General features: G+C 37.7%; 115 protein-coding genes (2 of these 115 cut by a window edge). 60 read left to right on the top strand and 55 right to left on the bottom strand.

Going from position 1 to position 114,469, the window contains the following annotated elements; genetic code table 11:
- Window positions 1-50 carry the 3' end of a hypothetical protein gene (locus tag ABMA79_RS06495; RefSeq protein WP_392858522.1) on the top strand. It extends 610 nt beyond the left edge of the window, so only the last 50 of its 660 coding nucleotides appear in the window; its start codon lies beyond the left edge, outside the window; it ends in the stop codon at window positions 48-50.
- On the top strand, window positions 10-966 hold the full coding sequence (locus ABMA79_RS06500; protein WP_393091145.1) for a hypothetical protein: 957 nt from the start codon (window positions 10-12) through the stop codon (window positions 964-966). Before ABMA79_RS06495 ends, ABMA79_RS06500 begins: the two co-directional genes overlap by 41 nt.
- A 97-nt stretch (window positions 967-1,063) precedes the next feature.
- Here the strand turns inward: ABMA79_RS06500 and rpsT are convergent, their stop codons facing one another.
- Complete coding sequence (gene rpsT, locus ABMA79_RS06505; protein WP_021268462.1) at window positions 1,064-1,324, bottom strand: 30S ribosomal protein S20; 261 nt, start codon at window positions 1,322-1,324, stop codon at window positions 1,064-1,066.
- Window positions 1,325-1,551: 227 nt separating this feature from the next.
- Between rpsT and ABMA79_RS06510 the strand changes: the two genes are divergently transcribed.
- The 4 genes from ABMA79_RS06510 to ABMA79_RS06525 all read left to right on the top strand — a co-directional run bounded on the left by ABMA79_RS06510 (window position 1,552) and on the right by ABMA79_RS06525 (window position 5,430).
- A complete protein-coding gene (locus tag ABMA79_RS06510; protein ID WP_393091148.1) occupies window positions 1,552-2,397 on the top strand; it encodes a 3-hydroxybutyryl-CoA dehydrogenase in 846 nt (281 codons plus the stop codon).
- On the top strand, window positions 2,387-3,178 hold the full coding sequence (locus tag ABMA79_RS06515; RefSeq protein WP_393091151.1) for an enoyl-CoA hydratase-related protein: 792 nt from the start codon (window positions 2,387-2,389) through the stop codon (window positions 3,176-3,178). Before ABMA79_RS06510 ends, ABMA79_RS06515 begins: the two co-directional genes overlap by 11 nt.
- 3 nt (window positions 3,179-3,181) lie before the next feature.
- A complete protein-coding gene (locus ABMA79_RS06520) occupies window positions 3,182-4,321 on the top strand; it encodes an acyl-CoA dehydrogenase (RefSeq protein ID WP_392858529.1) in 1,140 nt (379 codons plus the stop codon).
- 74 nt (window positions 4,322-4,395) lie between these two features.
- Window positions 4,396-5,430 carry a hypothetical protein gene (locus ABMA79_RS06525; RefSeq protein WP_393091154.1) on the top strand — a complete coding sequence of 345 codons (1,035 nt, stop codon included), beginning with the start codon at window positions 4,396-4,398 and terminating at the stop codon, window positions 5,428-5,430.
- 401 nt (window positions 5,431-5,831) lie between these two features.
- Here the strand turns inward: ABMA79_RS06525 and ABMA79_RS06530 are convergent, their stop codons facing one another.
- From ABMA79_RS06530 to ABMA79_RS06540, 3 genes are all read right to left on the bottom strand, one after another.
- Window positions 5,832-7,664, bottom strand: coding sequence for a hypothetical protein (locus ABMA79_RS06530; protein ID WP_393091157.1), 1,833 nt, complete (start codon window positions 7,662-7,664; stop codon window positions 5,832-5,834).
- A 122-nt stretch (window positions 7,665-7,786) separates the two neighbouring features.
- Entirely contained in the window at window positions 7,787-8,017 is a 231-nt protein-coding gene (locus ABMA79_RS06535; protein ID WP_021268351.1) for a ferredoxin, read from the bottom strand.
- A 24-nt stretch (window positions 8,018-8,041) separates the two neighbouring features.
- Window positions 8,042-9,505: a SurA N-terminal domain-containing protein gene (locus ABMA79_RS06540; protein WP_393057256.1), complete on the bottom strand. Its 1,464-nt coding sequence runs from the start codon at window positions 9,503-9,505 to the stop codon at window positions 8,042-8,044.
- Window positions 9,506-9,634: 129 nt separating this feature from the next.
- Here ABMA79_RS06540 and mreC point away from each other — a divergent pair, with 129 nt between their 5' ends.
- The 6 genes from mreC to ABMA79_RS06570 all read left to right on the top strand — a co-directional run bounded on the left by mreC (window position 9,635) and on the right by ABMA79_RS06570 (window position 15,093).
- Window positions 9,635-10,525, top strand: coding sequence for a rod shape-determining protein MreC (gene mreC, locus ABMA79_RS06545; RefSeq protein WP_392858539.1), 891 nt, complete (start codon window positions 9,635-9,637; stop codon window positions 10,523-10,525).
- Window positions 10,522-11,052, top strand: coding sequence for a hypothetical protein (locus tag ABMA79_RS06550; protein WP_021268664.1), 531 nt, complete (start codon window positions 10,522-10,524; stop codon window positions 11,050-11,052). Before mreC ends, ABMA79_RS06550 begins: the two co-directional genes overlap by 4 nt.
- Entirely contained in the window at window positions 11,052-13,067 is a 2,016-nt protein-coding gene (gene mrdA / locus ABMA79_RS06555) for a penicillin-binding protein 2 (RefSeq protein WP_392858541.1), read from the top strand. The genes ABMA79_RS06550 and mrdA overlap by 1 nt, the downstream gene beginning before the upstream one ends.
- 14 nt (window positions 13,068-13,081) lie before the next feature.
- Window positions 13,082-14,194 (top strand): rod shape-determining protein RodA, encoded by a 1,113-nt coding sequence (gene rodA / locus ABMA79_RS06560; protein WP_392858542.1) that lies wholly within the window; start codon window positions 13,082-13,084, stop codon window positions 14,192-14,194.
- Window positions 14,195-14,257: 63 nt separating this feature from the next.
- Window positions 14,258-14,530: a hypothetical protein gene (locus ABMA79_RS06565; protein ID WP_392858544.1), complete on the top strand. Its 273-nt coding sequence runs from the start codon at window positions 14,258-14,260 to the stop codon at window positions 14,528-14,530.
- Window positions 14,531-14,607: 77 nt separating this feature from the next.
- Window positions 14,608-15,093 carry a MarR family winged helix-turn-helix transcriptional regulator gene (locus tag ABMA79_RS06570; RefSeq protein ID WP_392858546.1) on the top strand — a complete coding sequence of 162 codons (486 nt, stop codon included), beginning with the start codon at window positions 14,608-14,610 and terminating at the stop codon, window positions 15,091-15,093.
- Window positions 15,094-15,101: 8 nt separating this feature from the next.
- On the opposite strand, the gene ABMA79_RS06575 is transcribed toward ABMA79_RS06570, so the two are convergent.
- From ABMA79_RS06575 to ABMA79_RS06605, 7 genes are all read right to left on the bottom strand, one after another.
- Window positions 15,102-15,608 carry a rhodanese-like domain-containing protein gene (locus tag ABMA79_RS06575; RefSeq protein WP_392858547.1) on the bottom strand — a complete coding sequence of 169 codons (507 nt, stop codon included), beginning with the start codon at window positions 15,606-15,608 and terminating at the stop codon, window positions 15,102-15,104.
- A gap of 67 nt (window positions 15,609-15,675) precedes the next feature.
- Entirely contained in the window at window positions 15,676-16,581 is a 906-nt protein-coding gene (locus tag ABMA79_RS06580) for a hypothetical protein (RefSeq protein WP_392858549.1), read from the bottom strand.
- Window positions 16,574-17,248, bottom strand: a complete 675-nt coding sequence (locus ABMA79_RS06585) for a hypothetical protein (protein ID WP_392858550.1) — start codon at window positions 17,246-17,248, stop codon at window positions 16,574-16,576. The genes ABMA79_RS06580 and ABMA79_RS06585 overlap by 8 nt, the downstream gene beginning before the upstream one ends.
- A 50-nt stretch (window positions 17,249-17,298) precedes the next feature.
- Window positions 17,299-18,612 (bottom strand): HD domain-containing protein, encoded by a 1,314-nt coding sequence (locus ABMA79_RS06590; RefSeq protein ID WP_392858553.1) that lies wholly within the window; start codon window positions 18,610-18,612, stop codon window positions 17,299-17,301.
- 20 nt (window positions 18,613-18,632) lie between these two features.
- Window positions 18,633-18,875: a glutaredoxin family protein gene (locus ABMA79_RS06595; protein WP_392858554.1), complete on the bottom strand. Its 243-nt coding sequence runs from the start codon at window positions 18,873-18,875 to the stop codon at window positions 18,633-18,635.
- 69 nt (window positions 18,876-18,944) lie between these two features.
- Window positions 18,945-19,946: a histone protein gene (locus tag ABMA79_RS06600; RefSeq protein WP_393091159.1), complete on the bottom strand. Its 1,002-nt coding sequence runs from the start codon at window positions 19,944-19,946 to the stop codon at window positions 18,945-18,947.
- Between the two features lie 134 nt (window positions 19,947-20,080).
- Window positions 20,081-22,831, bottom strand: coding sequence for a Tad domain-containing protein (locus tag ABMA79_RS06605; RefSeq protein WP_393091162.1), 2,751 nt, complete (start codon window positions 22,829-22,831; stop codon window positions 20,081-20,083).
- A gap of 391 nt (window positions 22,832-23,222) precedes the next feature.
- Here ABMA79_RS06605 and ABMA79_RS06610 point away from each other — a divergent pair, with 391 nt between their 5' ends.
- From ABMA79_RS06610 to ABMA79_RS06620, 3 genes are all read left to right on the top strand, one after another.
- Window positions 23,223-23,645 (top strand): hypothetical protein, encoded by a 423-nt coding sequence (locus tag ABMA79_RS06610; protein WP_392858560.1) that lies wholly within the window; start codon window positions 23,223-23,225, stop codon window positions 23,643-23,645.
- 209 nt (window positions 23,646-23,854) lie between these two features.
- Window positions 23,855-24,325 (top strand): single-stranded DNA-binding protein, encoded by a 471-nt coding sequence (locus ABMA79_RS06615; protein ID WP_021268448.1) that lies wholly within the window; start codon window positions 23,855-23,857, stop codon window positions 24,323-24,325.
- A 130-nt stretch (window positions 24,326-24,455) separates the two neighbouring features.
- Window positions 24,456-25,157 (top strand): ankyrin repeat domain-containing protein, encoded by a 702-nt coding sequence (locus ABMA79_RS06620; RefSeq protein WP_392858563.1) that lies wholly within the window; start codon window positions 24,456-24,458, stop codon window positions 25,155-25,157.
- 47 nt (window positions 25,158-25,204) lie between these two features.
- Here the strand turns inward: ABMA79_RS06620 and secG are convergent, their stop codons facing one another.
- The gene (gene secG, locus ABMA79_RS06625; protein ID WP_393091165.1) at window positions 25,205-25,552 is read right to left on the bottom strand and encodes a preprotein translocase subunit SecG; all 348 of its coding nucleotides are present in this window, start codon (window positions 25,550-25,552) and stop codon (window positions 25,205-25,207) included.
- Between the two features lie 119 nt (window positions 25,553-25,671).
- Complete coding sequence (locus tag ABMA79_RS06630; RefSeq protein WP_392858568.1) at window positions 25,672-27,108, bottom strand: phosphatidylserine/phosphatidylglycerophosphate/cardiolipin synthase family protein; 1,437 nt, start codon at window positions 27,106-27,108, stop codon at window positions 25,672-25,674.
- Window positions 27,109-27,268: 160 nt separating this feature from the next.
- Between ABMA79_RS06630 and ABMA79_RS06635 the strand changes: the two genes are divergently transcribed.
- Both ABMA79_RS06635 and ABMA79_RS06640 read left to right on the top strand, forming a co-directional pair.
- Window positions 27,269-28,168: an endonuclease/exonuclease/phosphatase family protein gene (locus ABMA79_RS06635; protein ID WP_392858569.1), complete on the top strand. Its 900-nt coding sequence runs from the start codon at window positions 27,269-27,271 to the stop codon at window positions 28,166-28,168.
- Between the two features lie 86 nt (window positions 28,169-28,254).
- Window positions 28,255-29,340: a hypothetical protein gene (locus ABMA79_RS06640; RefSeq protein WP_392858570.1), complete on the top strand. Its 1,086-nt coding sequence runs from the start codon at window positions 28,255-28,257 to the stop codon at window positions 29,338-29,340.
- On the opposite strand, the gene tpiA is transcribed toward ABMA79_RS06640, so the two are convergent.
- From tpiA to gap, 3 genes are read right to left on the bottom strand one after another with little or no spacing between them, the layout of a single operon-like run.
- Complete coding sequence (gene tpiA / locus ABMA79_RS06645) at window positions 29,341-30,066, bottom strand: triose-phosphate isomerase (protein ID WP_393091168.1); 726 nt, start codon at window positions 30,064-30,066, stop codon at window positions 29,341-29,343.
- 28 nt (window positions 30,067-30,094) lie between these two features.
- Window positions 30,095-31,291, bottom strand: a complete 1,197-nt coding sequence (locus tag ABMA79_RS06650) for a phosphoglycerate kinase (RefSeq protein ID WP_393091171.1) — start codon at window positions 31,289-31,291, stop codon at window positions 30,095-30,097.
- Between the two features lie 27 nt (window positions 31,292-31,318).
- Window positions 31,319-32,338 carry a type I glyceraldehyde-3-phosphate dehydrogenase gene (gap, locus tag ABMA79_RS06655; protein ID WP_393091173.1) on the bottom strand — a complete coding sequence of 340 codons (1,020 nt, stop codon included), beginning with the start codon at window positions 32,336-32,338 and terminating at the stop codon, window positions 31,319-31,321.
- A 151-nt stretch (window positions 32,339-32,489) separates the two neighbouring features.
- Here gap and ABMA79_RS06660 point away from each other — a divergent pair, with 151 nt between their 5' ends.
- From ABMA79_RS06660 to cysK, 4 genes are all read left to right on the top strand, one after another.
- Complete coding sequence (locus ABMA79_RS06660) at window positions 32,490-33,383, top strand: hypothetical protein (RefSeq protein ID WP_393091175.1); 894 nt, start codon at window positions 32,490-32,492, stop codon at window positions 33,381-33,383.
- A 41-nt stretch (window positions 33,384-33,424) separates the two neighbouring features.
- The gene (locus ABMA79_RS06665) at window positions 33,425-34,348 is read left to right on the top strand and encodes a S1 family peptidase (protein ID WP_393091177.1); all 924 of its coding nucleotides are present in this window, start codon (window positions 33,425-33,427) and stop codon (window positions 34,346-34,348) included.
- 99 nt (window positions 34,349-34,447) lie between these two features.
- The gene (gene epsC, locus ABMA79_RS06670) at window positions 34,448-35,284 is read left to right on the top strand and encodes a serine O-acetyltransferase EpsC (protein WP_393091180.1); all 837 of its coding nucleotides are present in this window, start codon (window positions 34,448-34,450) and stop codon (window positions 35,282-35,284) included.
- Complete coding sequence (gene cysK, locus ABMA79_RS06675; RefSeq protein WP_392858580.1) at window positions 35,274-36,197, top strand: cysteine synthase A; 924 nt, start codon at window positions 35,274-35,276, stop codon at window positions 36,195-36,197. The genes epsC and cysK overlap by 11 nt, the downstream gene beginning before the upstream one ends.
- Here the strand turns inward: cysK and ABMA79_RS06680 are convergent.
- From ABMA79_RS06680 to ABMA79_RS06705, 6 genes are read right to left on the bottom strand one after another with little or no spacing between them, the layout of a single operon-like run.
- Window positions 36,189-36,998, bottom strand: coding sequence for a TatD family hydrolase (locus ABMA79_RS06680; protein WP_393091183.1), 810 nt, complete (start codon window positions 36,996-36,998; stop codon window positions 36,189-36,191). The two genes, cysK and ABMA79_RS06680, sit on opposite strands and share 9 nt — an antisense overlap.
- Window positions 36,998-38,149, bottom strand: coding sequence for a thioredoxin domain-containing protein (locus tag ABMA79_RS06685; protein WP_393091186.1), 1,152 nt, complete (start codon window positions 38,147-38,149; stop codon window positions 36,998-37,000). The genes ABMA79_RS06680 and ABMA79_RS06685 overlap by 1 nt, the downstream gene beginning before the upstream one ends.
- Window positions 38,150-38,152: 3 nt before the next feature.
- Entirely contained in the window at window positions 38,153-38,737 is a 585-nt protein-coding gene (locus tag ABMA79_RS06690) for a polyphenol oxidase family protein (RefSeq protein ID WP_393091189.1), read from the bottom strand.
- A 2-nt stretch (window positions 38,738-38,739) separates the two neighbouring features.
- Window positions 38,740-39,711 carry an RluA family pseudouridine synthase gene (locus ABMA79_RS06695; protein WP_392858587.1) on the bottom strand — a complete coding sequence of 324 codons (972 nt, stop codon included), beginning with the start codon at window positions 39,709-39,711 and terminating at the stop codon, window positions 38,740-38,742.
- A 6-nt stretch (window positions 39,712-39,717) separates the two neighbouring features.
- Entirely contained in the window at window positions 39,718-40,359 is a 642-nt protein-coding gene (locus ABMA79_RS06700) for a helix-turn-helix domain-containing protein (protein ID WP_393091190.1), read from the bottom strand.
- A gap of 19 nt (window positions 40,360-40,378) precedes the next feature.
- The gene (locus ABMA79_RS06705) at window positions 40,379-41,344 is read right to left on the bottom strand and encodes a P-loop NTPase (RefSeq protein ID WP_021268144.1); all 966 of its coding nucleotides are present in this window, start codon (window positions 41,342-41,344) and stop codon (window positions 40,379-40,381) included.
- Between the two features lie 104 nt (window positions 41,345-41,448).
- On the opposite strand from ABMA79_RS06705, the gene ABMA79_RS06710 reads away from it, so the two are divergent.
- Complete coding sequence (locus tag ABMA79_RS06710) at window positions 41,449-42,090, top strand: diacylglycerol/polyprenol kinase family protein (RefSeq protein WP_393091193.1); 642 nt, start codon at window positions 41,449-41,451, stop codon at window positions 42,088-42,090.
- Here ABMA79_RS06710 and ABMA79_RS06715 read toward each other — a convergent pair.
- Window positions 42,087-42,773 carry an LON peptidase substrate-binding domain-containing protein gene (locus ABMA79_RS06715; protein ID WP_393091196.1) on the bottom strand — a complete coding sequence of 229 codons (687 nt, stop codon included), beginning with the start codon at window positions 42,771-42,773 and terminating at the stop codon, window positions 42,087-42,089. The two genes, ABMA79_RS06710 and ABMA79_RS06715, sit on opposite strands and share 4 nt — an antisense overlap.
- Window positions 42,774-42,872: 99 nt before the next feature.
- Between ABMA79_RS06715 and ABMA79_RS06720 the strand changes: the two genes are divergently transcribed.
- Entirely contained in the window at window positions 42,873-43,772 is a 900-nt protein-coding gene (locus ABMA79_RS06720) for a class I mannose-6-phosphate isomerase (protein ID WP_393091198.1), read from the top strand.
- Here ABMA79_RS06720 and ABMA79_RS06725 read toward each other — a convergent pair.
- Together ABMA79_RS06725 and ABMA79_RS06730 are read right to left on the bottom strand one after the other, a co-directional pair.
- On the bottom strand, window positions 43,769-44,101 hold the full coding sequence (locus ABMA79_RS06725) for a hypothetical protein (protein ID WP_392858596.1): 333 nt from the start codon (window positions 44,099-44,101) through the stop codon (window positions 43,769-43,771). The two genes, ABMA79_RS06720 and ABMA79_RS06725, sit on opposite strands and share 4 nt — an antisense overlap.
- Before the next feature lie 117 nt (window positions 44,102-44,218).
- Window positions 44,219-44,470 carry a DUF5522 domain-containing protein gene (locus tag ABMA79_RS06730; RefSeq protein ID WP_392858597.1) on the bottom strand — a complete coding sequence of 84 codons (252 nt, stop codon included), beginning with the start codon at window positions 44,468-44,470 and terminating at the stop codon, window positions 44,219-44,221.
- Window positions 44,471-44,696: 226 nt separating this feature from the next.
- Between ABMA79_RS06730 and ABMA79_RS06735 the strand changes: the two genes are divergently transcribed.
- Complete coding sequence (locus ABMA79_RS06735; RefSeq protein WP_393091201.1) at window positions 44,697-46,358, top strand: long-chain-fatty-acid--CoA ligase; 1,662 nt, start codon at window positions 44,697-44,699, stop codon at window positions 46,356-46,358.
- Between the two features lie 45 nt (window positions 46,359-46,403).
- Here the strand turns inward: ABMA79_RS06735 and ABMA79_RS06740 are convergent, their stop codons facing one another.
- Entirely contained in the window at window positions 46,404-46,949 is a 546-nt protein-coding gene (locus ABMA79_RS06740) for a hypothetical protein (protein ID WP_393091204.1), read from the bottom strand.
- A gap of 11 nt (window positions 46,950-46,960) precedes the next feature.
- Between ABMA79_RS06740 and ABMA79_RS06745 the strand changes: the two genes are divergently transcribed.
- Both ABMA79_RS06745 and ABMA79_RS06750 read left to right on the top strand, forming a co-directional pair.
- Window positions 46,961-48,067, top strand: coding sequence for a BamA/TamA family outer membrane protein (locus tag ABMA79_RS06745; protein ID WP_393091207.1), 1,107 nt, complete (start codon window positions 46,961-46,963; stop codon window positions 48,065-48,067).
- Between the two features lie 119 nt (window positions 48,068-48,186).
- Window positions 48,187-52,794, top strand: a complete 4,608-nt coding sequence (locus ABMA79_RS06750; RefSeq protein WP_393091209.1) for a hypothetical protein — start codon at window positions 48,187-48,189, stop codon at window positions 52,792-52,794.
- Window position 52,795: 1 nt separating this feature from the next.
- Here ABMA79_RS06750 and ABMA79_RS06755 read toward each other — a convergent pair whose 3' ends face one another.
- Window positions 52,796-53,743: a hypothetical protein gene (locus ABMA79_RS06755; protein ID WP_392858608.1), complete on the bottom strand. Its 948-nt coding sequence runs from the start codon at window positions 53,741-53,743 to the stop codon at window positions 52,796-52,798.
- Window positions 53,744-53,932: 189 nt separating this feature from the next.
- Here ABMA79_RS06755 and ABMA79_RS06760 point away from each other — a divergent pair, with 189 nt between their 5' ends.
- The 3 genes from ABMA79_RS06760 to ABMA79_RS06770 all read left to right on the top strand — a co-directional run bounded on the left by ABMA79_RS06760 (window position 53,933) and on the right by ABMA79_RS06770 (window position 57,585).
- Window positions 53,933-55,507, top strand: a complete 1,575-nt coding sequence (locus ABMA79_RS06760; protein WP_392858610.1) for a hypothetical protein — start codon at window positions 53,933-53,935, stop codon at window positions 55,505-55,507.
- Between the two features lie 194 nt (window positions 55,508-55,701).
- Window positions 55,702-56,895 (top strand): trypsin-like serine peptidase, encoded by a 1,194-nt coding sequence (locus tag ABMA79_RS06765; RefSeq protein WP_393091212.1) that lies wholly within the window; start codon window positions 55,702-55,704, stop codon window positions 56,893-56,895.
- A 165-nt stretch (window positions 56,896-57,060) separates the two neighbouring features.
- Window positions 57,061-57,585, top strand: a complete 525-nt coding sequence (locus tag ABMA79_RS06770) for a hypothetical protein (protein WP_393091215.1) — start codon at window positions 57,061-57,063, stop codon at window positions 57,583-57,585.
- A 226-nt stretch (window positions 57,586-57,811) separates the two neighbouring features.
- Here ABMA79_RS06770 and metG read toward each other — a convergent pair whose 3' ends face one another.
- Together metG and leuS are read right to left on the bottom strand one after the other, a co-directional pair.
- The gene (metG, locus tag ABMA79_RS06775) at window positions 57,812-59,296 is read right to left on the bottom strand and encodes a methionine--tRNA ligase (RefSeq protein ID WP_393091218.1); all 1,485 of its coding nucleotides are present in this window, start codon (window positions 59,294-59,296) and stop codon (window positions 57,812-57,814) included.
- Window positions 59,297-59,298: 2 nt separating this feature from the next.
- On the bottom strand, window positions 59,299-61,707 hold the full coding sequence (leuS, locus tag ABMA79_RS06780; protein WP_393091221.1) for a leucine--tRNA ligase: 2,409 nt from the start codon (window positions 61,705-61,707) through the stop codon (window positions 59,299-59,301).
- A 179-nt stretch (window positions 61,708-61,886) separates the two neighbouring features.
- On the opposite strand from leuS, the gene ABMA79_RS06785 reads away from it, so the two are divergent.
- From ABMA79_RS06785 to ABMA79_RS06795, 3 genes are read left to right on the top strand one after another with little or no spacing between them, the layout of a single operon-like run.
- On the top strand, window positions 61,887-62,387 hold the full coding sequence (locus tag ABMA79_RS06785; protein WP_392858624.1) for a c-type cytochrome: 501 nt from the start codon (window positions 61,887-61,889) through the stop codon (window positions 62,385-62,387).
- A 55-nt stretch (window positions 62,388-62,442) separates the two neighbouring features.
- Window positions 62,443-62,835 carry a cell envelope biogenesis protein OmpA gene (locus tag ABMA79_RS06790; protein WP_392858625.1) on the top strand — a complete coding sequence of 131 codons (393 nt, stop codon included), beginning with the start codon at window positions 62,443-62,445 and terminating at the stop codon, window positions 62,833-62,835.
- The gene (locus ABMA79_RS06795; RefSeq protein ID WP_392858627.1) at window positions 62,836-63,360 is read left to right on the top strand and encodes a gamma carbonic anhydrase family protein; all 525 of its coding nucleotides are present in this window, start codon (window positions 62,836-62,838) and stop codon (window positions 63,358-63,360) included.
- Here ABMA79_RS06795 and ABMA79_RS06800 read toward each other — a convergent pair.
- The 5 genes from ABMA79_RS06800 to ABMA79_RS06820 are packed head-to-tail and all read right to left on the bottom strand — an operon-like array spanning window position 63,350 to window position 68,209.
- On the bottom strand, window positions 63,350-63,766 hold the full coding sequence (locus tag ABMA79_RS06800; RefSeq protein WP_392858630.1) for a response regulator: 417 nt from the start codon (window positions 63,764-63,766) through the stop codon (window positions 63,350-63,352). The two genes, ABMA79_RS06795 and ABMA79_RS06800, sit on opposite strands and share 11 nt — an antisense overlap.
- Window positions 63,766-65,241 (bottom strand): ATP-binding protein, encoded by a 1,476-nt coding sequence (locus ABMA79_RS06805; protein WP_393091223.1) that lies wholly within the window; start codon window positions 65,239-65,241, stop codon window positions 63,766-63,768. The genes ABMA79_RS06800 and ABMA79_RS06805 overlap by 1 nt, the downstream gene beginning before the upstream one ends.
- A gap of 15 nt (window positions 65,242-65,256) precedes the next feature.
- Window positions 65,257-65,718, bottom strand: coding sequence for a hypothetical protein (locus tag ABMA79_RS06810; protein WP_393091226.1), 462 nt, complete (start codon window positions 65,716-65,718; stop codon window positions 65,257-65,259).
- Between the two features lie 3 nt (window positions 65,719-65,721).
- Entirely contained in the window at window positions 65,722-66,477 is a 756-nt protein-coding gene (locus ABMA79_RS06815; protein ID WP_392858635.1) for a hypothetical protein, read from the bottom strand.
- Window positions 66,478-66,484: 7 nt separating this feature from the next.
- Window positions 66,485-68,209 carry a SpoIIE family protein phosphatase gene (locus tag ABMA79_RS06820; RefSeq protein WP_393091228.1) on the bottom strand — a complete coding sequence of 575 codons (1,725 nt, stop codon included), beginning with the start codon at window positions 68,207-68,209 and terminating at the stop codon, window positions 66,485-66,487.
- 39 nt (window positions 68,210-68,248) lie between these two features.
- Here ABMA79_RS06820 and ABMA79_RS06825 point away from each other — a divergent pair, with 39 nt between their 5' ends.
- Together ABMA79_RS06825 and ABMA79_RS06830 are read left to right on the top strand one after the other, a co-directional pair.
- On the top strand, window positions 68,249-71,164 hold the full coding sequence (locus ABMA79_RS06825) for a FecR domain-containing protein (RefSeq protein ID WP_393091231.1): 2,916 nt from the start codon (window positions 68,249-68,251) through the stop codon (window positions 71,162-71,164).
- Between the two features lie 168 nt (window positions 71,165-71,332).
- Window positions 71,333-73,651: an RCC1 domain-containing protein gene (locus ABMA79_RS06830; RefSeq protein ID WP_393091234.1), complete on the top strand. Its 2,319-nt coding sequence runs from the start codon at window positions 71,333-71,335 to the stop codon at window positions 73,649-73,651.
- Here ABMA79_RS06830 and ABMA79_RS06835 read toward each other — a convergent pair.
- The 4 genes from ABMA79_RS06835 to ABMA79_RS06850 are packed head-to-tail and all read right to left on the bottom strand — an operon-like array spanning window position 73,619 to window position 75,788.
- Window positions 73,619-74,704 (bottom strand): hypothetical protein, encoded by a 1,086-nt coding sequence (locus tag ABMA79_RS06835; protein WP_393091237.1) that lies wholly within the window; start codon window positions 74,702-74,704, stop codon window positions 73,619-73,621. The genes ABMA79_RS06830 and ABMA79_RS06835 overlap by 33 nt on opposite strands.
- A 50-nt stretch (window positions 74,705-74,754) precedes the next feature.
- A complete protein-coding gene (locus ABMA79_RS06840; protein WP_393091240.1) occupies window positions 74,755-75,192 on the bottom strand; it encodes a DUF1499 domain-containing protein in 438 nt (145 codons plus the stop codon).
- The gene (locus ABMA79_RS06845) at window positions 75,192-75,509 is read right to left on the bottom strand and encodes a DUF2288 family protein (RefSeq protein WP_393057290.1); all 318 of its coding nucleotides are present in this window, start codon (window positions 75,507-75,509) and stop codon (window positions 75,192-75,194) included. Before ABMA79_RS06845 ends, ABMA79_RS06840 begins: the two co-directional genes overlap by 1 nt.
- Before the next feature lie 12 nt (window positions 75,510-75,521).
- Complete coding sequence (locus ABMA79_RS06850; protein ID WP_392858651.1) at window positions 75,522-75,788, bottom strand: hypothetical protein; 267 nt, start codon at window positions 75,786-75,788, stop codon at window positions 75,522-75,524.
- Window positions 75,789-75,842: 54 nt separating this feature from the next.
- On the opposite strand from ABMA79_RS06850, the gene ABMA79_RS06855 reads away from it, so the two are divergent.
- From ABMA79_RS06855 to ABMA79_RS06875, 5 genes are all read left to right on the top strand, one after another.
- Complete coding sequence (locus ABMA79_RS06855; RefSeq protein WP_392912351.1) at window positions 75,843-76,391, top strand: RNA polymerase sigma factor; 549 nt, start codon at window positions 75,843-75,845, stop codon at window positions 76,389-76,391.
- On the top strand, window positions 76,381-77,004 hold the full coding sequence (locus ABMA79_RS06860; RefSeq protein WP_393091243.1) for a hypothetical protein: 624 nt from the start codon (window positions 76,381-76,383) through the stop codon (window positions 77,002-77,004). The genes ABMA79_RS06855 and ABMA79_RS06860 overlap by 11 nt, the downstream gene beginning before the upstream one ends.
- 83 nt (window positions 77,005-77,087) lie before the next feature.
- Window positions 77,088-77,381: a hypothetical protein gene (locus ABMA79_RS06865; protein ID WP_392858657.1), complete on the top strand. Its 294-nt coding sequence runs from the start codon at window positions 77,088-77,090 to the stop codon at window positions 77,379-77,381.
- Between the two features lie 3 nt (window positions 77,382-77,384).
- Window positions 77,385-78,203: a DUF692 domain-containing protein gene (locus ABMA79_RS06870; RefSeq protein ID WP_393091246.1), complete on the top strand. Its 819-nt coding sequence runs from the start codon at window positions 77,385-77,387 to the stop codon at window positions 78,201-78,203.
- Complete coding sequence (locus ABMA79_RS06875) at window positions 78,200-78,952, top strand: DNA-binding domain-containing protein (RefSeq protein WP_393091249.1); 753 nt, start codon at window positions 78,200-78,202, stop codon at window positions 78,950-78,952. Before ABMA79_RS06870 ends, ABMA79_RS06875 begins: the two co-directional genes overlap by 4 nt.
- Here ABMA79_RS06875 and ABMA79_RS06880 read toward each other — a convergent pair.
- A complete protein-coding gene (locus ABMA79_RS06880) occupies window positions 78,902-79,591 on the bottom strand; it encodes an RluA family pseudouridine synthase (protein WP_392858664.1) in 690 nt (229 codons plus the stop codon). The genes ABMA79_RS06875 and ABMA79_RS06880 overlap by 51 nt on opposite strands.
- A gap of 100 nt (window positions 79,592-79,691) precedes the next feature.
- Between ABMA79_RS06880 and ABMA79_RS06885 the strand changes: the two genes are divergently transcribed.
- On the top strand, window positions 79,692-81,098 hold the full coding sequence (locus ABMA79_RS06885) for a hypothetical protein (protein WP_393091252.1): 1,407 nt from the start codon (window positions 79,692-79,694) through the stop codon (window positions 81,096-81,098).
- Between the two features lie 39 nt (window positions 81,099-81,137).
- On the opposite strand, the gene ABMA79_RS06890 is transcribed toward ABMA79_RS06885, so the two are convergent.
- A complete protein-coding gene (locus ABMA79_RS06890; RefSeq protein WP_392858667.1) occupies window positions 81,138-81,962 on the bottom strand; it encodes a mechanosensitive ion channel family protein in 825 nt (274 codons plus the stop codon).
- Window positions 81,963-81,970: 8 nt separating this feature from the next.
- On the bottom strand, window positions 81,971-82,669 hold the full coding sequence (locus ABMA79_RS06895) for a YdiY family protein (protein ID WP_392858669.1): 699 nt from the start codon (window positions 82,667-82,669) through the stop codon (window positions 81,971-81,973).
- Window positions 82,670-82,979: 310 nt separating this feature from the next.
- Here ABMA79_RS06895 and ABMA79_RS06900 point away from each other — a divergent pair, with 310 nt between their 5' ends.
- Entirely contained in the window at window positions 82,980-83,453 is a 474-nt protein-coding gene (locus ABMA79_RS06900) for a chemotaxis protein CheX (protein ID WP_393091255.1), read from the top strand.
- Between the two features lie 3 nt (window positions 83,454-83,456).
- Window positions 83,457-84,458: an HAD family hydrolase gene (locus ABMA79_RS06905; RefSeq protein WP_393091258.1), complete on the top strand. Its 1,002-nt coding sequence runs from the start codon at window positions 83,457-83,459 to the stop codon at window positions 84,456-84,458.
- On the opposite strand, the gene ABMA79_RS06910 is transcribed toward ABMA79_RS06905, so the two are convergent.
- Window positions 84,412-85,065, bottom strand: a complete 654-nt coding sequence (locus ABMA79_RS06910) for an O-methyltransferase (protein WP_392858673.1) — start codon at window positions 85,063-85,065, stop codon at window positions 84,412-84,414. The genes ABMA79_RS06905 and ABMA79_RS06910 overlap by 47 nt on opposite strands.
- Window positions 85,053-85,538 (bottom strand): hypothetical protein, encoded by a 486-nt coding sequence (locus ABMA79_RS06915; RefSeq protein WP_392858676.1) that lies wholly within the window; start codon window positions 85,536-85,538, stop codon window positions 85,053-85,055. Before ABMA79_RS06915 ends, ABMA79_RS06910 begins: the two co-directional genes overlap by 13 nt.
- Before the next feature lie 176 nt (window positions 85,539-85,714).
- On the opposite strand from ABMA79_RS06915, the gene ABMA79_RS06920 reads away from it, so the two are divergent.
- The 3 genes from ABMA79_RS06920 (at window position 85,715) to ABMA79_RS06930 (ending at window position 89,798) form a co-directional block, all read left to right on the top strand.
- On the top strand, window positions 85,715-87,229 hold the full coding sequence (locus ABMA79_RS06920; RefSeq protein ID WP_393091261.1) for a potassium/proton antiporter: 1,515 nt from the start codon (window positions 85,715-85,717) through the stop codon (window positions 87,227-87,229).
- A gap of 31 nt (window positions 87,230-87,260) precedes the next feature.
- A complete protein-coding gene (locus ABMA79_RS06925) occupies window positions 87,261-88,676 on the top strand; it encodes an MATE family efflux transporter (protein ID WP_392858678.1) in 1,416 nt (471 codons plus the stop codon).
- Window positions 88,677-88,763: 87 nt separating this feature from the next.
- Window positions 88,764-89,798, top strand: coding sequence for a murein L,D-transpeptidase catalytic domain-containing protein (locus ABMA79_RS06930; RefSeq protein WP_392858680.1), 1,035 nt, complete (start codon window positions 88,764-88,766; stop codon window positions 89,796-89,798).
- Here the strand turns inward: ABMA79_RS06930 and ABMA79_RS06935 are convergent.
- The 3 genes from ABMA79_RS06935 to ABMA79_RS06945 all read right to left on the bottom strand — a co-directional run bounded on the left by ABMA79_RS06935 (window position 89,795) and on the right by ABMA79_RS06945 (window position 92,328).
- Window positions 89,795-90,664: a mechanosensitive ion channel family protein gene (locus tag ABMA79_RS06935; protein ID WP_393091264.1), complete on the bottom strand. Its 870-nt coding sequence runs from the start codon at window positions 90,662-90,664 to the stop codon at window positions 89,795-89,797. The genes ABMA79_RS06930 and ABMA79_RS06935 overlap by 4 nt on opposite strands.
- A gap of 64 nt (window positions 90,665-90,728) precedes the next feature.
- On the bottom strand, window positions 90,729-91,622 hold the full coding sequence (locus ABMA79_RS06940) for a patatin-like phospholipase family protein (RefSeq protein ID WP_393091266.1): 894 nt from the start codon (window positions 91,620-91,622) through the stop codon (window positions 90,729-90,731).
- A complete protein-coding gene (locus tag ABMA79_RS06945) occupies window positions 91,597-92,328 on the bottom strand; it encodes a hypothetical protein (RefSeq protein WP_393091269.1) in 732 nt (243 codons plus the stop codon). Before ABMA79_RS06945 ends, ABMA79_RS06940 begins: the two co-directional genes overlap by 26 nt.
- A gap of 122 nt (window positions 92,329-92,450) precedes the next feature.
- On the opposite strand from ABMA79_RS06945, the gene ABMA79_RS06950 reads away from it, so the two are divergent.
- Together ABMA79_RS06950 and ABMA79_RS06955 are read left to right on the top strand one after the other, a co-directional pair.
- Entirely contained in the window at window positions 92,451-92,903 is a 453-nt protein-coding gene (locus ABMA79_RS06950) for a PPC domain-containing DNA-binding protein (protein WP_393091272.1), read from the top strand.
- Between the two features lie 3 nt (window positions 92,904-92,906).
- On the top strand, window positions 92,907-93,431 hold the full coding sequence (locus ABMA79_RS06955) for a PepSY domain-containing protein (protein ID WP_393091274.1): 525 nt from the start codon (window positions 92,907-92,909) through the stop codon (window positions 93,429-93,431).
- Window positions 93,432-93,434: 3 nt separating this feature from the next.
- Here the strand turns inward: ABMA79_RS06955 and ABMA79_RS06960 are convergent, their stop codons facing one another.
- The 3 genes from ABMA79_RS06960 to ABMA79_RS06970 form a co-directional block, all read right to left on the bottom strand.
- Window positions 93,435-94,001, bottom strand: coding sequence for a hypothetical protein (locus ABMA79_RS06960; protein WP_393091275.1), 567 nt, complete (start codon window positions 93,999-94,001; stop codon window positions 93,435-93,437).
- Window positions 94,002-94,044: 43 nt separating this feature from the next.
- Complete coding sequence (locus ABMA79_RS06965; protein ID WP_392858693.1) at window positions 94,045-94,242, bottom strand: DUF2892 domain-containing protein; 198 nt, start codon at window positions 94,240-94,242, stop codon at window positions 94,045-94,047.
- A gap of 81 nt (window positions 94,243-94,323) precedes the next feature.
- Window positions 94,324-94,926 carry a 2OG-Fe(II) oxygenase gene (locus ABMA79_RS06970; RefSeq protein ID WP_393091278.1) on the bottom strand — a complete coding sequence of 201 codons (603 nt, stop codon included), beginning with the start codon at window positions 94,924-94,926 and terminating at the stop codon, window positions 94,324-94,326.
- 139 nt (window positions 94,927-95,065) lie between these two features.
- On the opposite strand from ABMA79_RS06970, the gene ABMA79_RS06975 reads away from it, so the two are divergent.
- Window positions 95,066-95,479 carry a VOC family protein gene (locus tag ABMA79_RS06975; RefSeq protein WP_393091281.1) on the top strand — a complete coding sequence of 138 codons (414 nt, stop codon included), beginning with the start codon at window positions 95,066-95,068 and terminating at the stop codon, window positions 95,477-95,479.
- A gap of 83 nt (window positions 95,480-95,562) precedes the next feature.
- Complete coding sequence (locus ABMA79_RS06980; RefSeq protein WP_393091284.1) at window positions 95,563-95,934, top strand: hypothetical protein; 372 nt, start codon at window positions 95,563-95,565, stop codon at window positions 95,932-95,934.
- Window positions 95,935-95,946: 12 nt separating this feature from the next.
- Here the strand turns inward: ABMA79_RS06980 and ABMA79_RS06985 are convergent, their stop codons facing one another.
- Window positions 95,947-97,257 (bottom strand): sensor histidine kinase, encoded by a 1,311-nt coding sequence (locus ABMA79_RS06985; protein ID WP_393091287.1) that lies wholly within the window; start codon window positions 97,255-97,257, stop codon window positions 95,947-95,949.
- A 183-nt stretch (window positions 97,258-97,440) separates the two neighbouring features.
- On the opposite strand from ABMA79_RS06985, the gene ABMA79_RS06990 reads away from it, so the two are divergent.
- The 7 genes from ABMA79_RS06990 to ABMA79_RS07020 all read left to right on the top strand — a co-directional run bounded on the left by ABMA79_RS06990 (window position 97,441) and on the right by ABMA79_RS07020 (window position 102,837).
- The gene (locus ABMA79_RS06990) at window positions 97,441-98,046 is read left to right on the top strand and encodes a phospholipid scramblase-related protein (RefSeq protein ID WP_393057319.1); all 606 of its coding nucleotides are present in this window, start codon (window positions 97,441-97,443) and stop codon (window positions 98,044-98,046) included.
- 187 nt (window positions 98,047-98,233) lie between these two features.
- Window positions 98,234-98,608: a hypothetical protein gene (locus ABMA79_RS06995; RefSeq protein WP_393091290.1), complete on the top strand. Its 375-nt coding sequence runs from the start codon at window positions 98,234-98,236 to the stop codon at window positions 98,606-98,608.
- Entirely contained in the window at window positions 98,601-99,374 is a 774-nt protein-coding gene (locus ABMA79_RS07000; RefSeq protein ID WP_393091293.1) for a nitroreductase family protein, read from the top strand. The genes ABMA79_RS06995 and ABMA79_RS07000 overlap by 8 nt, the downstream gene beginning before the upstream one ends.
- Window positions 99,375-99,431: 57 nt before the next feature.
- Window positions 99,432-100,199 carry an efflux RND transporter periplasmic adaptor subunit gene (locus ABMA79_RS07005; protein WP_393091296.1) on the top strand — a complete coding sequence of 256 codons (768 nt, stop codon included), beginning with the start codon at window positions 99,432-99,434 and terminating at the stop codon, window positions 100,197-100,199.
- Window positions 100,200-100,216: 17 nt separating this feature from the next.
- Window positions 100,217-101,443, top strand: a complete 1,227-nt coding sequence (locus ABMA79_RS07010) for an ABC transporter permease (protein ID WP_393091299.1) — start codon at window positions 100,217-100,219, stop codon at window positions 101,441-101,443.
- Window positions 101,443-102,114 carry an ABC transporter ATP-binding protein gene (locus ABMA79_RS07015; protein ID WP_393091301.1) on the top strand — a complete coding sequence of 224 codons (672 nt, stop codon included), beginning with the start codon at window positions 101,443-101,445 and terminating at the stop codon, window positions 102,112-102,114. Before ABMA79_RS07010 ends, ABMA79_RS07015 begins: the two co-directional genes overlap by 1 nt.
- 69 nt (window positions 102,115-102,183) lie before the next feature.
- Window positions 102,184-102,837, top strand: coding sequence for a hypothetical protein (locus ABMA79_RS07020; RefSeq protein ID WP_393091304.1), 654 nt, complete (start codon window positions 102,184-102,186; stop codon window positions 102,835-102,837).
- 37 nt (window positions 102,838-102,874) lie between these two features.
- Here the strand turns inward: ABMA79_RS07020 and ABMA79_RS07025 are convergent, their stop codons facing one another.
- Window positions 102,875-104,815 (bottom strand): methionine--tRNA ligase, encoded by a 1,941-nt coding sequence (locus ABMA79_RS07025; RefSeq protein ID WP_393057327.1) that lies wholly within the window; start codon window positions 104,813-104,815, stop codon window positions 102,875-102,877.
- Between the two features lie 162 nt (window positions 104,816-104,977).
- Window positions 104,978-105,484 carry a methylated-DNA--[protein]-cysteine S-methyltransferase gene (locus ABMA79_RS07030; RefSeq protein WP_393091306.1) on the bottom strand — a complete coding sequence of 169 codons (507 nt, stop codon included), beginning with the start codon at window positions 105,482-105,484 and terminating at the stop codon, window positions 104,978-104,980.
- A gap of 124 nt (window positions 105,485-105,608) precedes the next feature.
- Between ABMA79_RS07030 and ABMA79_RS07035 the strand changes: the two genes are divergently transcribed.
- The 3 genes from ABMA79_RS07035 to ABMA79_RS07045 all read left to right on the top strand — a co-directional run bounded on the left by ABMA79_RS07035 (window position 105,609) and on the right by ABMA79_RS07045 (window position 108,992).
- On the top strand, window positions 105,609-106,130 hold the full coding sequence (locus ABMA79_RS07035; protein ID WP_393091309.1) for a peroxiredoxin: 522 nt from the start codon (window positions 105,609-105,611) through the stop codon (window positions 106,128-106,130).
- Window positions 106,131-106,400: 270 nt separating this feature from the next.
- Entirely contained in the window at window positions 106,401-108,599 is a 2,199-nt protein-coding gene (gene katG, locus ABMA79_RS07040; RefSeq protein WP_393091312.1) for a catalase/peroxidase HPI, read from the top strand.
- A 123-nt stretch (window positions 108,600-108,722) separates the two neighbouring features.
- A complete protein-coding gene (locus ABMA79_RS07045) occupies window positions 108,723-108,992 on the top strand; it encodes a cupin domain-containing protein (protein WP_393057329.1) in 270 nt (89 codons plus the stop codon).
- Window positions 108,993-108,995: 3 nt separating this feature from the next.
- Here the strand turns inward: ABMA79_RS07045 and ABMA79_RS07050 are convergent, their stop codons facing one another.
- The 3 genes from ABMA79_RS07050 to ABMA79_RS07060 form a co-directional block, all read right to left on the bottom strand.
- Window positions 108,996-110,939: a hypothetical protein gene (locus ABMA79_RS07050; protein WP_393091315.1), complete on the bottom strand. Its 1,944-nt coding sequence runs from the start codon at window positions 110,937-110,939 to the stop codon at window positions 108,996-108,998.
- Window positions 110,940-111,123: 184 nt separating this feature from the next.
- Entirely contained in the window at window positions 111,124-111,495 is a 372-nt protein-coding gene (locus tag ABMA79_RS07055) for a hypothetical protein (RefSeq protein ID WP_393091318.1), read from the bottom strand.
- A gap of 16 nt (window positions 111,496-111,511) precedes the next feature.
- On the bottom strand, window positions 111,512-111,715 hold the full coding sequence (locus ABMA79_RS07060) for a hypothetical protein (protein ID WP_392858733.1): 204 nt from the start codon (window positions 111,713-111,715) through the stop codon (window positions 111,512-111,514).
- 145 nt (window positions 111,716-111,860) lie between these two features.
- On the opposite strand from ABMA79_RS07060, the gene acnA reads away from it, so the two are divergent.
- A protein-coding gene (gene acnA / locus ABMA79_RS07065; protein ID WP_393091320.1) for an aconitate hydratase AcnA crosses the window boundary here: on the top strand, window positions 111,861-114,469 show its 5' portion. 19 nt of this gene lie beyond the right edge of the window; 2,609 of the gene's 2,628 nt are visible here — the first part of the coding sequence; its start codon is at window positions 111,861-111,863; its stop codon lies beyond the right edge, outside the window.

A 114,469-nucleotide genomic window follows, 5' to 3' on the forward strand; every position in this document is an offset into this window, starting at 1 on the left:
CGAAGGACTTTGGAGAAGATTTTAGAGAGGTACTTCTTTATGCCTTCTAAAAAGCAGAGCTTTGAACTTAGCGGAATTGATAAGATTGTTTCTATTTTGGAAGCTTTTGAAGGTGTCTACCACTTAAGTGTCCCAGATGAATTTACCTCAAAAATTATTTGTGACAGTTTGGCCAAGAAAGCAAAAAAACTTTGGCCGCATGAGTTTAGTCTCGACTTTATTGAGCAAGAGCTTTTAGCTGGAGGTGGTTTATTTGGCCCTTCTGGCCCATTCATCATTATTGATGCTCAAGATATTAAGGCAAATGCATTCGAAACTTTTAATAATAATCGCCATTTAATTAATGAGTCGATTATTTTTATAACGAAGGGAAGGCTTCCAAAAGGTTTTCCAAAAGATGACTTAACTGCACTTTCTTTAAGTGCTCCAAAGCCGTGGCACTTTGGCCAATACCTCGATGTATTCGCAAAGTACTTTGGTTTCCAAATCTCTGCGCAAATTAAAAACTTTATCGAGAAGTCGGTTCCAGATAATGCCAGTGACTATTTCAATTGTTGTCATATTCTTTCTCACCATGTTGATGAAAGGGGAGCAATCTCTCTTGAAAAGGCGAAGTCATTAATTAAGGTTAAGAAGTTAGACTTCTTTGATCAGGCCGATTTATTCAATCAATCAAATCTTAAAAGGTTTTATTTAAACCTACTTCTAATTGAAGATGATTTTGGACTCTACCTCGATTTCTTCCGTTCTTTTCAGGGACACGTGAATAAAGTTATTGATCCTTCGTATTTGGCAGCTAAGAAGTCGCCGAGCAAGTACGATAGAGGAATTCAACTTGCTGCTCGCAAGTGGGACTTTAACGAATTGATCGATTTTCAGCAAAAGATGATTAACTTTGAGATTATGGCCAAGTCTAAGGACTTTTGGCTAAGAGACTGTCTAAGAAGAGAATACTTAGGTCTTTAGAAATATAAGAATTTATTAAGAATATTGAAAAATGAGCACAAACACAAAAAGCGGAGAAGTCTCTCCGCTTTTTATATATTCAAACTTTCGTAAAAGATTAAAGTTTGTTGATTTGGCTAGCTAGTCTAGACGTTTTTCTACCAGCAGCGTTACCTTTGATAACACCGTGCTTAGAAAGACGAGAAAGAAGCTTTTGTGCAGTTACTAGAAGAGATGATGCTTCTTCTTTTTTACCTGCTTCAATAGCGTTTCTTACGTTCTTAACAGCTGATTTAACAGCAGTTTTTCTTGCAGTATTTCTTTCGTTTCTAACAATTGATTGTCTAGATCTTTTCTTTGCAGATTTGTGGTTTGCCACAATCGACTCCTACGTTTAACTTGTTCAACATCTAATTAATAAGCCCCTTTTTATAATCTGCCAAGGGCCCTTTTGCAAGGGAAAAGTTAAATTTACACGATAAGTCACTATAATTTATTGTATGCACTGGGTGGTCCATAGGACCAAATAAGGCCCTATTTACCAGTAATTTAATGGACGATCCCTTATAAATTAGGTACTTTCAATGCCAATACAAAGGAGACACAATGATTAAACAAATTGCCGTTATTGGAGCAGGGCAAATGGGGCGTGGGATTGCTCAAGTTGCCGCCATGAATGACTATAAAGTTTTTATGTATGATATCTCGGCCGAGGGCCTTGAGTTCGGTTACAACTTTATCAAAAAGCAATTAGACAAAGGTGTTACTAAAGGAAAGTGGGAGCAGTCATATGTTGAGACAACTCTTGCAAACCTTACAGCAACTTCGGATATGGCCGATCTTAAAGATTGCGACCTATTCATCGAAGCTGCAACTGAAAACAAAGAAATTAAATTCAAAATCTTTAAGCAATTAGATGAGATTGCAAAACCAGAAGCAATTCTTGCTTCAAACACTTCTTCAATTTCTATTACAGAGATTGCAGCTGCGACTTCTCGTCCTGCAAAAGTTGCTGGAATGCACTTTATGAATCCAGTTCCTGTAATGAAGCTTGTTGAAACAATCACAGGACTTGAGACAAGTGCTGAAACAATCAATGCAGTAGAAGAAGCTGCAACTAAAATGGGAAAAACTGTTGTACGTGCAGACGATGTAGCAGGATTTGCTGTTAATAGAATTCTTATGCCAATGATTAACGAAGCATTCTACACACTTTATGAAGGTGTTGCGCAAGCGAAGGGAATCGATGATGCCATGAAACTTGGTTGTAATCAGCCAATGGGGCCACTTGAGCTTGCAGACTTTATCGGTCTTGATACTTGTCTTGCAATCATGGAAGTTCTTCATGATGGACTAGGTGATACTAAGTACCGTCCATGTCCACTTCTTAAGAAATACGTAACTGCTGGTCGCTTCGGTCGTAAGGTAGGAAAGGGTGTATATGAGTACTAATTTCGAAACAATCGCATTTGAAAAAATGGGTGACTTTGGTGTTTTAAAAGTTAACCGTGAAAAGAAATATAATGCTCTTAATTCTCAAGTTCTTCACGAGCTAAAGGATTTCCTATCTTCACTAAGTGAAGGTCATGACCTTAAGGGGATGATTTTTACAGGTGCAGGTGAGAAGGCATTTATTGCTGGTGCAGATATTGCAGAAATGAGTGATATGAGTGTTGATGAAGGACATGACTTCTCAACTCTTGGTCAAGATGTAACGCTTCTATTTGAAGGTTTAAATATTCCAGTGATCGCTTGTGTAAATGGTTTTGCACTTGGTGGTGGTTGCGAGATGGCCATGGCATGTGACTTTATCTATGCAACAAATACTGCAGTATTTGGTCAGCCTGAAGTAAAGTTAGGTCTTGTTCCTGGTTTTGGTGGAACACAAAGACTTGCTAAGCTTATTGGTCGCAATCGTGCTAAAGAAATTATCTACACTGGACGTAATGTAGATATTAATGAAGCAAAAGAAATTGGTCTTGTTGTTCGCTCTTTTGAAACACAACAAGAAATGCTTGATGAGGCAATGAAAACTTTAGAAAGCATTGCTAAGAATTCACCAAATGCTATCGCAATTTCTAAACAAATTATGAATGAAGGTAATGACCTTACTATTGAACAAGGTCTAGATATTGAAGCTCGCCACTTTGGTGATATTTTCTCTTCTTACGATATGAAAGAAGGGAGTGCGGCTTTTGTTGAAAAAAGAAAACCTGTATTTAAAGGGGAATAATAAATGATGTTAAGTGACTACCAAGAACTTAGAGACCTCGTTTCTAAATTTGCAGACAGTGAAGTTGCACCACTTGCTGCTTCTATTGATAAGAATGAAAAGATTCCAACTGAGCTTGTTGGTAAGCTTGGTGAAAATGGTTTCCTAGGTTCATATGTTCCAGAAGAGTATGGTGGAGCAGGTATGGACTACGTTTCATATTCAATTATCGTTGAAGAGATCTCTCGCGCCTGTGCTTCAACTGGTGTTTTAATTTCAGCTCACACATCTCTTTGTGTTTACCCGATTTTAAACTTTGGTAATGAAGAGCAAAAGAAAAAATATCTTCCAAAACTTGCTTCAGGTGAGCATATTGGTTGTTTCTGTCTATCTGAACCAAACGCTGGGACAGATGCAGGTTCATTAACAACTTATGCAGAAGATAAAGGTGATTACTATGAAATCACTGGAACTAAGAACTTTATTACAAATGGTAAAGAAGCAAATATTGCAGTTGTTTTTGCAAAAACTTCAAAGACAGATAACTACAAAGGAATCTCTGCATTCATCGTTGAGTGTGACTCGGAAGGTTTCGAAGTTATGAAATGTGAAGAAAAGCTTGGGATCAAAGGGTCTTCTACAGCTCAAATTGCATTCGACAAAGTAAGAGTTCCAAAAGAGAATTTACTTGGTGAATATGAAAAAGGTTTCAAAATTGCCATGAATACTCTTGATGGTGGACGTATTGGTATTGCTGCTCAAGCCCTAGGTATTGGTGAAGCTGCTTTCCGTTATGCTAAGCACTACTCAAATGAAAGAGTTCAGTTTGGAAAGCCTCTACATGCTCTTCAAGCAATTCAGTTTAAACTTGCTGATATGAGTACAAAGCTTGCTGCATCTCGTCTTCTGATTTGGGAAGCATCTCGCAGAAAAGATAATGGTGAAGAATACTCACTACAATCAGCTCAAGCTAAGCTTTTTGCTGCTGAATCTGCAATGTGGATTACAACTCAAGCAATTCAAGTTTGTGGTGGTAATGGTTATACAAAAGAGTATCCGGTTGAGAGATTCTTCCGTGATGCTAAAATTACAGAAATTTATGAAGGGACTTCAGAGATTCAAAGAGTGGTTATCGCTGCTAATGAGCTTAAGAGCTTAAAGTAGATAGTTGTTCAATTGAAAGAGAAGTGATACGGTTTTAACTTGTTATGTTAAAGAAAATCTTGGAGAAAGTAGGCATGGCCAAAAAAACTACTAAGAAGAAAACAGCTAAAAAAGCTGCGAAGAAAGTTGCAAAAAAGACAACTAAGAAAACTACTAAAAAAGCAGCTCCAAAAACAGCTAAAAAGACTGCAAAAAAAGTAGCTAAGAAAGCAGCAAAGAAAGTTACGAAAAAGACAGCTAAAAAAGCTGCAAAGAAAGTAACTAAGAAAGCGGCCAAAAAAGTAGCCAAAAAAACAACTAAGAAAGCTGCCCCAAAAACAGCAAAGAAAGTAGCTAAGAAAGTTACAAAAAAGGCAGCTAAGAAAGTGACTAAGAAAGTAGCCAAGAAAACAACAAAAGCTGCAGCAAAGAAAGTAGCAAAGAAAGCGACTAAAGCACCTGCTAAGAAAGTTGCAAAGAAAACAACTAAAAAAGCTGCTGCAAAAACAACTGCTAAGAAAGCAACGACGAAACCAACTAAAGCAAAAGCTAAGAAGGAAGAGATTGTTGAAGAAGTAGTTGAAGTAGAAGAAGTTGTTGAGCTTCAGCCTGAACTTTTTGAAGAAGAAGTTGAAGAAGTCGAAGAGGTTGAGGAAAAAGTTGTTCCTGAAGAAGAGGAAGAAGAAGTTGTTATTAAAAAGACTCCACTTCCATCGACAGAAGAAGAGAAGGTAGAAGAAGTATTTAGACTTGCTGAAACTTTAGACTACTTCCTTGGTGATACAGACGAGTGTTTAGCAAAGGGATGTGATAACCCTGCAACAACAGCTGGTTTCTGTCGTCTTCACTATATTGGGTATTGGAAAGAGATCAAAAACAAAATCTCAATTCTTGAAGAGGGAATGCTTCAGAAATACGTAAAAGAGATTATTGGTAAATATCCTGTAAAAGTAATCGATGAGGTCTTAAAAGATCTTAGTGATGATAAGTCATTCGTTGATGTTCTTCGTGAGATGGATATCGAAGCGGATGAAAGCTTTGACGAAGTTGATGATATTGATGCAGAAGACGATCAAGATATCGCTTTCGAAACTAAGTCATCTGTTAAAGCTATTATGGATGAGGAGTAGCGTCATTGTTTGCCCACAGGCAAACTATTGGACGCTACGCCAGCTCCCCAATCTTTAGCTAAAAAAATATTTCAACAAGCCGGGTTCAAGCCCGGCTTTGTTGTCTCAGGAGAAATGGGAAAGATGTCGCAAAAAAAGCGACACTTTCACGAAGTGAAAGTTAGCATACAATCTTTCTTACATGACCGAAACACGCGAGCTACGCTCTTTGTTTCTTAGGTCACATTCATCTCTGCTTCAAAACTGCCCTTTGGGGCACTTTTGCCGCAGGATGTGTCTCAGGAGAAAAAAAACTTTGCACTTAGCGACACTTTTACGAAGTGAAAGTTAGCAACAATCCCCATTTAAATTGGAAGTAGGGTACAGCGCAGTGCTTACGTAAAAGTCTGCTGGAACCTAAACTACTCACCCTTAAATAAACTTAAAAGATAAGTGTTAATGTCACCAACATCAAGTGTGGCATCATCATTTGAAGATTCAGAATAATCCATACCAGTTGATGCAAACTTTTCATTAAGCTCATCAGCAGAGTAGCCAATTGAGCCTAGGTCAACTCCCATCTCTTGATACTTTTCACGATTTTCTTCTGACAGAATTGAGTTCTTCATTTCCATGGCAAGTGCACGAGTGTTTCGTTGAGTGTCTTCGTTCTCATCACCACTTCGAATTTCAAGGTATGAAGAAACAATATTATTGAAGTGAACGAGCTTTGAGAAATTCTCCGCTCTCTTTTGCGTTTTTTCAGCAAGTGCTGCTATTGTCTCAAGGTCTTCGATTTCGCTAAATTCATCACCCTTTGTTGTATGCTTCTTTATTTCATCACTTAGTGACTGAAGGATAGCATCTTTCTTCGCTTCGTAGCGCTTGGCGATTTGATCCTTTACACCTTGTACTGTAGCAAGATTCTTTGCTTCATCTTCAGTGTAACCTTCTTCAATTAATAGCTTTGCAACTTCTTCTGGATTATCTTCGATATCCTTAAGTTTTTGTAGTGTGACTTCTTCTTGAACCTTAAGCTCTCCAAGTAAGGAGTATTGTTCTTCTCTATTTGACGAAAGGAATTTCTGACAAGCTTCGCCGTCAACAATTTGGCCGTCTTTGTAGCATTCTTCCATTGCTGCGATTTCTTCTTTTTGACCTTTGGCCATTGCTTCCATCGCATCCCCTGAAGAAATTGTTGTGAGAGCATCAATACTCTCGTCAGAGTTCTCTCTTGAGTCGTACATTTTTACGTTTGATAAACTGTCTGCGCCTTGCAGTTTTTCAAACTTCTTTGCGATTCCATCAGTTGTCGTAATACTCTGTCTTGCTAACTCAATATATTGAATAACATTACACGCTCTAGGGTATGAGTAGCGAACGAGGGAATCACACTTATCAACTTTTTCATCACTATCATTACCTGGAACATGTCTAGCACATTCATTGACGATATCTGCACGAACGACCTTGCGCCCACCTTGAGCGTTACTTGGGTCGGGGCTGAAGACTTTGAATTCACCTCCGGCCGCACCTGCGTAGCAGACAGCATTAATATTTCCAATACAAGCTTCCCAATTACTGGCCGATTTAAGAACTTGTTTTTGCTCACCTGTGTTTGGGTCTGTTTTAACAACTGTTTGATTAAGGCCTGCAAGATTTTCATTTTTGATTCTTTCTCTTTCTGCTTCATCTTCAGAGATAAGAGGGTAGCCATAGTTCTTTGATTCGATACAGTAGCTTGTGGCCGCTGAGATAATATTCTTACCTAATTGTGTTTTGTATAATTCAAAGAAAGTTTTTTGGCTGGCAATTTTATCAAACTTACCTTTTGTACTATCAAATTCCCCGTAGAGTGCCTTTTCTAGTTTTTCGATAAGAAATTGTTTTAAGGTTTCAAGTCCCTTAGATGTTCCTTTCGTTGTATCCATCGTTGTGCGGTAACGGCCAGATCCTTTCTTACCACTTTGCTTTTCAACTAATTTGTTGATTTGTTTAAGGGTTCCCTCATCGGCCTGAATTCTTCCCCAAAGACAATTACCAAGATCAACTCCACTGAAGGTGTTCTTTTCAGATTCCAATCGATAGCATTCAGAGTACATATCTTGAACACCTGGTACACTCATGGCACTTTCAAACATTGGGTTTTGACTTGTTAGAACTTGAAGGTAGCGTGCCTCCGCATTATCGTTGCTATTTTTGGCAACGGCACTAAGGCTTAAGCTAGTAAGAATAAATAGGGTTTTTAACCTCATAACCATATTATACTACTCGGTTATTTAGGCAGATAACTTTAATTCAATTTGATTTAATTTAATGTGATTTTAGTGGTTTAGGAGGAGGTGAGAGGAGAGGTTGTTGCAAAGAAATTGAGGACTTAACCGTCCTCACCAATTGCTTCAACTGGGCATGCCTCAAGAGCTGACATACATTCTTCAAGTTCTGCATCGTTTGAAGGTTGAAGTTTTACGAAGGCGTGTCCTTCATCGTCATTCATTTCAAAGAAGCGAGGGGCCTCCATAACGCAAGCATCACAGGCGATGCATTGGTCATCAACATAGAATTTTCCATCTACATTTTGATCAAATTTTGCGCTTTTGTCGGCCATCTCACTTCTCCAAATTATTTAAAATTACTGTGGTAATTGTGCGTATTTATTTTGCTTGAAAGTATATTCTTTACCTAACTTATCTAGCAGAGTTTTTAGAGTTTGTTGAGCACTAATATTAGTAAGTGAATTTACATCATAACCCTTTGAATCTGTTGACTTAGCAGGTGTCGTTGCAACAATTGTTGTTTGTGTTGCATCTTCAAAAGTAAATAGACCTGAGTCTTTTGTGAAAACTTCAGCAACTTGTTTTTCATCAAGTTCACCTGTTGGCCCAGCACCTTCAAGTTTATTGATATTGATTTCTTTAATACCAAGTCCGTACTTCTTTTCAAGTGCACTTAGTGCTTTTGAGTTTGAAGCAGCTTTTTGTACTTCTGTGATTGCTTTCTTCATTAGAGGAGCAACATCTTTTTCTTTTTGAAGAATTTCTTTTGCAATATCTTTTTGGTGATCCGCTAGTTTTGCTGTAACAGCTTCTTTGCGATCTTCAGCGTAGATAATGTGGTAACCATAAGAAGTTTTAACTGGCTGAGAGATTTCACCTTTCTTAAGTGTGAAAGTTGCTTTTTCAAACTCTGGAACCATTTGACCACGCTTAACCCAATTAAGGTCTCCACCGTTGGCCTTACCTTGTGGTTCTTGCGTGTACTTCTTTGCAAGTGCTACGAAGTTCTTCTTATTAACTTCTTTTCTAATTTTATTTGCTTCTTTTAGTGCATCTGCTTCATTACCATTTTCAAAAGTAATTAAGATATGTCTTGTTTTTACTTCTTCTTGTTGGCTTAGTAGTGGAAGTTTGTCTTTAAATAGAGACTCAACTTTTGCCTTGTTAGCTTCTTCCTTTAAGAACTCAGTGATATCTGAAGAAGAGATTGTTACAAGCTTTCTAACGTTTGCATTTTTGATTGTGATAATCTTTGCATTTCTCTTTTCATTATATAATTTGTTCAGTTCTTCAGTAAGTGCCTTTGAAACAGGTACATGTTGAACAATATTTTGAAGTTTTCTTTGTGCAATTCTTTCTTTTGTTTCTTCTTCATAATTTTCTGGAGTGAATTTATTGTATGAAAGAAGAGTCTTGTACTTATTGATGTCGAATTGCTTATTAGTTTGAAAGTATGAAGTATTTTTAATGTCGTTAATTACTTCATCTTTTGAAACAAGAACACCAAGGTCTTCAGCAAGAACAACTCTTAGTTTTTGGAATACTAAATTTCTGATCGCGTTGTCGTAAACTTTGTACTGGCTCATTTGTTGAGAAGTAAGAGGTTGTCCTCCACCAATAAACTTAGAGTAAAAATCTGATTGTCTTTGAACTTCCATATTGAAGTCACGTACTTTGATATCATGACCGGCAACACTACCAATTGAGTCTGGTGTACCTGTGTTGAAGAAAGGGCCTGAAACCATGAATGAAATAACGATAATTCCGATGAAAAGAGTCAGGAATATCTGCGATGATTTTTTCTGAAAATTAGATGACATTTTACCACTCCATGTAATTTTAATTTTCGTTATTATCACTTAAATATGCTACTCCGTAAAGAATATTGGCAGTTTAAATAATCCTGTGTACTCTTTTAATATAAAAAAAAATAGCAACTTAGGATTAGAATGAAGCTAATTGCATCGGAAGGATCTCGAACCAAATTAATCATTAACCTAGTTGTCCTATCACTTGCATTTTACGGCGTGTCAAAGCGTAAGGCCCCTTATAAAGAAGCCTCTATTTTTGAAAATGTTATGATGGACACCTTGGCCCCTCTTCAAAGAGGTATTTCAAATGCATACAAGAATGTTGCATCATTCTTTGAAGACTATATGCTCAATGTTAATGCGTCGAAAGAAAATGTCTCTCTTAAAGAACAAATTGGTTCTCTTAAGCAAGAGGTCTTTGCGTTAAAGCAATTAGAGCAAGAAAATCAACGTCTGCGTCAAATCTTAAATTTTGGTAAAAAAATCAAACACGAGATGATTTCTGCCCAAGTCGTTGCATGGGATTCATCAAGTGACTTCAGAGTTATTCGTATCGATAAAGGTTTTAAAGATGGGATCAAGTTGCAATCAACAGTTGTCACTTCTGATGGGATTGTTGGTTACGTTTATCGTCTCACAGATCACTTTGCAGATATTTTAACAATTCTTGATCCAAGTAACCGCGTTGATGTCATTGTAAATCGCACTCGCTCATACGGTATCTTAGAAGGGTATTCTGGTTGGCGAACTGTGATGAAATATGTGGTTCGTACAGACCCTGTTCGTCTAAATGATTTAGTTATTACTTCCGGTCTTGGAAATATTTATCCGCGCGGAATTCCGGTAGGGATTATCACAAAGATTGAAAGAGAGAGTTATGGGATTACTCAACACCTTGAGGTAACTCCTACTGTCGACTTTTCAAAACTAGAAGAAGTTGCTGTTCTTGTTCCTTCTGAGGATCAAGATAAGAAGCGAGTGGAGTGGGAAGCTCTAGAGAATAATGCCCAACAAGGAGATGGGAGATGATTAAGTCTTCAGATATCCCAATTCGATTACTGATTACTGTATTAATCCTTATTGTATTAGAAGTTCTGGCCAGTGCGTTCTTACCGCTATTTGGCCTTAACAAATATATGATTCCATTTAATGTACTTCTTGTTCTGTATATTGGTTTTAAATTAGAGACTCCATACCTTGCAATTATCATTTTAATTCTTCAGTTAACGCACTCTCTATTCTCTATTGAAGGATGGGAGTATGGAACGATTTCAGGAATTCTGATTTGTATTGTTATTGGTTACTTAAGAGACCTTCTACATTTTACAAGTAGCTTTATTACAATGCTTACAGTTTTTCTCTTCCAAGTACTTTGGTTTTTAATTAGTTCATCATTACTTTACTTAAAGTTTGATAGCTTCGATTATATTGTACAGAAATTTTGGCGCTTTATTCCTGAGAGTATTATCTTATCTTTATTAGCTCCAATTTTCTTCTCACTACTTGATAAGGTATGGAGAACGAAGAGTGAAGGCCTCATGGGGAATAATGTCTAATGTTTGCTGAAGAAGAAGTAGTTCGGTCCCATAAGACTAGGGCCGACATTCTATTTACATTAATCACACTTGCATTCGCGGTTATTTTAATACGTTTATGGTACTTACAGATTTACCAAGGTGATCTTCTGTATCAATACTCAATTCAAAACCGACTAAGAAAAGAAACGGTTAAGGCCCCTAGGGGAATGATTTTTTCTCGTAATAATCAACTACTAGTTGATAACGTTCCTCGCTTCGACTTAGTTATCATTCCTCAATATCTTGATAATAGAAAAGAGACGATTAAAAAGCTTTCTAAGATTCTTGATATGAGTGAGAAAGAAATTCATTCGACTTTAAAAAAGTATCGTGGACAAGCACGCTATCGTCCTGTTCGTATTAAGAAGAATATCTCTAATAAAGAAGTTGCAATTATTGAGACTGAGAACGAAAAGCTTCCAGGTGTTCAGGTTGAAACATTTATTTCACGTGAATATCGAGACAAGGAAGTAGGCTCTCACTTATTAGGGTATATTGGTGAGATTTCTCAAAACCAGCTTCCACGCTATCGCAAAAGAGATAATATCGACTATAAGCTTGGAGATTTTATCGGACAAGCTGGTGTCGAGGAAAGATTTGATCGCGATCTACGTGGAGAAGATGGTTATCAAATTATGGAAGTTGATGCCAGAGGACGTATGCGTCGTTCAATTGGTACAAGTAATATTCTTGCCGGAATTGAAAATAAAAAGGCGACGCCTGGAAATAACTTAAGGCTGACTATTGATCGTGATATGCAGAAGACGGCCTATAAGTCTCTCGAGGGTAAAGTTGGTGGTGTTGTTGCCGTGGACGTTAGAAATGGTGAAGTTCTTACGATGGTTTCACGTCCTTCTTTCGATCCAGGACAATTCTCAAAAGGTCTAACTTCAGAGTATTGGAACTCTCTCATTAATAATCCTGATCGTCCTCTTCGAGATCGTACGATTCAAGATCACTATGCACCAGGTTCAACATTTAAAGTCTTTACAGCAATTGCTGCTTTAGAAGAAGGCATTATTAAGGCCAAAGATGAAGTTATGTGTGGCCCTCGCTTTCGCCTAGGCCGTCGTACATATAATGACTGGAAAAGATCAGGTCACGGAATTACTGACTTATATAAATCTTTAAGAAGATCTGTAGACGTTTATTACTACAAGATTGCGGTTGAGCTTGATATTGATATTCTTGCAAAATACTCGAGAATGTTTGGCCTTGGTGAAAAAACTGGAATTGCTCTCCCTCGTGAAACAACGGGATTAATTCCAACTCGTGAGTGGAAAGAAAAACGCTTCGGTGAGAAGTGGCAAGACGGTGAAACTGTAAGTTGTGTAATCGGTCAGTCTTATATGTTAACGACACCTCTTCAGTTAGCTGTTTCATATGCGGCCATTGCTAATGGTGGGAAAGTCTATAAACCACAAATCGTTAGAGAAGTTTTTAATAATAAAGGTGATATTATTAAAAGCTTTAAAGAAGATCTTGTTCAAACGGCCAAAGTTAGTGAACAAACTCTAATTGATGTAAGGCAAGGACTTTATGAAGTTGCTAACCATCCAAGAGGTACCGGTTGGTGGGTAAGAGGTACTGGTGTTAAGATGGCCGGTAAGTCTGGAACGTCACAAGTTATTTCAATGAGTACAACTGAGCTTTTCTCTCGTTGTGCTGATAAGCCATATAATCAAAGACACCACGGTTTATTTGTTGCCTTTGCTCCTTATGAGAATCCACGTGTTGCAGTTGCGGCCGTTGTTGAACACGGTTGTTCAGGTTCAGGTGCTGCAGGGCCTATTGTTCGTAATGTCCTGACAACATATATGAAAAAGTATATGCCTGATCTTCATAAGATTTACGCTAAGGAAGATCGTAAGATTATGTCTGATTTCTTTGCTGATAGAAGAAAGAAGAGACAAGAAGCTGAAAGGCTAAAAGCTGAAAAAGAAAAAAAGAATGAAGAGTCTGACGGTGATGATGAAGGTCAAACGGAAGATTAAAAAGTGAGAGCTTAATGGATTTATCTAATATTAAAGAATTTTTTAAAAGGTATGATTTTTCGTTCTTTCTTTTAAGTACGGTTATCTTTTTCTTTGGAATTCTAAATCTCTATTCGGCAACTCACGCATCTGCTTCGACTGCGCATGCTAATTTATTTAAGGTGCAGATCGGTTGGTATGCTCTTTCAATTGTAATTGCTTTTGTTATTAGCTTTATTAACCCTCAAAACCTCTATCGCTTTGCTTGGCCTATCTACCTATTCAATATCGTTTTACTCATCTTAGTAATTGTTCTTGGTCATAAAGGGATGGGGGCAAGACGTTGGCTAATGATTGGGCCTATTAGGTTTCAGCCCTCAGAGTTAATGAAGATCTCAGTGATCTTCGTCTTAGCAAGATACTTTAGAAATTATGCTCCAGATAATGAATTAGGACTAAAAGACTTAATTAAGCCTGCCATCCTAGCTTTTATCCCAACGATTTTGATTATCGTTCAACCAGACTTAGGAACAGGGCTTCTAATCCTTCTGATCTTCTTTACAATGGTATTTTTCAGAAAACTAAAGTGGAAGACTCTTCTTATTCTCGCTCTTGTGGGCCTTGTGAGTGGGGGAGTGATGTATCAGTTTGGTCTAAAAGAATATCAACGAAATCGTATTAGAACATTCATCAATCCGACAGCTGATGCAAAGGGAACTGGATACAATGCCATTCAATCAAAAATTGCAATCGGTTCGGGAAAGATTTTTGGTAAGGGATTAAGAAAGTCATCTCAGGCTTCTCTTAACTATCTTCCAGAAAATCACACTGACTTTGTTTTCTCAATTTATAACGAAGAACATGGCTTCTTTGGGGCCATCCTTCTCATCGGACTCTATCTCTTTTTATTCTTCCGATTTGTCTGGCTTTCCGTTAACGTCAGCCGAATATTTGAGTCCGTCACAATTATTGGAGTTATGAGTATTTTCTTCTGGCACACCTTTATCAATATGGGGATGGTAATGGGACTACTTCCTGTTGTAGGGCTGCCTCTACCTCTAATGTCCTATGGGGGTTCATCTCTTTTAACCTTTGGGGTTTGTATAGGGGTCGCGACTTCAATTTCGAACACGAGGCGCTTCTTTTAAAAAGGGGAGTTTTGGCATCGATAATGCATCAATATAGGTAATACACCTTAATATGGAGCAAATATGCCAAAAAAGATGATCAAACTTTTAACACTTGTCTTATTACTATCCGCACCACAGGCTTTTGGGGCCGGCTTTGGTAGTGAATTCGAGTTATTCGATCGTCTAAAGGAAGATATGTGGAATCTAGGGTTAGATTTTGAATATGTGCATACTGCTGATCTTAAATTACCAAATACTGACGCCATTCACGAAGGTGGAGAGATGGAGCAGGGACAGTTACTTGTGAAATCAGTGCCTTATGAACTGATTCATCGTTTTGAGCGCTCATTTTAAGATTTGATTAAAATAGTACTAATATTTGACTATGTCTTTTTACTCTCGCTACAATAATCGTGTTAGTGAGGTATGCAATGAAGAACGTATCTGCAATTGGAAGTTTACTGAAGAAGATCTATCGTATCTACAGTAATCACATTCTTAGTTATCTACAAGAGAAAGGCTTTACAGACTTAAGGCCGAGCTTTCTTGAAATTCTTATTTATATTTGTGAAAACGAAGGCCCAACAATCAAAGAGATTGGTTCTGCTTGCGGCCTAAAGAAGCAAACAATGACGAGCCACTTAAATGAGTTACAAAAACGTGGCTATATCATTCGTAAATCTTCTGAAGTTGATAAGCGTGAACAACGCGTTTATTTAACTGAGTACGGTGAGAAGTTTAAGTTCTCTCTCTTTGATGTTCTTGAGTTAATTGAAGGAAATTATTCGAGAAGAATTGGAGAGGTTGAGCTTGAAAGAATTCAATCAACTCTAGAGAATATGCACAACAAATTAAATAATGTTGAAAGGCATACATTAGAGTCGAGGATTCAACTCAACCTATCACTCGATTTTTAATAAATAGTTTAAGCTACTTTTACAACAACAGAACCTTGTGTTGCTGGCCAAAACTTGTAGCCACCTGAAACGTTATTCACGTTAAAGAAGCCTTTCTTTACCAGCTTTTCACACGCTTGAATTGACTTAAGTCCATCTTCGCTAATAACTAAGATTGGCGTTGTCTTATTTGTGATCTCAACATAGCGATGATCGAGATCTTCATAAGGAATATGAATTGCACCCTCAAGCTTAACAGGCTTTTCATAATCCTTTGGAGTGATATCTAAAATAATATAATCCATGTCCTTATCTTCATAGACATCAAATGCCTTACGAGGAGATAGGTCATTATATGGGAGCCCCATTAAAATCATATTATCATCAATGAATTCACCGTTCTTTACGCGAATTAAATGATTTCTTTGAAGTGAAACAGAGAAGTCGACTTTTTCGTCAATCTTTGCAAGGTTGCGCTCAATATTAGTTAGTCTAGTATTGATAAAATCAAGCATTTGAAAATATTTTAAATCCACGAAATTCCTCCTCGTTCAAATTCCATATCGGCTAAACAAGAGGAGCAATGAGAAAACGGGTCTCTAATTAGAAGAGCGGGTAAAAATTTCCGTAATAAATATTCCCAGTGATAACCGTTGTTAAGAAGCATGAAGTGAAAAGAATAGCACCTTCATAAATTCCATAACCGAGTTCTACACTTAGGTTTGCATCGTCAGTATCGTCTTTCTTAATTTGTAGATCGTCTTGAATTGAGAAGACCAAAATAAGACCCTTTCTAATAATAGGGATGATGATAATTGAAAGTAGGATCTTTAGAATCACTTGAATTGTATACCACTTAATATCTTGAAGAGAGTGATCAAGAGAAGAAGAGATAATCGTACAAAGTCCTAAGATGAATCCCATGTATGAAATTGCAACAGCTAGGCTTTTTTGAACAAGAAGCCTGTTAAAAGAGAGTTTTGAAATAATTTGAAAAGTCTTAGAGCAGAATCCTATGAGAACAACGGCAAAAAGCCATAGGAATAGCGTCATAATCAGAGAGCTATTTGATACCTTAATAACTGTTTTTAAGATATAGGCCAACGAGATTGAGTGAGAAAAACATATAATAGCGTAGGCGTAATTTTTTCGACGTAAGATTTCATCAGCATATTCAAAATTGTAGAGAACAATACTTTCTAAGATATAGAGTGAAGCGAGGTAGAGAGCGATAACCATTATCGACTCTAAGAAAAGTTGACCTAGTGCAAAGTACATCCCATCAGAAACATTGATGACAATATTTGAATAGATAATTCCAATACCAATAATTCGTCCAAAGAGGTGGATCGTGTCAGTTGAGTTTTTCGATGGAGAGAATTTTTTTAAAATTTGGTGCTTGATTGATGGAAAGAGAATTAAATGAGCTTGCTTATATATATAAATAATAAAGCAAATAATTAGTGCAAAAATAATTCGAATAATTAATTTATCGTATAACTCATTCATTCTTTTGTTCCCACTTAGGTAAACTCGTATATTTCTTCAATATGTCTTTTAGTGTTGTTTTGTTTTCGCTCTTCTTCTTAAATGCGTAGTGTGCTGTCGTTACAGAACCTTTTGTTCCGAACTCATTATTTAGGCCATAGAATGGAGAGTTTGCCTTTTCAAGAACAATCATTCTACGATAGAAGTCATAAGTTGGGGTGAAGTCTCCCCAGTGGAAAAGCTGAGGAAAATTCTTGTATGTTCGGTGAAAACGCCAAACCTTCTGTCCTGAATCCGAAGTTCTCCAAGTTCCATAAGCAGGTGAGCCAATATAAATTGAGCCAGGAGGCATAGGAACTGTTGAGCTTACATCATTTTCATATCTTCTAAATAGAGACATTCCAATATTTGCTTGGTTCTCAAGAAAGAACTCTCGAGAAATTCTTACATTAATTCTTTGTGGTGCCTTAAAGGCATGAATGATTTGATAGCGGTGATGGTAAGTTTTAATGAGGGCACCTGTTGAAAACTCTCTTTCAAGAATAACTGAAATAGGTGAGCCCTTAAAAATATTTGCGTATGCATTTGCATTTGGAACAAAGATTGTTCTCTTCTCAGATGGAGAAAAACTCTTCGATATACCGAGGTAAAGCAAAATTAATAGCACATAAAGTGAAAACTTATTCATATCTATTTATTATAGACGACCTTGACGAGCCTAGTCCAAAGAATCAAAGATTAATTTGAAGAAATAATTTTATTAATTTCTGCTAAATTCTCTTTGCTTAGTTTTTCCATATCACAATGAAGTCTATTAATAGCATGGGACTTCGAAAATTTGTGGAATAGGTCAGTTGCTTCGTTAATATCGAAGTACTCTGTTTTACCACCCATTTTTGAATTCCTTACAACTTTCATCGTGTATTGCCCCTTGTTCTTTGGCCTATCTGCTGCGTAGTACTTAGATAGACGTCCAGTTGAAGAAGAGCGAATCACTTCCATATTGATAGACTCTAAGTAGGCTTGAACCTTCTCAAGAGTTGCCAATTGTGAAGAGTTGAAAGATTCAAAAATCTTTTCTGGCGTTTGATTATTAACAATCGCCTTTGCATATGGATTATTTGAGTGTCTTAAGATCTTCATAAGATGATAATCATCGTGCTCAATATATTTTTCAATATCGGCCGGGATTAAGTACTCATATGGAGATGTTTTAAAATAACGTTGTAAAAGTTTTTCAAGGCAAACTGCACGATAGTGGAAGTAAACCATGATGAACATGTGGTAGCGACTTAGCAGGAAATCATCGAAAGTGATGACAGCTCTCTCAGAGATTCCTAATGTAGCTTTTCCGTCAATAATTGCAGCTTCAAGATTATCAAGTAGCCAATCAAGATCGTAAGAACCGTAGCTCACCCCGCAGAAGTAGCTATCTCTTAGAAGGTAGTCCATGCGGTCACAGTCAAGTTCACTTGAAACAAGTTGATGAAGAAGAGGGAAGTAGCTAATACCATCAATCTTAAAATAGTCATGATCGTTAGTTTCACCACGAATAAGATCCGCGATATACTTTCTTTCAACACCAAAAGTTTTTTCAACTTCTTTTAAACTGTGTGCAAGAGAGCTATCTGCAATGGCCTTGATCGTGTAGTCTTCATGAGTTGCTTGGCGATCACTTGTTAGGTCACGACCTAGAAGATATTCTTGAGGAATTTTTAGATCCTTAAGCTTTGGCATCACTACTTCAGTTGAGTGACTTAGTGGAGCGTGCCCAATATCGTGTAAAAGACAAGCTAGCTTAAAAGTTTCTTTAATTCTTAAGTGCTCTTTTGTGATGATTTGATTTTTAAAAAGACGATCAAATGCCATCTCTCCAACTTTCATCACACCAATAGAGTGAATGAGACGAGTATGAGTCGCACCAGGAAAAATATATTCAGAGAAACCTAGTTGTTTAATATTGCGAAGACGTTGAAAAAAGTCTGCACGAATAATTGGTTCTTCTTCTTTTAAGATGTGAATTGATCCGTGGACCGGGTCTCTTACTTCCATTGAATAACTTCCTCAAAAAATTATTTAAGCTTATCCTTATTTTGAACTAACCAGTTGATGATATCTTGTGATTCAAACATTGGCTTATCGTCAATATAGAGACAAGGAACTGTACGTCTTCCTGTAGTATTAATATGCCTTTCTAGGGCCGATGTGTCATTCATTATATCGCAATAAGTTAAATTAATCCCTAGCTGTTCAATAACGTCCATAACTCGATGGCAAAATGGGCAACCTGTATAGTAAAAAAATTCTAATTTCATAATATCGTTCCAAATAGAAAAAGCGGCAAAAGCCGCTTTTTCGTTATTTATATTTTATCTCAATAGATTTTAGTAAAAATCATCCTCATCTTCATTTTCATCAGACTTATCAAGACCAAGTGCATATCTTTCGTCTTCATCAAGATCATCTGTTGATACTTCTTCTTCTGGAGAATCAAATGCATCATTGTATCCCCATCCAAAGCTCATATCATCTTTTTCATCTTGTTCATCGTCAGGGTTATATTCTTCTTGAAGATTTGGTCCTGGCTCACTGTAGTTTTCTGCAGCTTCTAGTCCAACGCTATCTTCGCTTTCTTCAATTGTTTCAAGCTTAGTTTCTTCGGCCACTGCAAGCTTGTCTTCAAGCTCATATTCTTTTAGTGAGTCAGCTAGTTGAGAATCAAGAGCGTCCTTGTGTTTCTCTTTATACATTGCAATTGCTTCTTCACGAGAAAGACCTGATGTTGAGTCTTTTTTACTTGTAGCTTTCTTTGCTGCTTTTGGAGCTGCTTTTTTTGCTACTTTCTTTGTCGTTTTTTTAGCTACTTTCTTTGCTGCTTTCTTTGTGGCTTTTTTGGCCACTTTCTTTGCAGTTTTCTTTGTCGCTTTTTTAGCTACTTTCTTTGCAGTTTTCTTTGCTACTTTTTTAGTCGCTTTCTTTGCTGTTTTCTTTGCCACTTTTTTAGCTACTTTCTTTGCAGTTTTCTTTGCCGCTTTTTTAGCTACTTTCTTAGTCGCTTTCTTTGCTGCTTTTTTAGCAACTTTCTTAGTCGCTTTCTTTGCTGCTTTTTTAGCAACTTTCTTAGTCGCTTTCTTTGCCGCTTTTTTAGCTACTTTCTTAGTCGCTTTCTTTGCTGCTTTTTTTGCAACTTTCTTAGTCGCTTTCTTTGCTGCTTTTTTTGCAACTTTCTTTGTTGCTTTCTTTGCAGTTTTCTTTGCCACTTTTTTAGCTACTTTCTTTGCAGTTTTTTTCTTTGTTACTTTCTTTGCCGCTTTCTTAGCAACTTTCTTAGTTGCTTTCTTTGCAGTTTTTTTGGCAGTCTTCTTGGCTACTTTTTTCTTTGCCATATATACCTCGCGAAAAAGTTATAAATACGTCCCTAGTATATAAAAGATCGTTAAAATTTCGCAAGCTCTTTTTTGTTTATAATGGCCCATTACAGGCCATTCTAAAGGGGAATCGGTAAATTTAGGTAAATTGATTAGAAGTATAAATCAGGGCCAAATTCAGACAGCTCTGTTTTTGGAAGAGGGTTTGAAATAACGTCTCCTGTGGCCTTAACATCTTCTGGGCTTCGTGGGGTTTCACCCTCAGGTGAAAAACCTGCCTGAAACTCCATGTAATTTGATTCATTCTTTGCATAACCAGATGCAGTATCTGTTATTGAGACAAGGCTAATAAGCTTTGTTGAATAGGCATTTCGACGATGGTTCTTACCCTTGTTTGTAAATGGGTTCACCGAACGGCCATTATTTTCACCACCATAATCCTTACCTGGAGCATATGCTGTCCTAAGTGAGTTATTATTTAGAGAAGGCGAAGGTGGGTTGGCCTCATTATTTTGACGATACGTCGTAATATAGTAGAGGTTAGATTGAGTTTGCTGAGCCTTGTTATTAATAAACGTCTTTACGGCCCCTAGAAGTGGGATTGTTTCACAGTTGTCTGGTTTTGCTTCCTCATCTTTTCCTAGAATGAAGTATGTAAAGCGAGAAGCGATACTTTGCTTTTGGCACTGCGGAATTGGTAGAGCAACTGTTGTTGTGGTTGGATCTCCGTCAACATCCGGATCAAAAATGGCCTTTGATGCGTCAATATACGCCGTTGGATCCTGTGCACTAGTATTTCTTACCTTTGTTGCATAAAAGCTAAGGGCCTTGCGAAAGACAATAACAGCGTCACTTAAAGTATCGATATAGTCAGTTAGAACTCCAGTTAGTGCTTCACGGTCTTTGTAAAGTAGGGTTCCGTGAAAGAGTGGAGCAAAATAACCAATTGTTTTGGCCGATGGATCAATATAGCGAACAGAAGGAAAGTGATCAGATGTTGTATCTGTCTCTAAACTATCAACTGTAGGAACCATATAGTTAAGGGCATCGTAATTGGTTGGAGCACGAACATTTTGAAACGATTCCAGGAGATTTTGGGCCGTTACACCGGCTTGATTAACTGTATAGTTTGGAATATTGGCCCTCAGGTCAACAAATTGCTTCGTTGTAAATAATCCGGCATTTTCACCTGTGATATTACTTGGGTTTGGGTTGTAAGCAAGCGTTGGGAGATCTGATTCAGAAGTCGTTTGCGAGTTTAAATTGTAGATCATATTCGGAATTGTAAACTTAACATCAACGTTTGAAGGAATTCCACCAATTGCTGCTGTCGTATCTGTTGCATCAAGGAAGAAATCTGACGTTGCTGGAAGAGGAAGTCCTTGAACCTTTACACCATCAGTAGGGTCATTTGTTGTTCTCGGATCACCAGTTGTCGTAAATCCCATAATAAAGTTCGCACTTCTTGAACCAGAAGCATTAGCGATTCGAGCAGAGTTTGAGCTTGATTCAGCGTAATCTTTTCCTACTGTTGGAGAAACAATAGCAGGTCCAATACGCCCTCCAAATGGCTTTGCCGCTGCGTATGCGGCCATATCAATAACTTGTCCAAATGGATTTAAAAGTCCTGTGTATTTAACTTTTGCTTTTACTGCATAGTAAGTCACAACTTTTGGGTTCTTATAGAAACCTAGAATATAACCAGGTACTGGAAGGGCCGTTTTTGTCGAGGCACATGAGGCTTCAGCAGCTGTTCCACTTGAGTCCGGAACGGCAATTGTTGAAATACCTTCAGTCGTTGGTGCAAAAGTTGTAAAGAACGTCGTGAAGTTCATGATCATTGGTACAAGATCAAGGTAGCGCTTTGAAGAAGCAACAAGCTCTCCACCGTTATAACTGGCATCCTGTGGGATAAGAAAGCTTGAAAGAGACTGTGGAGAAGGTGTAAAAGTTTTTGGTGCTAGCTCATAAAGAACTAATGAGTTCTGTAGTGAAGAACCAAAGCTTTCATTAAAAATTCCACCACCAACAGACTTAGATGCTGCGAAATAGGCTTTAAGTGGTCGGTCGTTAATTGGAATACCTGTCGACTGGTTTTCCATACTTAGTTGTTGTGGATTAATACAACCTGAAGCCGCGCCACCACCACAGATACCTTGAGTAACAGGTGGGCGATTAACAATCATCTCAAGATTTCTAATTCGAAGAGCAAGCTCCATCGATTCAATCCAAGCACCAGTGCGGTCTGCAGCTGCAATTGGTACATCGTTTTGTGAAACACCTGCTGCAAAGGCGTAGTTCTTTGCGGCAGAGAAGTTGTAAGTCGAACGAACCATACAGTTCTTGGCCTTCAAGTTAACAAAGGCATCCATTGTTCTTTCAAACTCTTCACTTACATCTGGAATACCCGCAACGTGAAAACGTGGAAGACCAGGGATTTGATAGATTGTACAAAGGTTTTCATTATTACCTGTACCAAAGTGCAGGCATACAGAAGGAACGTTATAATGGTCGCCTTTAACACCACTACTAAAGTCAGATCCTGTTTCATCAAATCTCTTTAAGGCGAAATTCATTGTATCAGTTGTGTTAGCGTGAGTGTTCTCATTAGCAAGTTGACCAAGAACGTAGTACTTAAACATCCACTCTTTATATGTATTTCGCATTTCCCAATTTAGGTGAGCAATATTTGTTAACTGTCTGGCCTGAGAAGCCGCTCCTGACCAAGCGGCCGAATCAACTGCATTCTGCAAATTAATCTTGGCCTTTACAAAGAGTCCTACATTCACCACAAATGCGATAAATGAGAAGATGGCCACAAGTGTAACTCCAAAGAAGATACTGATTTGGCCTTTTTTATTTTTAACTAGTTCTTTTGAATGTGAATGATGTGCTTGTGTCATAATGCCTTATTTTTCCGGTAACTTAATGCTACCGAAAGTGGCATTTATGCGTCAATTCATATGAACACTTTCTATTTCCAGTTAGTTGCACTGAGTTATTTTTGGCATTGAACTTGTAATAGTAATGGGTACCAAGGATATGGTGCCTGATCCCTGGAGTAGAACGTTTGTGCAGGCAAGGCTAACCACCTTAACCATGGCCGCATCGGTCATCCTTAAGTACTTGTTTTTACGAGTGCTTATCTCTACCAGGCTTATGGTCTTGTTCGACTCAAGGATGAATAAGAACAGGGCCTGGTACCTTTTTTACCTGCTTAATTCCCATGGCCTAAATTGGTAAAATTAAGGAGTCGAAGTTTGTTAACTTTGTCGATGCTTAGGAGGGCGATAATTGAAGACATTGAATTCATTTAATCCATTAGAGACGCGTACTTACAAATTTAAGAAAGCGCATATTGAATTCTTCTGTCCTCTTTGTCGCACTCAAAGGGCAGTTATCACAAACCCTCATATGAATGCTAAGAACTACCTTCAAGTGTTTATGCTAACTGTTGCCACAACGGGTATGCTTTATCCATTTGTGAGCTTTGCAGGAATCTTCTCATTCTTCCTATACTGGGCCGGTTTTGAAGCAGCACTAAGACTGAATTTTAAAAAAGAAATTCCATGTCCTCATTGTGGCTTTGATGCAGCTTGGTATAAAAAAGATGTTCGTATCGCTAAGTCGAAAGTAAAAGAGTTTTGGCAGACCAGAGGTGGCCATGCTCAAATTGCTCCAGAGAATGTTGAGCAAGCTTTTGCAGACATGAATTAAAAAATTTAGAATCCCATTTTTCTTACGTTTATCATTTCAAGCTCTTGACGCAGCTTGCTCTTTTTTTTGTATTTGCAAGGCTATTTATGACTTCTCGATGAGGGAAAGTCGTATTATTGTAGTAAGGTATTAAGGTAATACACAACCTTGCGGTTATAGCTGAATTCTTAAGTTTTGTTTCAGTTATACGCGAAGAAATGGAGGAACAAATGAGTGTAAACAAGGTTATTTTAGTAGGACGTTTAGGACAAGATCCAGAACTTAAGTACACACCATCTGGGATGGCAGTATGTAACTTCTCACTTGCAACAGGTGAGTCTTGGACAGATAAAAACGGACAAAAACAAGAAAGAACTGAATGGCACAGAGTTGTTGTTTGGGGAAAACTTGCTGAATTATGTGGTCAATACCTAGCAAAAGGTCGTCAAGCTTACTTAGAAGGTCAACTTCAAACAAGATCTTGGGAAGACAAAGATGGTAACAAGAGATACACAACAGAAATCAATGCAAGAACTGTACAATTCCTAGGTGGAGCAGCTCCATCTGCAGGTCAAGGTGCTTCAATGGGTCAGTCAAATAACAACTCATTCAACCAAGAGCCACCTCAGCAAGATGATATGAACCAAGGTTACGATATTTCATCAAACGCTTCATTCACAGCTGATGATATCCCATTCTAGAGATTAATTTAAATTTCTATATATGATTAGGGCCTGCTTCTGCAGGCCTTATTTATTTCTAAATACCTGAATTTTAAAGTAAACATAGAATGACTAAAGAAATCTTAACTTCTTGGCGATAAGTGAGTTGATGAGTCAGTTAAGATTTTTAACATTTTTAGTTGTTCTAGCTTCATGTGGTTCTTTTGAAAAACATGGGGGACTTCTTCCTTTAAATAAAGTTGAAAGTAATGAAATGCTTTTAACTGAAAGTGAAGAAGCAGAGTATCGTTACCTTGCAGACCTTTATGGGATCTCGGAAGAGAAGCTCGATCTTAAAGGTGATGCTCCAAAGAGAGTTGTTCAAACTGAAAAGGATTGGCAACTTGAGGATGTAAACCTCAATGAAATTGAAAATAGCTCATTTGTCATTAGTGATTATGAAGTAAGCTTTGTTGAAGATAAGTTTAAAAATGAAGCTCAACTAGTTGCAGAGGCCAAGGCCGCTGAAGCTGCTAAAAAGAGAAAGTCTCGTGGAATTGCTTCTGTTCCAGAGGTAAGCCTCGTTCACAAGAAGAGAAGACCTGCTTCACTCTTTGCTATGGCAAAGAAATCAACACCAGAATCAATTCGTTACTATATTGCCAAAAAAGGCGCTGACGTAAATGAGAAGAATAAGAGAGGGGATACACCTCTTCATATTGCGATCAAGAATAAGCGTTTTGATAATGTTCGAGCTTTATTAGGAATGAAAGCCGATCCAAATATCCCAGACGCTAGTGGCAAGAGCGTTGCTCAGTACGCACAAGAAATGGGGATACAATCAATTATAAAATTAATGAAGAAGAAATAAAAAAAGCTCCCGACGGGAGCTTTTTTATTATGTAATTTTGTGTTTGATTACTTTGCTGCTGGAGCTGCTTCTGATTTTGTTTCTTCAGCTGGAGCTTGTGCTGGAGCTGTTGTATCAGAGTTAAGTGGAGCTGCAATTGGTGCTGCACTATCAAGAAGAGACCTAGACTCTTTACCTGTTTGAATCTTCGCTAGAAGAATACAGTTACCTAGGAAAAGAACTGTAAGGACTACAGTGATTTTACTTAGGATATTACCTTGTTGGCTACCTGTGAATACGGCTTCTGAAGCACCACCTAGAAGACCTGCTTCTGCACCTTTACCAAATTGTAGAAGAACTACGATGATTAGAAGTACTGAAACAACACCGTGAAAAATCATTAAACCAGTAACCATAATTTATTTCCTTTCAATATAAATAGATAAATTAACAACAATTTATATCAACACATCGAGGCCATGACAAGTACTGTCTATGACCTGATGAGTTATATATATTGAAATTGATCGTTTATTTAGTTTGGACAACCTGTGAAGATCTGCTTTTCAAGATTGAAAAGGTAACAGTCGCGCTTCTTGTAAGCATTTCTAAAGAATTGAGGCGCAGCTTTTGCGACGGCCTTTCTTACTTTGTAGATTTCTGGCCAAGTAAGAGAAACAGGCATCTTTGTGTGAAGATAGATATTTCCATTATAAGGTTTCGCAACACGATCCCAAGCTTCCTGAGTTGGCCTATCATCTTCGTCTCTATTTAAGAACCAAAGGTTATCAAATTCACCTTTAAAGTCTTTAAAGAGTTGAGCGAAAGTTTCACCTTTGTAAGTGAACATATTATCAAATTGAGTCAGCTCTGCTGTTTCTGAAATATTATATGAACCACTCATTAATTTCGTCTTTGAGAAGTCATTCTCATCATAATCAAAGATCATGTACTTGTGGTGATTCAAGGCCCAGTGGCGTGGAGATGGTGCGTGAGAATAGTACTTAATTCTTACTGGTGCGACCTTGTTTTTATTTCCAGGAAGCTTCTTCCAATTATAAACAAAGTAAGGAGTCATCTCTTTTGATTTTGTACTAGTTTTATACTCTTGATTATCAGCTACAATCTTAACATCGACACCTCTTTTAACTGCATCTAAAAGTGCATCAGCAACTTCTTTGATAACAAGGTGATTAACATTAACGAGAATGTTCTTTTGCGATTCATTGATAAGCTTAATCATGGCATCACGAACGAGCCATGTCTTTTGTCCGCTTACTTTACGAGCAGTCATTTTAATATAACGTCCCGATAGGTAGCTCTTAGATGATGGTTTTAGGTTTGTGTATTTAAAGTTCATTGAACTTGAAACAAAGGAAGGATTTTCTTCTTCGTTTGGATCATTCTTTAAACTTTCAAGATCAAGAGATGCTAGGTTTTCTTCTTGAACTTCTGAAGTGTAGATATCTTTCCCCGAGTTCCATAGAAACTTGAACTCACGGTTGAGGGTATTAATTGTTAGGCGACCTTCTTGTGAAGAGTCATTATTGAAAATAAAGTTCTCAGAGTAGCGAGACTTTGCACCACCTGAGAGGTTAGCACTTGAATTGAATGCCCACTTATCATCGACAATAGAAAACTTCTCATGCATTTTTTTATAAGCAAACTTTACACCACAACCAGCATCTTCAATTGCTGTTGCGTAATCATTAACTCGAGAATTATTTCTTAGGTTAGGGTGGAGGACAACTTTTACGTCAACTCCTGATAGACATGCGACTTCTAGACTTTTTGCAACTTTTGAATCCGACCAGCTGTAAACAGTTAGCCAAACTTTTTCTTTTGAACCATCGATTGCAGAGTATATCTGATTAAATGCTTCCTCGCCTTGGTGAGGTGAGAAGAGCGCCCAAAAGCTTGCTCCAGCGAAGATATTACTTGCAATTAGTGTCGTAAATAGCAGTTTTTTCATTCAGTCTCCCTTCAGATTTGAGCATTGTGTATCCCACGCAATGCAAAATGAGAAGGTTGTAAGAAATTATTTCAATAAAAAAAGTGGTCAGAAAGTGATATCAGCAACTTAAATGGATTATTCTTTTGACCTTCGGCAATCGCTTCTTTACCATTTTCATATGGGAAGACTTAAGAGACTTTGGCCATGGCTGGCCTGTGCTGCAACGGTATTTTCGATTTCTGGAAATAGCTTTGCGAGTAGTTTAAAAATTACAACATTTAACTTACGTTGGTATGGACTGGGAGGAGAAATCTCGGGACAAAGAACTGACGAGTATCGTGATCCTTTTATTACAGAGTTTCTAAGTACGAAGTATATCAATACTGATATTTTTCTCTTCCAAGAAGTTATCGACACGGATCGATTGGGGCAACTAATGGACGGCCTTGGTCATCATTGTGTTTCCTACCGTCATGAGCAATTCAATCACCAACACCTAATGATATGTTTAAAGAAGTCTCTTGAAATCGTTCCTGAAAAAGGTGATGACGACTATGCTTATCCACTTATGGAAAACCGTCCTTACTTAAGGCCGGCCCTTTATGGACAAGTCATTGATCGTTATTCAAAGAAGCCATTAATTCACTTAGTAGGCCTTCACCTTAAGGCTGGACCTAGCTCTATTGATGCGCGACTTGAGCAGGTTAATAATTTAAATAAAAGAGTTCTCGAGTATCGCCAAAGTAATCTTCCTGTCGTTATTGCTGGGGATTTAAATACTTATCGAAATTCTCGTTATGAAGACAAAGAGTCAGACCTAGTTGTTCTAGGTGATGCCTTTAAATCGATTGAAGTGACAAGAAGAACTAGTGACTACGATTATACTTATCGTAATGGTGGCTCTGGAAATGTTTTTGACCACTTCTACGTCTCTGATAATACTGAAACGAAGTATGTTGAAATTTGGCGTGCTTGTAGTGGAAGTAGCCGTAATACAAAGAGATTGGAAAACCTCTCTTGGTATCAACGCTTTATTTCTGACCACTGTCCAGTTTCATTAAGAGTTGATATCAAATAGTAAGCTTAATTGTTGGTAAATTTTAACATTTGAATTTAACTTTAATTAGGCCTTAGTGTTCATTTTTTTATGCTAATTTCTCAGGCATGAAAGCTTTAATTATTTTGTCACTCTCAGTCCTGACGTTTGTTTCTGCGCATTTTACTTATGCACAAGATGTAAAACCAAATGTCGTATTACTAACATCTCTTGAAACACCACGTATCTGGTACAAGCCTAAGGGCTGGAAGATTGATCCAAAACTTGAAAAAATCTTCAAGAAGCACTTTGATAAGTCTGGATACAATATTGTTGTAAAACATAGTGTGGACTTTCATGAGCTACGTCGCCAGCTTCACAACCCAAATAATATTGCTGTGTTCTGGGCATCCCATGCGGCCGGAACAAGTCAGAATACAACTGGCTCAAATAATATGGGTGCAGTTCTAAGTATTAACGGAAAGGATGTTAAGGATCTTTTTAAGTCTGTGCATCCAAATATTCGCTACCTTGGGCTTGTTGGATGTGATGCTGAAGGAATCCTTAATGAGATTTCACGCGAAGGACACTATCGTTATAATCCAAACTTAATAACTCATTCATTCACAAAGAAAATTGATGCACGTAAAGGACTTAAGAAATCTCTGAAAGCATCAGTTGGACAACTTGGTTATACAAAGAAGAGATTATTCTTCTTGAAGAAAAAATCACTTATCTTCCGTCATGATTTTTATGGAAGAGAAGATCTTTTAAAAGTTAATAACTACTTTCATTGCGCAAAAGAAAATGGCTACCTTGTAAAAGGTGTACGTACTCTTACTCAGGACTCAATGGAAGTTGCAATTACTAACTCACAAGGAATTCTGAAGATTCTTCCAGCTGCTAAAGCAGGGGATCGCCAAGAGTTTCAATTCTACTTACCATATCATCCGGAGTTTGCTCGTCGTGATATGAAGATCAATGTTGATAGTCTTATTTATTTTGGTGAAGAAAGAAAATATTTAGGTGAGTTTGATTTTGAAACAGATTGGGGAACAGACTGGCGTGTCTTTGCTAAGCCCGACGGAACGGTCTTAGGAGTTACTAAGAATCTATACTTACCAAGGGGAAGTTTGCCATCAATTGATGATGTTCAGACTTACAAGGAATTAAGTTGTAACGATACTGAAGAAATGAAAGTTCACGTTTATTAATTAAGCGTGAAGACCCATGTAGCTGTCCGCTTGTAGGGCAGCACCACCAACAAGGCCTCCGTCAATGTCTTGGCATGATAGGAGGTCTTCTACATTTGAAGGCTTAACAGATCCACCATAGAGAATCGAAGTTTTCTCGCCATCGATTTCTAAGCTTTCATTGATGAATTTTCTAATGAAAGCATGAGTTTCTTGCGCTTGCTCAGGAGTTGCTGTCACACCAGTTCCAATGGCCCATACTGGCTCATAGGCAATGATGACTTTATCACTGTTAATACCAGCAAGACCAAGACGAAGTTGCTCTGAAAGAACTTCTTCGACCTTTCCAGCTTCTCTTTGTTCAAGAGTTTCACCGATGCAGAAGATAACTGTTAGATCATTTGAAAGGGCAATTTTTGTTTTTGTATTTAGAGTTGCATCGTCTTCATTGTAGATTGAACGACGCTCAGAGTGACCGATGATTACGAAGTGGGCACCGATGTCTTTTAGTGAAGCAGGAGAGATTTCTCCAGTAAAGGCTCCGCTATTTTCAGTTGCACAGTTTTGGGCACCGATTTTAAAGTCGTCAGTATTTTGAAGACAAATAGGGATGTGGATCGCTTGTGGAGCAATCCATGCTTCGTGACGAAGTTTAGAGCTGTCGATAGCATCAAAGAAGGCGATAACGTCTTCTGTGTTCTGATTCATCTTCCAGTTTCCTACGATATACTTCGTTCTCTCAGTCATATTTACATCCCTTTTAATTATTTAAGTTTTATTCAACACCAAATTTTAGAGCACTAATTCCTGGAAGACTACCTTTCTCGATAAACTCAAGAGAAGCACCACCACCAGTTGAAACGTGACTCATCTTGTTTGCAAGTCCTGATTTGTTTACAGCACTTACTGAGTCTCCGCCACCAACAAGAGTGTAGGCATCTGACTCACTTAAAGCTTCAGCGATTGCAAAAGTACCTTTGGCATAATCTTCATTTTCAAAGATTCCCATTGGCCCATTCCAAAGAATTGTCTTTGCTTCACGAAGAAGAGAGCTGTACTTTGCAATTGTTTGTTCACCAATATCTAGTCCCATTTTTCCATCTGGGATACCTACTTTATCAACTGCTTCTGGCTTACCACCAAACTCACTTGAAACGATGTGGTCAATTGGAAGAACAATTTTATGTGCAGTACTTTGAGAGAAAATTTTCTTTGCTAGACTTACGTCTTCATCAGAGCAAAGAGAAGTTCCAACTTCATTTCCTTTTGCTTTTAGGAAAGGGTAGGCCATAGCACCACCGATTAAAAGACTTGATACACTTGAAAGTAATCTTTCAATGATCTTGATCTTGTCACTTACTTTTGCACCACCAACTACTGCAACAAATGGAGTCTCTGGTCTTTCTGTAATTTTTGAAAGGGCCGCAATCTCTTTTTTCATAAGAAGGCCAGCATAAGCATGGTTCTTAAAGAATGCATTGATTTCATAAGTTGAAGCGTGTTTTCTGTGAGCAGCACCGAATGCATCGTTTACATAGATATCTGCATATTCAGAAAGTTTACGAGCAAACTCGCGATCATTTTCTGTTTCTTCTTTGTGAAAACGAAGGTTTTCAAGAAGGATGATCTTATTTGAGTTAAGTGTAAGTAGAGTTTTAATACCACGATCAAGACATGATTCAGTTAGCGTAACTTCTTCTCCTAGCTTGTCTGCAAGGTAAGTTGCAACCGGCTCAAGTGAGAAGTCTGGATTAACTTGTCCCTTTGGGCGACCAAGGTGAGACATCATAATTAGCTTAGATGCGCCTTTGTCTAGGATTAGCTTGATCGTTTCAAGAGCATTATCAATTCTTGTTGTATCAGTAATCTCTTTAGTTTCTTTATCTAGAGGTACATTGAAGTCAAAACGAACAAGAACTTTCTTGTCTTTGATTTGTGATTCATCAATGCTGTCAATAAATTGTAATGCCATAGTTTTTCCTAATTTACTTTTTAAGTATTAAAGTTGGCTACCGATGAAGCCTGCAAGATCAATTACTCTATTAGAGAAACCTGCTTCGTTATCATACCAAGTAACAACTTTTACACTCTTCTTATCAATTACTTTTGTCAGTGGAGCGTCTACACATGAAGACTCTCTCATACCCATGTAATCAACAGAAACTAGTGGCTCATCTTCAAAGCCAAGAATACCTTTCATTGAAGTTTCACTTGCTTCTTTAAGAGCTGCATTTACTTCTTCTTCTGTTACTTCTGTTTCTAGGTTAACAGTAAGGTCAACTAGTGAAACGTTTGGTGTAGGAACGCGAATTGCGAAACCATCAAGCTTTCCTTTTAGTTCAGGAATAACTAGACCAACAGCTTTTGCTGCACCTGTTGTTGTTGGGATCATTGAAACAGCTGCTGCACGAGCACGACGAAGGTCAGAGTGTGAAGCATCTAGGATATTTTGATCACCTGTATAAGAGTGAACAGTTGTCATGTGACCATTTGTAATTCCAAACTTATCGTGAAGAACTTTAGCAACTGGTGAAAGACAGTTTGTTGTACAAGATGCATTTGAAACAACTGTGTGTTTTTCAGCATCGTAAGTATTCTCATTGATCCCCATAACGATTGTGTTATCAACGTCTTTACCTGGGCAACAAAGGATAACTTTTTTAACTGTTCCAGTTACGTGCTTCATTAGAGATTTTTGATCTTTAAAAACACCTGTTGCATCAATTACGATATCAACTTTATCTTGTGTCCAAGGAATTTCACTTGGGTCTCTATACTTGTGAAAAGAAATTTCTTTTCCGTTAACATGCATTTTGTGTGATTCATCTACACTTACGTCACCGTTGAAACGACCAAATACTGAATCGTACTTGATTAGGTGAACGTAGTCATTGATATCTCCTGGTGAGTTAACAGCAACAACTTCTAAGTTTTCAATATTGCGGTTAAAGATTTCTCTAAGAACTGTACGACCAATACGGCCCATACCATTAATACCAACGCGGATCTTTCCAGACATACCTGACTCCTGTGCTTAATTATTAAAAAAAAATTCCCCTGTAATATGCCACAATCGAGAGAGATTGCCTACCTAAAGCACATATTTCTAAGAGGATGCGACGATTTTGCTCACTGCCCAAAAAATAGCTGAACAAGCTATAATTTTACTAATGCAGACAAGTTCAAAAATGCCATCAAATATCATTCACTACAAATCCAAAGCGGATTATGAAAGTGGAATCAAGAGTGAGGCCTCTGTGCCTGAAAAGCTTGCTAAGGATGCAACGAAAGTTGTGGAGAAAACTGCTAAGGTTGCCGAAGCTGCTGCCAAGGCATCAATATCAACTGATGCTCTTGCTATTGCTCAGGCCGGAAAGAAATTGGCCGTGGATGCTGTGACAACAATTGCTAAGTCAGCTGTTAATGCACCAGAAGAGAGTAGTGAGGTTAAAAAGGTTGAGCCGGTAAAGGAATTACTACCAATTAATAAGCCTGCAATATTCTTTTTAGAAGGTCTTCATCTTTCCACTCTTAGCTCAAAAGGTGGACTTGAAGATATCGCTAAGTCTTTTAGCGATGGAGAGTTTGTCAGCTGGAATGAGGAAGATAAGGTTTTTGAGGAAGTTCTTAGGCGACCTAAGGATCAACCAATTATCTTAGTTGGCCACTCTCTTGGGGGCGATGCAGTTGTGAACTTGGCCAATCGACTCAATAGTGCAGAGGCCGGTTTTCGAGAGGTGAATCTTCTAGTGACTCTCGACTCGGTAGGCTTTGATAATGACATCATTCCAAAGAACGTAAAAAAGAACCTCAATTTTATGCTGGATCGCTCTTTTATTTTCAATGATGGGCCTAATGTTGCTCGTGATTTTAAGACGACAGATGTGATCAATATTTTAAGGCCAGAAGGTCATACTAAAATAGATGAAGCAGCCGATGTGCATCGCGAAATTTTTCAAGAAATTACCCAAGTTTTGGATCAGAATTACTTGGCCAAGAGAAAGCAACAACTTGCGGGCCTCTATCGCGCCTTCTATGAGATGAATCAGCAAAATAACTCGTAATCCTTTCTAGTCTTTATCAACTGATTATGCTATGAAGTGTCATGCTAAAATATGTTATGATCCTTTGCGTTGTTTTCTCTAGCTCTTGCTTTGCAATTGTTGGGGGAGAAGCTGTGAGCAAAGGTGAATATCAGAGCGTCGTGGCCCTCGTTAGGCTTGGGCGCCCATTTTGTACAGGGGTTGCCCTAACTCCAATGCATATTCTTACGGCAGCTCATTGTCTTGAGAATAAGAACTTCAAATCAATTCGCGTCTACCTAGGTGAAGGTAAGTCTATGACGGCCTCAACGAGAGAGAGTCTTGATGCCCAATATAGCGTCACAGGTATAGAGCTACACCCGAGCTTAAAATTTAAATACCCAAATGGGCCACTGGCCGATCTGGCAAGTTTGAAAACAGTTGATCTTGCTGTTGTGACTGTTGATGTGCCTTTGAAAGTTAAAAAGTTTTATTCTCTTCTTACTGACCCAAGAGAAGTACTGGCCAAGATGGTACCTGGTGGAGTGACAACAGCTGTTGGATTTGGCTACACAGGCGAAATTGGCTTTATGCCAATGGACTCAGCTCATGCCAATATTATTTATGGGCAAAAGAGGGTGGCCGATATCCCGATCTTCGAAGCATTCTTCAATGAAATCGATATGAGAAATAAGCAAACAGATACTTGTTATATCGATAGTGGTGGACCGGTTTTTGTTGATGTTAATGGAGAAAAAAAGATTGCGGCCGTTGTTTCTGCTTCCTTTGGTTTTTGTGCTGAAGGAAAATACGCGACTTTATATTCTTTGGCCTATCACTCTGCCTGTTGGCTTAAGAAGGTAACAAGAATCTCTGATGAGTTTACTGACTTCCACTGTGGGCGAAATATTAAAATTGCTCAAGAGTGCTTTGGCATTAAAAACGAAAAAGACCTCTTAAGTTGTGCTGATAAATACTCAGATGAAATTCTTCGAAGCTACCGATAGTCATACAAATCAATGACTTACAATCTAGTCTTATTTTATTAACCATTTATAAAGAAATATGTGAATTAAGTCTCCTTAACTGCGTGTTATAATTGCGCGATGGAAACGATAAAGAAGCTTTACGAGCATAAGAAGAAAGTTTGTCATGATACAGAAATAAAGCCTGAGATGATTGAGGATTTTGTTGAAGAGGCCCTCAATATAATTTTACCAGGTTCTGTCAGAATGCAATTTCTCAATTATGAAGACTTTGAGTTGTATTTCAATCGTCACCTTATTAGTGCAGACCAAATTTTAAATCACTTAAAGCTCGATACTGATGCTAGGGCAAAACTTATTGAAAGCTATAGTCTAGAATTGTTAACACTTGCAAAGAAGATTGAAGTTGATGCGACAGCGCTCTTAGAAGGAGATCCAGCAGCAAAAAATATCTGTGAAGTTGTTCTATGCTATCCGGGACTCTTTGCTATTGCCTCTTATCGATTGGCCCACTTCTTTTATGGAAAATCTTTAACAATCTTTCCTCGCATGATTGCAGAATACGCCCATAATAAAACAGGAATCGATATTCATCCTGGAGCTAAAATTGGGGAGTCATTCTTTATTGATCACGGAACAGGCGTTGTTATTGGGGAAACCGCAATTATCGGAAATCGTGTAAAGATTTATCAAGGGGTAACCCTCGGAGCTTTATCCGTCAGTAAGGAATTAGAGAATACGAAACGCCATCCTACAATTGAAGATGATTGCGTGATCTATGCACATGCAACAATTCTTGGAGGAAAGACGGTAATAGGTGAAGGCTCAACGATTGGTGGGAATGTTTGGCTAACACAAAGTGTGAAGAAAAAATCAATTGTTTATCATAAAAGCGAAGTTCACTTAGATGTGAAGGATCGACAATTTAGTACCGAGGAGCTTACCTATGAAATTTAATAATATTTTGGACACCGTTGGAAATACACCTCTCGTAAAAATTAATCGTCTCTTTCCCGAGGCCAATAAGAAAAATATTACAATCTATGCAAAGCTTGAACGTGCTAACCCTGGCGGCTCAATTAAGGATCGTATTGCGAAACGAATGATTGAAGATGCCCAAAAGAAAGGCCTAGTCAAAGAAGGAACAGTTATCGTTGAACCAACATCTGGGAATACTGGAGTAGGGCTGGCCATGGCCTGTGCAGTTCTTGGTTATCGACTTATCATCACAATGCCAGAGAGCATGAGTTTAGAGAGAAGGCGTTTGATGGCCTTATTTGGAGCTGAGCTTGTTCTTACTCCCAAAGAGAAGGGAATGAAGGGAGCAATAGAGAAGGCCCAGGAGATTTGTGAGCAAGAGTCTAACTCGTGGATGCCAATGCAATTTGATAACCCTTCAAATGTTGATGTTCACCGAGATACAACAGCAAAGGAAATTTTAGAGGATATCGATGGAAAGATTGATTATCTTATAACTGGAGTTGGAACTGGTGGACATATCACGGGTGTTTCAGAGGTTTTAAAAGAGAAGTTTAGCGCTTTAAAAGTTATTGCGGTGGAACCAAGTGATTCGCCAGTTCTATCGGGTGGTGATCCAGGACCTCACCCAATTCAAGGAATAGGAGCAGGCTTTGTTCCTAGTGTTCTTAATCGTGAGCTATTGGATGAAGTGGTCACAATAACAAAAGATGAAGCTTTTGAATTTGCTAGAAGTGCAGCTCGCTTAGAAGGAATTCTTTTGGGGATTTCAAGTGGAGCGTCTTTAGCGGCGGTTGATAAGAAAATAAGTGAGATGCCAGAGGGCTCAACTGTGCTAACTTTTTGCTACGACACAGGTGAGCGCTATCTATCAACTGAAGGATTATTTTAATTTAAAGAATAGATTTTCGGCGTTGCTATTGGCAACGTCGATTAGTTTTTGAGCATCTATTTCTTTATGAGTTGCAATGAAGTCTGCAACACAAGGAAGATAGAATGGGGCGTTCTCACGTCCTCTAAAAGGTACTGGAGTAAGATACGGAGAGTCTGTTTCAAGAAGCATCTGTTCAATAGGAACGATATCTAGGACATCGCGAACATTTCCAGCATTCTTAAAAGTCACAATTCCGTTAAATCCGATGTGAAACCCTTCGCTTAAACAAAACTCTGCAAGCTCGATTCCCGAAGTAAAAGAGTGGATGACGCCCTTTCTTTTAAGCGTTGTTGAGAAGTTCTTCAAGATGGCCTTTGTGTCTTCATCCGCTTCACGAGTATGAATAACAACTGGTAGATCATTATCACATGCAATTTGTAATTGTTTTTCAAAGGCCTCTTTTTGAATCGTAGGATCTGAATACTCATAGTAGTAATCAAGTCCAATCTCTCCAACAGCAACAATCTTAGGGTTAGTTAAACTTTCTTCAATCTCTTGATAAGTATCTTGCGTAATATGCTTGGCCTCATGAGGGTGTATCCCTTGAGTACCATAGACGATTTCATTGGCCGTGAGCTCTCTGACTTTTTTTAGATTGTCAGGAGAGACCGCAATTGTCACAACTTTATTAACACCATATTCTTGGCATTTTTCTAGAGTATCAATTAATTCTTGGCCTTTGAGGTAGTCGAGATGACAGTGGGTCTCGATCGGACCCACTGCATATTTAGGAATAATTCTTTCTTTTTTTTTACTCATTAGTTCTTAGCTTTATGTTCTTTTAGAAGGTGATCCATAATTGCAGTATAGTCACTTAATGGCCTTACACCTTCAATTTTTACACCATTAATTAGCTGAGTTGGTGTTGATTGTACATTAAAAGAATTGGCCTGAGCGATCATATCCACAACGGCCTGCTTTGTTTCAGGCTTTGCCATACACTCTGTTACTCCAAACTCTTTTCCTTTATTGCTAATCCATTCAGCAGTTAGGCTTGATTGGTTCTCAAAAATTGCATCATGCACTGATTTAAATTTCTGAGGTCCAACACAGCTTGCAAGGTAAGCAGCTTCACAAGCTAGCTGGTGAAGAGGTCCGCTCATTCCAGCATTACAGTTGTGATCAAGTGGATAGAAGAAGTATTGAATATTGATTTTACCTTCGTACTTCTTTTCAATCGTTGGAAGAACTAGGTTAAGTGCATTACACGCTGGACACTGAAAGTCTGAGAAGACTGACATTTGAATTGGTGCATCTTTAAAATCCTCCGAAGAAGAAGCGAGACGGTAAGGTGAAGCTTTTTCTGGAGTTCCTAAGTTATTTAGATTCTTAAACATAGCAACGATTTGTGCATTTCTTGCAGTCGAGTTTTCAACTTTTGAGTTTGTAAAACCATAGGCTACAGAACCACTAATAACCATAGAGATAGCAGCAGTTACAAAGAATTTCGCATCAAAATCACGATCTGCTTTGTACTGAAACATCATGGCCAGACCAAGCCAAGAAGCGACATAGTAAAGTGTACAGAATGGACATAGAGTTCCAAGCATTACTAAAGAATAGATAAATAGGATAAGACATCCAATACCGTTTAGGAGAAGTAGAAGAAATAAACTTCCTTCAGCTCTTTTACTATCAACCATATAAAAAAGCATTACCATGGCACCCATAACAATTCCAAAAATTGAAATAGGAACACCAGCAATATTTGATAGAGGTGAAAGGGTCGCAGCATCACATGTTAAGAATGAATTAATATTACATGCAGAGGCCGAACCAAAACCTACAGGGAATTTAACTTGGTAGTAGTGGTTTGTTAGATAAATAGAGAGGATAAACATTGCAAGACCTGCAACGAAAAATAAAACTCTCTTGTTAAAACTTAGGCGATTTAAAAAACTATCAGTCATATTTTAATTCCTTTTTAAAATATTATAATTTCTCTTAGTTGTTTGATTTCTTCTAAAGCTATTATAGTTGAGATTTGCAAATGTGCATATATTGGTAGATATGACATGTGCTTTTGGGAAATTATTTGAAATTTGTTCCCTAATTTCCATCTCTAAGCTGAACGTTAACTTGCCTTCTATCACGGCAAAAGCTTGGGAGTTAGGAAAATTTTGTTTAAATTCTTTGCTAACCTCATAATTTACAGCACTTATGTGTGGACAAATCAGGATAATTTCAGGTTCAATCTTTTTAATTTCGTCGTTTAGGATAATTTCTTCAGCTAGGCCACGCCAACCAGCATGGATATTTGCGACTCCTGATTTACCAATAATTACTATGGGTAAGCAATCAGCGGTCTTTATCGCTAGTGGGCGATCGAGTTGGAGCTCAGACGTTATTGCATCAGCTTCATTATCATTGGAAGCAGGAGCATTGACTACAATAGAGGAATGGATTTGCTTCACTTCATCAAATTCAAAATCAGGTCGATCATCATAAACTTCAAAGAGATAATCTGAAATTTTCTTTTGATAAAGTAGCTTTGCCAAGTCTACTCCGATTCCGACTCAAGAAAGTCGAGGACTTCTTGAAAGATTGGTGGAGGTGGTTCTTCGAAATATAATTTTTCTTTCGTAATAGGGTGAGTGAAGCCAAGAATTTTTGCATGTAAAAAAGGATGCTCATAATCTTTGATAATGGCCCTAAGTCGGTTATCTACTCGTAAGAGATCATTCTTGGGCACACCATAAAGAGGGTCCATAAGAATAGGAGCATTGAGAAGCTGACTCAGGTGAACACGAATTTGATGTGTACGTCCTGTTTCAAGCTTAAGTTCAACATGGCTTAGATTTTGGTAATACTTTAGTACTTTATAATTCGTGATAGAGTTCTTGCCTGTGCGTACATTCACCGCCATTTTTAAACGATTATTTGGATGACGTCCGATAGTAGACTCTAATCTTCCTTCTGGAGCAAGCTTTGTGCTTACACTGATACATTCATAGTAGCGATCAATATCATGGGCCTGAAAGAGTTTTACAAGCTCTTCGTGACACTTCTGATTCTTTGCCACAACCATAACACCACTTGTTCCCTTATCAAGACGGTGAACAATCCCTGGACGCTTCTCATCGCCAACACCTTGAATGTCTTTACAGTGATGAAGGATTGCGTTGACAAGAGTTCCTGTGTAATTTCCTGGCGCAGGGTGAGTCACCATTCCAACAGGCTTTACGACAATAGCTAGATGCTCGTCTTCAAATAAAATCTTTAGTGGAATATTCTCTGCTTTTGCAGTGGACTCTCTTGGGGGAGGTATATCAACAAGAACTTCTGTACCTACAGCAGGCATTTTCTTTAGTTCAATTTTTACATTAGAAGTAATGGAGCCTTTTTTAAAAAGCTCCTTTAGGAAACTTCGTGATTGCTCAAGCTTACTAGCAAGGACTTGATCGAGTCGAGTAAACTCATCATGGTCTTCTTGGGTGATCTTAATAACAAACTTAGAATTTTGATCACTCATGACAATTTAATTGCCTTCCTTTAAAGCTTTAACTCTTTGAAGGTATGAGTTAGCTACTAGATCAGGGTTTAGCTTTAAGACTTTTGCATATTGGTAGACGAATCCTCTAACGTAAACGATAGCAGGCATCTTATCGACTTCTTCATTTTCAATATATTGTAAAAATGTTTTTGAAATCTTTGTCATATCAGACATGCGACTAACATCAACTTTTTTGTATTCGCGAACTTTCTTAAGGAATTCACCAGTGTACTCACTACATTGTTCAATTTCTTTTTCAAACTCCGCGTTCTGTTCATACTCTAGGCCGTAGCGTTTCTTGGCCACGAGACGATTCATCTGATTTGTCACTTTAATCGTATTTTCATCACTAGGCTTTGACGTTGGAATATAGTTTGTATCATCTTCAATAACAATTCCACGTGCTTGATTGTACTTTTTTCTCTTCGTTGGGTTGCTTAGAATATTATAAGCTTCCTCAATAAGCTCAAGTACTTTATGTGCCTCTTCTTCTGATAGGAGAGAGTAAATGGCAAGACTGTCACCACTATATGCAGTTCTTGCTGCTGTATATGCTTTTTGAATTTCATCGGCCGAAGCATTAGGTGCAACTTCTAAAACCTCATAATAGTTCTTCTCTTTACTCATTTATTCCTCATTAAATTAATTAAACAATTTTCTTCGTTAGATTTAAAATACGATTGATAACGTGCTCAAAATTCTTTACAAGTGCTGAATTTGGGAACTCTAGAATGAGAGGTCTCTTTTTCTTTACACTTTGCCAAACCGTTGCATCGTATTCAAGAAATCCAACGTAATCTAAGTTGATACCGAAGTACTTCTTAGAAATGATTCTCATAGCAAAACCAATATCAATATCGGCTTGCGTTCTTGCCTGATTGATAACTAGTTTTGGAGTAATGGCCTCGATTTCTCTCTTTAATTTTAGGCCTTGTGCCTCATTGATTTGCATGGCCTTTTCAATAATTTCAGATGGAGTGCGGTTTTCACCAACTTTTCCATTTAAAACTTTATCAATAAGTGGCCCTAGCTCTAAGAAGTCATCAACCGACTGAAGTTTGCGGTGGTAGATTGACTTGATAAAACGATAAGTATTCTCAATTGAGGTTGGCTCAGGAAGAGTTACTAAGATACCTTGATCAGCTCCTAAGAAGAAATCTAAAGTATTATTAGTTGTTCCCGCTCCGAGGTCGAGAAGAATATAATCGGCATCTAATTCACGAAGATCATTTAAAACTTTTGATTTATGAGCGGCCTTAAGATTGGCCATTCCTAAATTATCCTGTGCTCCACTAATTAAGCTTAAATTCTTAAGAGGAGTAGGAGTGATTAGATCTGAAAGTTTTGTATTTGGTTTAGTGAAGTAGTCACTTAAAGTTTTCGATGGAACACTTACCCCAAGGCATGTATGAAGGTTTGCACCTCCAAGGTCCATATCAATGGCAATTACCTTCATCCCCATTAGGGCAAGGCAAATCGATAAGTTTGACGTAACAAGACTTTTTCCTACGCCGCCTTTTCCGCCACCAATGGCCCAAATTTTCTTGCCATTGTTTGATGCACCTAGATATTGGCCAGCATCTGCTAAATGTGAATTTGTACTATTATTCAAAATACGTCCTTGTATTACTTGCTTAACTTTCCATCATTATAGCCAAAATTAAAAAGCCTCGAAAAGGTCTTTATTTTATTTTTCTAAAATTATATATTGTTGTAATGGAAAGTATTTATAGATTCCCAAGCAAGTTTGAACCACACTTATTAAGAAAGTTAGTTCATATTTTTGCAGGATTGGGAATTGCCTCAATTTATCTTCTGTCTAATCTTGATTCTCATAAGTTTTCAATTGTTGTTCTTGGAGCGAGTGCTTTATTTACACTAGTTGAAATTCTTCGTTTGAAATTTGATGGAATTAATCAAGTATTCATCAACTCTTGTCGTGGGGTTCTAAGGGATACTGAGATTAATGGCTTTACAGGTACGCCTTTCTTTCTTTTAGGTATTGGACTTTCTTTCTTTTTCTTTGATGAACAAATTGCACTTTTAGCAACAATCATTCTTTCACTAGCAGACCCTGCTTCTTCATTTGTGGGGATTCGTTATGGAAGAAGAAAAGTAATGCAAGATCGAACTTTTGAGGGATCGTATGCATGTTTTTTAACGACATTTTTAATTGTGGCAATTTATGGGCTTATGTATTTTCCACTAAGCTTGAAAATAATTATCTTTGCTTTCTTTACAGCTATTGCAACGGCCTTTATTGAATTACTGTCTACTCGAGTAGATGATAACTTCACGCTCTCATTCTTTAGTGCTTGTGCAATGGCCTTAGTTAATATTCTTGTGGCCCTTGTTTAATTGGCCTGCTTTAACTGAAGCTTTTCACTAACAAATTCTTCAAAGGCCTGTGCCACGATAGGGTCTTCATGAAAGATATGTTCATCTGTTATCAGAGAATTTAAAATTTTAATTTTATCATTGATATTATCTTGCTCTAAGAGAAGCTGTCGAATTTGACGGCTCTTGATAATAAAAGTGGCAACATAATTGATAATTTGATCGGGCTTATTAAGGGTTTCAATAAAGTAGTCGCGATCTTGATCATTTGGAATATTAATATCTAGCCAATTGTAGAGAATACTTTCAAGGCGATAAAATTCATCAATATTACTCATGACACATTCATCATCTTTTAAAATCGTTACATTATACATCGGGTAGGGGTTAGATTGCGTTGGGTAATTAACTTGGCACTTTCCTATACAACGTACCAACACCTTGAGTGTATTTCCATCCACTCTTTCAATCATAAGAGGTTGTCCAATACCAAAGACTTCACATGGGTATGCGAAGTAGGTTTCAAAATCTTTTTCCATGGCCAGAGATATCCCAACGGGATTTCCTGCACAAGTGGCCTCTTCAAAAATGTCTTGAAAAATATCATCGACAACATAAAGAGGAAGGGATGTTCCCGGGAAAAAAACAATATTGGGAAGAGTGATTACTGGAATTTCGATACGTTCAGGGAAGTTTAAAGTCATGCTTTATCATAGCTTTTATAGGCATTTGAAGCATATTAAACCTTATTAAAATAGGTAAATCTTCTTTGCTCATGCTGGAAAGTACGATAGCATAGCACTATGATTTTAAAGCAAATTCCACATTTAGTTACCACAGTATGGGGTGGCGAAAAGTTAAAGAAATATAAAGACCCTGAGGGTTCGTTTGATGGCCCATTAGGTGAAACATGGGAAGTTTCAACTTTAGAAAATGGACTTTCTCTTTGTGAAAATGGCCAAAGCCTCGAAGAAGTTCTCGAAGGCAAGATCCTTACTTATTTAATTAAATTTATCGATACGAGTAAGAACTTATCGATACAAGTTCACCCTGATAATGAATATGCTCATATCCACGAAGATGCTCTTGGAAAAGATGAGTGTTGGTATATTCTAGATGCTGAAGATGATGCTGGAATTTATCTTGGCCTAAAAGAAGGGGTCACGAAAGATCGATTACAAGAGGCCATTGAAAGTGGTGAGAATGTTAATGAGCTTTTGAATTTCATAAATGTTCAAAAGGGAGACTTCTTTAATATTCCGGCCGGTTCAATTCATGCTATTGGTGAGGGAGTTACACTTGTAGAAGTTCAGCAAAACTCAGGTGTGACTTATCGTGTTTGGGATTGGAATCGCATGGGTCTTGACGGAAAGCCTCGTGAGCTCCATGTAAAGAAGGCCATGGATGTCATTAACTTCAAGCCAAGCGCTAATGAGTTAGAGCATTTTCAATATAAGAACCTTGAAAAAAGTGGTTTGCTAACAAGTAATAACTACTTCAATGCAAGAGTAAAAGTACTTGGAGCAGGAGACGAAAGTGTCCTTTCTCTAAACGGAATTAGTTCGATTGTTGTTTTAGAAGGTACTTGTGAAATTGATGATACTGAAATTAAAGAGTATGAGTCGGCAGTGGTAAAGGATATTGAGTCCGCTATCTTGAAGGCAACAACGGACTCTAAGGTTTTAGTCGTTAAACAAGTTTAGATAATATTACAACTTAGTGGGTATGTTACTTCGTGCCCATTCTTAGTACGAATAGAGATATAAGTATTCATCTCATTTGAATTCGTCACATCATCAAAGTGAATTTGATATTTTTGGCCAGCAAGTTGGTAGTGCTTTGTTACTGAGTTTCCAACTTTGTGTGTGCGTCCAATTAGGGCCTGGGCAGGAGTACGACCTTCTACTTGAATCTGATTTCCCTTTAAATTGAATTCAATATTCTTGCGCATTGTAGAGCATTTAAAGTTAACAGAAGCCTGAGCTGATAGTGTGAATGCTAGTGAAAGTGCGATTAAGCTAAGTAGTTTCATATTCCCTCCAAGATTTAGACACTGTCTTAGGTGCAGGAATAATGCCAATTATTTAAATGTGATATCAGGGGTTTAGCTAGGATTAGAAGGTAAAATAATTTTGCAATTGTCTAATTTTTATTCAAAATCCTTGAGGTAGTACTCTGCTAGATCCTCATCTGAGACTTCTTCTTTTAAATCCTGCTTTCTAAGTTCGAGAGGAATACTACTTGAATCATCATCTGCTTTCTCATTGAACCCAAATGGGCAATGAAGGCAGCCGCTCTCACAGCAGTAACCACGACGTAGATGAAACTCTTTTGTGAAGACAGTATTACCATCTTCATTTATATAGAAATCTTTTTTTGAATCGTCGTGAGAGTTAGTCATAGGCTCTAAAATAAGTAAGGCCCCTAATTCAGGGGGCCTAAAGTGTGTGTGGTGTTTTGCAAAACGGTCACTCTTATATCTAATAAAATTTATTACATCAAGGAAATTTTCAAATACATTCACTATAATGCAACACGCATACAGATTGCGTATTGTAAGTAGCTAAAAATTAAAATACAATAAAATCTAGACTAAATTTATTAATGGTAACAAATGGAGCTGTCCTGTGACTAAACCTTGGCTTAAGCACTACCAAAATGGTGTTGCTGAAGAAATTAATCCTGAATTATATCCTTCAATTCCAGCATTATTAGATGAAAGCTTTGCAAAATTTGCTGATAAGCCATCTTTCCACTGTATGGGAAAGACTCTAACTTATAAAGAAATCGATCATCTTTCTAAGAAGTTTGCTTCTTATTTACAAAATGATCTTGGGCTTAAAAAAGGTGACCGTGTCGCAATCATGATGCCTAATATTCTTCAGTATCCAGTTGCTCTTTTTGGAATTCTTCGTGCTGGTATGGTTTGTGTAAACGTAAACCCACTTTATACAGCAAGAGAACTCGAGCATCAGTTAACTGATTCACAGTCTAAAGTAATTATTATTTTTGAAAACTCGGCTTCTGTTCTTGCTGAAGTTGTAAAGAACACACCAATTGAGCACGTTCTAGTAACTCAGATTGGTGATATGCTTAAGTTTCCAAAGTCACTACTAGTAAACTTTGTTATTAAGCACGTTAAGAAGATGGTACCAAATTGGGATCTTCCTGGAGCAAAATCTTTCCTTGAGGCCCTTGATAAAGGTGATGAGTCTAAATTTAAGAAACCTGAAATTAGTAGTTCTGATCTAGCATTCCTTCAGTACACTGGTGGAACGACTGGTGTTTCTAAAGGTGCAGAGCTTATTCACAGAAATATCGTGGCCAACTTACTACAAGCGGGTGAGTGGGTTTCTCCAGTTGTTAAAGAAGGTGAAGAGATTATTATCACTCCTCTTCCGCTGTATCATATCTTCTCACTAACAGCGAACTGCTTTACGTTCTCTAAAATTGGAGCGCTAAATGTTCTAATTACTAACCCAAGAGATATTCCTGGATTCATTAAAGAACTTAAAAAGTGGGACTTTACTGCCCTTACAGGTGTTAACACTCTCTTTAATGGACTTTTAAATAACGAAGATTTTAAAACTGTTGATTTCTCATCACTAAAACTAACTCTTGGTGGTGGGATGGCCGTTCAACGTGCCGTTGCTGAAAGATGGAAAGAAGTTACAAAAACACCATTAATTGAAGCATATGGTTTAACTGAAACATCTCCTGCCGCTTGTATCAATCCACTAGATCTTAAAGATTACAATGGAATGATCGGTCTTCCTGTTTCTTCAACAGATGTTTGTATTAAAGACGACGATGGAAATACATTAAATGCAGGTGAAGTTGGTGAGATCTGTATTAAAGGTCCACAGGTAATGAAAGGTTACTGGGGACGTCCTGAAGAAACTGCAAAAGTTATGACTGAAGATGGATTCTTCAAGTCTGGTGATATCGGTGTTATGGATGAAGATGGTTTCTTTAAAATCGTTGACCGTAAAAAAGATATGATCCTTGTTTCAGGGTTTAATGTTTATCCAAACGAAATCGAAGAGATTATTGTAACTCACCCTAAAGTTTTTGAATGTGCTGCTGTTGGTGTACCACATGAGAAGTCGGGTGAGATTGTAAAATTATTTGTTGTTAAAAATGATCAGTCTCTAACAGAAGAAGAATTGATGGCCTTCTGTAAAGAGAACCTAACAGGTTATAAGAGACCGAAGATTATCGAATTTAGAACAGAGCTTCCTAAGTCAAATGTTGGGAAGATTCTAAGAAAAGATCTAAGAGGCCAGTAACCTCATCATAATAAAAAGGGAGCTAGTAAGCTCCCTTTTTTTATTCTATAACTTTAAATTTTTTAATTGTTTAATTGTATCTTGATTATAAAGATTAATTCTCAACGTCGAATAAGCAGCGTCTTTCACAACTGCATCCACATAATCTTTCTTAGTCGCACCAGTTAGAGCATCTGTCATATCTTTCGGATGCTTAACTTTCTTAAAGGCCACTGGATTTAATCCAATAAGAAGATGAAGACGATTGATATCATCGTCAGTCATTGGTTTGTGAAATTTCTTTGTAAGCCCAACTTTTGACTTAAGCTTTAGAAATTCATAATTCGTATTATAGAAAAGGGTGAAGACAACTGGAAGGCATGCACTATCACAGCCTGTTGTTGTATCCACGTCACGGATAAAGCCAAGCTTCTTTCCATCTTTGTCATAAGCAATTTGAATCGTCGTATTGATTGGATTGTCACTAATCGTATCGACAACACTCACTTTCTTAAGCTTTGTGGCCCTAGGAAAGACCGATTGGTAGAAATTAATATTATTTGCAAAAGAAAAGGAGAATGATAAAAATAAAATAAAAACTATCTTAAACATAGGCATCCCCAATGAGATTTTTATTACTAGCGTTAATTCTACTTCATTCTATGACTTTTGCGCAAAAAGTGCAACGAGACGTGAAAGCAACGTCTGGACTTGATGATAAGCAATTTGTCATTGTGCCGGGCCCATCATATATGCCAAGTACTAAGCTTGGGCTTGATCTAATTGGAATGTATCTCTTTGATGCAAATGACGGAAAGTACAAGGACAGCTTAAGGCCAGTACCACCTTCAATAATTGGTGCATTTGGAAAGATTACAACAAATGGAACGGCCATGGGTGCTATTGGAACTAAGCTTCACTTAGGTGAAGATAAGTGGCGACTAACAGGTGGGTATCTTGAAGGAAATATTCTAAGTCAGATGTTTCAAGCTGACCTTGAACGCTTTCTTGATACTTCAAATAAAATTCGAGCTGTTGTCGTTAACGTTAATCGAAGAGTGTGGAAGGATTTATTTATTGGTGGAGGGATTATTTGGAATGAGGTTATTTTTAAGGCCGATATAAATCCTGCAAATTATGCGAGCAATACTGGATTAAAATTTAATCTTTTTTACGATAGTCGCGACAATACCTTTTCACCAACAAGTGGATTCTATTTAAATACGCGTACAAATTTCTATCGTGAGAATCTTGGTGGAGATGACAATATTACAACTCTTGAGGCGACGCTATCGCAGTATATTTCGCTTGCTGGAAATTCTAATCATCTCTTTTCTTGGCTCTTTGATTCAAGTTTCAATCTTGGTGATACGAACCCAAACTATAATTATAACTACGGCTCACGTGGCCCTCGCGGATACACTGGCAAAGTTTATGAGGGTGCGAATATGATCCGTTTTGAAGGTGAGTATAAGCATTATTTTGAATCCATTATGAATGGAAAATTTGGCGTTGCTGGTTTTGCGGGGGTAGGATTTGTCTTTGGGGGAGAATCACGAGTTGGAAATGAAATTCCATCAGATCTTTTTGAAGCAGACCCATTAGCTCATATTGGAACAGGAATTCGCTACAAGGTTCTTCCTAAGCAAAACCTTAATTCCCGTGTAGACATCGCCTACGGTCGAGAAAAAGAATTTACGATGTACTTTGCCTTGAATGAGGCCATTTGATCAAATCACATGAAGTAGACACTATGTTCACTTTTTAGACACCATGTAATACTGTAAGTGTATGAAATTATTGTTGTTTTGTACCTGTTAGTTGGCACTGTGATTGCACTATATAGGGCATGAAACTTAAAAAGCTAATCTCATTCATTATTATTTCTCTATGTTCATTCCAAATGGCGTTTGCTCAGACGATCGAAAATACAAGATCTGTGGCAAGTGTTTATGACCTGGCCGAAACTCTGGCAGAGCTAAAAGAGATTAAGAAGAATCTTCGTGGTAGCGTTTCAAGCGATCTATCTGAAGAAGAAATGGCGCAAATTGCACAAGGCTTTCAAGCTCAAAGCGCTCAAGAGTCACAAGGTGAAGCTGAGTTTCAAACTGAATTCATTACATTTCTTGATTCAATTAAGAAGAACTCATGTGGTGTAAAAGATTACCAAAAAGAGCAAAAACAAGTAGAAGCAAAGAAAGTTACAAGAGGAGATAATCTATTCTCAAGTATTGCTGCAGTTATTGCTGAAGTTGAAGTTGATGAAAAACTAAATCGTAAACAAAATAGAAAAATCGATACTTATTCGGCCCAAGCTCTAAAGTACTTTTCAAGAGCGAAGTCACTAAAGACTAAGATTGAAGATATTATCAATAATACAAATGAAGCTTATGCAGATAAAGAAGAGCTACTTCTTACTTACAATGATTCTATCGTTAAGGGCCTATATGACATTAAGGTAATTCTATCTCCATTTAGAAATATGTCGGCCATTAATATGAATGAGATTCTACCTAAGCTTACGACAGACTTCATTGAAGAGGATACAGAGCTATACAACTTTCTGATTCACGGTGAAATGAAGGATAAGATTTTCTTTACTGTAGATATTGATGGAAGTGATGTTGAGTTAAAGCTTAATACATTCCTAAACTCTAAAAGAGATGTTGTTACAATTAATGAATCACCAAGTGCAAAGAACTACTTACGTGCTCTTAGAATCCTTACGATTCAAATGATGGCAACTCAAATTAAAAATTATGACCTAATGATCGAGTCTAAAGAAGATAAGATCGTTATTCCAAAAAGTTGTCGTAGTGAAGTTAATGGTTCATGGCCACACCTTTTAGAACTTAAGGTTGATGAGTCTGTTGCAAAAACATACTTAGATAACCTTATTAAGAACTCAGGGCTTTCATATGATGAAGGTAATCTAGAGCTTATGAGTGTTAGGGAAGCTGAGGAGCTAAATCCTCTAGCTGAGACAATGGTTGCTTCTACTTCAGTTGAAAACTTCCTAAGAGCGGCAAAAGGTAAGGAAGGAACTAATTTTTACCAAAAATTTCTAAAGGCTGGCTTTGACGAAGTTAATGCATATAATAAATTTGTTGATATGAAGATGGGTGAAGTTGCTCAGGCGTATAAGAAAAATATCTATTCTTATGAGAGAGGATCAAGAACAAGAAAGTCTAAAGAGGTAACGACTAAGGATATCGCTCTTATTAATGATATCATTGCTGTTGTTCCAGAATCAAAAACAATTGAAGTTGATATTTATGAAGGTGATCAGAAGTATGTTGAAAATATTTATCCTTCAGCAATTAACGCTTCTCCATACCTTGCATCAAAAATGGCCCAGGCCAGAACTGAGAACTTAGAAGATATTATTAGTGACTCAATCAAAAATGAACTTAAGAATAATAGAGTTGTTATTGAATTTCCATCTTTATACTCTCAAGAAGCTTACCGTAACTGGGGACTTAATACTCTTTATCAGAAGGCACTAGAGCTTCAAGATGAAGAAGAGTTTAAAGTAGGTTCACGTCATAATAATATGCTATTCGGTTTTTGTTATAGAAACCCAGCTCAGCTTTGTAAGGGACTATCAAGAAAATCAAATGTTCTTAACAGAGTTGTAAGTTATATTGATTCTTTAAAGATTGATGGAAAAATTATTCCTGTTGCTCGTCTGGATCAAGCAAAGGTTAAGGAGAGTTATGTAACTCTTGCAAAGGTATTTGATTACCTAAGAACAGGACCAAAAGCTTTTCCTGAACTAGTAACAAATGAGTACGATTATTTATTAGATCAAATGCAGGCGCTAAACCCTCTAGCAAAAGTGAGACTAGGTTATCTTGTCGCTCGTGAGGAGCTTCAAAATATTAGAGATGGTCGAGTTAAGACATATAAGAAAACTTCTCGTGGAATGAGAGTTGATTATAGCTATAAGTGTTTTAATAACAACATGAATGCTTACCTTGAGAATCTTGAAGAAGCCGCAGAGATCCTTAAAGTGAACCGTAGTATCAGACCTAACTTTCTAACTAGTGAGTTAAAGAAAGATGAGTATAAGAGACTATGGAATACAATCTTTGATGAGTTTAACAAAGATACGACTCAAATTATGACAGCAGAGCTTAACTCAGGAAAGAAAGCGTTTGAACTAATCGATTCTTTATCGAATAAGGTAACTTTAGAGCGTCATCAAATTGAAGATGCTGCAAATGAAACAATTGAAGGGCGCCTACTGTATCAAACAACAGAAGATATTAGTGCTCGTCTACAAGAAGAAGATGTTGAAAAAATCGCTTTTTATAAAGAGATCTTAGCAGCTAAGTCACATACAGAAAGAGCGGAAATCTTTGATTCTCGTCCAGGTAGTATTGATATCTTTGATGACTATGAATTAGTGCATAACTTTTTAAAGCTAAATATGGATCTTAAGACTCCAGTATATAAAGAGATTTTAAAGAGATCAGCTCTTAAGCGTCAGCAAGATACTTATAAGAAGATGAATAAATTTTGCCAAATTGATGAAGACGATATTGATAGTCTTAAAGAGAACTTTTATGCAACAGTTAAAATTCAAGACCAGCTTAATCAGCTTCTTGGAATTCCTGCTGTTCCAAAAGAGTTAATGGACAGAATGGATGATTGGAATAGCGATGAAAAGTGGGCCATGTTTAATGGTGTATTTGGATTCCTACTTGGTATGGGAGCTGTTCTAGCTGCTGGTTCATGTACAATCGTTACTGGTGGACTATGTGGACTAGCTATCGCTGGTGCTGGTGCCGTCGGATTTGGTATGCAAGCAAATGCAATTCGCTTAGAAACAAAAGTAAAGTTTCGTGCTGATAGAAGTGAAGAATATGTAGGTGAAATGGCCGATCTTGGCTTCACTGATTCAAACTCTACTGAGAATGTTGCAAGAGGGTGGATGGCCGTGGCATTTGAAGTTATTGGAACAATCTCAATGATTTCAATCCTGACAAGAAGTGTTTCAGTTGGTTCAAAAATCTTCAAAGAATCACTGAAGGCCATTGTAAAGAATCGTTCACAACTAGGAATTAAAGAAGCATTAAAACAATCTGGAAAAGATGCTTCTGTTATCGTTAATGAATCAGAAGTTGAATTTGCAAAACTAGTTCTAGGACTTAAAAAATATAGTGATGTATTTAAGAAAATGCTTTCTTCTAAGTCGATGGATGATATCGCTGAGAATTTAAGAAACCTAGATTTAGATGAAGAATTCGTTGAGAAAACTCTTAAGAAAATGGATCGTATTGAAGCTAATTATACAGCTGGAAAGCTATCTCAGACGAGTTATAACAAAGCAATTAAGAATATTGTTGCAAGTGTTGAAGAAGCAATCACTCGCTCACATGGTGGAATCTATCGTTATACAAGTGATGTTGCTGTTAACTTAAATTATTCTCAAGTAGATGAGGCCCTTGGAAATACTGTTTCAAAACTTTTTAATGGTAGCCCACTAGAGCTAAGACACTATATGGGAAGCTATGTGAAGAGGCTTAATGCTTCTAAACTAAGCAACTCTTCAAAAGCTGCACGCTCAAAACTAAGAGTGAGAAAAGCAGACCAGGGTCAATATATGACTGGGACAAACTGGATTGTTCGTGCTTGGAATGAGAATACTGCAAACCTTGCTAAGAACCGTCGTCAGTTCCTTAAGATCTATGATGAACTACAAAGACTTCCTGAAGCAGAATTAGCTGATTATATTGCTAAGAATGCAGATGTATTAACTGAGATTTTTGTGAAGATTCCTCTAAGAAAGAGAGACTTCCCTTATATGCTAATTCAAGGTGCTCCTCACACTGGTGGGTTCTTTGGAAAAAGACTTCCTGTGATCTCAGCTGTTGGAGAAGGTGTATTAATGAGAAAGATCTTTACTGCACGTGCAAGACTGATCTCTGAAGTTGCTCGTCGCTCAGCTCGTGAGACTCTTGGAATGAAGAAAGTTCTTATGGCCGAGACTGTAGGTGATCTATACCGTGGACTTGAAGTATCTGTTCTTGAGGCACTTCCAAAGATGACTAAAAAAGAAGTTACTGAAGTTGAAACGATGATTGCGACAGTAAAAGAGAAGACAATTTCAGGTATTATTAGAAATTTAGAAAGTGATCGCGCTACTGTTAAGTTTATGAATAAGTACGGTGTAAGCTTTGATGGTCTTACTCCTGATCAAACATTTTCAGAGCTGAATAGAATTCTTTATTCTCCAAATGGAACTATTGAGAACACTTTATCTCGCTACCTATGGGCAAGTGCTGATGTTGAAGGACTATTTAAGGCACCTGAGTTTTCGGGACTAGCTTATAAAGTTATGAGAGATACAATTGAAAAAGAAAATATTGGAAGCTTACAACGCTACCTAAATGCTCTCAAAGTTCTACAAATTAAGGACAATGGAACACTTGGTAGCGTCGAAATTTTTTAGTCTATTTAGAAAAACACTTAGTATCTGGATCTCTTAAATATTCAAGCAGTGCCAGCTTCTTTTGACGAGTTGCTGGTGTTCTTGCTTCATCCGCTTCTCTTTGAAGAACATCAAAGAAAGCATCCATCGTACCTTTCTTCGTATCTTTCATCTCATCAGATGTCGCTTTTAAAAGACGAGTTAGTTCCGTCATTTCTGCATCACTAAATCCACTCGATAGGAAAGAGTAGAACTTGTGTCCGTTTGTATTGCTGAATAGATCAACCTTTCCACCACTAACTGAAACATCTCTAATGGCCGCGATTAAATCCTTTTGTACAGGTGAACCAACTTTCTCTGCTGTTAAAAAGTAAAGTAGTGCTTCTTCATCCGTTGCATTAAGCATTGGTGTACGACTTGACCATTTCTGAGACTTAACTGCAGAGTTGATCTGGCGTGATAACTTAACAGGTGAGCTATAACGAGACATCACCTTAAAGATTCTTTGTGAGTAATCATCTTTCATCTCTGATAGGACAAAGTTAAAACCAGCATCAGATAGATTCTTATTCACACACGGTGCACATGAAAGGATACCGCTCTTATTATAACCATAACGTTGTGACAGATAGACAAAGTTATTGATTGCGTTTTTAATTTCTTCAGGAGTGGCCGATTCTTTTGAAAAGACTTCTTCTACTCTCTGAAAGCGGGCCTTATCTTGAGATCCAGAAACCATCATCTTTAAAGTATTCATGCTAAAGTCTTCTTTCTTTCCAGTATGAGAAAGATCTTTCATTGCTAATTCAATATTGTTGGCAACAACAGACCTCACTTCTTGATCTGCGATCCCACTTTTGACTAATAGCTCATCTAGGCCGTGACCTGCCGACTTGAATACACTGAATACCGAACCAAATGATAATTGACTCGTAAGCATTAGGAATACTATTTTTGATGATAATTTCATTCAAACCCTCTTCTGATAATTTCTTAAGTTAAATATCGGCTAATTTTGATCAAATATTTAGTAAGGAGCTGTGTGTTATGGTTGTCAATCCTCGAAATATCAAGGAAATCAGGATGTTATAAAGATGAACAATTCTTGAATTAAGATATTCACTTGGGTACAATGACGCCTCACTTTGGGGAATGTATTATGGTAAACTTATTTAAGGTATTAGTTTTATCTACTTTTTTACTGCCAAACTTGGCCTTAGCAAGTATCGATGGAGCGACGGAATCTGAGATTGAAACTTGTCGTCGCCTAAGAATTTTCCTGGCCGGTGCAGTAGGTGAAGTAGAGTGCCAAACTGAATATCAAATCTACTCTAAGTTTGTTGGTAATTACGATCGCCAGAGAGTTAAGAAAGAGTCAAAGAATGTTCGCATTGGTGCCTTTAATTTATTTAAGCCAGGTGCGACTCAAACAGAATACAAAGATCATCAATTAGTTGCTGAGGTGATTAATCACTGGGATGTTGTTGCAGCAATTGAGCTTACCTCAAACAACGGACTGAGTAAGAGACACAATGACGCAATCGTTGAGTACTACACAAACCGTCTAACTGAAATTGAAACAACTAATAGTGACCTAAACTCATTAACAACACGAAATGAGCTAGCTCTTATTCGTGAACAATACGATTTTCCAGGATATATTCTTCTTCTTAAAGAATTACAAAAGCTAGATTCTTCTTGGTCTCTTGTTCTATCAGGCAAGCAAGAAGGAAGTGAGAATGCGACTGTAAAAGAACTAACAGGCTTCTACTATAGAAGTAGCGTTGTTAGCCTAAAGAAGACTAACTACTGTCGTGATCGTTATGGAAGAAATGGTAAGTTTGGTTGTCTTCCTGTTTTAGATGAGAAGACTTTTGGGCGTGATGTAGATGGGCTATTTTCAAGAAGGCCATTTATTTCGACATTTGAATCAGGTGAGTTTGATTTTACTCTACTTGCAACGCACGTTATTCATAACACTCCTTCAGACGAAGCTCTTCAGAAAAAAATTCTTAAAAATGTTTATGGTGTCGAAGACTATAAAGATATTGGGCCAGGTGTAACTCAACTTAAGTATGCTCGTTTTGCCGAAGTTAGACTAATGGCCGAGTTTGTCGACTACCTAAGAAAGTCATACTACGAACAAGACTATATTATTCTGGGTGACTTTAATTTAGAGAGCTCAAATAACTATTGGGAAACTTTCTTTAATGACTTCTCAAACCTAGAGATTAGAATTGAAGGTGCAACTTCAATGGCCGTTGGAAAGAGCCTTTCTGACGGAACAATTACTCATGGGACAAAGAGTAACTACGATCATTTCCTTTTTGATCCTAGTGAAACGACTAACTGCCAAGGTGATGGTGCTGCTAAGATCTTTAACTTCATTGAAGGAGATTTTTCTCGCCTCATTAATAGAAGATACCTAGTTCGTTCAAATGCTATGTATTATTCAACGACAAGAGAAAAAGATATGTACCGCTTAAAAGCTGGTGGCCGTGAAAAAGTAGAGTCACTTGTAAGCAATTATGTACGTTCTATTGAAAATAAAATGACGGTAAAGAGTGGTCAGCTTGTGAAGAGATTCGATATCGAAGAAAGCAAGCAAGAGTTCTACGATCGTGTGATCGACTCTCAATTATTTGATAAGACTTATTACAGCTATCTAAAAGAGGTAATGAGTGACCACCTTCCAATCTATATGAATTGCTCAAATCAATACGACAACGACTAATTTCACAACACGGAATTTAGTAGAATTTGGAAAACAACGAATAATTAAGCCTCCGAATGGAGGCTTTTTTATTGCCTAAGTGCTTAATAATACATGGCTTCTGGCCGTACTTGTCTTGAACGGCCTATGAAATATGTTCACAATAGAAGATATTTACCAGCAGAAGTTCTAAAATCTAATCATTAATCAACTTAATGAAAGGTTTTACTATGATCAGAGCAAAAGAGCTTATTTGTATTACGGCAGTCCTTATGGGGCTTACTTCTTGTCAAAATGACAGTGCAATTACTGAGAAAGCAGTCGAGGCAGGTAGTAGTAATTCAATTCTTGGAAAAGATGATCGAAGATCAACGATCAATAACTTAAATAAAACTTTCTATCGAAAAGTTGGCCAGTTAAGGTCTGATGTAAAACTTGGAAACTCTGGAATTAAAAAGGTTGCAACATGTAGCGCGACACTTATAAAAAATAAATTTGTTATTACAGCAGCTCACTGTGCATACCTCTCAGATACAAATAACTTACTTAAGAATACATACTTTTATCCAGGGATCGATGGTGTCGATAATTTTGATAGCGGACGTTATCCAGTAGTTCGTGTCTATCATCCTGAACTTTATGATAATGAGAATTTTTCTTCTTCTGAAGATATTGCGATACTTGAGCTTGGTGCTGACAGTGATGGAAGGCACGCAGGGCAAATCGTTGGAACTCATGGCTACTGGGGAAAAGAATCATTCCCAAGTGGTGAAACACTAACAATTGGTTATCCTAGTGATAAGCCGAATGCAAAACAATTTTATGAAACAGGCTGTGATATCTCTAATAGTAATTATAACCATCTTTCATTAAATGTAGAATGTGATGTTATTAAAGGACAAAGTGGTTCTCCAATTTTTGTCTACAACTCAGAATACGATAATTTCTATATTCATGGAGTTATCACTAGTGAGAGTCCTAGAATGAACTACGGTAGTTTTCTATCTAAAGAAAGACAGAAAATCATTAATACAATTTTTGATGGAAGCTTTTCGACGACTAATGAATTTGAAGAGAAGTGGATTACGAAAAAAGTTAAACAAGATAATCTTGTACGTATTCTTGTTAAAAATACGTGTCGAAACGATTTTACTAGAATTGCACTTAACTACAAAAATGTAGAAGGTGAATGGGTGAGGGAAGGTTTCTATACTGTAGGAGCAGGAGAAACAAGTGAGTTAGCAGTTAGCCCTAATGGAATCTTCTACCTACATGCTAGAAGTGGTAATTGGAAGTCCATCATCAGTGGCGGAAATGTATATCAAATTCCTGGTAGTGGAGCTCAGAACCTCAAAAAATATTCTGTCGATAAATATGGAGATTACGTCGTCAAAGTTCCTTGTTATTAATATCATGTGATTTAAATATTAACCGAAGCTGGCCGTCGTAGGCGCAGCTTTCGGTTGTTTCAAAACGATAACGATTAATATCAATTGCCCTCAATAATAATTCCTTTCAATAACATTTTATGTATCCTACAATAAATTAAGTTTTAATTTACTTAGGGGTTGATGTTGAGGAATTTTCTTACTTTATTCTTACTTGTTTCAATTTTATCGTCATGTGGAAAGAGTGACATTGTCGTAGGTGGAAAATTTAATCCTTTGGAGAGCCTCTCCGTTGAAGAAGCATTCTATTCTCAGGCCATAGGTAATTGTACAAATAATACTCGCCAGCATAGGGCCTTATCATTCACTGGAATTCTTTCAAGAGAAATCGCAGGCGAGCGCTACATGGCCCAGATTAAGATAATTCTTAATAGGAATGCAAAGACGTATGACATGACCTATTCTGAGTATCCATTTCCTGCAAATGTCGATCAAATGATTTTTACAACTAGTTTATCAAGTACATATGAAGTTGTGGAAAATACCATTGTTTTAAAGAATTTTGCTAATATCAAAGCAACTATAGAGAATGATAAAATTTCACCTCTTATGGAAATCACAAATGACATTCGAAGTATTATTGATACTAGAACAATCGTAGGGCGTGCAAAATTCTATTCTGATGATGATATTGTTAATGAGTGTTTGTAGTCTAATCGATGACATTATTAGTATATAAAAAAGCCTCCGATTCGGAGGCTTTTTTGCTTTAATCAGTTTTAATTCTATCTTCGGTTATTTGGCAAATTCCAAAGCTTTCCCATTGCTCCTGAGACAACAAAGCCTGCATAAACGCAGGCTTGTTGAAATTATTTTCTAGCTAAAGTGTAAGGGAGCTATAACAGCGTCAAATCTTAGCTTCGCTAAGATGCCGCAGTTATTTAAATTCTACTTTCGGGAAAAGCGCTTCCGGCGGTTGAGGCGTATAAGTCGCCTTACCAAATTCCATAAGCTCAGACTCATTTACACTTGAACCAATATATTCAAGAGCAGTCTTTGTACACTCAGGAAGGAAAGCTTGAAGCATATAAGATGCTGCGGCCATTCCGTAGAAACAGTTATAAGCGATTGGTGCAAATGCTGCTTCATCAGCTTTGTGCTTCCAAGGTTCTTTGTCGTTAACGTATTGGTTAAGGCTAACGATTAGATCCCAAATAGCATCAATTGCTTTATTGTGCTCACGTCTTTCCATGAACTCTTTAGCGCGCTCAAAGTGTGGAAGCGCATCGATCTCTTGAGTAACACCTTGTGCAGTATAAACTTTATCAGGGAAGCTCTTAAGACCTAATTTGATAACTCTCATAAGAAGGTTACCATAGTCATTTGCAAGCTCACTATTGTGCTTATCAACTAATTCTTGCTCAGAGAATTTTCCATCACCTGAAGAAGAAATATTTTTTAGCATATAGTAACGGAAAGTATCCGTTGGATATTTTTCAAGCATTTCAAATGGATCAACAACATTACCAAGTGACTTACTCATTTTCTTTCCATCTTCAGCAAGTACCATTCCGTGAACATAAACTTGTTTTGGAAGTGGAAGATCAGCGGCCTTTAGCATACATGGCCAGATTACTGAGTGGAACCAAAGAATGTCCTTACCAATAACGTGCATATCTGCTGGCCAAAACTTTTCTCTCTGGTCTGTGTTTAAAGCAGAGTAGTAGTTAATGAGAGCATCAAACCAAGTGTACATAACAAAGTTTTCATTACCTGGAACAGGTACACCCCAACCTTGGCTTGGACGAGAGATCGCAAGATCTCTTAGGTCGTCATTTTCAAGACGAGAGAGGATCTCTTTGTATCTTGCTTGTGGCACGATAAAGTCTGGATTAGCTTTTAGGTGATCAATAATCCATTTTTGATATTCGCTTAGCTTAAAGAAGAAACCTTCTTCTTCTTTAAGTTCAAGTGGCTTGTGGTGTTCTGGACAATTTCCATCTGGAGCTTGTGCTTCAGTATAGAAAGACTCACATGAAAGACAGTAATTCCCAGAGTAGTGACCGTGGTAGATCAGTCCCTTTGCTTCTAGGTTCTTCCATAGTTCAACACATGTATCAGCATGACGCTCTTCTGTTGTTCTGATGAAGTCATTGTATTGAATATTTGCTTTTGTACAAAGTTCTTTAAAAACTTCAACATTAGCATTTACGAATTCAAGTGTATCAAGTCCAGCTGCTTTTGCTGATTCAATTAGCTTTTGTCCATTCTCATCTGTTCCTGTTAGGAAGTGAGTTTCTTTTCCAAGAAGTTTATTCCAACGAACGTATGAGTCAGTTACGATCTTCTCATAGGCGTGACCGATATGAGGTCTTCCATTTGGGTAGTCAATTGCAGTCGTTGCATAAAATGTATTCTTCATAATTATCCTTTTACAACAATATTACAGATTCTACCTGGTACGTAGATCTCTTTAACAATAGTTCCCGTTAGGAATTTCGCAACCTTCTCATCAGCTTTTGCTTGAGCTAGGAAGTCTTCTTTTGAAATATCCGCTGGAACGTCAATTGTTGATCTCGTCTTACCATTAACTTGGATGGCCATTGTAATTAGGTCATCTTTTGCAAGGTCAGCATCAAATGCTGGCCAAGCGGCAAGAGAACAAGAAGTTGTTTCACCTAAGTTTGCCCACATCTCTTCTGCAGCGTGTGGAGCAAATGGAGAAAGAAGTCTTGTAAACGCCTTAGCAGTTTCAACTGAAACCTTACCAAGTTTAATAACTTCGTTATTCATTACCATCATTGCTGAGATTGCCGTGTTAAAACGTAGGTTCTCAACATCTTCAGTAACTTTCTTAATTGTCTTGTGTAGGTGTTTTAGAACGTCTTGATTTGTTTCTGCACCTTCATAAGTATTTTCTGGATTACCATAGAAAGAAAATGACTTTCTAAGGAAGTTGAAAACACCTTTTACACCTTTTGTTTGCCATGGCTTAACTTTCTCAAGTGGCCCCATGAACATTTCATAAAGTCTAAGAGCATCTGCTCCGTATTCTTTGATGATGTCATCTGGATTTACAGTGTTTCCTTTAGACTTACTCATCTTCTCACCATGCTCATCTAGGATAAGACCTTGGTTGAAAAGTTTTTGGAATGGCTCTTTTGTAGAAACAAGTCCTAGATCAAAAAGAACCTTGTGCCAGAAGCGAGCATAAAGTAGGTGAAGAACAGCGTGCTCAACACCACCAACGTATAGATCTACTGGCATCCAGTATTCTTCAAGTTGTTTATCCCAAGCAACTTCAGAGTTCTTAGGATCGATAAAGCGAAGGTAGTACCAACAAGAACCTGCCCATTGAGGCATTGTATTTGTTTCACGTCTTGCTTTCTTTCCTGTCTTTGGATCAGTTAGGTATAACCAGTCATCAATACGAGCTAGTGGAGATTCACCAGTTCCTGATGGTTCGTACTTTTCAACTTCTGGAAGACCTACTGGAAGTTCATCTTCATCAAGACATCTTACTGTTCCATCTTCGAATTTAAGAATTGGGAATGGTTCTCCCCAGTATCTTTGACGAGAAAATAACCAGTCGCGAAGCTTGTAGTTAATCTCTTTCTTTCCAATTTCATTTTCTTCTAGGTGAGCGATTGCTTTTGCAATCCCATCTTCCTTGTTTAGGCCATCAAGGAATCCTGAATTAATATGTGTTCCATCTCCAGTGAAAGCTGCTTCATTTACATCGCCACCTTCAAGAACTGGAATGATTTCTAGATCGTACTTCTTAGCAAATTCCCAGTCTCTTTCATCGTGAGCTGGTACGGCCATGATCGCACCTGTTCCGTACGAGATGAGAACATAGTCTGCAATCCATACTGGAATCTCTTTTCCATTAAGTGGGTTGATTGCATAAGCACCAGTGAAAACACCTGACTTATTCTTGTTAAGATCTGTTCGATCAAGATCAGACTTAAGAGATGCTTCTTTGATATAGGCTTCAACTTCAGCTTTCTTATCGTCTGTTGTGATTTGTGCAACAAGGTCGTGTTCAGGAGCTAGAACCATATATGTTGCACCAAATAGAGTATCTGGACGAGTTGTGAAAACATCGATCTTTGAATCAACACCTTTTACAGCAAAAGAGACTTGAGCACCTTCTGAGCGTCCAATCCAATTTCTTTGTAGTTCTTTAAGAGACTCAGGCCAGTCAAGATCATCAAGGTCTTCTAAAAGACGATCTGCATATTCAGTGATTTTTAGCATCCACTGCTTCATCGGCTTTCTAACGACCGGGTGACCACCAACTTCAGATTTACCGTCAATTACTTCTTCGTTAGCTAGAACTGTCTTAAGTTCAGGGCACCAGTTAACTGAGATCTCATCTTCAAAGGCTAAACCTTTATTATAAAGTTGAGTGAAGATCCATTGAGTCCATTTATAGTAGTCAATACTTGATGTTGCGATCTCGCGATCCCAATCATATGAAAAACCACAAGCTTTTAGTTGTCTTGTGAAGTTTCCAATATTTTCTTTTGTAATCACATTTGGGTGAGTACCTGTCTTAATGGCATAGTTTTCTGCTGGAAGTCCAAATGAATCCCAACCCATTGGGTGAAGAACGTTGTGTCCGTTCATTCTTTTGAAACGAGCAAGAATATCTGTTGCTGTATAACCTTCAACGTGACCTACGTGAAGACCAGCTCCTGAAGGGTATGGGAACATGTCCAATACATAGTATTTAGGTTTAGATTTGTCTGTTGAGTCTGTTCTAAAAGTTTTGTTGTCGTCCCAAAACTTCTGCCATTTTGGTTCAATCTCACCAAAGTTGTACTGCATTAAAAGCTCCTGAATTTACTAGTAAAATATCAGGGCGAATTATAAACCCTATAATGTAGATCGTCTATTATGTGTGTCGCGTTATCTTGGAGATGTCCTGCTAAAGGAATTGCCAAAATAAGTCAGTGGATTTATACTTAAGCCATTAAAAGTAGATTAATTTTTTGAATGGAGAAACGATGTATCGTTTAGTGCTTTTTTCCCTTACTCTAGTAGGGCTAGTTCTTGTTATGAACCTTTCTGGTTATCAGAGTATTGAAGTCAACAATGATAAATATAATTTTGAAGATGCAAAGAAAGCACACGCTGCTCACGTTGTTGAGGTAGCTGAGCTTGCTAAAAAGCATGCTGAAGTTACAGCACCTCCGAAAGTAACTGATGAAGTTATTGAAGAAAAAACTTTAATCCCTCTTGATACTCCACAGCTAGTAAGAGCTGATAAACTTTATAAGCAATGTATTGCATGTCACGCTAAAGATGGTTCTGGTAAAGCAGCAAATAAAGCACCAAGAATCGGTGGTCAAATGGAATGGTATATTGAGAAACAACTTCTTGATATGAAATCAGGGGCCCGTGTTAACCAACAAATGTTAACAATCGTAAAAAAGCTTTCTGCTGACGATATTGCGGACCTAGCGGCTTACTTATCAAAGGTGCCATGGGGCGGAGTTAAGAACTAAAATTTAATTTCAATAAGAGGCCGCTTTCTAAGCGGCTTTTTTTTTGGGAGAAACTATGAAGATCTTTTCACTTTTACTTCTTTTAACGATTACAGCTTGTGCATCGAAGCCGAAACTTTATCCAAACTCAGCTTATCAAAAGTATGGAAAGGTACAGGCCGATCGCGATATTGAGATTTGTATGGCCAAGGCCGATGAATTTTTAGAGAGTGATCGTGGAAGACAAATGGTGCGTGAAGGTGGAAAAGGTGCTGCATGGGGTGCTATTGTTGGTGCTGTTGCAAGTGCTGTCTTTGGTGGCAATGCTGGAAAAGGTGCTGCTCAGGGCGCCGCTATTGGTGGTGCAAGTGGAGCTGCTTCCGCAGGGCTTAGTGAAGATCAAATTAAGCAGCGTTTTGTAAATCGTTGTCTTGCTGAAAAAGGCTACGAAGTAATTGGGTGGAGATAAATGACTTTATATCGTTACAAAAATATTGAACCAACTATTGCTGAAGGGTGTTTTATCGCAGACTCGGCCGATGTTATTGGTAAGGTCTTCTTAGGAAAGAATGTTTCTCTATGGTTTCAAGTTGTGGCCCGTGGGGATGTGAATGAAATTCATATCGGAGACAATTGCAATATACAAGATTTGACGATGCTTCATGTGGAAGACAATATTCCTCTAATCATTAAAGAGAATGTTAGTGTTGGTCACAGCGTGACTCTGCATGCTTGTACTGTGGAAGAAGGTTGTCTTATTGGAATGGGTGCCACTGTCTTAGATGGTGCAGTCATTGGTAAGAACTCGATAGTGGCGGCCGGAAGTGTTGTCCCTCCAGGAAAGGTCTATCCTCCTGAGAGCTTCATTATCGGGACTCCTGCTGTTGTAAAAAGAAAGTTAACACCACAGGAAGTGGAGCAGTATAGTAATCACTATAAGTCGTACTTAATTACAAAAGATGAGTATTTAAACGACGTCGAAGTTATTTGCTAAGCTTTAAAAGATTAAAGACCTTGTCCACAAGATCATCTCTAGAGAAAGGCTTAACAAGAACATTCGTTACACCTGAGTTGATGACACTCACCATTGATCGGTTATCTAAGAACCCTGAAATAAGAAGGTATTTCATTTTTTGATACTTCATTGACTTACTAGCGATATCGATGAAGTAGGTACCATCTTTATCAGGCAGTTTGTAATCAATAATAACAAGATCAAACTCTTCATTTCTCAGCTTCAGAAGTGCAACACTTACAGTGTCGGCCGTGACAATATTTCGAAAAGCACCTGTCTGCTCAAGAAAGGTTTTTATTAAAAAACAAATCTTTTCTTCATCATCAACGATGAGTATAGAAGGCTTTCTAGGCGCGAGTGAATTTTTAGAAGGGGACATCGCCATTAGTCCTGCTCCTCATTTTTTATACCAAGCATATTTAAAATATCTTCTTTATTAAATGGTTTTTCAATAAAGCCTTTAACTTCTTTGTTGCTCTCTATCTTTGCACGATCGGCTACCCCAGACATAATATATGTAGGGACTTGAATACCAAGATCGATGATATCCTTTGCAAACTCAACACCATTTACTTTGGGCATATCATAATCTGTAATAATAGCATCAACATCAGTCCCATCTAAGATTCTTTTCGCTTCAACAGCATTTGATGCAAAGATTAGAGTAATTGGCCCTTGAGCAAAGAAATTAGTAAAGAGATTGAGAATCTTTGGTTCATTATCGATCACAAGAACTTTCTTAAATTCATGATTTGTACTTAACTCACTATCTGTGAATGTTGTCGTCTCCATTTTTGGGAGAGTGATTTGAAATTCACATCCTGATTTTGAGTCTAATAATTCGAGTGAACCAAAATAAGAATCAATGATCTTTGAAGAAATTGAAAGCCCAAGACCTGTACCTTCTCCTACCTCTTTTGTCGTAAAGAAAGAATCAAAGATCTTGCCTTGATTTTCTTTTGGAATACCTGGCCCATTATCTTTAATCGTTAAGAGATAGCAAACATCGTTGCTAGAGATTGTGACTTCAATTTTTGGTGAACTCGTCTGTGCTTCAGTTAGTGCATGAATCGCATTTGTTATTAAGTTAATGATAACTTGCTCAATCTCAATTGGGTTTACTTTAACAATCGAAGAGGTCGAAGGGGAGAAGTCTAGCTCTATTTGATTTTGCTCAATCGGTAGCTTTAAAAGAGTTAGAGACTTTTCAATAATCTCCTCTAGTGACATAAATTTCTTTTCACTATCTTTATTGTGAAGGAAGCTCTTTAGGCCTTTTACAATTTTTGTAATACGATCAATAGAGTCACGAGTATCATTAATGCTTTCATTAATGATTCCTTGTTCCTTTAATTCTTCTCCAGATAAGAGGACACTGATTAGTTCAATATTTCCCGAAGCAATAGTTAAGGGGTTTGAGATCTCGTGTGAAATCGTTGCTGTGATTTCACCAATAGTGCTGAGCTTGTCCGCTTGAATAATTTGATTATGGATTTGTTTAAGTTCTTCAATTTGAAAGCGATACTTTGTGTAGAGATTCTTTTCGATACTGATATCGTTGAAACAAACTACCTTTTCATTATTTTCACTTTCAATAACTTTGATGACGACATGGTAAAATGTCTGATCATCGAGAAATATCTCGACTTCAGGCCCGACCTTAACATCATGAATATCTTCGAGAAAATGTTCAATATCAAAACCTGTAAATAGGGAACTAAGCTTAGGTGACTTCTTTAACACCCTTGGTGACTTCTTGAAGAAAGAAGCAAAGAAGTGATTGTAGTAGATAATCTCATTATCATTATTAATGACACAGATTGGTTCAAAAATAGAGTCGTATAATTCGTATTTCGCCATCAGTTACTTCTTTGGTTATTTCATTTGTTTAATGAATTGAAAGTACTGCGCTTCAATAGCATCAAATTCTAGTTCTTCACCATCGTCATTTTTCATGACTGGCGCTTTGTTATCAACGACATCACTAGTTTTAATTAGTATCATCTTTACATCATCAGAAGATTCTTCATAGTAGGGAGCGTAGAAGCTTTCTACTTTTATTCCTGGTTTAATAAAGCCGTGGACCATATTAATTTGTTCAATGACGGTCTGTGGACAATGAGAGTAGGTGATTGCACCAGATAATTCTCCAAGCATATTAATCCATTCTCTAATCCCACAAGAATTAATCATTTCAACAGCGTTGAAGTTAATATGAAGGTCTTGATCCTTAACTCCAAGGATAGGAGTTAGATCCGCGTCCTCATCAATTCTTCCTGTTAAATTTAAAATTGTTACATCATTTTCAGTCTTTATCTCGACCTTTAAGTTACTCATATTTTAATCCTTTAAATTATAAAAACTTATCGATGGTATTCTCTTACTAATTTCTTTATACCTTTTATTCTTTTCGATATAGAGGTAGAAACTAGTGCTATCTTCATTTGCGACAATATGAAGTCGATCACAGTTTTGGAATATTAAGTATAGACCCAGTCCTGCACCTCTTCCTTCTTGCCTTGGGGTCTTCTCTACAGCTGCACGATAGAGAGAACCAATGATTGAAGATTTGGCCACACTAGTATAACTCTTGTAGTGTACTATCGTTTTATTTTCATCCTGAGAAATTTCAATTTCTCCATGTTTTTGGTTGCTTACTCGATGAAAAATATCATTTGTGTAAAATTCATTTGTAATCAATTTTAATTTATTCTCAAAGCTTTCGTGGTAATCTTTTAGGTCAATGCCGTTTAAAAGAATATTACATTTTTGATCAAATTCATTTTCGAGGTTGATCGATATCTTATTTGTTTTCTTTGAGTTAATTCTACTTTCGAGATTATTTGGCCTTTGTTTTGTTAGGTACGAAATGATATTTTTAATTTCATCCTGAAGGCAAGGGGAGGTTCCAATCAGATGATTGGTTCTATTATCCTTTAGGTACTTTAGATTTACGAGCGTGTCGTAGCGACTTAAGAAGATATCGCATGAACCTGAAAGCTCATCACTAATTTTAAGATTTAAATTTGGAGCTTGAAAATCTAATGCTTCAACCTCTTTAAATTTTGAATTCTCAATCTTAAATTCTATACCCATAAGAACATCACTTTATTTCCTGGCAGATGAGAGTGAGATCATCGTCAAATGAATCACTTCCTCTGTGATCGTGTACAATAGAAACTATTGTATCACGAATCTCGGTACCCGTGTGGGCCCCATATGTCATTAAGATCTTTAGTAGTTTTCTAAGTCCCCACTGTTTACCATCACTGTTTTCAGCTTCAGTGATTCCATCTGTCATATAGACAAGCAGGTCACCTTGCTCGAGAATAATGGTTTCGTACTCATATTTAGAGTCCGAGCTTTCACCTAATCTTGGCCCCTTTGCTTCAAGTAGGGGAAGTATATCTGCTTTTGAGATTTCAGATTTCTTTGGGACTTTAAGTACTTCAAGGTGACTAGCATTGGTATATGAGTATTCCTTTGTTTTTGTGTTGTAGACGGAAACAAAGGCCGTAAGAAGAATCTTGTTATTTGAAAGGTTAATAACCTTATTTAAATGTGAAGTAATTCGTGCAGGAGAGATTTGTGTCTCATCCTCTGACAGTCTTATTTTAATACTATTAAAGGCCGAGTTTATCGCCGAAGTTAGGAGGGCCGCAGGTAGGCCGTGACCTGTAGCATCCGCGATAATAGTAATGATGTATTCATTAAATTCGTAGTGTCCCCACCAGTCGCCACCACACTCTGAAGCTGGTGCCGCGTAAGAGCTAAGTCTAACATTAGGAGTATCAATATCATTTGGTGGAAAGAATTCTTCTTGCACCATCTTTGCAACTTTTACTTCTTCATCTAGGCGTGCCTTTTCTTTCATCTCTTCAATATATTCAAGAATTTCACGACTCATTTGATTAAAAGAATCGCCAAGAGTTCCAAGCTCATCTCTTGTCTTGATTTCAACTGTCGACTCAAAGTCCCCTTGACCAATGCTGATGGCCCTTTGGTAGAGCTTCTCAATTGGTTTGGAAATTGTTTTTGATAGTAAGACAATGATGATTGTCGATAGGGCAATAATAAAGATTGCAAAGAAGATTGCTCTTTGGACTAGGAACTTCGTTACCGATAGGGCGTCTGATTCAGAGATCGTCGAGACAATAGAAAGAGCGAAGGCCTTTGTTTGGGCCAGAGAAACCAAATAGTCATCATCATTAAAAGTAAGCTTCTTTACGATATTGTTACCTTTAAGCTCATTCTTATCATAATTATGAAGGCCAATGAGGTCATTACCAAGAACGAGATTACCGTCCTTAAAGACAAGCGTATTATACGTTCGATTTTGTGAGAGAAGATTATTTAAGATATTGGCCTTGATAACGATTGAAGTTAGGCCTTTGTTTATCTTTTTAGTGAGAATGACAAAAAGGTCTTCCTTGTATTTGAAAGAGCTAAGTGAATTATCTCTCGTATCTTTTGGAATCGCTAATTTAAAGTCATTTTCATTCTTTTCAAAATCTTTATTTATGATGAATTGGTTCTTTTCAATAAAGGCGAGGATATACTTACTTTCTGCAACCGCCTTTGCTCTTAGTTTATTATTTTTTATAAGAGCTAAATTCTGAAGATCATTCTCTATTTTATTAAGAGTGTAGTTCATCTCCTTAGCAACACTTGTGACATTAAATAGCGAGTTCTCGTAGAGGTAAGCCTTCTTATCTTTTTCAAAGAGGTGAGTGGCATATTTCGTTAGAAAAGCGATAACGATAATTAGTAGCGCTGTGTTTAGCGATATTAATTTAAGCTTGATCGGAAATGTCGGTCTCTTGCCCATTATTTACCTATGTAGAAGTCTATTGATAATTTAGATACAATGATATTAACGATTTGCGTCATGCGCAAGAATGAGAAAAGAGTACCAGGAACAATTTTGGGGCGACTAAATTCATTAGTTGATACATTTCTAATCTTGATGTGCCTTTGTGTTGCGGCCTTTGCTGGCAACCAAGTTTTCAATACATCATATATTCCACCAATCATGGGTGGGGAGCGCATTACTTTAGGTCAGGTCTTCGAGTTACAAAATGATGTGAGAAGAAGAAGTTTTGATAACTTCTCTTGGCATGACCTAGGTTCAAACGAGGCGCTCTTTCATAACGATCGAATTTTCACTGATAAGAACTCTACAGCACAGTTAGAGTTTAGTTCTGGCAATCGCATCAAAGTGTCTGAAGAAAGTCTCTTCAAAATCACTCAAGAAACGGATGGAATTAATCTTAATATCGAACAAGGTGTTATCTTTGCAACTCTTAATAATGCCAATGAAGCCTTTGTCGTAAAAGTAGGTGATCAGATATATGAGATCACTTCGAATGATTCAAAGATTAAGATTTCAAACTCAAATGGTAACAAGGAACTTTCAGTTCTGGATGGGAAGGCAAGTGTTAAGCTTGGAGACCGCGAAGAAACAATTGAAAAGGGTGTAAGAGTTCTTCTTACAGACGAAAGTTATACTATTAAGCAGAGCTGGCCAAGTGAGTTTTTACCGCTCGATGGTGATGTCTTTTACGTGAATGAGAAGAATTCAATTAAATTTAACTTCAATGAAAAAGTAGGGAAGTTATTTGTATCGAAGTCTCGCTCGGCCTTTGAAAATGGAGAGGCCCATGAAGTTAATGGCCTTAAAGTTAGCGTTGAAAACTTATCTGAGGGAATTTTCTATTGGCAGGTAAATGATGAAAATAATGTTTCAACAGAGAAGTCTTTTGAGGTTGTCTATGAAGTCGTACCTGAATTTGAAAATCTGGATGAAGCACAAAATACGATCTTAGTAGATAATGAAAAACTTATTTATACTCAGGCATTTGATGAAATTGAGTTAATGGTTAACGGAAAGTTATGGGATGATTATGACTATGACGAAGGAGAGCTTAGGCTTACTTTTGAAAAAGTCGGAGACTATGAAGTTTCATATCGTAATAAGGATGAACGACATCCTTATGCACTTTTTTCTAAGCCTGTCCTAATAAAGGTCGTCACAAAGCCTGGAGATATTGTTTTAAAAAGACCATTTAATGGGGAAGAATATTATTTTTATCATGATGGCGTTGTTAAGTTCTCTTGGGAAACACAAGACCTCTTTAGTGAAGTGAGTACTTATCTCGTCTTAAATGGTAAAAGACAATTAGTTGCTGGAAACACATTTACAGCTTCTGTGAGTGAAAGTGGAGAGTACCTTTGGTCACTTGAGTATGTCTTAAATAATGAAGTGATCGCACGCTCAAAAGAGAATAAGTATCGTGTAACTTTTGATAATGATAATAGTGCTCTTGAACAGGGCCGTAAGATTGTCGTTAAAAAGCCGGGAGATGTAATTGATCTTACTTGGCAACAGCAGGGAAGTGACAAGTTTGTTGTTGAGATCTCTCGCGATCGAAACTTTAAGGCGATTAAAGAAACAATTGAAACCTCGGAAAGTAATACAAAGCTTCTTATTAAAGAACTAGGGATTCATTACTGGCGTGTGAAGAATGAAGAGAATAAATTCGTTCCTCCTGTGAAGATTATTATTGTACCTCCACCACCGCCAAAGGCTCCTCGTATTGATAAAGTGGAAAAGAGAGTTCAGGTTATTAAAAAATCTCTCCCTCTGGCCATTTTAAATCTATTAATTGATCAGGCATTTGCGCAAGATAATATTGAGCTAAAGTGGGAGCCTGTTAGTGATGTTAAAGAGTATCGTATTCAGATTCTTGATGGTGAAAAAATCATTGTTGATGAAAAAGTGAAGCTTAATCGTTTTGAGTGGAATGACTACTTAACAGGTCACTTTCAATGGAGAGTATCAGCAATTGATTTTTGGAATCAAGAAAGTCCATTCTCTGCATTAGAAGATTTAATTATTACAAAGAAATTTGGTGGAGCGAAGGGGATTGATCTTATCTCTCCAAGACACGGCCTTGCTATTAATGAAGGCGATGTGGTCGAGATGAAGTTTAATCAAGTTCGAGGTGATAAGTTCTTTATTGAAATTTCAAAGGATAAGTACTTTACAAGTGTTAAAGAAATACCTCTTGGAAAGAAGACAACATATACGTTTAGAAATAAATTAGAGTCCAGCTTTTACTGGCGTGTTAAGGCCATCGAGAAAAAAGATATTATCTATTCAAAGAAGAGAAGGGTAGATGTTGCTCGAAAAGAAGTCGTTCAACCTAGAAAGGTTGAGAATGTGATGATTTCTAAAAATACGATGAGAGAAAAGAGCTGGTACTTTGGCTACGCCCCAGAAAAAACAAATTATGAAGTTATTAACAATGGAAAGAAAATTGTTGTTGATGATATGAATTTCATTTCTCTTTATGGTGGCCACAAAGGAAAGCTTGATAGCTATCACTACCTTGTTGAACTTAAGCATTCAAGTGGAGTTGTCTTTGACGATCTTGGCTTTAATCAATCAATTTTTAAGGGACAAGTCCTAAAAGAATATCAGAGTTTTGATTATGGGCTAACTTCACTTCTAGAGTACCGTAGTGAACTTGAATATAATGGTAGCGAAGTTACCTCAAGTGCACAGTTCTATTTAAATCTCGGACTTACTGGTAAGTTTCAATATGAGAAGCTAAGCCTTTCACTAGATTATTTCTTCTTAAATTATGCAGGCCTTAGCGCTCAGGTTAGTTATGAGATTAGTCGTAATTACGAAGTTGGGATTAACTTAGAGACGAGAAGTAATTCCAAGATTGATGCCGACTCTACTAATATCGCTCTTCTTATCCAATATAATTACTAGAAAATATATTTTATGGACTGACCAGTATATGGGCCAGATTTTAGGCCGAGTAATCTTCATATTCCCTTCTAAGTCATTGAAAACCACAAAAAGTAAGGCCATTTTCGGGGCATGCCGATGGGCGCTTTATAATTAAGACAGGTTAAAACTAGAACTTGTGAGGGCATTTTGAAGAGAGAAAGAAGGCCACATTCACATTTATATTCGGCAAAGCTACTTGCTTTTCTCGTTGGGGTTATGTTGGTTGCCTCTTCTTGTGTTCCACAAGATGAGATTGAGGATTTAGTTAATGTTCCGGGAGCTGATTTACCAACGCTTCCAAATCTTGATGTCGCTTGTTACCAAGATGTGTATGCACCTAAAGAAGAAGATATTACGAGAAATATCGATATCCTGGTTATTCCAGATACGTCTGCTTCAATCATTGCGGAAAGGGCACAGATTGCAGAAGGCTTTAATGCTTTCTTAGATGTTCTTCCTGCAGCAGCTGATGTGAATATCGCAGTTATGCTTGGCCATGGTTCGGGGTCTTCACGTTTTGGGACGTTATATACAAAGTCGACTGAGCCAACGATTCTTTCGAATCGTTCACTGACAATTGAAGAAATTAAAGCACACTTAAGAACTAAGATGGAGAACCCTGCTGGTGACTACCGTACAGATGGTGGAGAGGCCGGTCTTGCATCTCTTAATCGTGCGCTTGAAGATGATTACTATAGCAATATTCAAGAACAGGGCTTCTTTAGAGAAGATGCGGCCCTCGTTGTTGTCTTTGTCGCTGATGAGCAGGATATTTGTGCCATCTATCCGGAAGGTGTAACACCTGTTCCTGATCCACAAGGTGGTGAGGATCGCTCACGTATTACAGAATGTTTTGATGGAGATACACAGGTTGTTACTCCAAAGAGTGTCTTTGATAAGTTAAAGGCCCGCTATACTGATCGTCCGCTTGTAACAGGTGGAGTTATCTATAATAATTTAAGTACTATCCCATTTGGTGGAGAAAATGAAATTGGATATGGGTATAAAGAGTTTGTCGAGTTCGGTGGTGGGTTTACTGTCGATATGGCAACAGGTGAGTATGGTGATGGTTTATCTAAATTAGGTACACTTGCCATGTCACGTATTGATCCAGTTAATTCATTTAATCTAGAAGTCGCAAATATTGATACGAATACCATTCGTACTTTTGTTGATGGAAAGGAAGTTGAGTACTCATATGATACTGAACTTAATATTGTTTCCTTAAACGAAGAGCGTGGGCCTTTCTCAATTGCAGCAGTTCAATACTGTGAGAAACCTTCTGTATCAAAGCAAGTCATTCAGATCGTTGCAGGTGGTTCTCACTCTTGTGCGCTTATTGCCAATGGTGAAGTAAAGTGTTGGGGAGACAACTCAAAAGGTCAGCTTGGTCAGGGAGATACTGTTGATCGTGGTGATAATGAAGATATTAATTCGATTCCTGCCATTGATTTAGATGGAGAACTTGCACTACAAGTTATTGCAGGAAATCTTCACACATGTATTCTAACGGAATCTAATAAAGTTAAATGTTTTGGTGATAATACTTATGGACAGTTAGGGATGGCATCAACTGATACGCTTGGAGATGACGAACAGCTGTCTGAATATGGTTATACTCAAATTGGTGGAATTGTAAGAAAGCTATATGGTGGAACTTATCATAATTGTGCTCTCTTAACGACAGGTGATGTTCGTTGTTGGGGACAAAATTATTACGGCCAACTTGGAACAGGTGATACGGAAATTATTGGTGATGATGAAACACCGGCCGAAGGTAATCTTGTGGCACTTGGTGCTAAAGCAATTCAAATGGATATTTCATCCATGAGTTATCATGCCTGTGCTATTTTATCAGGTGGAACTCTTAAGTGTTGGGGACGTGGAACTCACGGACAACTTGGTTTAGGAAATACAGACAGTATTAATTCACCAAGTTTAGCAACACCAACCCCTAAGGGAGTTATTGCTGTTACAACAGGTGGTATCCATACTTGTGCCCTTCTTTCTGACTCTACAGTTTACTGTTTTGGGCATAACTCTCAAGGACAGCTAGGGGATGGAACTAGTGAGGCCATGGGTGATAATGAAACACTAGAGAATCACACAGCACTTGATTTAGGCTTTGAAGTAGCATCTGTTGTTGCTTCTAATACAGCAACTTGTGCAATCTCTAAAGGTGGAGAGGCCAAGTGTTGGGGGAATGGATCGTCAGGTAAGTTAGGTCAAGTAGGGACAGCTAAGATTACAGGTGATCTTGCAAACCTTCCTGCAATTGAGCTAGGTAAGAGTGTTTCACAAGTTTCTGGTGGGCTAAATCACCACTGTTTCTTAACGACGGATGAAGGCCTTGTAAAATGTATTGGTAATGGTAGTAAGGGACAACTTGGTAATGGAAATACTGAGTCTATCGGTGATGATGAATCACCAGTACTAACAAGCTTCCTTGCTCTTTTTAATATTTAAGAAATTAATTCCAAATAATAAAATCATAAGAACGATGGCACCGAGAATACTTTCATTATTCGGTGTCATATCTTCTCGAACTGCACACCCTGGCTCAATTCCTGATTGAAGAGTTTCAAATCCACTTGCTCCAAGAGTTACTATCGTCGGAGTAGGAGAGTAAGAGCCACCAACTCCAGTGATAACTCCGTCAAGTTCATCAAGACGAATAATTCCATCGCCTCCGTCTCCGCCGGCCCTTCCTAAAACTCCACCTGCGGCTCCACCGGTACCTCCTGAGGCATCGAGAGCTGAATTGAGTTCGATATTACCAACTGCTTGTAAGAAGATAACTCCACCGGCACCACCACCTGAACCACCAGAATCTCCAAAGGCTGAAGTTGTGCCCGGCTGTCCTACTCCACCATTGGCCAGAATAGGAGCGTTGATATACATATCTCCACCTGCGGCGATATGAATAACTCCACCACCACTTCCACCAGGTGTTGCTCCACCTTCTGTTGCACCACCTTGCTCGCAGCCACCGCCACCATTTCCGCCACCGGCACCACCAAGCATTTGTGTTTCAAGATTTAAAGCTGAGTCATATGTTACAGATGTGGAACCAGGGGCACTAAGAGTGTCTGATCCATCAACTGGTCCTGAAGAAACACCTGAGCCACCATTTCCACCAAGGGTAGCATGTGAGCCTCCGGCCCCTCCGCTTCCACCAATATCGGCAAAGCTTGAGCCACCACAGGCCGCATCCGTTGCACTTGAGCCTTCTGATCCTGGAAATGCTGCTGGACTTAACCCTGCACCGTAGCCTCCAGCAAGACCTTCTGCGACTGATATCGAGTGACCAATTGTAACGTCACCTTGAACTTTTATGATGAGGGGATTAGCTCCCGTAATTGTAATTGCACCTGTTGTTGTGAGGTCTGTACAATTATAGGTTCCACTAGGGATTGCTCCTGTCCAGCTACATGAAAGATCACTACCGTCGCCAGTATCAACGGCGCCAAAAGTAGTTGATGATATTAGTAAGAATATAGGTAGGATAAATCTCTTCACTGAAGAAATTTTAACATATCTTAGGAATGTCTTTAACTAGGTATAAATGACTAGAAATTACCTTGGAAGAAGTTAAAGCGAACGGCCTCAATATCTTTTCTTCCCTGGTTATATGAGAAGAAGCTTTGCTTTATAACTTGAGAGCGTACTTCAATTTGCTTGCTTTTCTGGTTGAAAATAAACTCAAGTTGAACTTCTTCGTTTGTTGCCTTTAGGTAGACATCATTTCTTTCAATTTTGTAGCCACCAATTTTTCTGATGACACTTGCAATCTTTTCAATATTTTCTTCAGGTGTGGCCCCAAGCATTTTAAAAGGCATGATGTAGCTAGAAGAGGCCTTCTTCTCTTTTGAAGAAAGACAATTGTCGATTGATGGGCAAGTGAAGTTGTCCAGACTCGCAGACTCTTGAATAAGGAATTCTTTTGAGCAAGATGTTGTCGTCATAAGAATTGCGGTAATCAGTGATAGTCTAGCGAGTCTCTTCATTAGTTTAGTCCTTCTCTCTTGATCTTAACTAAAACATATGGTTGAACAATGAGGTATTGGAATTCTGTATTCTCTTCTTCCCATGTACCAATTTGCTCATCAGTTGGGCGAAACATTTGCTCATCCGCAAGCCACTTCTTAATATACTCAACCTCATCGCGGGCCATGGTAAAGCCAACAGCAGCAAGTTCAAGTTCATCAGTGACCATAAATAATGCTTCTCTTTCATGATGTGGTTTTAAGAGATCCCACTTTGCATCATCGATGTCGTTAGCTAGTCTTTCTAATAGGTTCTCATTATTATTTTCATCGTTCATATTAATTTCCTATTAAATTGCTTTCATCATTTGTTTATCATTATTAATTTGTGCAATTAACTTCTCATCTGTATCGATGTAGTTAGATGTATGAACTTTCTTGGCCGCTTCTATTAATTCTTTAGAAGGCTCTTCCTTGTCCATTTCATTCTTAAGAAGAGAGTAATATTCTCTTTCTAGTTTGTTCTTTTTCTCTTCCTTCTTACGGTAGTAAGGAGTAAGGATAAAGAGGAAAGCAAGAACGGCAATCATCGACCATACGATATGATAAATTTTCAAAAATACACCTCATGATTTAGTTTCGTAATAAATATACTATGTTAAAATTGCTCTGTGAATGATTTAAAGAAACTAGTTATTCTTGCCCAAGGCGGCGATACAGAGGCATATCACGCCTTTTTGGAAACCGTATCTCAAACAATAAAACGAATTGTTTCTTTTAAAGTATTTAACGAATCTCACCGCGACGATATATGTCAGGAAATATTAATAAGTATTCATCATTCACTCCCAACATATTCTCCTGAAAGACCAATAATGCCTTGGATTAACTGTATTATTGAGCGTCGAATTATTGATTACATTCGTAAATACACGAAATTAGAAGAAAGAGAAGAAATCTTTGATGAGGCCGTCACAAAAGAGGCCAATGCAACGAATAACAATATAGAACGACTTGCTGTAGAACAGCAATTAGAGATGCTTATTGAGAAGTATCTAACAGAAGAATTACGTAGGCCACTTTTGATGGCAAAGCTTGAGGGGCATAAGACTAAGGAGATTTCAAGGGAGCTTGGAATTTCTGAAGCGGCAACTCGAACGAGAATTTCTCGCGCAATGGCAAAGCTAAAAAAAGCGGTTAGGATTAATAATGGAAAATGAAAAATTAATAAATTCATTGGTCAGTGACTTAAGGCCTGTAAAACGATTGGCCTCTCCGGGGATTCGTGCGATGCTATGGGCCGTGCCACAATTTCTTCTTAGCTTCATTGCTATTTCAATAAGTTCACCAATTGAATTTAAGTATATGTTAAATGCACAATTTATCATTCAAGTGTTATTTGCCATCGTTGCTCTTGGTATAGGCTCGTATCTTGGTTTTGCTAATACTGTTCCTGGACTTCTTAGTGAAAGGAAGGCCAAGCTTGCTTTTATTCCATTTCTAATTTTACTAGGACTCATTATATTTAATATTATTTACCCAGTAGGACTCGATCTTACACATGAGCATCGTGCAAATTGCTATCAAGAGTTAAGTGCTCTGATGATTATTGGCTTTGTTCATAATTACTATATGCTTAAAAAGGGCTTTATTGCCTTTAGTAGTGCAACTGTTGCGACAGGCTTTTTAACAAGTGGAATGATTCCATTGGTCATTCTGTACTTTGGATGCTCTTTCTCAACTCAACACTTAGTTGTATCTCATTATCTTCCAATTATTGTGATTACAACTTTAGGTTTATTAATTTTTAAATTAACTAAAAAGATTAAATAGAGTGTAACTATTTTAATTATAAGTTCGAATAACAAAGTAAGAAGAATTTAAGCTTCTTAAAAGAAATACTAAAGGAGAATGTTATGAATTCTAAAAAATCACTATTAATGGGTGCTGCAGTTGCAGGTCTAATGATCTCTTGTACGGGAACAGAAACTAAGATGCCTGAAACTTCAGCGAATGAAGTAATGTGTTACGGAGTAAACTCTTGTAAAGGTCAAGGGGCATGTCACGGTAAGGTTGATGCTTGTAACGGTAAGAACGGATGCCAAGCAGAGCTTAAGTGTGGTGGACAAAACTCTTGTAAAGGTAAAGGCCTAATTAAGCTTTCAAAAGAAGACTGTGAAGCTAAAGGCGGAAAAGTCGCTAAAAGGTAAGAAATGCAAAAATACGGTGTTGGATTAAGACATACTCATTTTCCATATTTAGAAAATGAGCACTCAAAATCTCAAGAAGGTGTTGAGTGGTTTGAGGCCCTTCTCGAAAATTATATGGGAACTTTTGGACGGCCATATAAAATGCTAGAGAAGATTAGGGCCGATTATCCAATAGCGTTTCATGGAGTTTCTCTATCGATTGCATCTAGCGAAGACTTAAATTTTGACTATATGAAAAAGGCAAAAGAGTTATATGATAACTTCGATCCTTTCGTGACAAGTGATCATATGTGTTGGACAGGGCATGCCCATTCAAACCTACACAATCTTTTGCCTTTTGCGTATACCGAAGAAAATCTCGATTCAATTACAGAGAAAGTCATGAGGGTGCAAGATTTCTATGGTAGGGAGATGACCTTTGAGAACCTCTCTGCTTATTTCACCCTGAGAAACTCCACAATGTCCGAGGCCCAATTTCTAAATGAATTGGCCAACAAGAGTGGTTGTAAAATTCTTTTAGACTTTAATAATGTCTATGTGAATGCAGTTAACCAAAACTTTGATGCCAGTGAGTTCTTTGAAACAATTGACTCAAAGAACGTTTCTCAAATTCATTTGGCCGGCTACTCTGACCTTGGAACGCATCTCTTTGATACCCACTCTCATCCTGTTCACGCCGAGGTATGGCAATTGTTTAAAAAATATTGTCATAAATTTGATGTTCCAATTCTTCTCGAATGGGATGAAGACATTCCTGAGTTTCCTGTCTTAGAAGCTGAAGTCTTAAAGGCAAAGGAGATATTTAAAGGAGCTCAATTATGAATCATCATGAGTTTCAAAATAAATTTTTAAAGGGTGTCCTTACTAAGGATATCTCAAAAGATATTATGACTGAGATGATTCCCATTGGAGAATTATCAAATGAGCAAGTACTGGAAGTTTATCAAAACGATTATCGTGCACGCTTGCAAGAAGTAATTGGTGATAATTATGAGACTTGTTGGTTTGTTTTAGGAGACGAAGACTTTCTGGATATCTCACTTTCTTATGTTGAATCTAGGCCATCAGAGTTTACCAATCTTCTTCATTACGGTGATGACTTTCCTGATTTCATTGCCTCTCGTGTAAAAGAGTTTTCTTTCATTAAAGACCTTGCAGAATTTGAAAAAACGTTTTGGCACTTATTTCATCAAAAAGATAATCTTAAATCCTTTAATCCTCAAGAGCTAGGAGAGGGAATCTTTGAAACCCCTTTAAAGCTAAGAGATACCTTCTCTCTTTTTTCATGTGATATTCAGTTGTCCGAGCTTTGGCAGATGCGAAAAGGGGATAGTAGTAAGACCTTTAATGACATTCAAGGCAATGAGTTAACAATTCTTTATAAGAGAGAAGAGAAGATGCAAATTCAGGTCATCTCAGAGGGAATTTTTGAACTCATCTCTAACCTAAGAAATCACGAAACAATTCTTTCTGCTGTGGAAGATATTCAGGAAGAGAAGTTAAGTGATCCAAATCTGTGGTCAGTTTTCTTCAATCTTCTTGGTTATATTGCTGAGATCAAAAGCAAATAGATCCTTTGCAATTTTTAGACAATCTTCAGTCACAGGAGATTCAATAACGATATCTTCTTGAGTGATAGGGTGCTTAAAGCACAATTTATATGAATGAAGAAAGATGCGATAGAATTTATAATCTTTTCTAAATAGGTTGTTAATTGAAGAGTGTCCATACTTAGTATCACCAACTAAATTATGCATTCGTCGTGAGAAATGCTTTCTTATTTGATGTTGTCGGCCTGTGAAGATTTCAATATCAACGAGACTATACTCTTCATTCGTTGAGATTCTTTTAAACGCTGTCTTAGCGTCTTGAATACCCTTATCCGTTTTAATTGGAAAATCGTATACACCTTCTTTCTCTGCAATCCCCTTAACCATGGCAACATAGTGTTTAGAGACATTGTCACTATTCCACTGCTCTTTCATAAGTCTTGTTGCTTCTTTTGATTTTGCAAAAAGGACAACTCCTGAAACGGGCTTATCAAGCCTGTGAATCGGAAAGAGGTATAGGTCTGTTTGCTTCTTGAGAGATCTAAGTAGACTTCTACGATCAGAGCTTCTTTCCTTAAAAGGATGGACTAAAAGATCACTAGGTTTAGTGGCCGCAATATAGTGATCATCTTCAAATAGGACTTGGATTTTGTTCTTCACGTCTAATTTATAACAGATTAAGCGGAGATAAGTATATGAAATTTTAGGATGTCTTACTCTTTTACTAAGGTACTGTGTGTAAGTTACCGATATGTGAAACGTGAGAATACTAAGAGAGAAATTATATTTTATTTTATTCATATGCATGGGAGTTTCACTCTTTGCTGGGGCGTCAGAGTCTGGGGTCCTTTATCGCAATGGAGAGACTTCAATCACCTATGATCGAAGTAAAGATCAATTTATCTTTCGAGATGGAAAGTCGGTTTCTGAGTATTCTAGATTTCGCTACAATGATTTAATTCTTGAAAAATTTAACCGCATTCCTGTTGAGGATCACGGAGAAATTGAAAGGCGCTTAAAGTTAGTAAAGCAAACGTACCATCTTTCGGCCCCTGCTCCTGAAGAGATTCTTCAAGAAAGTTTAGCGGTTGCTGCTAAAATTAATGAAGCAGATAATTACGGATGCGGTGATTCTCGAATAAATATTGGAGATGATAAGGTCGCTTTTACTGCAGAGATCGAAATTGAAAAACTTGATGTAAAAAAAGAAGGCCTCTTTGGTCTAGGAGAGCTTGAAGGTGCTGAATTTGAAGTCAATACATCTAACGATAACCCATTACACGGCGGTCTTATGGCCCTTGGAGTTACTAATTTTAACGAACGTGATGGTATTGAAGGGGATGATCGAGGACTAACTTTTGGGGCCAAGCTTTCTGCTAAGTTAAAATTTGAAAATGGTGAAGTCCTATTAAGCTATAATTCGAGGGCCTATACAAAGCTTGTTGAAAAATCATGTGGAATGGTTGAAATACGTGGGCGTTTATACGAAAGATTTTGCTACCAAAATGATGATGGAAGTTGGAATCAAGAAGGTATTAATCGAGACGATATCGATATTAGTGTTTACCGAAAATTAGGTGATGATAAGAAATCTTTTGTCCAACTTGGTGCAGGGCTAACGATTCTAGATGATAATGGCCTTGCTATGAATACTCAAAGGGCCTGGCATAAGATGTCTAAAGGTGCTGGTACGGTTCAGTATAAGAATTATGGCCATATGGAGCAAGTCATCTCACCTAAGGCCACTTTTAAGGTTGGAAAGATCTATGACTATAAAAATGATGAAGGAACTATTTCAACAACTTCTCAGTTATATACTGGTGGCCAACTCTCTCATATAAGTGGAAATGAGAATTATATTGGAGTGGGAGGCGAATTTAAGGTTAAGTTTGAACCACAAGATAGCAATGGGAAATTTCCAGCTGTCGAGACACGCTTCTATTATGATGGGCAATATACTCAAGAGGGTGAGATGAACCACTATTACGGTGTTGAGGCCAAGACAAATGTTTACACAACGAAGAAGTCAGTTGTCTATATTAAAGCGGGGATGGGGATTGAAGATGATCACTATACTCGTGAATATGAAAAATATGGAAAGTCTTTTCTTAATCCAAACTTAGATATTCAACATTACTTAGGTATTGGTATCGAAAAAAGGTTCTAAGCGTAAGCAAAGAACCTTTTCGACTATAGAAATTAGATCTTATTTTTCTTGATAGATATGAACATCTCTTTGAGGGAAAGGAATTGAAATTCCTTCTTTATCAAATTCTAATTTTACATTCTCTTGCATATCAAACATTACTTGCCAGTAATCAGCTGACTTAACCCATGGCCTTACAGCAAAGTTAACAGAGCTATCTGCAAGGGCGGAAACAGCAACAACTGTTTCAGGCTCGTTAAGAATTAAAGGGTGCTCTTTTGTAAGTCTCATGAGAACTTCCTTGGCCTTCTTAATATCATCGCCATAGCCAATTCCAAAAATCATATCAACTCTTCTGATACTTTCAGCTGAATAGTTAACAATACTTCCCGATGAAAGAGAACCATTTGGTAGAACAACCGTCTTATTATCTGCCGTATTTAAGATTGTGCAAAAAAGACCAATCTCTTTTACTTTCCCAATAAAACCTTGTGCTTCAATAACATTTCCAACTCTAAATGGTTTGAAGAAAAGGATAAGGACACCACCTGCAAGATTCCCAAGAGCTCCTTGAAGTGACATACCAAATGCCAGACCGGCGGCACCAAGCATAGCAACAAAACTAGTCGTCTTAATTCCTACCATTCCAATGATAGTAATAAATAACCCTATCTTAAGGGCAATACTTACAATTGAAGTAATGAATCCTCTTAGAGAGAGTTCAACTTCTTTCTTTTGAAGTGCTTTATCAACAAGTCTATCAATGAAATTGATAACTTTAAGTCCGATAATTAGGACAACAATTACTTTAATAAATTGAATCCCATAATCTGCAGCAATATTCGTTAGTTTTTCAACATTGGCTTCGTTTAATAATTCTTTCATTTATTCTCCTAAAAATTCGCCAGAAGACTAATTGTTGTTTTGTAATCGTGTTGATCTCTTCCTTCAACTGGTTGGTTCTCATACTCCCAAAGGACACCAGCTTTAAGAGAGAATGTGCTATTAATTAGCATACGAATTGAAGGCTCCATATTAATAATATAGTTTTCACTATGCTGTACACTTGGAATATATTCGAGCCAGTAGCGAGCTGTTACACCTTTTCTTAGCTCTTTACTCACTTCGTAGTATAGACGCAGTTTTTGCTCATGATTATCAGGCTCATTTTGAACGAAGTTTTCTCTCGTATAACGATAACCAAGTTCAGCTAGCATTTTGAATTTATCTTCATCAATAAACTTATACTTAAAACCGACGTCGATATTATTTCTTGCCCAGAAACCTTTAAATCGATCTGATTCAAATAGGTCGGCAGCAAAGATATCAACTTTCTTTGAAAGGACATGGTCGAAACGAAGTAGGGCACTCCAATTCTCATCATCAACTTCATCATCTGATTCACCGTAAGAATAAGTCCCATTGAAAGTAAGAGTATTCGTTTCCCACTTATATGAGTTGCGGGAAGCAAAGTCATAGGTCTTTTTGTTAGTATTTCCACCAGAAGCAATGAATGTTACTTCATCTTCCGATTTAAACTGAGCATGGGCAAATTGGCCAAATAAGATGGCCATAACTAAAATTTTTTTCATAACAAGATTCCTTTATAAAAAACTATTTTATGTTCATCATTTATATTTACGTTCCTAAATTCTGTCTATTTATCTTAACTATGATTAACTTTTTTGTACAATTGATCCTTTAGCTAAAAATGCCAACTATCATTGGTTTGAGATAACACTTATTGGGAAGCATTAATTATTGGGCCACTCATTACAGAGACTTAGAAACTGATAAAAAAACTAGATTAAAAATAGTCTGTTTATCGGCAAAATGGGGCAATTGTTTGTGCGAAGTGTTTTTCTCAATTAAAATTACTTAATTGAGAAATTGGAGCTATTAATGGAGTTAATCGAACCATTCTTGAATGCTTTACTTGAAGTATTCAAAAAACAACTAAATATTCCACTGCTGGCAGGTGAGGTTCATCCTAATTACGAATTTAAAGATACTGTTGATATCGTAGGGCTAATAGGAATAAGTAGTGAGAAGATCAATGGGGAACTTGCTCTTTGTTTTAATAAAGCTAGTTTTCTAACAATTTACAACACAATGTTCTCTGAGAATGAAAAAGAGCTTAATGAAGAAATTTCTGATTCCGCAGCTGAGTTTGTAAATATGGTGCTTGGTCAAGCAAAGGCCGAAATTAATAAGATTACAGGGCTGACTGTTGAGAGAGCAACTCCTGAAGTTTTTGTAGGAGATGGTGTAAAGAATGATCGCATCACCGGGCCAAGAACTGTAACAATTCCTTTTGAGCTTCCAGTAGGGATGGATAAGCAAGTATTTTATATGAGCTTAACAATAGACGAGTAGTAAATGCATAAAAAAATATTTCTAATTTCTTTTCTATCTATTTTTCTTTTTATTTCATGTAACAAAAAGTCCTCTCCAAAAGCTGAACTTAAGTATTGGAATGACACTCCTGTAACAAAAAAGATTAAGACTTACTTAAAAGATATCTCAGACGAGAAGTCTAAAAACTTTATTCCTAAGAGTGAGAGAATAGCAGTCTTTGATAATGATGGAACACTTTGGGGTGAGTACCCAATGTATGTTCAGTTTATTGCGCTGTTGGACTTCTATAAGGATATCATTGTTGGGAAGTATAATAGAAGCAATGCTCTAGTCGATGAAGTGGTGGAGCAATTTCCAAATGTAAAAGATAAGGGAAAGCTTTATCAGGCCCTGCTTGATATGCAAGCCGGAGTTACTAATGATGAATATATGGAGTACATGGCGAAGTGGCTTGCAACTAAAAAGCATCCGAAGCTAAAGAAGAAGTACACGCAACTCGTTTATGCTCCAAGCGTTGAGCTGATGAGAACACTAGAAGCATTTGATTTTAAGGTTTTTATTGTCACGGGTGGGGGAACTCACTTTGTTAGGGCCTTAAATAATATAGTCTATGATCTCCCTTCGTATCAGATTATTGGGACAAGATTTGGAAAGAAATTTTCTGAAAATGGTAAAGTTGAATTTCAAAATCAGGCCAAGCTTGCTTTCTTAAATGACAAAGAAAATAAACCTGTGGGGATTTTAGAACATATTGGAAAGGTTCCAGTTTTTGTTTTAGGAAATTCAGATGGTGACTTCGCAATGGGGAAATATGCAAGTTTAAATTCAAAGTTTAAGTCATTTGTTGGAATTATTCATCACGATGATAGCGCACGTGAATTTGCATACGATAGAGATTCTCATGTTGGAAAATTAGATAAAGTTCTAAGTGAAGGGGATAAGTACTTCGTAAACTTAATCAGTATGAAAAAAGATTTTAAACAGATCTATTTTTCTGAATCAGATAAAGTCCATCACGAATAGGGAGCATGGTCTTATAAAGGTCATCTCTCGATTCAATATAGTTATTAAAGTCCACAAGAGCGTTCGTCGTCTTATCTTCTGGATCGATGGTCTCACTAGCAACTTTACCGTTCCAAAGCACGTTATCGACTACGATCATGCCATTTTCACTCAGTAGCTCAAGAGAGAGCTCAAGGTAGTTCTTATAACTTCCTTTGTCTGCATCGATAAAGACGAGATCAAATTTTTGACCAGCTAAATCTTTTAAGACTAGATTTGCATCTCCGAATCGGGCCTCTATCTTATTTCCTACTTCGCTACGGTCCCAATAGGATTTTGCAAAAGTATTAATCTTTTTATTCTTATCAATTGTGATAACTTTTCCATCACTTGGAATATTCTCGGCCATGGCCAAAGCAGAGTAGCCAGTGAAAGTTCCAATCTCTAAAATATTCTTGTAATTATTTGAACGAATAAAGAAGCCTAAAAGAGAGGCCACTAGTTCGCCAGAGATCATGCGCCCAAGAGGGTGATTATCTTTTGTATAATCGCCCAGCTCGACGCAAAGATCACTTGGGATATTTGATTTATTTAAACAATATTTTTCAATTTCTTTTAAATTTTCCACTGAAACTCGATTAGTTTATTTCCGCTTACTTCATCACAAACGCTTGTTAATTCTTTTGTTAAGAATAGCATAGAAATATAGGCATTGTATTTAATGATATATTTAAAACCTGGTGAAATGTAGCGGTCTAGCTCTTCTTTAAGTTCCATACAATTTGGAGAGTCAGTCATATATGATGTTTCAAAATCAAGTCTCTTAAAACCCTTCTGTCTTGAGAAGTCAGCGCTATAGAAACATTGCCCATCATTAGATTGAACATCAAGAATGATTCTTCTTGTCGAGTCAGAAATCCCTAACTTTGTAAAAGAGACATCAAGGGCCGCAATCTCATTTGGTGCAGCTACTTTATCGCGAAAGCTCTTACAGGCAAAAGTCGTAAAATCAGTCACAAACTTCATATCTGTTGCACTAGGTGTAAGTTCGTTGGCATAAGTTGTTGATATCATGAGAATAACTAGAAGGAGTTTTTTCATCTTTTCGATCCTTTAATACTTGTTTGACAGTTGAAACATTAATTTTTCTATTCATACTCCCGTCCGGCTAAAGAGTAAAGTTAGTATGAAATTTTGATTGATACTCTCTAAAAAAAACTTAATAACCTGATGTTTTTACTTAAGTTTTGGTAGTTCTTGCCGATAAGCCCAGTCCTATGGAGCAATATTTAAATAATTTTCTATTAGCGTCTTCAATTTTACTCTTATTAAGTATTGTACTTAGTAAGTCATCAAGCCGCTTTGGTCTACCGGTTCTTGTGCTATTTCTCTTTATAGGGATGATAGCCGGCTCAGATGGAATTGGTGGAATTAACTTTAGTAATTACGAGTTAACTCACTCTTTAAGCTTAGTTGCTCTATGCCTAATTATTTTCAATGGGGGATTTGAAACTCCATTTAGCAAAGTTAAAAAAGATTTTGGAAGAGGAGTTGTTCTTTCCTCTATCGGAGTTATGCTCACGACTTTCTTAGTTGGTGGCTTCACTCATCTTGTAACAGACTTAGGTTTACTTGAATCTCTACTCATCGGTGCCATTCTTTCGGCAACTGATGCTGCTGCCGTCTTTTCTGCATTTAAGGATCCAACGGCACAAGTTGGTGATGTTAAAAATATTCTTCGTTTTGAATCGGGAAGTAATGATCCCATGGCCTATTTTCTTGTCTCTGTCATTATTGGCTTCATTGAGCAAGGAATGGGAGATGCCCAAACGACGGCAATCATGTTTATCTCAAATCCTATTATTGGTTTAATTGGTGGTTGGGTAACTGCTCGTTCATTCATCTTAATCAATAACGTGGTAAAACTAGACTTTAATGGACTCTATCCACCACTTACAATGGCCATGTTATTTCTTGGTTATTCTTTAACAACAAAGCTTGGCGGAAATGGTTTCTTAGCAGTTTATGTTTTTGGGATGATGATTGGAAATCGAAAGATTCTACACAAGAACTTACTTTCATTATTCTTTGATGGAGTAACTTGGCTTTCGCAAATTGGTCTCTTCATTATGTTAGGACTACTCGTCTTTCCAAGTCGACTTCTGACAGTTGCTCCGGCAGGACTTTTCATTGCTTGTTTCTTAACATTTGCAGCAAGACCAATAACTGTTTTCCTATGTTTAATTAAGAGTCGTTTCAACTTAAATGAAAAACTCTTTGTTTCATGGGCCGGACTAAAGGGGGCAACACCAATTGTTTTTGCAAGTTTTGCAGCAACTCACATTGGAGAAAAGGCCCACGTCTTATTCGATATTGTGTTCTTTGTTGTGATTGTTTCAGCTCTTATGCAGGGATCATCTCTAAAGTTTGTTGCAAGGAAATTAGGACTTGTTGTTGAGCAAGAAGATGAAGCAAATTTTCCTGTTGATATGGAACTACTTGAACAAACAAAACACGGTATTGTTCAATTAGAGATCAGACAAACTGATTATGCTGTTGAACATCGAGTTGTCGATTTAAGACTTCCTCCTGGAGCAATCGTACTTTTTATTAAAAGGCATGGTGCGTTCATTATTCCGGATGGTGCAACTGTTTTTGAAAAAGGGGATAAAATTCTTTTAGTGACTAAACTAAAAGAAGATCTAGAAGCCGCTCAGGAGTGTTTCGTAAAAAAAAAGATTGAAGAATTAGATGAAGAGGATGATGATACACAAGAGTTACATGCGGCCTAAAATTAGTTAGGTCACTAACTAAAGGATATTTGTGGGAGTTCATGACCTTACACAAGGATCTGTCATCAAGTCTTTGTTTAAATTATCAATACCGATCGTCATGGCCAATTTCCTACAAACGGCCTATCAGTTAACGGATACTTTTTGGGTAGGGCGCTTAGGGACAAATGCTATCGCATCCCTTTCCCTTTCATTTCCTGTAATCTTTCTTTTAATCTCTATGGGAGCAGGCTTTGCTGTTTCAGGAACAATCTTAGTTTCTCAATATACAGGTCAAAAAAATACAAAGATGGTTTCTAAGGTATGTCTTCATACTTTATTTATTATTCTCATTACATCAGCAATCTTAGCTGGTATTGCTTATGCCGTTATTCCTTATGTCATTCGTGCAATGACTCCGACCGTTGAGATTCAAAATATTACGATTTCTTATTTGAGGATTTCATTTATAGGTCTGATATTTAGCTACCTCTATATGATGTTCCAATCTCTGTACCGAGGAGTCGGAGATGTTAAGACACCTTTTTATATTGTTCTCTTCTCTGTGGTCTTAAACTTTATTATCGATCCCATCTTAATTATGGGATATGGCCCTATTAAGGCATATGGAGTTGATGGTGCTGCGTACGCAACGATTTGTACTCAAGGACTATCTGCAGTTATTGGACTCTACTTACTTGCAAAAGGTAAGGGTGGAATAAAAATAGATTTCACAAAGATCTCTTTTGATTTCTCTTTGGCCAAAAAAATTATTCACCTTGGCTTTCCTGCTTCGACGGAACAATCCTCTCGAGCAATGGCCATGATGGTGATGACATTTCTCATTGCGACCTTCGGTGACATCGCACTAGCTGCTTACGGGATTGGAATTCGAGTACTAACATTAATGATTATCCCAAGCTTAGGGTTTGCGATGGCAACATCAACTTTGGTTGGTCAAAATATTGGTGCGGGAAAAATTGAAAGAACCAAAGAAGTTACGAGTAAGGCCCTATGGGTAATCTTTATTGCTCTCTCAATTGCTGGAGTTGGCTTTTTTATTTTCGCTGAGCAAACTTTACAAATCTTTGTTCCAAATGAAATTGCTGTCATTAACGAAGGGGCAAACTTCATTAGAATTATCGCTCTAACATTTGGACTTATTGGGGTTCAACAAGTTGCCTCAGGTGCCATGAGAGGTGGGGGAAGTCCAATGATCTCCATGATGGTGGCCATTGTTTCTTTGTGGGTCATTCGTTTTCCAATTGCTTATGTTCTTTCAAAACATACACCTCTTGGTCAAACTGGAATCTATCTTTCATTTGTCGTGGGGAATATCCTTGGGGCCTCAATTGCTATTTTCATCATCAAGCAGAATCGATGGATTAAGAATCTAACAGATCCAATTACTGAAGAAGAGCGTAAAGTCATTGAAGAGACTATTGTTGAAGACGGTGTAATTTCCTGATTTTATTGAGTTGTAAAGAATTATTGTTAAGATAATAACCTAGCTCCCCGATAAGGTAATTGAGAGATATCTTTGAGAGGGGGAGACGTGAGAAAGGTTTACTTGATGCTTTGTGTACTGGTGCTACATACATACGCAAATGCCGTTGTTGTTAATACCTATGAAAACATGTCTAACTCAAATTATGTCGATGACGTCGAAAATCAAATTGATAATGTCGTAAATGAAGCAATTGAAGATATGGAAATGGACCCTGTTTCCACTCCTGAAAGTGCAGTTACCTGCGACCCTAATACAGCAATAGATAACCATGCTCCAGAGGCCAAAAGAGCTCTAGAAGAAGGTCTCGCCTTAGCTGAAGCTGCTGCAAGAGGTGAGGATTGCCAATTCTATGAAAGATTTCTCGATCAGGGTGTTCCTATAGAGGCCCTAAAGCAGTCACTCCTTTATTATAAGGAGAATAAGAGTAAGTTTAAAAATAAGAATTATATTACAATTGCAGACTACTCTCAGAACTCTAAACATAAACGATTCTTCTTATTGGATATGAAAACTGGTGAGGTTAAGAATTATAAAGTGTCTCATGGTAGCGGAAAGGTTAGAGGTGTCACTTACGCTGATGCGACAATCACTGATAGTGGTAGAGTGACTAGGGCATCAAATCATGTTGGAAGACTCGTTCGCTGTCGTGTGCCTGCAAGGGCGAAGCCTAAGCATGATCAGTGGGCAATGACGAGACCTGGCTTTTTTAAGACTGGTGAATTTTATATGTCTAGTAGTCATGATGAAAGAGTGAAAGGGCAAAGAGGTTGGCCAACATTTAGAGCTTCAGGAAGAAATTATAATGGAATGCGCTTAGATGGCCTCTCAAAAGGTGTTAATGATAAGGCCCGTTCGCAAGGTGTTGTTATGCACGAGGCTTATTATAACCGCGGTAATATCATGGGAAGAAGTTTTGGTTGTCCTGCATTCGTACCAGGTGAAGGGCGAGAGATTATGGAAAAAATCAATAACGGCTCCCTCTATTATTCATATGTTCCTAATGAAGGATGCCGTAGTGATTATAATAAGGCCCTTAAGGATGTTAAGGGCTGGGAAAGAATGTGTACTGGACGCAATTAGCCCTTATTTACATCAAGCTGATTTGAAAACTCAATTGTTCGAATCGGAAATGGAATTGTAATTCCATTATTATCATAATATTTTTTAATGTTCATAACGGCCTCATGGCGTGCCTTATAAAATGCGACTCCTGCTCTATAGTCAATCCATACTCTGGCCGTCAGATTGATTGAGCTTGCACCAAATTCTTCAAAGAAAACTTCGACAGGAACATTTTCAAGCCTTCCATTAATGGCCTCAAGTGCTTCTCTTGTTACCTTTTCAACTTTTTCAAGATCATCGTGGTAGGAAACACCAACGGAAATATCCACACGACGTCGTGGCGTACTTGTGTAGTTAATAAAAGGCTTTGTAAACATATCTTTGTTTGGAATAAAAACTTCAAGTCCTTGGTAAGTCGTGATTCCCGTTGTTCTTAATTCGATATTTGTTACCTGACCGACAATCTTATCAATTTCGATAATATCACCAATTTGATATGGCTCACGAAAAGCAATTAGAACACCTGAAACAAAGTTTGCTGCAATTTCTTGGAAGGCAAAACCTAGTGCTAAACCGATTACCCCGGCCCCAGCTAGAATTGATGTAACAGTTTTCTCAAGACCTATAATTTCTAAGGCCGTAAAAATACCAACAACAATGACAATGACATTTGTCGTTGTCCCTAGAATTTCATTAACAGACTTCTTGTAGGAAACTTTTTGTAGAACTTTCTTAACTAAGTTACGTAGAGTTTTACCAAGGTAGAAGAAAACAAATAGGGCAACGATTGCAACAATTAAGTTTGGGATATTCTTAATAAATGCTTCGTACCAAAAAGTTAGTTTTCCTGAAATTAGTGTAAAGATTCGATTAATATCAAACAATGTAAACTCCATCTTAAATTATTTCTTTAAATTTTATCGCATTTAAAAGAAATAAAAAAGGAGCTTATTTGATAGAGATCTTAGCAAGTCTTTCTTTGTAAAGATTTGAAATTACCTTGGGTACTTTAAATGGGATTGTTTCGATGATAAGCTTCTTAAAGAACTCGAGATAACTCGCTCTGCGATACCAAGTTAAACTAGAGAGATTTTTAGTCATCGGAGAATAACCTTCATTGATGAGTTCTTGAATACACTTAGAATTATCAAGGCGATTATAATTACTTAAGTCGAGTGAGAGAATAATATCTGCATCTTCAATTTGCTCTCGTGTCCTAAGGTCAATGGCAATATCCATGGCATTACTAATGATAGCGAAAGTATCATCAGGTTCTTGATACTTCTGTACTCCATTTAAGTCGACTGCGACGATAATTCCGGCGCCCATATCTTCAAGTGGGGAGACGGGAACATTTTCTGTTATACCTCCATCAACGAGAGTTCTGCCATTGATTACCTGAGGAACAAATGCACCAGGTACACAGACTGAGGCGCAAACTGCATCGGCCAAATTTCCTTTATAGAAAACCACTTGCTCACCTGTTGCAATATCTGTTGTACAAATTGCCAGAGGAATTTGTGCATCTTCGATATTTACATCACCAAGGTCTTTGATGAGCATTTCTCGTATGGACTTCGTACTAAAAAAACCTTTCTTAGGAATTGTTAAGCTTATTGTATCTTTATAATTTAGCTTCTTTGCTAAGGAGAGAAAGTCATCGTAATTCTTACCAAAGGCATAGTAAGAAGCAACAATAGCGCCAACACTTGTTCCTGATAAATAGGAAATTGGAATTCTTTGTTCTTCAAATGCTTTTAAGACGCCAATGTGAGCGATACCTTTTGCGGCACCTCCACCAAGAGCAAGACCAATTTTAGTATTTAGAAAGTTCCATCTCATAGTCTAATCTTATCGGAATATGAGGGACATCTCCACATAAAATTGAAATTCCCTTTTCTTGAAGGGGAGAGGCCTTTTTATCGAGAGAGTGGGAATACTTAAGGGCAAAGATATTTCTTCTTAGATATTTGTTTAGTAAACTCTTGGGAGACTTTAATCCTAAGCTGCTGGCATGTTCAATATAGTATGGGGTTAAAAATGCGCTACGGCCTAGGGATTCAAGAACATGTCTTACCATGCAATTATACTGACTATATTTCTTCTCGTTTGAAACTTCCTCTTCGATAAACTCAACGATACCAAGATAGTCTTCATTCTTTAGTCGTTTAGAAATCTCTGCGCGAATTTCTTTAATATCAACCGAATCAATATCTTGATATTTATAATTAGGGATAGAGAAGTCTCTTGATATATTTGGGGCCTTGCTCATTTCAATAAAGTCGAGGCATAGGATTGGGATACCGGCACGACGATACTTTTCTAAACTTGGATTTAATAGCTTTGCGTAGATAAGAGATATTTTTTCTGCGAAGATCAGGCTATTTGAAATCTTTTTACTCTTAGTATTTGTATGATTTGAGTAAATTTCTCGACGGTTTCGATTGCTTGAGATTGCGGCGTCGAGGTGCTCTTTAAAGCACTCCATGGCCATCGACTCTTGGGCCAATAGCATTAAGAAGGTGAGAATGAAGGAAAGCGTTCTCATGCTCAATTAGTATCATTTGGCCTCGTTTGAGTAAAGAGAGTGTAGAAGTTTTTCAGGGAGCAATGAGTCGAGACTTTGATGGTGAAGTTGTTATAATTACACCGTGAAATCAGGAGCTTACCATGCAATATATCAAGCAAGAAGAATGCTATTTAATCAAATTATATAAAGACGAAGATCTTTTTACGTCCCTAGAAGAGTTTGCGGCAGCTGAAAATCTTGGTGCTGGTATGCTAAAAGGTATAGGGGCCTTGAAAGATGTTGAGCTTGGTTTCTACCACCTTGATACGAAAACATATGACCGCAAAGAATTTAATGGTGACTTTGAGCTTCTAAGTCTTGATGGAAATCTTTCCCATTTAGATGGAAAACCATTCTTTCATATTCATACTGTTTTAGGTGATGAGGATTTTTCTTGTAAAGGTGGACACCTGTTTCACGCTACAGTTGCAGTGACAACTGAGATCTATTTCTTTCCAATCGTTCAAAAAATTGAAAGAAAGATGGATGAAGAAATCGGTTTAAACTTATTATCATTACCACAAGCTTTTTCTCGCTGTGGAATTAAAGGATAGAATATGAAATTTAATCGCCCATTTTTTATTAAGATTCACCTCTACTTATCAGCTCTCGCTTCGCCACTACTTTTAATGATGGCCTTTACTGGTGTCTCTTACTTACTAGGTTTTAAAGGAAGTGAAGTTGTTGAACCTGTGAAAGTCGTCCAACTTTCAAAGGCACAATTAACAAAAGAAAATATTTCAGTTGAGTTAAATGAAATCGATGAAGGTTACGATTTTGCCTATGTTAAAACAGTCGGGGATGGAGCAATCACTAGACCGACTACTCGTGATTACTATAAGTTTCAAGTAAAAGAAGATGGAACTCATATCTCTTACGTGAAGCCAAATCTTTTAAAAAGGTTGATTGAACTTCATAAAGGTCATGGACCGCAGTTTTTAAGGTATGTTGAAAAGATTATCGGAATTTTCTTACTGCTAATCATTTTAAGTGGGCTATATCTAGCTTATACAATGAAGAAGGAAAGAAAGATCGTAGGGATCTTATTCCTAATTGGCCTAAGTATTTACCTCTTTATGTAGGAGTTACTTTAGCCACCTTGTGAAGCGCTCGTGATTGCTTAATCTCTTATTTTCTTTTTGGATTTTAAGCTTCACGCGCTCTTCTAAGCTTAACTGATCATAGATTGGAATATCTATTGTCTTCGTTTCCTCTCCAAACTCTAATGTTTCTAAATCAATATACATAAGCTTACTTTTAGTAATAAAAAAGTAATTGAGTTGCCACTCAAAATGATAACCATATGGTGACGTCAGTTCATTTAAGCGAATTTGAATTTCTGTGACTTTCTTTGCTAAGTCTTCGTCAACCTTTTCTTCGACGAGCCTTGCTAGTTTTCCATTTGGAATGTCATAGAGAATAAGAGATTCTGTTTCTTTGATGAGTGTTGGAAGCTCCGGGTATTCGTCTGTAAATCTTCTCATTAAAGGAAGAGCTTCAGGTTCAATTTCATTTTTTAAAAGCACCATAAAGTTCTCTTTTTCATACTTCATGAAAAAGAAGAATTTACTTCTCTTGTCGATATAGAGTGTTATGCCATCAAGGCCTAACTCTGATTTTATGAGCTCTTTAGTATTCAAACCTGTATTCAAACCACGACCTCTCTTTAATAGAGATTATATCATAGTTTAAATTCTAGTGGGCCTTCTTGCTCTTTCGAGTTGAGAGGCCAAGTAGTGAATATCCTGGGCATATACCGAGGATTCCAGTTATTAATGGAACGACTCCAATAAGACCCCAATAGGTTTTAGGACCTATTACAACTAAAGAAATAAGGACCATTCCTACAATAATTCGTATAATACGATCTGCATTGCCTTCATTCATTTTCATAAATCTCTCCTTTCTAATTCAGCATTATATTGGCCATAAAATCTGAACATAGTATGGAGTGTTGTTAGAAAATCTTAACAATTAGGCTCTCAGCCATCCTGTTAGTGAAAGCCTCGCTTTATATGCAGGAAGAACTTCATGAGGAAGGTCTTCAGATAGAAAGATGAGAAGTCTTCCAAGCATAGGCTTAATACGAGTTACTTCCTCATCTTGTCTTTCATGATGATAGATAATAACCTCACCACCATCAGCTTCACCCATGTCACTCAAGTACAGAATCACACTTAGGCGTCTAAGGCCTCTTCCTCGGTGCTGATCCACATGCTTGCGATAGAAAGCTCCTTCGTCATAGCAGGCAAAGTGTCCTTCGTAAGAGCGAATTCCTAGGTAGAAAATAGGGTTGAGTTGATCCTTGAGATTATCAAGAAATTTTAAATATTGTTGAAGGGCCAGCGGGTGCTCGGCCATATCTCCTTCAATCCACGAAGTGAGATCCCCACGGATTCTTTCGTCAAGTCGCTTTGTTAATTGTCGTCCAACCTTAGCTTCCTGAAAGTCTCCGATATGAAAACGCGTCTGGGCCTCGTCTTTTAGGGCACGTGCTAGTTCGTTTGAAATAAGCGTATCGCTCACATAGTATCGCTTCTCGGTTAAGGATTCGATCAGCGCATCAAGCTCTTGCATTTAAATGTTCTCACTAGGCCTAGGGCCTCAAAGGGTGGCAGGAAGGATTGGCCACCAAAATAATGGATGAGATGATTTAATCTTAAAGGCTACCTAAGTCAATCGAATTGTTATAACATGAATAGAAAGAGGATGAATTATGATCAAAGCACTTTCTCACTTAGTAATTACTTCTAAGAATGTTACGAATATTTCGAACTTTTTCACAGATGTCTTTGGTGTTGAGGCCCACTTTGCCAATGAAGACTTTGCAGACTTTGTCCTACCTGACAAAAGTCGCGTGGCCTTCTTTCGTCCAGTGGGAAAGGCCTCTAAATTCTTTGAATTAGTAGATAATCCAGCTCAAGTCTCTTACGGAGTGACAGTTGAAAATGTGGATGATTTCTATAAGAAGTTAATGGCCTTAAGTTCAGAGTATCAATTTGAGGTGAGTGGTGAACCAAAGGATCACCCATGGGGAGAGAAGAGCTTTCTTTTGATGGACCCAGACGGGAACCGTTGGGAGATAACGCAGTCACCCAGTGAAGATGGGCATCTTGTGAATATCTCATAATTAGATGAAATCTATATTTTTAATATAATTGATAACTGAACGGCCCCGCGGTAAATAAAGCCTGTGTTTAAGTGGAGGTCGTTATGAAATCAGTTGTTGTTCTTTTATCAGTTATTCTTTTTAGCTCAGCTATGGCCTGTCCAGAGTTAAATAATGTTGATCTTGCTTCAAGTTATGATCGTGATGAATACACTGAGGTTTACTCTGAGCGCCTTCCTAAATTATCAAAAGAAGAATTTGCAAAGTACACTGAATTAGCTGATTTTGATTATGAGTACTGTGCAGATGCCTTAGAGCTTAGAAGGCTTGAGGCGACACAAACTGGTACAGTCTATACAATCGTCGTTACTGTTGAAGATCATTGTGACGGTGGTAACTCTTATGGAAATATTCTCGATGAATCTGGGTCTAAGCTCCTAGGTAGCATCGGTGATTCGTATATTGCCTGTTTCTAATATAGAAACTATTCAACTTGCTTTGGGAATCTTTACCACAAAGCAAGTTGTTTTCTCACTTGTGTCTAGGAATAATTCTCCTTGATGCTTTTCTAGAATTCCTTTTGAAATCGATAGTCCTAATCCCGTTCCTTTTCCGACTTCTTTTGAAGTGTAGAAAGGCTCAAATATTTTTCGCTGAAGATCCGTGCCAATTCCTGGGCCAGAGTCCTTCACGCTGACAAGAACAAAGTCTTCAACCTCTTTGACTGAAATATCGATCCAAGAAGATTCAGATGTCTCAATGGCATCATAAGAGTTATTTAAAAGATTGATAAAAACTTGAGAGATTTGAACTCTATCAGCATCAACTTCCACATTAAAGGCCTTATCCTCGAGGTCAAACTTAAGCTCGATACCATGGGCCCTAAATTTCTCGGCACAAATGGCCGTTGCATCAACAAGAATATCTTTAAGAGAGATGACTTCTCTTTTTATCTCAGCTGACTCACGTGAAACAACTTTTAGACTCGAGATGATACGAGTGATGCGATCAATTGTTTCAAGAATACGTTGAATGTGAATATCGTATTTCTCTTTATTTATTTCCCCAATATCTAGTAGGCGCTTAATTTGATAAATAGATCCGTAGATAACAGTTAGAGGGTTATTTATTTCGTGAGCAATCCCTCCGGCCATCTCTCCAATTGCGCTTAAGCGTGAACTATAGATAAGGCTCTCTTTGGTGCTATTAAGCTTATCCATTGTTTCTTGTAAGGCAATCGACTTATTCACTTCACTTCGATAAGTGCGATCCACAAGACTAAGGAGTCTGTAGAAGAGTAGGCTTAACATAATCATAGTCAGAGAATGAATTATGATAAGAGAAGTTTCTGGTTCATCAAGAAGTAAGTAACTTGAAGTGATATAGCTAATAACAGCTAAGAGGGTGATAAGCCCACTATAGATATGCTTTCCAGTTACTTCAAAGAAGATATTATTGCTGGCAACAATCATAATGAGATAAAGGTACCAGAACGGTGAGAATGGCCCATCAACGATATAAACTGCAAAAGGGCAGAGGACACAGATTGCAAAAATTTGTCTGAAGACCTCAATATTTAGAGAGTTCTTAACTCGAATACTTATTTGAGAAATTGTGAGATTGAAAATAAGAAAAGCGAAGATTCCAAAGAAGCTATTTAGTCTTTGTGAGATTTGATACTCGTACACACCAACACAAATTGCAAAGAGCATTGTAAACGGACCAAGAGTGAAGTCCATAATCCTTAAGATATCTTTAATACTCTCTGTTGGCCTTTTGGGGTTTATTCTTAAATTCATTCTATTCCTATCGATGTGACATATATAGATTTACCGTATTAATAAACTGAGTTCAATAATATTTAGCTCAAATAGAAACTATGGAGTAGTCCAAGTATTTTTATTTTCCTCGTGAAAATAATAAGTTAGCTAGAAAATATGTTAAAATCAGTTCATAAATTTTTTGAATAAATGTGAGGAAAAATGGACTTAAATCAGCATAGTAAGCTACTTGTGCAGCAGGTAAGAGAAAATTGGGAGCTTTTGGGCTATGAGACAAGAAATAAGTATCAATTCTTGGATGAAGCACAAAATCCTATAGGCTATGCAGCAGAACAACAAAAAGGTTTTCTTGGCTTTATCATGCGCCAATTCCTAGGGCACTGGAGGACATTTGATCTTCATTTCTTTGACCAAGCTCGCAATGAGTATATGATTGCTAAGCATCCATTTTGCTTCTTTTTTCAGCGCCTTGAAGTACAGGATTTAAATGGCCAAATGATTGGTTCACTTCAGCAAAGATTTTCTTTAATAACAAAGAAATTTGATGTCTTAGATGCTCAAGGGAATGTCATCATGGAGATGCGCTCACCAATTTGGAAGCCTTGGACTTATCCATTTTATTCCCGTGGCCAAGAGGTTGCACTCGTGTTGAAAAAGTTTTCTGGACTCTTTTCAGAAATGTTTACTGATCGCGACAACTTCGCCATCGATTTAAAAAGTCAGACACTAACGGAGCAGGAGAAGAAAATTATTCTCGCGACTTCGATTTTCATTGATCTCGTTTACTTTGAAAGAAAAGCAAAATAAAGAGAGTTCTTGTAAGAAAGAAATTGTTTACGGATAAAGTTGATAATTCTATTTTGTGAATATGAATTGTCGACTTTGCCGTTATGCAATCTCTATTTCTATCCTTTGGTGGCGCTAGTGCGCCTTTCACACATTATTAGTTAATAATAAATTTCGATCTATTTTATATAAAATTTAAGAGGTAATCATGAAGAAGATTATTTTATGCTTTGTTATATTAGGACAAAGTGCTTTTGCAAATACGAATTATATTGGCCGCTATGAACTTGAAGTAAATATTGGCGGTAAATTTTTTAAAGATTATTTTACAGTATCAAATATCTCAGCATCCAAGAAAGTGACAGGTATCTTTGAAGTACCAAGAGTTTTTCAATCATCATTTAATGGTCAATTAAATGATCGCTTTGTATCTGGTGATTTTATCGCAAAGGAGAGAGGCAAAGAGTTTAAAGTTGAACTACTGGCCGAGCTTCTTGATCAGTGTCAAATAAAGGGAACTCTACTTCAAGATAAAATTGTCTTTGCTAACTTTGTTGGAAGAAAGGACTCGTGCCATGAATGAGTTTATTCAACAATTACACTCTCATCGTTCAATTAGAAAATTTTCAGATAAGGATATTTCACAAAGTGATTTGGAACTCATTCTTAGTGCCGCGGCAAGTGCATCAAGCTCTGGAAATATGCAATCCTTCTCAGTTGTTGTGACAAGAGATAGAGCAATGAAAGAGAAGATGTACCAGGCCCACTTTGAACAAAGTATGCTATTGGATGCTCCCATCTTTTTAACATTCTGTGCTGACTTCTATCGTATGAGAAGGTGGCTTACATTAAGTGAAGCAGCTAACAATTTTGATAATTATATGAGTTTTATGATTGCTTCAATTGATGCCATTCTCGCTAGTCAGAATGCAGCGTTAGCTGCTGAAAGTCTTGGGATGGGACTTTGTTACATGGGGACAACATTGGCCAGTGCTGGCGAAATTGGTGAGATCTTAGAGTTACCTGAGAATGTCGTTCCTGTCGTAGGCTTTGCTCTAGGCTATCCAGACGAGGCACCTGACTTAAGAAAGAGGCTTCCACTTGAGTCCCTAATTCACTATGAGAAATATCATAAATACTCAGATGAAGAGGTGCTAGAGATATATCGAGAAAGAGAGGTCGAGGGGATGAAGCGTTATCGTGATAACCCGCGATTACATCAAATGATTAAAGACGTCGGAGCAAAGAATTTGGCCCAAGTCTATACGCAAGCGAAATATACAGAAGAGTCTCATCTTAAATATAGTGAAGATTTAATTGCTTATCTTAAACGTCAAAATTTCTTTTGATATTGGCCACTAGGGTATGCGAGAATAAATAAAAAACGTGTACCCTAGGAGTTTTGCTTGAAAAAGATATATATCTTCACCATTGCCGTTATCTTTGTTTTATCTGCGATCCTTCTAAGAGTTTTCTATTTTAAAAATAATTATGAATTAATCTCTCCTAAAAAAGGCGATGTTGTGGAGGCCATTTATGGCCTAGGACGAGTCGATACTGATAAAGAGTTTAATGTGAAAATTGGAGTCCTATCTCTAGTTGAGAAACTCTATGTTAAAGAAGGGCAAAAAGTTAAAGAAGGTGACCGCCTTGTTAGTTTCGATGGCCGTGTTCTTTTTAAAGCGCCTTTTGACGGCACAGTCACTCTTATAGCTAATAAAGAAAAAGAAGTTGTCCTCCCTCAAGTGACAGTTCTTAGAATGCAAAATCTTAATGAAAAATTTATTGAAGTTTCACTAGAGCAAGAGGCCGCACTAAGAGTTATCCCAAATCAAAAAACGCGAATCATTTTTGAAAGCCAGTCTCAAAAAAAATATGAAGGATATGTAAAAACGATTTATCCAAGAGAAGGTGAGTTCATCACACGCATCGAAGTGAAAGGGCTTGAAAAAAGTATCCTTCCTGGCATGACTGCTGATGTGGTCATCGAGGTTGGAAAAAAAATGGGAGTACTCTTAATTCCTGTTAAGGCCATTAGTAATGGAAAGGTTCTTCGCATGCGAGATAAGAAGAGAGAAAAAGTCGAAGTCGTCACAGGAAGTAATGATGGAATGTGGGTTGAGGTTGTCTCGGGAGATATTAAGCTTACAGACCTATTATTCATTAAGAGGTAGTCATGCTATTCCTATCGATGAAGCAATTATTCTCTAAGAAAAAGCAAACGCTCCTTATTCTCTTAGGCATTAGTTTCGGAACGATGCTCTACGTTGCTATCTCTGGAATTCAGCTCGGGCTTAGGCAATATATCATTAAGGCCCTTTTAAATAATACTGCTCATATATTAATCTCTGGTAAAGAAGATCTTATTGATCGCCCCCTCGTTAATAAATGGTTTTATGAAAATAAACAAGTCGATTGGATCACCCCTCCTTATGGAAAAAGAAGTGAATCAAAACTAGAAAATTATCAAGGCTGGGCAGATCGTCTTTCGCATCATCCAGATGTCTATGACTTTAGTCCACGCCTAACTATACAGGTGATGCTAAAGAGAGGCGATCTAACACACAGTATGGGGCTTATTGGAACAAATGCCAGACGCCAAATAAGAATTAGCGATATTACTGATTACATGGTGGAAGGAGAGTTTTCGTCACTTGCCAGTGGGGGAAATAAGATCATCCTTGGTGCCGCCGCTGCTGAAGAAATTGGAGCTCGTGTTGGCCAATATGTCGAGGTCATTGCTGGAAGCCTGACTCATAAGAACTCATTTAAGATCGTAGGACTCTTTTCTTTTGGAGATGATCGAGCGGATAAGTCCATAGCATTCTCTCACCTTGAAGATGTACAGAAGCTTAATAAAACGCCTGGGCGAGTTTCTGAAATTGCAGTGTCTCTCTTTGATATGAATAAGTCACAAGAACTTGCAGATCAGTGGTCACTTTTAAGTCATGATAAAGTTGAAGATTGGAAAGAGTCTAATCCAATGTTTATGGAAATGATTATGATGCAAGATATAGTTCGCTATTTCATTACGATTGCCATTCTTATTGTTGCGGCTTTTGGGGTTTATAATGTTTTAACTATTATGATTAATCAAAAGAGAAAGGAGATAGCAATCCTTCGCTCTATTGGCTATGGCCCAAAACGAATTCTTGAGCTTATTATGTATCAAGGTATTTTCCTTGGTGTCAGCGGTGGAATTGTTGGGCTGACTTTAGGATTCACAATCTGTCGAGTTGTCGAAAGTATTGAATTAAATATTAATATTGGTGGCGATAACCATCTACTTATGGATTACGCACCTTCAACGTATATCATTGCATTTGTTGCGGCCCTTCTTGCTTCCTTAGTCGCAAGCTTTCTTCCAGCGCTCTCTGCTAGTCGAATGACTCCAATTGATATCATTAGGGGAGAGTGATGATAAAAGCAGAAAGTATTATAAAAGAATTTGGAGATCCACCTCAACGTATCCTTCACAATATTTCAATGGAAATAAAGAAGGGAGAATTTGTTTCAATATCTGGGCGTTCTGGAAGTGGAAAATCCACACTTCTCTATATTATTAGCTCTCTTGATGAGCCGACTTCGGGTCATATTCATATTGATGGAAAGAATGTTACTCATATGAGTGTTGATGAGATCCACGATTTTAGAAATCGCCATATTGGTTTTATCTTTCAATTTCACTACTTACTTCCAGAGCTGACGGCCTTAGAGAATATTTTGCTACCTCCTCGTAATCTCGGTTTATTAAAAAAGTATGGGCCTCGTGCCAATATGTTGCTTGAAAAACTCAATATTCCCTACACAAGAGATAAGCTTCCTGGACAATTATCAGGAGGAGAGCAGCAGCGAGTGGCCATTGCCAGGGCCCTCATTATGGAACCTAGTTATATCTTTGCAGATGAGCCCACAGGAAATCTCGATACGGCAAATGCTGAGATCGTTATGAATATTTTAAAAGAAACTAATAAAGAGAAGGGAACGACAATTGCTCTGGTAACCCATGACCCTGATTATGCAGCAATGGCAGATCGTGAGATTTTCCTCGTTGATGGCCATGTTTCAGAGACTTACACCGGTGACTAAGGAATGTTCACCCTCTGGAATTCTTACCAAATAGCTTATCTCCATGCATTTTTTTGATAAATTTAAGCTATGAAAACACTAAGCCCAAAACTGAAGAAAATTGTTCTAACGGGAGTTCTTTTACTCTCACAACTTAATCAGGCCTCGACATTTATTCAGGCCGAAGAGACTCCTTATAAGTATATTAAGGCAACGGAAATTGTTAATGACCGTTATCTCTTCGAAGAATGTCATGGGAATAGAGAAGAGCTTAAGTGCCGTAATCTCTTTTCTGATTACAGAACATTTGCCAGAAGCGATATTAAGAAGATGGCCGATATGAATGGACGTCATGCTCTTTATGCAGCAGGTGCTGATGTCGCAATCTTAGCAGTTTCTGCTTACCTCGGTTTAATTATTGGAGCAAAGGCCACGGCCGCTTACTATATTGGTACAGGAGTTAGTCTTGATGGTGGAGTAGCTGCTGTTGGAGGATTCTTCTTTGGTGTTCCATCTGGTACAGCTGTCGGAACAACTTTTGCTGCTGGACTTGATGAGCTAGACCCATTTGTTCATCGTGATATGTCCATTGCACTAGAGCAAGTAATCGGAGTTGCAGATGAAGATGATCTCGATGATGTAGAAGCAAGGCAGATTGAGGATGGGATGATTGTTGAAATTGAAGATATCAATTTTGAACAATTAAAAGATAAAATAAAAAGTCAGCTAGAAGATTTAGATTAATAAAAAAAAGGGCCTTTTAAAGGCCCTTTGTTATTTCTTACTCAGCATCAACTGCTGGAAAGTATTCTGCTTGTTCCCCAATTTTATGATTTTCTGGGAATTCTTTTGCAAGCTCATCAATCGAGTAAACACTCTCTGGAAGATTTAAAGAGACACGAAGCTTCTCCATTGTCTCTGGCGCAAATGGCCTAAGCATTACTAAGATATTTCTTAGAATATAGAAACAAGAGTAAAGTGCATCAGTTCTTTCTTTCTCATCAAAGCGGTCATCGTGAGGCTTGTACTGATTAAATAGTCCGTTAATAATACGAGCGTAATTCTCAAGGGCACCAAGTGCTTTAGGGTATTCTCCCTTTTCCATGAATTTCGTATATTGCTGAACAATCTTAAGAGTTTCTTTTTCAGTCTTACCGATAAGTTCACCCTTAGGAACCACGCCACCAAATTGCTTGTGGCAAGCTGAGATTGGTTTTTCAAATGAAGCGTTCATTGGCCCAGCAAGGAATGCATTCTTTGCTTTGAAAACTTCAAAGTCAAAGTTAGAAGCCTTCTCTGAAAGACTTAGAGTTGAAAGGAAGTAGCGAACTTGGTCTGCTGTATATCCCATTTCATCAATAAGCTGATCACCAGTGTAGAAGTTTCCTTTTGATTTACTCATCTTCTCACCATTGATTTGTAGGTGGAAGTTAGAGAAGACGTCAGTTTGTTGGAATTCACCTTTTACTGCTTGTCTCATTGGATCTTCTTGGACACCAAACCACATCGCTCCCTGCATAAGAACGTAGAAGAAAACGTTATCAGTTCCAAGGAATTGGAAAACCTTTGCTTCAGGGTCTGTCCAAAATTCTTTATAAAGATCTGGGTCCAGACCTTTCTTCTTAAGAGCAACTTTTGTAAATGAAATCGGTGCAATTAAAGACTCAGGCCATACGTAGAGAGTTTTACCTTCCATGCCTGGCTCAATATCTGTTGGAACTGGAATTCCCCATGAAACGTCACGAGTAATCGCTCTGTGTGCCCAACCATCATTCAGTTCACACTCAATTCCTTTATCTTCTAATTGTTTCTTACCTGATGCAAGATCAGCTAAGTTCTCAAATTGAACAAGAACCTTTCTACCTGGAGCATAACGACTCTTATGCTTTGGAAGTTCTTCTTTAATTTCTTTATATGCTGGTTCAGACTTATTTGTGAAAGTTACACAAGGATAAACCGTACCAAAAGCTTCTTGAAGAATAGGCTTTCTCCAAGTTTTCTGCTTTGTGTTTAACCATTCAATTAACTGATCAGTTACTTTCCACATATTCAGATACCAGTGATCAGTATCTCTAAGTTCTGGAGTCGCGTCACTTACTGCAGAAACTGGATTCTTTAACTCATGTGGATCATAGTTCTTCCCACAAACGTCACACTCGTCACTATATGCTTTTGTATTTGAGCAATCAGGATTTGGGCAATCACCTTGAACGTAGCGATCAGGTAGGAACATATTAAGTTTTGGATCAAACCATTGCTGGCTTGTCTTCTTATCGAGCATTCCATTGGCATGCATTTTTCTAAGGAAGTCCTGACAAAGCTCTTTGTGGGCCTCGTAATTTTCTTCCTTTGAAGTTCCAGTATATGTATCAAGGCCAATCGAGTAACGCTCCATTGTCTTTGATTGTTTTGCATGAACTTCACCAATGAACTCTTGCGTTGTCTTACCAAGTTTCTTTGCCGCAACTTCACTTGTTGAACCATGGTCGTCTGTACCACAAACAAATAGTACATTATCATCGCCAACCAGTAGCCTCATCCAGCGCGAGTAAATATCTGCTGGAACATGAGCACCTGCTAAGTGACCAATGTGAACTGGGCCATTTGCATATGGCATACCTGCTGTAATAACAGCTTTCTTAGGGCGGCTAACGCGAGATAGGATTGTTGGGATGTCCTGCTTTGGACGCATGTCTTTTTTATTCTTATTATTTTCATTCATGGGTTCAAATTTAACACTGTGGGCCTATCTTCGTCTATATTTCTCTTTTGCAAAAGTTATTCAAATTACCTTTTGTGAGATGACATAGAGAGTTAGTGTAGGGGAAGTATGGCCATGCCTAGAAGCTTTAATTTATGCCCAGAGCAATTGTCTAGATCATGCTCAAGTCATTGAATTGTCGAAAAGCGTCCACATACCACCCTCGTGATTTAGAAGGGCCTCTTTAATATCTGCTCCAGCTACGTAGCCCGAAAGCTCACCAGACTTTGCGATGACGCGGTGACAAGGAATGATTAAACATATTGGATTTTTGGCATTGGCACTTCCAACTGCTTGCACGGCGTTTGGAGATCCGACCTTTTGAGCAATATCAGAATAAGTCGTCACTTCACCGTAGGGAATATCCAGAAGTTGTGCCCAAACTTGTTTTTGAAAATCCGTACCTTTGTTAATGCTTAGAGGTATGGAGAATTTCTTACGGCTTCCAGCAAAGTATTCTTCGAGTTGGTCGTGGGCCTCATTGAGATATTTTGCGATACGCTCATTATCCTCATAGTGAGGGCCATCGTATTCTTGATCTTCCCAGCCAAGATAAGAAACACCATTTTCATTAGCGCAAATATAGATTGTGCCAAATTTTGAATGGAACTCAATTTGTCTATCAGTCATGTGGCGATTATAGCACTTTCAAATCTTAAAAAGAACTTATGTTTAAGTGATCTATTTTGAAGTTTATTGCGTATATATAATTAAGAGAGATAAAATTAACTAATTTTTAATTTCTGGAGGAAATATGAAAGTAATCAGTCGTTTATTAATTGTCATGTGTATCATGTTCTCTTTTGCCCATGGGGAAGAAATTAAGCTAGGACAGAGTGTTCCGAAGTTTACGGTAAAGAATCATGAAGGCAAAGACTTTTCAATGATGTCACGAAAAGGGAAGTGGACTGTTTTATATTTCTATCCAAAAGCAGGAACTCCTGGTTGTACAAAGCAAGCTTGCGCTTTTCGCGATAGTATCAAATCAATTAGAAAGCTAGGTGCTGAAGTTTATGGAATAAGTACTGACTCTGTAAAAGATCAGGCAGCTTTTCATGAAGAGCATTCTCTTCAATTTGATCTACTCTCTGACGAGGAGGGGAAGGTGACAAAGAAATTTGGAGCGAAGATGGCCGTTTTTAATATTTCAAAAAGATGGACTTTTATTATTGATCCAAACTTAAAGATTGTGGCAATTGATCGTGATGTTGATCCAATGTTGGATGCCGACCACGTCTCAAAAAAATTAGCTCAGCTTCAGAAAACGAAAAAGTAAATTTAAAGGCCCTCTGCACGCCAATATGTGGAGGGCCGTTTGTCATTTTTTTCCTTTTATATAACCCCGTCTCCTTATTTTTCCTTTCTTGTTCTAGTAATTCTAGTTGTTTATGGTGTTTATGACCATCTGGGTTGATAGTTAAGAAAAATTAAGTTTGTGCTTCTATAGCTAAAATCTATCCTGATATAGGCAAAATATATTATCTTTAGACCTGTCTTTCATCGATACTGATTGCATCGAAAACATAGATTTTCAAAGGAGCCAAATATGAAAAGAAAACTACCTTTGTTAATTGCTACTGTAGCACTTTTGAGTTGCGCATCTAACTCAAATGAAAATATGGGCCAGCAATTTGCAAGCGGTGAAGCCAAGCCAAATAGTTTTTGGTGGCCTAGCCGAATCGATCTAACACCTCTAAGGCAACACTCAGAGGAATCAAGTCCACTAGGACCTAAATTCAATTATGCAAAAGAATTTAAAAAGCTAAATCTTTCTGCAGTAAAAAAAGACATCAGAAAAACATTAACAACATCACAAGACTGGTGGCCAGCAGACTACGGTCACTATGGGCCATTTTTTATTCGTATGGCATGGCACAGTGTTGGTACATATAGAAGTCACGACGGCCGCGGAGGTGGCGGTGGTGGTCAACAACGTTTTGAACCACTTAATAGTTGGCCAGATAATGTTTCCCTGGATAAGGCCAGGAGGCTACTTTGGCCTATCAAAAAGAAATACGGAAATAAAATCTCATGGGCCGACTTAATGGTTCTTACAGGGAACGTATCTCTTGAAGATATGGGATTTAAAACAATTGGCTTTGCCGGTGGACGTACCGACGATTGGGAAGCTGATCTTGTTTACTGGGGCCCTGAAACTCAGTGGCTTGCGGGAGATAAGAGATACAAAGGCGAGAGAGAGCTAGAAAGACCTCTTGCTGCCGTTCAAATGGGGCTAATTTATGTTAACCCTGAAGGACCAAACGGAAAGCCTGATCCTCTATTAGCAGCAAAAGATATTCGTGAAACATTTGGAAGAATGGGAATGGATGATGAAGAAACTGTTGCGCTAATTGCTGGTGGTCACACTTTTGGTAAGGCACACGGTGCTCATAAGCCTCAAGATTGTTTAGAGTCTGACCCAGCAGGAGCTCCAATAGAGAACCAAGGTTTTGGTTGGAAGAATAAGTGTGGAAAAGGTCACTCGGAAGATACAATTACTTCAGGACTTGAAGGGGCATGGAATGCAACTCCTACACAATGGACAACAGGTTACCTCGATAACTTATGGTCATTTGATTGGAAGCTTACGAAATCTCCAGCAGGAGCACACCAGTGGATTCCAACTGATGAAGGAGCTGCTGATATGGTTCCAGATGCTCACTTAAAAGATAAGCGTCATGCACCAATCATGTTCACAACAGATATTGCTCTTAAGGAAGATCCTTCTTATGCAAAAATCTCGAAAAGCTTTTTAGATGATCCAAAGAAATTTGAGTATGCATTTGCTAAGGCATGGTTCAAGCTTACTCACCGTGATATGGGGCCACAAGCGCGCTATATTGGTAAAGAAGTTCCGAAGGAGTCTTTTAAATGGCAAGATCCAACTCCTAAAGGGAAGAAGATTTCTAACACAACGGCCTCGGCAATTAAATCTGATATTTTAAAGTCAGGCTTATCAGTATCTGATCTTGTTAGAACTGCTTGGGCATCAGCTTCTACATATCGTGGAACAGATATGCGTGGTGGTGCTAATGGTGCACGTATCCGCTTGGCGCCACAAAAAGATTGGGCAATTAATAAAGTATCTAATGTTGATACAGTAATTCCTAAGCTTGAAAAGATTAGTAAAAGATATGGCGTTTCACTGGCCGATACAATTGTTCTTGGTGGAGCAGCTGCAATTGAGAAGGCTTCTGGTAACAAAGTTAAGGTACCATTTGCTTCTGGACGAGGTGATGCAACTCAAAGACAAACAGATGTCACTTCATTTGCTTATCTTGAGCCAAAGGCAGACGCTTTCCGTAACTACTATACGCAAGATTCAGGAAGAACTCCTATTTATATGCTAATTGATAAAGCAAATATGTTAGGTCTAACTGTTCCTGAAATGACTGTTCTAATCGGTGGTATGCGTGCGCTTGACGCAAATGCGGATGGATCAAAAAATGGTGTCTTCACTAAGCGTCCTGGAAAACTTACAAATGACTTCTTTGTAAACCTTCTGACGATGGACAATAAGTGGACGAAATCAAGCACTCCTGGTCTATACAATGGTGTTGATAGAAAATCAGGAAAGGTTAAGTACACTGCAACTCCAGTCGACTTAGTATTTGGTTCTCATGCAGAACTAAGAGCTATTGCTGAAGTTTATGCTGCTAACGATGGACAGAAGAAATTCATGCAAGACTTCGTTAAGGCCTGGACTAAGGTAATGCAAGCTGATCGCTTTGATCTGAAAAGATAAGACGATATGCCTGGCCGAGTGAGACAACTCGGTCAGGTTTTATTCCTACCTAGAATAGTAAGTATACCAATTATGAATTTCTCTATACTTCTTCTTTCTTATAATGTGAGACAAGGAGAGTTTATGAAAGAGACATCATTTGGCTACATCAAAACAATTCAAACAAAAGAGATTAAAAAAATTAACTTCTTCTCATTTTCGAAGGCGGGGCGTCCTCATAAGCATACAAGAGGGGAAGTGGTCTTCATTACTTCCGGAAGTGGAATAATTCATCTTGAAAACCAAACGATTCCTGTTCAAAAAGGAAGCCTCATTACCATTGAGCCGAATAAGTCTCACTACATGGTTCCCGATGAAGGAGAGTGCTTAGAATTAATTCTTTGGTATGAATAAGTACTACAGGCCGTAGTACTTACTCATCCAGTAAATTAGGGTGATATCGTAGCCTGGATTTTCATCTGCGGCCGCACCTCTTTTCTCATAACCAACTGTGTAAGGCTCTCTTTGCCACATGAATGAACCGCCAGGGTGGCGATGTCTAATATCAAGAGCATCTGCTGAGATCGACATGAAGCCTTTTCCGCCGTATTCAGGGTATTGGACAAGTTCGATATCCTCAAGTGGTGGTTTTACAATACTTACATTCCTTGGCGAACGCTCTAAGAAACGCACGAGATTTTCTTGAATACGAGTAATCTTTTCTTCTGATACAGCTTCTGGGTTAAAAGAGTATTCAATTAAATTAAAGAAAGAATTATCGTGGTGACCTGTACTATATTTAATGACTTTATAAGACCTAAGCATATCTGCACGACGCTCTTGATTCTTTTCTAACCTAAAGTAGTTGTAAAAGTGCATATTAAGTAGGTTGAATTTGTAATACTTATTTACATTATCCTTGGCAGTAATATTGTGAAAAATATAGGCCGTCTTACTTAACTCAGACATGCGGTTTAGCTCTTGCGTATACTGACCAGGGAACATGTGCTCGCCAATGACAAGCATATTAAGTTGCTGCTCAGGGCTTCCAAACCAAACTGTCGGCGCGATAACCTTTGCAGGAGTGATGCTGATTTCACGGTCTTCAGATATCGTCCAATTATTTCTGATTAGATAATCAAGCATCATACGATAATAAGAAGCTGCCTTCGTCTTAATCTCTTCATCTTCAATTAAGTCATAAGTAATTGTTAGGCCAAAGATAATTCCAGTATACTGATCTCTTGTGATACCTTTCTTTTCGTGATGGTTAACCCATTTCTCGCCTTTGTAATCAACAATCTCATAATCAAGAGGGTCTCTATCTTTCATCAGTGCTCGACCGGCCATACTATTTAGGGGTTGAGCTGATCTTGAAAGAAGGCCAGTAAATCCATTTACACCAAGTAGGTTTCCAATTCCTTCTAGATTTGTCCTGATATTATTTAAGGCCTTCTCATTTTGAGAGACACTGTAGCGAAAGGCCTGTGAAGCAAGATAAGCACCATTCCAAATCGCTGCATCTGAGAACGTACCGAAGCCAACAACTTCACCCTTTGTTCCTTGTCCGTTTGGCCCATAGGCATCAAACCACGAAATATAATCATTTTGATTATATCTAAGGTTTAAAACAGTTCCATTTATCATATGTTTTTGAGCAATTTTCTCTTCGATATTTTCAATCGTATCCTCGAGGTCTGAAAAACTATATCTTGGGGGAGACTTAAGACGCTCTGGAGTTGCTTGCCTGAAGCGCTCATTTAGAACAAATACTGTTTTTAACTGCTCGCTACCTTGAATAAGGAGCTTGTCAAAAGACTTGTTGATTTTCTTTTTTAATACTTTCTTGGCCGCAACAAGAATACCATTAATAAGAACATTGGATGCTTTAAGATCAACTTTTAATTTTTTATCGATGGTGTCAATTGACTTCACTCTGATGACGCTATTTTCGTCTCTGACATAGTTGATAACATACTTAAACTTTAGCTCTTTAATATTTAGCTTAATCAGTTTTGTCATACGAAACCATTTCGTTTTATATCTCAAGCGAGCTCTAAGTTTTAACTTCCACTTATTTGAATCAGGAATACCGACAACAATTTTGTTATCAGTAATCTCATAGAACTCAATCGGGAAGTCGAGAATATTGGTTTCAGCAATATTTGCACTCATAAGCTTTAAATTGCTTCCAATTTCTTTATTGTTAAAATTTTCTTTAACTTCTTTATTGATATTAAAAATAATATCTTCTTTGAATCCATTGAATAACGACTTTAATTCGTTGTTGAGAGTGCTTTCATGAGAAAACGCGAATGAATAACTTTGCACTAAAATGGCAAGGAATAAAAAGTACTTCATATTACTATCCTATGTATTACAAATTTAAATTTTTATCCCTAAGTTAATTTGGAAAAACTATAGTAGTTCAAATTGTTTATTGCAAATATGATAGGAGACTTTTGGTGCTGAAACTGTCAAAAGTAAGAAACTTAAGAAAAATTAAGTGACCTGGCCAGTTTCCTGGCCAGATTGACATCACTTATTAGTATTTGATTAGAGTTTTTGTATCCATGATGAACTCACCATCGCGATCAGGTGAGTAAACACGGGCCTTTCCGTGAGTATAGATTTCAAGCACGATATCGACTTCATTGTATTTGTCGATAACTTTATCTTCGACGCAGATCTTTTCAAAACATTCAACCGATTTCCCTAGTTCTGCATATGGGAAAGAATATGTACCTGGCCCGTGGGCAAGTTCTACTTCCACCACATCCTTTGCTTCATCAAAGCTTGTTACAAACCCTGACCAACCAAAGACATCCATGACCTTATCGTCTTTACATAACGACTTGTAGCATTCACTAGCAAAAATAGGCATTGTTAATAATAAAATAACGATTACTTTTTTCATTTTAAACATCCTTGTTTTATTCCTTAGAAAATGTATCAACAAATTTTTTGATTTCATCAACGTGCTCAAGAATGTACTTGGCCTTTGTTAAACCAAAGCTCATAACAGTACCGTACTTTTCTAGTTCGTTACCTTCATCATCAACTTTATAAATTTTAAAAATCTTATTGCCTTTAAACTCTTCAACACCGACGTTATGCGGAGGTAATTCATAACTCATATACATTCCTTATTAGTCTAGTTAATTACTCTTATTCTATCACTTAATTCAAAAATTATTAAATGATAAAAATTTAATATCATTAATATTTATCCGAAAAGTAAAATATAGAAAAACATTTTTAAATTTATATCAAGGGTTCTTTATGGAAAATATGACCAAAGAAGTAGAGATGCTATTAGAGCTAGAAAACGAAAAACTTTCGTATGTAAGTCTAAAAAGCTTATGTGAAAAGTATGATGTCGAGTTAGATACTCTTCCACATACCATTAAAATTCTAATTGAAAATATTGCAAGAAGAGTTGATGGAAAAGACGTGAAATTAACTGACGTTGAGGCTTTAGTAAAGTGGGGAAGCGGCTACGATAAGAATGCATCTCTGGCGTTTATGCCCGCACGTGTCTTAATGCAAGACTTTACGGGAGTACCTGCTGTTGTCGACTTGGCCGCGATGAGAAGTGCCATGGCAAGGGCCGGTGGTGATCCAAAGAAAGTAAATCCTTATGTCGGGGTTGATCTCGTTATTGATCACTCTGTCCAAGTTGATAATTTCGGAAATGCGCAGGCATATGAAAAAAACCTTGAACTTGAATATGAAAGAAACGCTGAAAGATATGCTCTTTTAAATTGGGCACAGCAAGCCTTTCAAGACTTTCGTGTTGTTCCTCCTGGGATGGGAATTTGCCACCAGGTAAACTTAGAACATCTTGGTCATGTTGTTCAAAGTAAAAAAGGCTGGGCGATTCCTGATACATTAGTTGGAACCGATTCTCATACACCTATGATTAATGGACTGGGGGTTCTAGGATGGGGAGTTGGTGGAATCGAAGCTGAGGCCGCAATGCTTGGGCAACCGATGTTCTTACCAGAACCAATTGTTATTGGTGTAAGAACGAAAGGAACTCTTCCGGCCGGTGCAACTGCTACTGATTTAGTACTAACGCTTACTGAGATGTTACGAACTCACGGTGTTGTTGGCAAATTCGTTGAGTTCTTCGGAGATGGCCTAAGTAATTTAAGTATTGCAGATCGCGCAACTCTTTCAAATATGTCACCAGAGTTTGGTGCAACAGCAACCTTATTTCCTGTTGATCAAGTTACTCTTGATTATTTAGTTATGACTGGTCGAGGTGACAAGGTAGAGTTAGTTGAAAAGTATACAAAAGAGCAGGGGCTATTTAGAAGAGATGGAGACAAGGAGCCACAATTTAGTGAAGTTCTTGATCTCGATTTAAGTCGTGTCGTTCCAAGTTTAGCTGGGCCTAAACTTCCTCAACAAAGAGTGGGGCTTGATAGTGCTCGTAAGTCATTTGATGATAATTTTAAGGTTGAAAAAAATGATGGCAAAGTTATTAAACACGGTGATGTTGCGATAGCTGCAATTACAAGTTGTACAAATACTTCAAACCCATCTGTCATGTTAGCTGCAGGGCTCGTGGCAAAGAAGGCAGTTGAGGCCGGGCTCAAAACGAAGCCTTGGGTTAAGACTTCTCTTGCTCCAGGTTCTCGAGTGGTAACGAATTATTTAAAAAAAGCAGGACTTCTACCTTATCTTGAAGAGCTAGGCTTTAATCTTGTTGGTTACGGCTGCACGACTTGTATCGGTAACTCTGGGCCTCTACCGGAAGATGTTGCAAAAGATATTAATGATAATAACCTAGCGGTTGTTTCTGTCCTATCTGGAAATAGAAACTTTGAAGGACGAGTGCACAGTCAGATTAAAGCTAGTTACTTGGCCTCTCCTCCTCTGTGTGTTGCTTATGCTCTAACTGGAACATTTCTTTGTGACCTATCTAGTGAAGCAATTGGCCAGGATGCAAATGGTAAAGATATTTATTTGAAAGATATTTGGCCTTCTGCAACCGAAGTACAAGAGCTCATTTCTTCCTCTGTAAGTTCTGAACAATATGAATATGAGTATGGGCGAATCTTTGCAGGAGATGAAAAGTGGAAGAGCATGGCCGTACCTAAAGGTGATCTCTTCGAGTGGCAAGGTGATTCAACTTATGTAAGAGAGCCTGACTTCTTTGTAAATCTACCTAAAGAAGTAGCACCATTAAAAAATATTAGTGATGCAAGGGTTATGTGTTTACTTGGTGACTCTATTACCACAGATCATATCTCGCCGGCAGGAACTATTGGTAAGGATTCACCAGCAGGTCAGTACTTAATTGAACAAGGTGTTTCACAAAAAGACTTCAATAGCTTTGGCTCTCGTCGAGGAAATCATGAAGTTATGATCCGTGGGACATTTGGAAATATTCGCTTAAGAAATGAAATGGCCCCAGGCACTGAAGGGCCTTGGACAACTCATTTACCAAGTCGCGAACAAATGAGTATTTATGATGCTTCTAAACGTTATCAAACAGAAAAAGTTCCTCTTATTGTTGTGGCAGGAAGTGCATACGGATCAGGAAGTTCTCGAGATTGGGCCGCTAAAGGAACAACGCTCTTAGGTATAAAGGCGGTGTTAGCTGAAAGTTACGAGCGAATCCATCGCAGTAACCTTGTGTGCATGGGCGTTCTTCCTCTGCAATTTAAAGAAGGACAGAGCGCTAGAACACTTAAGATAACAGGTCTTGAAACATTTTCGATCGAGGGTATTGAAGAGGGGATAACTCCTCGTAAAGAGCTTACGATTAAAATGAAACGTGAAGATGGCAGTATCGAGACGTTTGAAGTTATTCTAAGAGTCGATGCTCAGGCCGAAGTGGATTACTATACACATGGTGGTATTTTGCAAATGGTTCTAAG

This window comes from Halobacteriovorax sp. HFRX-2_2 (assembly GCF_043196705.1).
Lineage (GTDB): Bacteria > Bdellovibrionota > Bacteriovoracia > Bacteriovoracales > Bacteriovoracaceae > Halobacteriovorax_A.

What these genes read in the sequence shown, in the direction of transcription:
- ABMA79_RS06510 (WP_393091148.1), top strand. Translation starts at nt 1,552, where the DNA reads ATGATTAAACAAATTGCCGTTATTGGAGCAGGGCAAATGGGGCGTGGG.
- ABMA79_RS06515 (WP_393091151.1), top strand. Translation starts at nt 2,387, where the DNA reads ATGAGTACTAATTTCGAAACAATCGCATTTGAAAAAATGGGTGACTTT.
- ABMA79_RS06520 (WP_392858529.1), top strand. Translation starts at nt 3,182, where the DNA reads ATGATGTTAAGTGACTACCAAGAACTTAGAGACCTCGTTTCTAAATTT.
- ABMA79_RS06525 (WP_393091154.1), top strand. Translation starts at nt 4,396, where the DNA reads ATGGCCAAAAAAACTACTAAGAAGAAAACAGCTAAAAAAGCTGCGAAG.
- ABMA79_RS06530 (WP_393091157.1), bottom strand. Translation starts at nt 7,664, where the DNA reads ATGAGGTTAAAAACCCTATTTATTCTTACTAGCTTAAGCCTTAGTGCC.
- ABMA79_RS06535 (WP_021268351.1), bottom strand. Translation starts at nt 8,017, where the DNA reads ATGGCCGACAAAAGCGCAAAATTTGATCAAAATGTAGATGGAAAATTC.
- ABMA79_RS06540 (WP_393057256.1), bottom strand. Translation starts at nt 9,505, where the DNA reads ATGTCATCTAATTTTCAGAAAAAATCATCGCAGATATTCCTGACTCTT.
- mreC (WP_392858539.1), top strand. Translation starts at nt 9,635, where the DNA reads ATGAAGCTAATTGCATCGGAAGGATCTCGAACCAAATTAATCATTAAC.
- ABMA79_RS06550 (WP_021268664.1), top strand. Translation starts at nt 10,522, where the DNA reads ATGATTAAGTCTTCAGATATCCCAATTCGATTACTGATTACTGTATTA.
- mrdA (WP_392858541.1), top strand. Translation starts at nt 11,052, where the DNA reads ATGTTTGCTGAAGAAGAAGTAGTTCGGTCCCATAAGACTAGGGCCGAC.
- rodA (WP_392858542.1), top strand. Translation starts at nt 13,082, where the DNA reads ATGGATTTATCTAATATTAAAGAATTTTTTAAAAGGTATGATTTTTCG.
- ABMA79_RS06565 (WP_392858544.1), top strand. Translation starts at nt 14,258, where the DNA reads ATGCCAAAAAAGATGATCAAACTTTTAACACTTGTCTTATTACTATCC.
- ABMA79_RS06570 (WP_392858546.1), top strand. Translation starts at nt 14,608, where the DNA reads ATGAAGAACGTATCTGCAATTGGAAGTTTACTGAAGAAGATCTATCGT.
- ABMA79_RS06580 (WP_392858549.1), bottom strand. Translation starts at nt 16,581, where the DNA reads ATGAATGAGTTATACGATAAATTAATTATTCGAATTATTTTTGCACTA.
- ABMA79_RS06585 (WP_392858550.1), bottom strand. Translation starts at nt 17,248, where the DNA reads ATGAATAAGTTTTCACTTTATGTGCTATTAATTTTGCTTTACCTCGGT.
- ABMA79_RS06590 (WP_392858553.1), bottom strand. Translation starts at nt 18,612, where the DNA reads ATGGAAGTAAGAGACCCGGTCCACGGATCAATTCACATCTTAAAAGAA.
- ABMA79_RS06595 (WP_392858554.1), bottom strand. Translation starts at nt 18,875, where the DNA reads ATGAAATTAGAATTTTTTTACTATACAGGTTGCCCATTTTGCCATCGA.
- ABMA79_RS06600 (WP_393091159.1), bottom strand. Translation starts at nt 19,946, where the DNA reads ATGGCAAAGAAAAAAGTAGCCAAGAAGACTGCCAAAAAAACTGCAAAG.
- ABMA79_RS06605 (WP_393091162.1), bottom strand. Translation starts at nt 22,831, where the DNA reads ATGACACAAGCACATCATTCACATTCAAAAGAACTAGTTAAAAATAAA.
- ABMA79_RS06615 (WP_021268448.1), top strand. Translation starts at nt 23,855, where the DNA reads ATGAGTGTAAACAAGGTTATTTTAGTAGGACGTTTAGGACAAGATCCA.
- ABMA79_RS06620 (WP_392858563.1), top strand. Translation starts at nt 24,456, where the DNA reads ATGAGTCAGTTAAGATTTTTAACATTTTTAGTTGTTCTAGCTTCATGT.
- secG (WP_393091165.1), bottom strand. Translation starts at nt 25,552, where the DNA reads ATGGTTACTGGTTTAATGATTTTTCACGGTGTTGTTTCAGTACTTCTA.
- ABMA79_RS06630 (WP_392858568.1), bottom strand. Translation starts at nt 27,108, where the DNA reads ATGAAAAAACTGCTATTTACGACACTAATTGCAAGTAATATCTTCGCT.
- ABMA79_RS06635 (WP_392858569.1), top strand. Translation starts at nt 27,269, where the DNA reads ATGGGAAGACTTAAGAGACTTTGGCCATGGCTGGCCTGTGCTGCAACG.
- ABMA79_RS06640 (WP_392858570.1), top strand. Translation starts at nt 28,255, where the DNA reads ATGAAAGCTTTAATTATTTTGTCACTCTCAGTCCTGACGTTTGTTTCT.
- tpiA (WP_393091168.1), bottom strand. Translation starts at nt 30,066, where the DNA reads ATGACTGAGAGAACGAAGTATATCGTAGGAAACTGGAAGATGAATCAG.
- ABMA79_RS06650 (WP_393091171.1), bottom strand. Translation starts at nt 31,291, where the DNA reads ATGGCATTACAATTTATTGACAGCATTGATGAATCACAAATCAAAGAC.
- gap (WP_393091173.1), bottom strand. Translation starts at nt 32,338, where the DNA reads ATGTCTGGAAAGATCCGCGTTGGTATTAATGGTATGGGCCGTATTGGT.
- ABMA79_RS06660 (WP_393091175.1), top strand. Translation starts at nt 32,490, where the DNA reads ATGCAGACAAGTTCAAAAATGCCATCAAATATCATTCACTACAAATCC.
- ABMA79_RS06665 (WP_393091177.1), top strand. Translation starts at nt 33,425, where the DNA reads ATGCTAAAATATGTTATGATCCTTTGCGTTGTTTTCTCTAGCTCTTGC.
- epsC (WP_393091180.1), top strand. Translation starts at nt 34,448, where the DNA reads ATGGAAACGATAAAGAAGCTTTACGAGCATAAGAAGAAAGTTTGTCAT.
- cysK (WP_392858580.1), top strand. Translation starts at nt 35,274, where the DNA reads ATGAAATTTAATAATATTTTGGACACCGTTGGAAATACACCTCTCGTA.
- ABMA79_RS06680 (WP_393091183.1), bottom strand. Translation starts at nt 36,998, where the DNA reads ATGAGTAAAAAAAAAGAAAGAATTATTCCTAAATATGCAGTGGGTCCG.
- ABMA79_RS06685 (WP_393091186.1), bottom strand. Translation starts at nt 38,149, where the DNA reads ATGACTGATAGTTTTTTAAATCGCCTAAGTTTTAACAAGAGAGTTTTA.
- ABMA79_RS06695 (WP_392858587.1), bottom strand. Translation starts at nt 39,711, where the DNA reads ATGAGTGATCAAAATTCTAAGTTTGTTATTAAGATCACCCAAGAAGAC.
- ABMA79_RS06700 (WP_393091190.1), bottom strand. Translation starts at nt 40,359, where the DNA reads ATGAGTAAAGAGAAGAACTATTATGAGGTTTTAGAAGTTGCACCTAAT.
- ABMA79_RS06710 (WP_393091193.1), top strand. Translation starts at nt 41,449, where the DNA reads ATGGAAAGTATTTATAGATTCCCAAGCAAGTTTGAACCACACTTATTA.
- ABMA79_RS06715 (WP_393091196.1), bottom strand. Translation starts at nt 42,773, where the DNA reads ATGACTTTAAACTTCCCTGAACGTATCGAAATTCCAGTAATCACTCTT.
- ABMA79_RS06720 (WP_393091198.1), top strand. Translation starts at nt 42,873, where the DNA reads ATGATTTTAAAGCAAATTCCACATTTAGTTACCACAGTATGGGGTGGC.
- ABMA79_RS06725 (WP_392858596.1), bottom strand. Translation starts at nt 44,101, where the DNA reads ATGAAACTACTTAGCTTAATCGCACTTTCACTAGCATTCACACTATCA.
- ABMA79_RS06730 (WP_392858597.1), bottom strand. Translation starts at nt 44,470, where the DNA reads ATGACTAACTCTCACGACGATTCAAAAAAAGATTTCTATATAAATGAA.
- ABMA79_RS06740 (WP_393091204.1), bottom strand. Translation starts at nt 46,949, where the DNA reads ATGTTTAAGATAGTTTTTATTTTATTTTTATCATTCTCCTTTTCTTTT.
- ABMA79_RS06745 (WP_393091207.1), top strand. Translation starts at nt 46,961, where the DNA reads ATGAGATTTTTATTACTAGCGTTAATTCTACTTCATTCTATGACTTTT.
- ABMA79_RS06750 (WP_393091209.1), top strand. Translation starts at nt 48,187, where the DNA reads ATGAAACTTAAAAAGCTAATCTCATTCATTATTATTTCTCTATGTTCA.
- ABMA79_RS06755 (WP_392858608.1), bottom strand. Translation starts at nt 53,743, where the DNA reads ATGAAATTATCATCAAAAATAGTATTCCTAATGCTTACGAGTCAATTA.
- ABMA79_RS06760 (WP_392858610.1), top strand. Translation starts at nt 53,933, where the DNA reads ATGGTAAACTTATTTAAGGTATTAGTTTTATCTACTTTTTTACTGCCA.
- ABMA79_RS06765 (WP_393091212.1), top strand. Translation starts at nt 55,702, where the DNA reads ATGAAAGGTTTTACTATGATCAGAGCAAAAGAGCTTATTTGTATTACG.
- metG (WP_393091218.1), bottom strand. Translation starts at nt 59,296, where the DNA reads ATGAAGAATACATTTTATGCAACGACTGCAATTGACTACCCAAATGGA.
- leuS (WP_393091221.1), bottom strand. Translation starts at nt 61,707, where the DNA reads ATGCAGTACAACTTTGGTGAGATTGAACCAAAATGGCAGAAGTTTTGG.
- ABMA79_RS06785 (WP_392858624.1), top strand. Translation starts at nt 61,887, where the DNA reads ATGTATCGTTTAGTGCTTTTTTCCCTTACTCTAGTAGGGCTAGTTCTT.
- ABMA79_RS06790 (WP_392858625.1), top strand. Translation starts at nt 62,443, where the DNA reads ATGAAGATCTTTTCACTTTTACTTCTTTTAACGATTACAGCTTGTGCA.
- ABMA79_RS06795 (WP_392858627.1), top strand. Translation starts at nt 62,836, where the DNA reads ATGACTTTATATCGTTACAAAAATATTGAACCAACTATTGCTGAAGGG.
- ABMA79_RS06800 (WP_392858630.1), bottom strand. Translation starts at nt 63,766, where the DNA reads ATGGCGATGTCCCCTTCTAAAAATTCACTCGCGCCTAGAAAGCCTTCT.
- ABMA79_RS06805 (WP_393091223.1), bottom strand. Translation starts at nt 65,241, where the DNA reads ATGGCGAAATACGAATTATACGACTCTATTTTTGAACCAATCTGTGTC.
- ABMA79_RS06810 (WP_393091226.1), bottom strand. Translation starts at nt 65,718, where the DNA reads ATGAGTAACTTAAAGGTCGAGATAAAGACTGAAAATGATGTAACAATT.
- ABMA79_RS06815 (WP_392858635.1), bottom strand. Translation starts at nt 66,477, where the DNA reads ATGGGTATAGAATTTAAGATTGAGAATTCAAAATTTAAAGAGGTTGAA.
- ABMA79_RS06820 (WP_393091228.1), bottom strand. Translation starts at nt 68,209, where the DNA reads ATGGGCAAGAGACCGACATTTCCGATCAAGCTTAAATTAATATCGCTA.
- ABMA79_RS06825 (WP_393091231.1), top strand. Translation starts at nt 68,249, where the DNA reads ATGATATTAACGATTTGCGTCATGCGCAAGAATGAGAAAAGAGTACCA.
- ABMA79_RS06840 (WP_393091240.1), bottom strand. Translation starts at nt 75,192, where the DNA reads ATGAAGAGACTCGCTAGACTATCACTGATTACCGCAATTCTTATGACG.
- ABMA79_RS06845 (WP_393057290.1), bottom strand. Translation starts at nt 75,509, where the DNA reads ATGAACGATGAAAATAATAATGAGAACCTATTAGAAAGACTAGCTAAC.
- ABMA79_RS06860 (WP_393091243.1), top strand. Translation starts at nt 76,381, where the DNA reads ATGGAAAATGAAAAATTAATAAATTCATTGGTCAGTGACTTAAGGCCT.
- ABMA79_RS06865 (WP_392858657.1), top strand. Translation starts at nt 77,088, where the DNA reads ATGAATTCTAAAAAATCACTATTAATGGGTGCTGCAGTTGCAGGTCTA.
- ABMA79_RS06870 (WP_393091246.1), top strand. Translation starts at nt 77,385, where the DNA reads ATGCAAAAATACGGTGTTGGATTAAGACATACTCATTTTCCATATTTA.
- ABMA79_RS06875 (WP_393091249.1), top strand. Translation starts at nt 78,200, where the DNA reads ATGAATCATCATGAGTTTCAAAATAAATTTTTAAAGGGTGTCCTTACT.
- ABMA79_RS06890 (WP_392858667.1), bottom strand. Translation starts at nt 81,962, where the DNA reads ATGAAAGAATTATTAAACGAAGCCAATGTTGAAAAACTAACGAATATT.
- ABMA79_RS06895 (WP_392858669.1), bottom strand. Translation starts at nt 82,669, where the DNA reads ATGAAAAAAATTTTAGTTATGGCCATCTTATTTGGCCAATTTGCCCAT.
- ABMA79_RS06900 (WP_393091255.1), top strand. Translation starts at nt 82,980, where the DNA reads ATGGAGTTAATCGAACCATTCTTGAATGCTTTACTTGAAGTATTCAAA.
- ABMA79_RS06905 (WP_393091258.1), top strand. Translation starts at nt 83,457, where the DNA reads ATGCATAAAAAAATATTTCTAATTTCTTTTCTATCTATTTTTCTTTTT.
- ABMA79_RS06915 (WP_392858676.1), bottom strand. Translation starts at nt 85,538, where the DNA reads ATGAAAAAACTCCTTCTAGTTATTCTCATGATATCAACAACTTATGCC.
- ABMA79_RS06920 (WP_393091261.1), top strand. Translation starts at nt 85,715, where the DNA reads ATGGAGCAATATTTAAATAATTTTCTATTAGCGTCTTCAATTTTACTC.
- ABMA79_RS06940 (WP_393091266.1), bottom strand. Translation starts at nt 91,622, where the DNA reads ATGAGATGGAACTTTCTAAATACTAAAATTGGTCTTGCTCTTGGTGGA.
- ABMA79_RS06945 (WP_393091269.1), bottom strand. Translation starts at nt 92,328, where the DNA reads ATGAGAACGCTTTCCTTCATTCTCACCTTCTTAATGCTATTGGCCCAA.
- ABMA79_RS06950 (WP_393091272.1), top strand. Translation starts at nt 92,451, where the DNA reads ATGCAATATATCAAGCAAGAAGAATGCTATTTAATCAAATTATATAAA.
- ABMA79_RS06955 (WP_393091274.1), top strand. Translation starts at nt 92,907, where the DNA reads ATGAAATTTAATCGCCCATTTTTTATTAAGATTCACCTCTACTTATCA.
- ABMA79_RS06965 (WP_392858693.1), bottom strand. Translation starts at nt 94,242, where the DNA reads ATGAAAATGAATGAAGGCAATGCAGATCGTATTATACGAATTATTGTA.
- ABMA79_RS06970 (WP_393091278.1), bottom strand. Translation starts at nt 94,926, where the DNA reads ATGCAAGAGCTTGATGCGCTGATCGAATCCTTAACCGAGAAGCGATAC.
- ABMA79_RS06975 (WP_393091281.1), top strand. Translation starts at nt 95,066, where the DNA reads ATGATCAAAGCACTTTCTCACTTAGTAATTACTTCTAAGAATGTTACG.
- ABMA79_RS06980 (WP_393091284.1), top strand. Translation starts at nt 95,563, where the DNA reads ATGAAATCAGTTGTTGTTCTTTTATCAGTTATTCTTTTTAGCTCAGCT.
- ABMA79_RS06985 (WP_393091287.1), bottom strand. Translation starts at nt 97,257, where the DNA reads ATGAATTTAAGAATAAACCCCAAAAGGCCAACAGAGAGTATTAAAGAT.
- ABMA79_RS06990 (WP_393057319.1), top strand. Translation starts at nt 97,441, where the DNA reads ATGGACTTAAATCAGCATAGTAAGCTACTTGTGCAGCAGGTAAGAGAA.
- ABMA79_RS06995 (WP_393091290.1), top strand. Translation starts at nt 98,234, where the DNA reads ATGAAGAAGATTATTTTATGCTTTGTTATATTAGGACAAAGTGCTTTT.
- ABMA79_RS07000 (WP_393091293.1), top strand. Translation starts at nt 98,601, where the DNA reads ATGAATGAGTTTATTCAACAATTACACTCTCATCGTTCAATTAGAAAA.
- ABMA79_RS07010 (WP_393091299.1), top strand. Translation starts at nt 100,217, where the DNA reads ATGAAGCAATTATTCTCTAAGAAAAAGCAAACGCTCCTTATTCTCTTA.
- ABMA79_RS07015 (WP_393091301.1), top strand. Translation starts at nt 101,443, where the DNA reads ATGATAAAAGCAGAAAGTATTATAAAAGAATTTGGAGATCCACCTCAA.
- ABMA79_RS07020 (WP_393091304.1), top strand. Translation starts at nt 102,184, where the DNA reads ATGAAAACACTAAGCCCAAAACTGAAGAAAATTGTTCTAACGGGAGTT.
- ABMA79_RS07025 (WP_393057327.1), bottom strand. Translation starts at nt 104,815, where the DNA reads ATGAATGAAAATAATAAGAATAAAAAAGACATGCGTCCAAAGCAGGAC.
- ABMA79_RS07030 (WP_393091306.1), bottom strand. Translation starts at nt 105,484, where the DNA reads ATGACTGATAGACAAATTGAGTTCCATTCAAAATTTGGCACAATCTAT.
- ABMA79_RS07035 (WP_393091309.1), top strand. Translation starts at nt 105,609, where the DNA reads ATGAAAGTAATCAGTCGTTTATTAATTGTCATGTGTATCATGTTCTCT.
- katG (WP_393091312.1), top strand. Translation starts at nt 106,401, where the DNA reads ATGAAAAGAAAACTACCTTTGTTAATTGCTACTGTAGCACTTTTGAGT.
- ABMA79_RS07045 (WP_393057329.1), top strand. Translation starts at nt 108,723, where the DNA reads ATGAAAGAGACATCATTTGGCTACATCAAAACAATTCAAACAAAAGAG.
- ABMA79_RS07050 (WP_393091315.1), bottom strand. Translation starts at nt 110,939, where the DNA reads ATGAAGTACTTTTTATTCCTTGCCATTTTAGTGCAAAGTTATTCATTC.
- ABMA79_RS07055 (WP_393091318.1), bottom strand. Translation starts at nt 111,495, where the DNA reads ATGAAAAAAGTAATCGTTATTTTATTATTAACAATGCCTATTTTTGCT.
- ABMA79_RS07060 (WP_392858733.1), bottom strand. Translation starts at nt 111,715, where the DNA reads ATGAGTTATGAATTACCTCCGCATAACGTCGGTGTTGAAGAGTTTAAA.